This is a genomic window from Phyllobacterium zundukense, from assembly GCF_002764115.1.
Lineage (GTDB): Bacteria > Pseudomonadota > Alphaproteobacteria > Rhizobiales > Rhizobiaceae > Phyllobacterium > Phyllobacterium zundukense.
Genome location: NZ_CP017941.1, coordinates 282951 through 398293 on the forward strand (window position 1 = coordinate 282951; position 115343 = coordinate 398293).

Consider the following 115343-nt stretch of genomic DNA (forward strand, 5'->3'; position numbering starts at 1 on the left):
TCGTGATCCCGTCCGGGGTATTGGACATCGGCTTTCGGCTGGTACCGAATACACGATAGCCATCACGCCGCAGCGCTTGTGCAGTCACCAGCCCAATCCCTGAGGAAGTGCCCGTAACGAGGGCGACCCGGTGTTCTATCTTGCTCATTGCCTTCAGCTTTCATTTTGTCATGGAACATCGATGAATAATAAGTTACTATGAATTTAGTAGTAAGTCACTATCAAAAAGATACCGACATGAAAAATCTTTCCGACCAGCCATGCCTAATCGCTCGGAGCCTTGCCCTTGTGGGGGATGCTTGGAGTATGCTGATCATGCGGGATGCCCACGCGGGCCTCACTCGCTTTGACGAGTTCCGCAAAAGTCTTGGTATCGCCCCGACGATGTTGACGGCACGACTTTCAGTTCTGACTGACGAGGGGATGTTGGAGAAACATCGTTATTCCGACCGCCCGCCACGTGACGAATATGTGCTGACGGAAGCCGGGCGGGACTTTCTGCCGGTGCTGTTTGCGATTGGCGCGTGGGGGCGGAAATATCGTAACGGGGGCAAGGTGACCCGGTTCTTCGACGCCGAAACCGGAACTGAAATTGATCCCCTCACCATCGACCGCGGGACCGGCGCACCGGTAGGAACACGTCCCATTCGCATTGTCGATCCCGAATGAGCCACCACGGAAGATGGAGCAGCGCCTGACAACTCCTGTTGGAAGCCCGCTTCTTTGTAACGTTCCCGATGGTGGTCCGTTTTTCGAGCGATACCTCATGGCAGTTGCTGCTAAATGCTGATGTCAGATTAATGGGTCCTGAGCCTAGTGAACTCCAGATGGTATTTGCCGCGGTTATTTCGATGATATGGACCATCCGCCATCGACCAGCAAATTTAGTCCGGCGATGAGGGAGGCTGCCGGGGACGCTAGAAATACGACAGCACCCACGACATCATTCGTTTCGCCGATCCGGCCCATGGGAATATGTGCAAGTGTTCTGTCATAAAAGTCTTTATCAGGCAGTGCGGGCCTCGTTCCATCGGTCCATACGAATGTCGGCGCGCCCATTCAGCTGAAAGACAACGCATCAGATGCTTTATCGCGGCCTTGCTCATACAATAGATTGCCTCGCCGCGAAGCGTCACCGTGCCAGCTTGGGAGCTTATGCTTATGATGCGGCCTGCCTTTTGTGCGATCATCTGCCGGGCAACCGTTTGGGTCATTAGGAAGGTGCCTTTAATGTTCACCTGGAGAATTTCGTCCACATCTGCCTCAGCAACACGCTCTGCAAGATCACCGGGTGCTACGCCGACATTGTTCACCAGAACATCAATCCGTCCGAAGCTCTCAATCGCCTTGGAGATGGACGTCTCTATCTGATGTCGTTGTGAAATATCCAGCTGGACGGGAAGGACTTTCCTTCCCATACCGTCTATTTCCTCAATCAGTTCCTTGGACGCAGCAACGTTACCCAATCCGAGAACAATATCGGAATCTGCGGCAGCGCACGCTAGGGCGCAAGCTCTTCCTATCCCGCGAGATGCGCCTGTCACTAAGGTCACTTTTCCTGCAAGGCCAAAATCCGGCGCGTGTTTAAGCTGATTTGCATAATACTCCTCGAATGATTTCGGCGTGGTCCCAAGTTCAACAAGAATTTAGGTCGAGTTGCGTATTCGCTCTCATGTTGGGGTTGTCGGGGTGATGAAATTCACACGCCAAGCGGCAAGGCAGCTGGCACATCGAGTAAATTTCCAGCTCTACTGCTGCAATCCCATCCGAAGCTCCGTCCTTATCTCCCGGTCGACCAACTGGAGGCTTTCGAAGATGCGATATCTAGTTTCATGCGCTTTCTTGGGTGCGCCTTGGGCGGGCTCGAACACTCTCGAGATGCTTGACATGGTCACCATCGCATCGACCAAGTTCCTGCGATGACCGGAAGCCACGGCGGCCAGCATGGCCGAGCCGAGCAATACAGGCTCAGGGTTGTCAATTACCGCCACCCGGACACCTGTAGCGTCGGCCAGCAACTGCCTGACGAGGTCGCTTTGCGCCGCGCCGCCGCTTGCGATGATGAGGTCAATTGGAATTCCGTCTTCGCGCAGTTTGACCAGAAGCTGTTTAAGCCCATAGCCGATGCCGCAGAGCCCGGCGATGTACAATGCGACGAGGTCCGGTATCCCCGCGTCGAGGCTCAAACCTGCTATGACTGCACGTGCATCCGGATCGGCGTTTGGCGATCTGTTTCCCAAAAACTCCGGAACAACATGGATCCGATGCGCCAAAGCCATAACATCCTCTGGGCTACTGCACATTTTGGACGCCTCTGCGTCAAGCCAACCTACAAGCGGTATCCCGGCTGCTTCGGCAAGCTCGGTGGCCGATGCCGACGCTGGATGCATTGCCACGAGGTGGTCGATCGCGGCACCGGCGGCCGATTGTCCGCCTTCGTTGAGCCATAGATCGGGGATCATGGCGGAGAAGTACGGCCCCCATACGCCATCTACGAAAACGGGCTCTTGACTGGACGCCATGGAACACGCCGAGGTGCCGAAGATGTACGCAAGGCGGCGACCGATGTCCGAGGTCACCCCCTCTCCGGCCGCCCCCAAAGTCCCGAGGCCGCCGGCATGCGCATCGATCAGAGATGCGGCGACGGCGGTCCCCGGATGCAATCCCAGTTCCGGAGCGGCCGTTTCAGTCAAACCGGAAGCAATCGGTGTGCCCGGCCACGCGATCTCGGTCCCAATTCTGGCAAAACGCTCCGCAACCAGTTCCTCCAAACCGATCTTGTTGAAATAGTCCGTGTCCCAGCGACTTTCGTGAGCGAGATAGGTCCATTTGCACGTGACGGTACAGGTCGAGCGCGTCAAAGAGCCGGTTGCCCGCCATGTCAGATAATCGGCGAGGTCGAAAAAGTGCTTGGCGGCAGCAAAGGAGTCCGGCAGATTGCGCTTCAACCACAAAAGTTTCGGCGTCTCCATTTCGGGTGAGATACGACCACCTACGTACCTCAGGACTTCGTGTCCGCCGGCATTGATCTCTTCTGCTTCGCCAGCGGCGCGGTGGTCCATCCAGACAATGATGTTTCGCTTCGGATCGCCTGAGCTTCCGACCGCAACCGGGGAGCCATCGGCTGCGACGGCTACGAGCGAACATGTGGCGTCGAATCCCAGACCCCGGATGTCGGCCGTATCGACGCCGGAAGCCGCCACTGCCTCCCTCACGCTTGTGGACACTGCACTCCAGATATCTTCGCTCGATTGCTCGACGACGTCGCCTGCCTCTTGCCAGATGTTGATCGGGCGCTTCGCCACGGCTAGCAGAGTGCCGTTCTCGTTAAAGACCCCCGCGCGAGCGCTGCCCGTTCCGACGTCGACACCGATGAAGTGGGCGGCCATCTTCACAAGTCCGAACTGAAGGGCAGAATGACCAAATCGCGGATGGTGACGTTGCGCGGTCTGGACAACATGAACAGCACTGCCTCCGCCACTTCGCTTGCCTCCATCAACCCTCCCGCCGCGATCGCGTCATCAAGCTTTTCTTTAGGCCAGTCACTAATCAGAGCGGTAATTACCGGGCCTGGCGCTACCGCGCCCACCCGGATGCCGTGCTTTGCCACTTGGCGTCGAACCGTATGGACGAATGCTTGCACCGCATATTTTGATGCCGTGTAGATCGGCTCCCCTACCACCGGAACCAGGCCGGCGATGGAGCTGGTCATGATGATGTCGCCGCTTTTGCGCTCGACCATATGAGGCAGCACGGCTTGGACCGATCGGAATGCAGCGTTGATGTTGAGGTTGAGCATTCGGTCCCAGGCATCCGGGTCTCCATCCACGACTTCCCCCCCAACGTAAGAGCCGGCATTGGCGTGGAAGATATCGAGACGCCCCCACTTCTCCAGGATACGTGGCAGCATTGTCGAAACTTCGTCCGGCTTCGTCAGGTCGACGACCACGGGATAAGCTTGTGGCCCCAAGTCGGAACATAATTTGTTCAAGGCATCCTCTGCCCTGTCGACGAGTGCGACACTGGCCCCTTCGCGCAGTAAATATTTGGCACATTCGAGGCCGATTCCAGAGGCTGCGCCGGTAATGGCTGCGACCTTTCCTGACAGTTCCTGTTTCATGGCAAACCTTACTTGTTAGAACGTTGCATCAAGCGCGACCGTGGGAAACTCTCGACCGGCGCGCTAAAGAATCGACGATGACGGCGATTGCAAGAACACCGCCCGTGATCATGTACCGAAGAGAAGATGACAGATCGAGAAGCGTCAGGCCGTTGGCGATCGACTGGATCACGATGATGCCGAGCAGCGCTGAGTAGGCGTTGCCCCGTCCGCCGAACAAACTCGTTCCACCGATGACAGCCGCTGCTATCGCATTGAGATTGACATCGCCGGTACCGGCTTGCTGGCTTGCAGACGCCAGGCGGGACGCAGAAAGCACGCCGCCGAGTGCCGCCAACATCGAGCAGAGCACGAAGGCACTGGCGTAGATGCGCCGGACGTTGATGCCGGCACGACGAGCCGCCTCGCGGTTTCCGCCTACCGCTGTCATGGACCGGCCCCATTGGGTGCGCGTCAACGCATAGTTCATCAACATCACCAGTCCCACGAAAAGACCGAACATCCAAGGAATACCGCGATCCTGATTCAGGTAGAGAACGATGATCTCCAGCACCAATGTTGTGGCCGCGGCGCGAAGGACAATGCTTCCCAACGACGGTGCGGATAAATTGGCTTCGCGGCGGCGAGAAATCGTGCGAATGCCCGTCGCGAGCATCACTACGCCAGGGACCGCAGCGAGAACATGGGCCAAAAGGCGCGGCATCACCAACATCTGCCCGAAATTGACCATGACTGACCCGTACGGCAGGTTGATCGAGCCGGTGGAACCGAGGATATAAAGCTGCATCCCCAGAACCGCCAGCAAACCGGAAAGCGTCGCGACGAAGCTTGGCATGCCCAAGCGATTGTATAAGAGCGCATAAAGCGACCCGATGAGGCCCCCGACGGCAACGGCGGCGAGGATGGCCAGGGCAACCGGCCAACCTTGGTTGACCCATAGCGTGCCGACAATGGCCGAGGCAAAGCCGCTGATCGATCCGACAGACAGATCGATCTCACCTACCATAAGCACGCACACAATACCGAGTGCGATGACGCCGACTGTCGAGCAGTCGAACAGCAGGTTCACGAGATTGTTGCTCGACAAAAATATCGGATTGAGGCTGGCGAATACAGTCCATATCAATGCCAGTCCGACCACGACTGGAAGCGAACCGAGGTCGCCCGACCGCACGCGATCGATGAAAGCGCGGACGGCACCGCCAATACCCGCTTCGTGCTTCAGGCGCTCGTCGCTGCGATCCAACATAACGGCTGGGAGTGCATTGTCTTTGACGTTGCTCGTCATGGTTGTCCCCCTTCAGAAAGCTGCTGCTCGGCGTGACGTCGCTCTTCCCTTCGCGTGACGGAGTTGTCGACTGCGCCGGTGATTGCACCGACCAGTTCTTGGTTCGTCGCATCCGGATAGAACACACCATTGTTGCGACCGAGCCTCAGGACGACGATCCGGTCGGCTACGGCACGGACGTCTTCCATGTTGTGGCTGATCATGATGACGCCGAGTCCGCGATCCCGTACTCTTTCGATCAGGTTCAGTACTTCGGCAGTCTGCGCTACGCCCAGGGCAGCGGTTGGTTCGTCAAGGAGAATAAGTTTCGGTTCAAGCAGTAGCGACCTGGCGATTGCAACGGTTTGGCGCTGCCCCCCGGAGAGCGATGCGATTGGAATGCGGACGCTCGGGATTCGCGCGGAAAGTTCGTTCAGCAGCGTCCAGGACCTGACTTCCATCGCCGTTTCGTCAAGCTGCATCGGTTTGAGCTCGCGTCCCAGAAAAATGTTGGCGACGACGTCCAGGTTCTCGCATAGCGCCAGATCTTGGAACACCGTGGCGATGCCGAGGTTGAGCGCTGCGCTCGGGTCTGTCATCGTAACGGGTTGGCCGCGGAAAGTGATCGTTCCAGCTGTCGGTTGATGCACGCCCGCGAGCGTCTTCACCAAGGTTGATTTCCCGGCTCCGTTGTCGCCGACGAGGGCAACGACCTCGCCCGCATGGACATCGAGATCAATGTCGGTCAGAGCCGAAACAGCACCAAAACTCTTGGAGATGCCCCGTAGGCTAAGCACCATTTCGCCCGCAGGCGTTTTTCGGTCGACGGTTTCGGTCATTTGCGGCATGCCTTTCCAATAGGGCTGGATAAGGGAAGTTCCGGCTGCGCGCACCGCGGCCGGAACTTCCGCTTCATCAGTTCATCCACCAATGCCCAATTTTTTGCATCCCTCGGCATAGCGATCGACGCAAAGCTGCTCGGCTTTCATGATGTTCTTGTCGATGATCTCCGCTTTCAAGTTCTCGGCCGTGACGACAGCGGGAATGAATAGCTGGGACGGGGTGTCGTACAAAGTGACGTCAGCCTTTGGCGTCTCGCCTGCAAGCAATTTCACTGCAGCGTTGGCTGCTGCAGCCGCGACGATTTCGCTGGGCTTGGAAATCGTGTTGTACTGGTCCCCCGAGATGATCAGCTGGAGCGCTGCAATCGTCGCGTCGTTGCCGGTCACCGGCGGAACCGGATCCACACCGGCTGCCTTCAAAGCTGCGATCGCCCCACCGCCGGTTCCGTCGTTCGCCGCGACAATCCCCACGATTTTCTTTCCGAAGCGTGTGACTTGCCCGCTCGTCCATTGCTGCGCCTTTGGCGGAGCCCATTCAGGCGTGTCGTATTCAGCCAGGATTTCATAGCCGCTGTTGTCCAGACCGGCATGAATACCCTTTTTGATCAGTCCCGCCGCAGCGTCGGTCGGAGAGCCGTTGATCTGCAGCACCCCGCCGTCCGCAGCAGCCACCCCCTTTGCCTTCAGATGCTCGACCAGGGAATCGGCGATCGCTTTCCCGATGCCTTCATTGTTGAACGAAACGTAGAAGTCGGCCTTTGCGTCCGGAATGGGCCGGTCGTAAGCAATGACCTTGATGCCTTGCGCCTGGGCTTGCTTGACCAGAGATGCGGCCGCTGTGGAATCCACGGGATCGAGCACAATGACCTTCGCGCCTTGCGATACGACGGAGTTAAATTGCTGCTGCTGACGCGAAGCATCGGCGTCGGCGTTCTGATAAACAACCTTGCAATCAGCGCATAGCTTTTTCATCTCGGCGATGAATCCGGGGGCGTCGTGCTCCTCATATCTAGTCGAGGCTTGATCCGGCATTAGAAAGGCGACTGTAGCACCTGACTGGGCAAATGCCGATACACTCCCGAGAAGACCGGCGACAAGCGCTGCGGCTCCGGTCATTTTAATTGCGATTCTCGTCATAGAATTTCTCCCTTGTCGTTTGATGATGGTTTTTTGCGTTCCCGCTTTCATTCTAAAGCATGTTGAATCTGGCCATGGGCGATGACTTGCCGTTTGCCATCCAGAAAATTGGCAAAGCGATCCCTACGGCGCGCAGCTGCGCTCCGCACTTCTCGCCGATTTTTCGTCCTCCCTTTCCTCCTCTTATGCGGCCTCCACCGCTCTGACGTTCTGTGCCAATAATGTTTTAAAGCGCGAAGGGGCCATGCCCTTTTGCGCCAAAAAATGGCGATTGAAGTTGGAAATATTGTTGAAGCCAGCCGCGAAACAAATGTCGGTGATGGTCATCGCGGGCTCGCTCATCAGCAGATGGCACGCGAAATTAATCCGCAGGCGGTTGACGTACTGGACCAGCGCCATACCCGTGTGGCGGCGGAAACTGCGAGAAAAAGCACTGGCGCTTTGTCCGGTCAGGCCAGCGAGATCCCCTTCGCTGAAGGGTTCAGTTAAGTGGCAGTTGATGTAGGAAAGAGCCTGGTTGACGCCAGCCGACATGAATCCAGACGGATCGGGCATGTATCGCGAACTTGCCAGCGAACGCGTTTCCGTCGCGGAACTCATCGCATTCAACACCCCGATAAAGAGTTCGATGCGCCGCAAGCCTTTGGCTGCTACAAGTTCCTTCAGCATTGGTCCGATTGCGCTCGCCGTCGCTGCAGAAAACAGCGCTCCGCGCCGACTGAGCTCCAACATGGGCAGGCACGCCGCTAGCTCGGGAAAGACGTTGGTGGCGTCCGTTATGAACGCTTCGTTGAATTGCACCACTCTGCCCCGCAAAGGTATGCAGGTGCCGACAGGAATGTTGCTCACCCAGTTATGCGGCAAATTGGGGCCGGTGAGAACCAGATTGCCCGGTTCGAACTCACCGATGAAGTCGCCTACGAAATATCGCCCGCTTGTCGCGACGACATGATGTATTTCGTATTCTGGATGAAAGTGCCAGCGTACGGTGTGGAAGGGATAGCCGTGCTCCCAGGCCTTGAACGACTCGCCGCGGCCGATCTGGACTACTTCCAAATCTGGATTCACTTGAATCTCCTCCCTGCGTCTTTCAATCTTGCGGTCCTAACCGGACGCCTCCTCCCAGAAGCATTTTTCACAAACGCGGTTGAAACCTAACCGTCATATAGCCCGAAGGCTACTACGGTAGCGCCACGTCACTGATACTTTTTTGACATTTTACTTCTAACGAAGCGCTGTTTCGCACATGCGAAGTTGATGCGGAGCTGTGCAGGATTATTGAAGACGACCTCCTACTTTGCCACCCAGCCGTGATCGGTGAGCTGGCGCTTGGCAGCCTTAGGGATCGCGGCAGCGTGATCGCTTTTCTGGCGGCGCAGCGCGCGGCGGTCATCGCCACGCACGACGAAGTCATGACTATGATCGATCGCCACAGTCTTTTCAGCATCGGCATTGGCTACACCGATGCTCACTTGCTGGCATCCGTCCTTCTCGATCAGCGAGCGACCTTATGGACCAAAGACAAGCGCCTAAGAGCAGCGGCCGAAAAGGCAGGCGCTTCACCGCACCTACCCGTAAATCGTCCCAACTAAAATTGCCAACATATCAAGTCGGAACACCCTATCCCTTTGGATCATGTGAACCGACGAGTCACCGCTTTGGGCCAGATGAGGACGTTTGTCGACGGTTCCAGGTGAGACATTATGCGATTTTCGAAGCACAGATCGAGAACGATCCGGTTCAGCACTCAAACGGCATTGCGGGAAAACGCGCCCGCTGAACTGGGCGCCTAGAAATATCCATTGAAAACAATCGCCGGCACTTGCAGTTGTCCCGGTTCGCATGATTGTCTGCTCCAGTGCTGGTTCGCACCGGGGGACATAATAGCAATGAGAGTGATACTCTTTTTCGGCGTAGCATTTGCCGCAATGCTCAACTTCTGCAGTCTTGCAAACGCAGACATATTGATTGGAATAGGAGCGCCTTTCACCGGCGATTATGGTGCCTACGGGGTTCAGATTCAGAAGGGCGCCGAGGCCGCTGCTGATGAGATCAACGCGTCCGGTGGCATCAACGGCGAGAAGATCTTATTTTCAGTTGGTGACGATGCGTATGATCCGGCGCAGGGCATGGCTGTTGCCAACAAGTTTGTCTCGAGCGGCGTCAAGTTCGTCATCGGCCACGTCAACTCTGGCGTGTCAATCTATACGTCGGACGTCTATGCTCGAAACGGCATCCTAATGGTGTCCCCTGCTTCGACAAATCCAACTTTCACCGATAGACCCAAACCCCTTTGGAACACGTTCCGAACCTGTGGGCGGGATGACCGGCAGGGGAATGTCGCAGCAGCCTACATTGCCGAAAAATTCAAGGATGCGAAAATTGCGATCGTTGATGACAAGACGCCATATGGCCGCGGCCTCGCTAATGCAACTGCGAAAACTCTCAAGGCCAAAGGCGTCAAAGTAGCATTCCGCCAAAACATTGATTATCGCAGCGAGGAGTTTTCGCCATTGGTTGCGAGGGTGCGAAAGGCCGGGGTTACGTTGCTGTACTGGGGCGGGCTCGACAAACAGGCGGGGCAGATAATGCGCCAGCTTGCCGAGAATGACCTCCAAGTCCAGTTCGTTTCCGGAGATGGGATAATCACAAACAGACTCGCCTCGATTGCCGGCGACGCTGTTGCTGGGACATTAAACACGTTCGCGCCTCAACCGGCAAACAATCCGGCGCATAAGTACCTTGTCGAGAAGTTTCGTGCGGCGGGTATCGAACCGGTTGAGTACGCATTCAATGCCTATGCGGCCGTCCAAAGTATCGCCGCCGCGGCCACCGCTGCAAAATCAACCGACCCGAAAATGGTGGCCAAGGCAATGAAGGAGAAAGGACCGTTCAAAACGGTTCTCGGTGATATCTCGTACGACAAGAAGGGCGACTCCACTCTCCCGGGCTATGTCATGTACAAATGGGCGAAGGCAGCAGATGGCTCATACAGCTACTACCCACAATGAATGCATCCAAACTCCTCCAAAGCCAATTCCGCTGAGTCCGCATCGGGACCTGCTGACGGGTCACAGCAATCCCACGTGTCGGCCACTGCTTTTTGGCACGAGGTAAGAGCTAGGATCGTCCAATTCCTTAAACTTACGATGTTGGATGGATGGTGGGGAAATCTATGACGGAATTTTTTAAGCTCGGAAACTTTCTCAAGCAGTTCGCCTTGATCAGCTTTCTGACGAATGTTGTCCTTTTGATCGGGGCTCTGGCCTACGAAAAATATGGGGGCCCGCTTTCGCGTGCAGCCTCTAACGGACGAAGTATTGGAGCACTGGTTGTCCCCGCCTATGGTTTTGCGATGGTGTTTGTATTCGGTTTATGTCTCTTCATACTGCATCGATTTTATGGATCATGGGCAGACAAAATGTTGACGGCAATTCAGAAAAAGGAACAGCGGGCCGCCGGCAGGAATACTCCACATTGATGCATTGTTGCGAATTAGGTAGGCGCAGGAAGAGCCATTACTACTGTGATGAAAATTAGCCATTCAAACTCATCTGTTGCTCCGTCCTTCGCCTTGCCGACGCTTGCTCTCCTGTTGGCGTTAATACCATCTGGTGGTCAGGCGCAAGTTGAGGAAGCGGGACCTTCAACTAAGCAAATGCTGGAACAATGCGTGGCGATTAAGACCCTGTCTGAATCATATTGCCAGTGCGCCATCGCGGTGTCGGAATCGCTTGCTAACAATCGCCAAGTGTTTCTCGCATATGTCGCCGCAACGTCGAACAACAGTGCGAAAGCAATGAAGTTCTTTAATGAGATTGTAGATGATCATGATCTCGACAAATACAATTTCTCATCACGGCAAGAGAAGTCAGACTATGTCGAAGGAAAAACCAGGGTGTTTGAATATCGCCTCAGGACGGTGTGCGCAAATAAATGAGTGAAACACCGCTACGGCAAACCTTCCTCGAACATTATGGAGGAGCGCGGCTTGGCCTGTTCGAGCACCATTGCATTCATGAGGGTTGCGGGCGTGGGAACGTCTGGTTTCGAGAAGCGGTACGGCCAGGAATGGTATTACAGCGAGCATAAGCGAGATAGTGAGAACTGAATGAGCATATTCTTTGATTTCGTGACAGAAAAGCTACTCGGCGTGGCAAAACGTGGTTGGCTCGCAAAGATCGTGGCTTGGGCAGGCATCGGGCTACTGACAGCCATCTCGTTGCTGTACTCATATGACCGCTTGACGGAGTTTGTGGATTTTTACTTTTAAATATACCGATGCGAAACGGCACCTCACTTCCCGGAGCTAAGGGAGATATCACCGATAAATGTGCGCGGATGGACACCGAATTCGGCTTGTACATTGCCATGCAATCATACTGGTGCGACGGGTATTTGCTGAGGCGCAATAGTCCGTGTCGGACCGTACTAAATGCCTACAAATATTAAAAGTCCGCCAACAACAACAACAACAAACAAAGCCGCAACAAGGCAGGCGGTAGATACCCAGCCTTGCGTCAATTCCTTCCGCGAGACCACTTTGAGCGCATGGTCATGTGGATTGCGCATATTCTGCTCAAACCTGTTCAGCGCAAAGTGACGCTTCGTTTCATTCTGGTGCATCGTCGCCCTTTCGCGAACACTCTTATGGGCCCTACCATAAACACCATGTTCGATCGCAAATAATGCTCTGTCTCGCATGTTCAATGCCGGTTCATGCCGAGCGTTGTTATATCCAGGCCTATGATCCAGACTGTGGCCACGACCGATGTAGCCAAGGAGCACAGCCAGACCCTGCAAACAACTTTGCCAAATTTCGTTGCATGGTACGCGCGAATTTCCTGCGAGATAATGGGCAATTTGTGTGTTTTGAATCTGTTTAGCTTTACGAATAGATTCCGATCGAGGTCGTCCCTCCAGTAAACAACTTGACTCCAGAACTCAGGTCGGTTTGTAACACGCCGATACAAAACTACCATTAATATTAACGAACTGGGTGCAAAGCACAGGTATGCCAGCATATAGAGTCTGTTGGCCAGAACGCCGGTGTCCATTTGCAAATATCTCCTGATAGCTAAGGCGGCGAATTCGCCGGTTTGCATTTACATCGTGCTAAATGCTGTTCTTGATCATCTGATGATCCCAGTTTCTCAACCGGCATTAACGACGTAGTTCGTGTTAAAGCGCGGATGCCGCTACCACATCCATCCTTTGCGCAACAGCTCAATAACAACTCCAATAAAAACGACGTCGATCGTGTCGCCGATTTGAAGATTATCGGTTGGATATCCAATGTGATGAGAGATCTCACAGTTAATAGCCTTGCCACTGCTTATGCGCTCAAACTTTATGCGGCCAATCGTAACGGCATACGGCTTGCTACCACCTCGATACTCGGTCCATGCGTCCACAATCGTCGCCGTTGCGTGGGGACGACTATTGATGCGTGAAACATTAAGTCGATGGACCAAGTATGCACCCCCGAAGAATATCGCCCATGCAATGGGAAAGACGATCATCGCGTCTTTTAACTTCATGCATCCCAGCGATAACTCGCTACGCAACCGGTCTTTCAAGATGTTCCTGTGAGGTAAAAGGAACCAGTGAACACCAATCAATCCTGTGGACCTTGGCAAAGCAAGGGATAACAAAGCAACGATCCCCCTCCCAAACAATAGAACCACAAAGCCGTTGATTGACTTCCATCGGCTTGTATGGGGATATTGAACCGTTCATGGCTATGCAGAATAGTCGCATAGTCCTTGTCTGCGACTCTGTTAGCGCGGGTCATTCAGCTTTTCGAGTTTCATTACTTACGTAGAGGGAGGTGGCGATCTCAACCTCGCCGCTACATCACCAGGCATTGCTTGGGCGTGCAACATGCCCGCTCCGGCCATTTGTTCCAACAATTTTTGCGCTACGTCATCGTTGTTGTCGGCGGCTTTTTTCATCCATTCGGCGGCCAGACTGTTGCTCTGCGTTATACCCCTCCCATGAAAATACATCAGGCCGAGGTTGCGTTGGCCCACCGCATCACCAGAGGCGGCTGCTTTTTTGAACCAGTTTAAAGCCAATGCATTATCCTGCTTCACGCCCTGCCCCATGAGGTAAAGATAGCCGACTGTTGTTTGAGCAGACGCAACCTCTTGGATGGCTGCCTTGTTAAGCCACTCAAACGCTGCCTTATCGTCCTTGGGAATGCCTCTACCTTCCAGATAGAACATGCCGAGACTCGCCTGAGCTGGACCAAATCCCTGTTCGGCAGCTTTGCGATACCAGTATATTGCGAGGTCCTGGTACTGGGCCACGCCCAAGCCGACCTCATACATATAAGCAAGGTTCCGTTGCCCCTCGGGGCTGCCCTGGATCGCGGCTTTGCGATACAAGTCAGCCGCCAACTTATCATCTCTTGGTACGCCGGTGCCATTGCTGTACAGGACACCAAGATTGACCTGCGCTATAACATAGCCCTGTTCGGCAGCCTTTTGATAATAATCAGCGGCCAAAGTTTTGTCCTCTCGAACGCCCTCGCCTCTGTCATACATTATTCCAAGCAGTGTCTGGGCGGGTGCCATTCCTCCCTTGGCCAAGGGCTCCAGCAATCTAAGAGCCTCTGGGTAGTTTTTCGCCAACAACGCCTGATGACCCCTCGTGAGCGAGTTGAAAAACAGTAGGTAACCAACCAGACATGCTGCAAGCACTCCGGCAATGACCCAACGGGTCCGTCTTGGCTTTCGATGTAATGAAGGATATTTGGACTTGTAATCTATTATTTCGTCTGCAGTCGATGCTTCACCCAATTTCGCCCCCCGGCTCATGCCTATATATTCATATTAAAGCTAGTTGATTGCGTTCACGATTTGCCCAGCTCTGATCTCCATTAGCCAAAAAGCGATCCCAGAAAGCCTCTCCGAAAGTTGTCATGACACCTCCCAACAAAGGTAGATTCTAATTAAAGCTATACATCATTGCATAGATTATTATAAAGGTCGGGAACAAAATATTGAATATTGCAAAGCAAATTCCCGCCCAATAGCGCTTCGGCTGCGTTTTTCTGCTCCAAAGGTTATTTCGAGCAACCCAAATTCCACTCTTCCATGCCTTCAACAAGGCAGGAACGAACATATATAGTGCGAAAACGAAGTATGCGACCAGAAGTAGCACTGTGAACATTGATTCCACTTTAGAATTGCTTGAGGTTAGTATAGGTAGCACTGGTTGACCGAATTACTACACGATGTACAGCAGGTATGTTCTGGATAGAAAATAACCTTTCCCATGCTCAAGTGAACTTGGGCACGAGGAATATTTCGCGCTTCGGTCAGCATGCCCGTTCGCAGAGCATTAAGAGGATTTGGATGTTTGCAACTGAGGATTGCATATGGGTTGATTTCGTGTTGAACGATGTAACAAGAAATCAGCACTGGCAAGATGATATTGAAGTCCTGTACATGATTTTAGCTCGAAGTTACCTTACAGCGTCGCGGCAGCACAAACCTGTATGATGGACAAGTTTCGGACTTTGGCTGCAATGGTCGGCATGACCCTGATCGGCCCGATACTCATGGGCTTTTCTGTTGTGTGTTTGATCCGTGGAGAACTTCCCATCAGACATTCCGCATTCACGGCTGCTGATCATCCAATTCTCTTTTATTCGATCATTTTTGTGCTTCTCTACAGTGCCTTTAAGTGCGCCCAGATTAGCGTGATGTTTGCGATTGGGTACCTTCGCGGACGATCGAGACGCTAGTTCTTATATGACCGCAACCTTTTGTAGATCCTGAGAGCACAGCGGTTTTGCGCGTTACGATAACGCATATTGTGAGTAGGTCCTACCCAGGGCCCGACTGTATCTGGTCTGTCAAACTCAACCCTGGCAAATAACCGTTCCTTTGAAAATGCCGATAATAGGCTTTTTGCCTCGTTTTTGATTGTATCCTGATCGTCAACAATGATACTTCCACGGTCATGCTAGGCAAGAAATCACGAGGCTAGATACCTCCTACGCAAGGGTCACTTCCGTGGATACGATCGCACAAATTCCCGTTCCCATTCAGACAACTTGCGTAGGGCCATCTGATAGGTGCGCTCGTTTTTGACGAAAAGGAGCGGGGGCGCTCTGCTCAAATCATCGTCACGGCCGTTCAGGAAGGTTTGGGCTTCAGCGTCGCCAAGACGACGAACCGCGTCCGTAGTCAACTTGTCTTGGAAGTGTCTCCGTTCGGCAGCAACTTCTTGTTCGGCTTCTCTTTGGCGCTGAACTTGGTGAAGCAGTTCCTTTGCTCTTCGCAGCCGATGAATTCCATCCTCTGCAGCGTCAATCGGTGAGAGGCCATCCAATCCATTGTGTGGTGTATTCAGCCAGGCGCCGGGGCCGCTCAGCACCTTCTCTGCGTCAGCAGCGATTTCATCTCGCCGCTGCTGCTTTGCCTTCTCCGCACGCTGCAAAGCCTCGGCATTCTGGCGCGCCTGCTCGTTGGCGATTTTCGCAAGCTGCCGCTCGCATGCCCTTACAATGGGAAGGCCAAGAAAATCGATCACGTCCGTGAGCGTACTATTGAACAGCCCTTCGATTGCTCGCAATTCGGCGGCAATGTCGTACTCGTTGTGCGGCGTTTCCAAGAGTACGCCATAAGCTATGCCGGACTTCGGTTCGACCATCGCCAGCCACGTGTCCACGCTGAAATCTCCGCGTTCTTTATCAGGAACGTGGTGCAGAATGGCTTCGACTGAATTCCTAATGCCCTTGATCCGTGCGACCCTTGCTTCCTCGGCCATGCTCCAGTCGAACCACCGTGAAGACAATGCCGGTGACAACGTGTAGCCGTGAGTCATCCGCATCACCACATCCGAGGCCATAAGGTGCTGAAGGTAGGCTTCCACAGCTCGCCAGGGGGCTGCGAAGCGGCTATCGACTTGCTTTATGGCAGCCTCAAGCTCACCTGTCACACGTCGGAATGCAGGTCGGACCAGATTCAGCTTCTCTAGGTGGTTCGCTGCAGGCACAGCGGTGACGAGGTGACTGCGAAGTTTCTTCCTATGCAACAGCTCAGCCAGAACGATCGCCTGCCAATAAGTCGGCCCTTTAGTATAACAGCCATAGCCATCGACTTTAATGCCAACATGGGCGATTAGCCCCATAGCGCGGAAAGCTGCGGCTTCTGGAATATCTTCGCCCTGCTCAGCCAACGATTGGACAGCTTCTGCGTAAGCGATCGCAATCTTCCGCGCTTCTGCTTTTAGCTTGGTCTCTGCGGAAATGCGTTTCTTCTGGGCTGCCTCCTTTAGTTCGGAAACTGCGTCATCAATGCCTTGGTTGAATAGCCATTTCCGCGGAGCGGCGCGCAAGACCGCTTCTGCAATCGCCTCAGAAGGAGCGTCTCTCGCAATTCCCGACAAGTCAATTTCGATCGCAGCGATACCGTGCGAGCGAATGCGTAGGATCTTATCGTCATCGCAGAAATGAGTCACCGCGATTTCGACCAAGAGTTCCCGCTCTCCCACAGTGACGTAGAGGTCAGGAACGATTTGCGTAAATTCCGTGAATTCAACGCGCGCCGAATCCAATGTAATATTGGTTGCGCCGGGCAGTACGCTTTCAACGTTCTCGTGCACCGCGATCCGTTTCGGGACCATCAGCGTCAGGCGTTCCTCTACAATCTGCTTGGCCAACTTGTGCAAAGCTGTTTCGGGAGCACCACCGCATGCAGGACCGTAATGGGCGAAATGTGGTACAACCTTTTTGGCCTTCGTTCTAGCAACCAGTTTACGCCCGCAGCCAGGACAACTGCAGTTGCATTTCAGGCCACGCTCAACCGTCGAGATGTGGACCAATTTGCCCCCGACTGTCTCGCCATAGACAAGCTCGGCGCGATCGGAGCCGTAGGAGGTGTGGTGATCCATTTGGTTCTCGCTCAATCGCAAGGGCTGAGCTCTTGCACCCGCCGGAGCAACATGACAGGCTCCTGATGGAACCATAGCTCGATTTTGCTGTCACCGATAATCGCTTTCGTAACTATGCCCAAAAAGAATACTAAGGCCTCGTTGCACAATTAGATGGAGGTGTCAGATGGAGACTTTGGAAATTACCACGCGAAGCGATTGTCGCGCTGCAGTTAATCATACGAATGCCGAGTTAGTGATTTCAATGAGTTAGCTTTGCACTTAATTTGAGAGCGTGCAGTTTATTTGAGAATTCTGTGCTGAACCTTGCAGTTAATTTGAGAAGCGATACCGACACGATTAACCGTTGTCCGTTGCTGAAAGATGCAGGCTCTCAGGCGTTGCATCTTCGAAAAATCCTATTAATTTCAGTCAGATAACCTGACAAAACGGGTGGCGAATGAACTCCCCGTATTGCAGCTTATTTAAGAATCTTACCGGCTTCGTTCTCAAATTAAGTGCAGCAGTTAAGCGTGAACCGCCGCATTCTTATGATTAAGTGCAATGCGACATCGATCATTCCCATCATCTCAGCACTCGCCAGTATGCCCGATTGGTCGATGAGTGGGTAACTGCAATTGGGCTAAAACGCGAAGACTACGGGACACACTCGCTTCGACGCACGAAGGCCGCGATGATCTACAGAGCGACGGGCAATCTTCGTGCAATCCAGATGCTGCTTGGACATACCAAAATCGAGAACACGGTCAGGTATCTTGGTGTGGACATTGAGGATGCGCTGGAACTAGCGGAGCATACAGAGATTTGACAGAGTGCGGCCCCGCACCCAGCGGGGCCGTGCCTCTTGGGGAAAATGTTTCTGGTTCTAGCAGTTCGAGTGGGCGGCTATGCGCCCAATTGCGACCGTCAGGTAGATCGAACTCTGATCCCCGAAGCGGCCGCTCGGCAGCGCTGGCAATACCAGCCTTGAACCGTTGCCAAGACAACGAACGGTCATGCGACTTTCTCCTCATGGTCGCGCAGACGTTCCAAATTCACCATCTGCGAGGTATCATTCGGAGGCGCATTGGGCGCGATGCTTAGACTCGCAAACGCCTAAGCGAGAACACAGGAGTCGGCCGATGACGAGCACACGAATTTCGCAGGTGGTCGCGACCTCTCGCCCGAGAACCACTGGTGTGCGGCAATTCCTTGATCTTGAGCAGCAGCGCGACTGGATAGAGGGCAAGGTCGACTTGCCGGACGCGGGCGACCGCTTGGAGTCCCTGGAACAGCGCTTCAAATATGTCGCTCGATTTGAGAAGCTTCTTAGTCGCCCGCAAGCAGGGGAAGTACTGGAGATTCTCGGGCTATACGGTCCAAACTGCATTCCGATCCTGCGCAAGACCGAGCGCTACTACTGGTCGGTTTCCTGTCTGCCTTCGACCTCAGACAAGCCGCTCGTCCGCGTCAATGCGAGCTGGATGGAGCTTTTCACGCTCTATGCCCAAGGCGAAGATATCCGCGCCAGATTCATCATGCATCTTTCGGATTTCACTACGGATCGTTCAGCCACGCCGAGCCGAGTGGACGAACCCTTTCTCGAGCAAAGCGTCGCGCTGCCAGACCACGTCAGTTATTTCTTCCCGCGTGGTGCGGACATTTTCGGCATCAATGTGCGCGGCTCTGTCTCGATCCGCAAATTCCTCACGAGCCGCCGCGTGTTGCGCGCCATTCGGACGTTCAACCTGACGCACATGAACCGGGGGCGGAACGCCTATCAGGCGAGCCATTGCTACAGCGTGGCGGATTACATGCAGGCAGATTGAGGGGTTCTTTAATGCGCGCCATTCTGGCGAACTCGCAGGCGCCGTCGCGGCCCCATTTCGCGAGGTCGAAAAGACAACGGAGGCGCACTTGCACTTGACTGTCGAGGCCTAACGACGGCGCCAACCTCGGCCGGTTTGCGCCCCCTTGCGGACATTCATCAATGTCCGCTTCGCGCCCCAAATCGGTCATTTATGGGGGCTCCGTCCGTCCCTATAAGCGGACATCGCTGCTCTTAGTGCGCCACCTTCTGTTATAAGTTTTAATGCTCATCAACCTGCGTCGTGGTCATCGCGCGGCCTCGACTTGGAGGAAGCTCAGTTTCGAATCTTCGCTATTTGGTACATTCCTTCTCGCCCAGACAATGCGTTCAGACGATCCGTTCGATGGTCAGGGGAAACGTCCCGCGCACAAGCAACGGCTCGAAATCGTCGAAGCGGCCGAGCCGGATCAGCCCACCGGAATAGCTGTAGCCGGCGTAGAACATCGCGAGATTGCCCCACGGCGAGAAGTAGCAGAGGTCGCCTGGCGCCTCGTTGCCGAATGGACCACTCGCGTCCTCCGTCAGCTTACGGGGGAGATAAGCGATCTTCTCGTTGCCGGCATAATTTTCGATGGTCAGTTCTAGGGGTAGCATGGATGTGAAATCGCGCGCCGACGGGTTGTCGTAAAGCGTTGCCGTCAGGCTCTGACCGTTGAACATCATTCGAATTTTCATGTCGGTTGGCTCCTGACTTGCCGGATCGTTTTTTTGTTGGGCGAACGCCAGCCAGGGCATGGTGGCGGTGACCAGTATCGCTCCAAGGATAGAGCGGCGGAGCGGAGAAAAACCGGGCGCACCGGGCGCAGACAAGGTTTCGCTTACTGACATTGTGGCTGCATCGCCAAACTGGCTTTGTCTTTTGCTCATGATAGATGCTCCCTTGAAGACGTTGGCGTGGCCGCGCGTGATCTGTCGTGACGCGCCAGCACCACAGCCGCGATAGCGCAGGTGAAAAGCACGATCGCGCCGAATCCGAATGCGATCTGATAACCGCCATTGTCGAACAGCAGACCGCCGGAGGCTGCGCCGGCTGTGATGGCGAGTTGCACGACAGCCACCATCAGGCCTCCTCCCGCTTCTGCATCGTCCGGCAGTGCTTCGCTCAACCAGCTCCACCAGCCGACTGGCGCGGCGGTGCCGATCAGGCCCCAAAGCGCCAGCAACCCGGCAGTGGTACCTAACGACGATCCGAATACGACCAGGCCAATCGCGAGCGCCGCCATCATCACAGGCATGGCGATCAACGCTTGGTAGAGGCGCGTACGCAGGACAGAGCCGATAAGGAGGGTTCCAAGCAAACCGGAGACGCCCATTGCCAACAACAGGAGCGATAAGCCGGAAACATTGACGAGCGTCACGGTTTCCAGGAATGGCCGCAGGTAGGTGAAGAGCGCGAACTGGCCTATGAAGAAAAGTGCGGCGGCCGCCATGCCGATCGGCACGCCTGGTCGGCGTAGGACTTGAAACGACGCCAGCGGGTTCGCACGGGTCCGGCTGGGCATGGACGGCAACGTTGCGAGGAGCCACACAAAGGTGATCGCAGCGAGCGGCACCACGCTGAAGAAGGCGCCGCGCCAACCGATATACTGTCCAAGGAAACTGCCGAGCGGCGCAGCAATCGTTGCTGCCAGTGCATTGCCGCCGTTGAGGATCGCGAGGCCACGGGGCACGTCTGCAGCCGGCACGAGGCGCATGACTGTCGCCGCTGACATCGACCAGAAGCCGCCGATTACGACGCCGACAAAGGCACGCCCCGCCATCAGGACCGCATAGTTGGGCGCGAACGCGGTCACGACGCCCGAAATGAGCATCAAAGCTGTGAGCCACAACAACAATTGTCGCCGGTCAAGCTTCGACGTGAATGCCGCGACGAAGAGGCTGGTGGCGACCGCGAATATACCGGAGATCGCGATGGCCTGCCCCGCCTGACCTTCGGTCAGATACAGGTCGGAGGCGATTGGCGTCAGCAAGCTGACGGGCATGAATTCCGAAGCGATGAGCGTCGCAACGCACAAGCTAAGGGCGAGGACAGCGCTCCATGACGCCGAGTCTGGGGCGCTTTCGGTAGTCGCTACCGCGGTTGCGTGGGTCATTTCATGCCTCTGTATTGGTCGAACAACACGCCAGGCAAGCGGAGGGCCCGCGAGGCGTATCGTCCGGTTGTATGTTCGTTAGGAGCTCAGGTTCCCCCGGAAGAAGGCGGTCAGCTTGTCGAACGGGATCAGGTTGACACGGTCATAGAGATCGACGTGACCGGCACCCGGGATGATCACGAGCTCCTTCGGTTCAGAAGCACGCTCGTAGGCGTTTTCGCTGAACTCGATCGAGTGAGCCTGCTCGCCGGCGATGAACAGCAACGGACGCGGCGAGATCGTCTCGATCTGGGCGAACGGATAGAAGTTCATGAAAGCGGCGTTGCTGCTCAGGGTCGGATGCGTGGTCTGGAGCGGCGTCTGTCCTTTCGGCGTGAACTCCCCGCGCGGCGTGCGATAAAAATCGTAGAACTCACGCTCGATCGCATTGGAGTCTGCCTTCAGTTCATCAACCGTACCGCCGGTCAGTTTGATTTCGGCGCCCTGGTACTCTGCGAGGCGCTGCTGTGCGGCGACCTTCAGCATTTCCTTTCGCTGTTCGACCGACACGCCCTTCCGAAGGCCGTCGCGATTGGCGGCACCCATGTCATACATGCTGACGGTGGCGATCGCTTTCATGCGCGGATCGATCTGCGCTGCGCTGAGGGCGAAGCTGCCGCTCCCGCAAATGCCGAGCACGCCGATATTGTCCTTGTTGACGAAGGGCTGCGTGCTCAGGAAGTCGACGGCTGCGCTGAAATCATCCGCATAGATTTCGGGGGCGACGGTATTGCGCGGTTGGCCCTCGCTCTCGCCCCAGAAGGAGAGATCGAACGACAGCGTAACAAAGCCCTGCTCTGCCAGCTTGGTCGCATAGAGGTTGGCGCTCTGCTCCTTCGTGGCGCCCATCGGGTGGCCTACAACGATCGCCGGAGTCTGGGCGCTCCTGTCGAGGCCCTGGGGCGTGAACAGATTGCCGACGACCTTCATGCCGAACTTATTCTCAAAGGTGATCTTTTCGACCACCACGCGGTCGCTCCTGTAAAAGTTGTCAGCGCCGTTGGACATGTCCTGGGCGAGCGCGGGGGAAGCGCCGATCGCTAAGCCGGATACCGATCCGAGCATAAGTGCGAGCCCCAAAGCCAATTCCTTCATGTTCGTTCCTTTCCTTATTTGAACAAGTCATTTGGAGAGGCTGATGGCCGCCTAGGAGTAAGTCTCAGTCGGGACCAGCGCTCTTCACACCTCAAAACTTAAGGGATGCAAACTCATACGATAAGGCGCTATATAGATCATAACCTTATAATCAGGAGTTATGAATGGTCCGAGAGAACGTCAGCGATCTGATGGCCTTCATCGCTGTCGCACAGGAAGGCAGTTTCACACGGGCGGCAGTCCGGCTAGGCGTCTCCCAACCGGCCCTCAGCAAGACAATCAGGACGCTGGAAGAGCGGCTTGGCTTGCGTCTGCTCAGTCGCACCACCCGAAGTGTGGCGCCCACAGAAGCCGGAGAGCGTCTGCTTCGGAGCATCGAGCCGCATTTCGCGGGTATCGAAGGCAGCCTGTCCGCGCTGACCGAGCTAAGGGACAAGCCGTCCGGCATCGTTCGGATCACGGCAACGCAACATGCGGCGGATACGGTGATGTGGCCGCGCTTGGCCAAGGTCATGCTTAACTATCCCGACATCACGGTCGAGTTGGTCTCTGACGAGGGCCTAGCAAACATTGTGAGCGAGCGTTTCGATGCCGGTGTTCGCGTGGGCGAGTACGTCGAGAAGGACATGATTGCCGTTCGGATCGGTCCCCCGATGCGCCAGGCCATTGTTGCATCACCGGGTTATTTCAAAGAGCGGCCAGCGCCCAAGCATCCTGAAGAGCTAACCGGCCACCGCTGCATCAACTTGCGCCGTGTAACGCGCGGCGGATATTTCCCGTGGGAGTTCGAAAAGCGCGGACGCGAAATCAACGTCCGTGTCGAGGGCCAACTGGCGGTGACCAGTCTTGAGCTTGCAAGGCGCGCTGCTCTGGATGGTTTGGGCGTGGCATATCTGCCCGATGATATGGTGCAGGATGACCTGACAAAGAAACGGCTGGTGCGAGTGCTGGAGGATTGGTGCGAACCGTTCCCCGGCTATCACCTGTACTATCCGAGCAGCAGGCAGCACGCTCCCGCCTTCGCAGTCGTGCTTGAGGCACTTCGCTTCCGCGGCTGAAAATTGCGAGTACCCGCGTGGGGCCAACTCACGACGATGCTTGCACTGACCTGACGGACCGCCTTTGAGGATACCGGTCCCGAAGCTGCTTGTCCGCTATCGGCCCAAGTTCGCCCGGAACGACTACAATCTAGTGGTCGGGAAAAGTCGTCAGTTCAGTCGAATCCTGTGTGTCTCACATGGGCCGAGGTTGTCGAGGTTTCCCAACCTTGCACTCGAGCGCAGCCCTGTCCCAATCACCAACTTCAGCAGCGGCGCGATACGTGCTTTCCAAAAAGGTCATGAGCATGTCTTCTGGATTGTTGGCAAGCCGGACCGCATCATAGGGCAGCAGAAATTCTCCGAGGTTTTCATCGTAATATGCGGCTTCAGGAGAAATTCTAGCAGCTGCAAAACCGGTCGGCATCGGGTATGCATAGGAATAGAATGCGGGAAAGTCGATTGCACCCCCACCTGGCCAGAAGCCAGCTGACGAGACTTCGTGGCTGTAGGCCTCGCGGGTGATCTCGTCAGGCAGGGCCGGAATACCACCTGGATGTGAGGGCGCGTGTCGACCGGAGAAGCGTGTCACGGCAATGTCAAAACTTCCCCAGAAGAGATGCACCGGGCTCACCTTGCCAAGATACGCCGTACGGAAGATCTGGAGCACGTTCGTCACTGCCACACACGCCCTGAAGAACCGTGTCACAGCATTGGCATCGTAGGGGCGTTCCATCCTGTCTTCGGCGAACGGAATAGCCCCCGGAATCTCGTTCGGCCTGCCATGGAACTCCGGCGTCCCACCGAGAGTACGAATGAGATCCAACGCGCGCCCATGAAAGAAGGCGACCGACATCGGCTCAAGCGAGAACCGGGCAATGCGTCCATCGGTTGCTCGTCCGACCACCTCATGGTTGATCAGATCGAGGCTCAATTCGATCCCGCCCGGTCCATCTGGCACTAGGCCGGTCGTGAAACCGCGAGCGTCAGTGTAAAGGGTCGCATGCCAGGAATGGTTCACCCACGGTGAGCGGGCGAGTCGATATTTCCCTATGATCTGAATATAAAGATGCAGCGCGGAACACGTACTGCGCCAAGGACCGTACGGTATATCCGGCCACCTTTCCTGGATACGTTCATTCATTGAGCCAACCTAACTCGATGGAGCTTGAATAGAATCTCATTACCGCCCGTATTCATATCACCATAGATGCTGGCAAAGAGGAAGCTTCTTGCTGGCGGCGACGGCGTGGGGGGCAAGGGGAGACGACCTCTCGGGGCAACGTAGTGGGCCGGCCTGCCGCTGCACGAATGTCGCCTTCGGAGACGTAGCTGTACAATCCCCACTTCGACGTCGCATCTTTCTGCTTGCCGCCGTATTTCACCAGGGACGGGGCCGCCGGAATGAAGGCCAGCTTTCGGGAACCGGCAAGGAGCCAGTCAGCGACTGACATTGGGTCGTTTGCCGAATGTCCGCTTCAGCCAAATGTATTTCGAAAGCGGACCGGCAGATTTCGGCCCCGTGAATACTTAAGATCAAACGTTTTCTTGAGGGCCAATGGTGGCCGAAGGAGAACTCAAATGGGTATTGCACAATACGATCCTGCCGCATTGGGCCGACCGGCCTGGAACGCCGGCCGAAAAGTCGGCATCAAAAAACCCCTGAAGCAGCGCCAGATCTGGGCGATTCGCTTCTTCCTCGACCGGGAGGGGCGCATGAGAGATCGCGCGCTGTTTGATCTAGCAATCGACAGTAAGCTCCGAGGCTGCGATCTTGTTAAGATCAAAATCAGAACCCTCGTCACAGGTCAAGAAATTCGAACCCGCGCCATGGTCATCCAGCAAAAGACCGGTCGTCCTGTACAGTTCGAGATCACAGCCGACGTCAGGGCAAGTCTGCATGCGTGGCTTGAACGGAGAGGTGGAACAATTGACGACTACGTCTTTCCCAGTCGAGTCGATCATTCCCATCATCTCAGCACTCGCCAGTATGCCCGATTGGTCGATGAGTGGGTAACTGCAATTGGGCTAAAACGCGAAGACTACGGGACACACTCGCTTCGACGCACGAAGGCGCGATGATCTACAGAGCGACGGGCAATCTTCGTGCAATCCAGATCCTGCTTGGACATACCAAAATCGAGAACACGGTCAGGTATCTTGGTGTGGACATTGAGGATGCGCTGGAAATAGCGGAGCATACAGAGATTTGACAGAGTGCGGCCCCGCACCCAGCGGGGCCGTGCCTCTTGGGGAAAATGTTTCTGGTTCTAGCAGTTCGAGTGGGCGGCTATGCGCCCTGAAGCTTGACCTTTGCAGCTCTCCAGCGAGTTCCGAAAGCTGACGTTGCTGCAGACTGGCGCAGTTGAGCAGTATCCTGGCATCCTTGGGAGGTCGACTTGAGGTTGGCGCCGGCCTCTGTCAGGGCTTCACGAACCGATATGCGAAGCGATCGGTCTCGCCCTTGATCAAGGGATCGAAGACCTTGATCGCGTGTGGATCGTTCCTGTTAGCGAGCAGGGTACTTTCCGCATCCAGTACGAAGCCGGCAGCCTCCACCTCCTCGCGCACGGAGGCAGGGTCGATGCGATGCAATGACTGGGCATCACCTGTGCCGGCTCCGGCGGCGGCGTGATCGACAATGACGTAGAACCCACCGGGCTTCAGCCGTTCGTAGACAGCTCGATTGAAGTTAGCCGCCGTCGCGCCCCTGGCCTGCATCAGCGCGGTGTGGAGATCGTGGTAGAACAGGTGCAGCCACAGGACATCCGCTGGCTGCGTGATCTCCGGCATTGCCACGAGGTCCGCTGAGACGGCTTCGACGTTTTCCCGGCCTGGCTCTTGCGCGATAGTTCGCATGAGGCCGACCGGATCGTTCTTGAAGTGCGCGACTTCGGCCGGCACGAAGCTGGTGACTCGACCTTCGGGTCCAACGACGTCGGAGAACAGGCGCGTCCAGTCGCCGGCGCCTGGATAAACGTCGATGACGGTGGCACCCGCATCAATGCGTGCGAACCGGATCAACTCGGATAGTTTGGATTGGTCGTACATCGGAATCTCCTTTACGGTTGGGTATTCGACGAGCGCGCGGCACGCGAGACGGCGATCCGCTCATTCACCTTCGGCGAAAGCCGATGGTTGAAGGCCTGCGCTATACGGGCCCGGACGCGTCCATCTGCGCGGCGCGTGCCAACGCTTGCGTGTCGATGTATTCCTGGATGCTGGTCAGTCTGCCGTCCCGGACCGTGATGGCGAAGATCCAGTCGTCCTCGAACGGCTTGTTCGTGGCTTTGACCTTCCCGCTGGCGAAGCCGACGACGAGAACCCGGTCTCCTTGTGCGACAAACTCCCGGGGTTCCGTGGAGGTTTCCATCGACCTGGATGCCGTATCCAGCAAATCTGCTAGTCCCGCGTGCCCCCGGTAGGTGCCGGCCAGCGGCCAGTCCTCGCCCGGAATGATCCACTTGATGTCTTCGGCAACCAGCGCCAACAGAGCCTGTCTGTCGCCGCGGCCTATCGCGGCGAAGAAGTCCTTCACGGTCTGGATGTTTTTTTCAATACTCATGGGAATATCTCCATTTCGCTGTGATCGGATCGCGCTCGATCCGATCCGTACATCGTGGTCCTGTCGGTGGGGGCCTCGTTTTATCCGTCGAACTTGACCAGATCCTTGAAGATCAGATGACCCCAGCTCTTTCCGCGCGCCTGGACCAGCAGCCCGCCTTCCGACAGCCCGCCAAGCTTGATCGGCGCGAAGCCCAGATTTTCCGCGAGCGTACCAATCTCCGCCGCAGCGTCGTCATCGTCGCTCGCCAGGAACACGACTCTCCTGCCGCCCTGCACGGCCGGATCTTGGCCAAGGGTGGCAGCGAGCAGATGGTTGAAGCCCTTGACCAGCCTTGCGCCAGAAAAAGCCTGCGCGACGGCCTGGGAAGACGGCTGTCCTCCCAGTTGCTCAGGGGGCACGCCGTAGGCATTGGTCACATCGACGATGGTCTTCCCCTGCCAGGTGGGGAGCGCCTTTGCGACATCTGGATGCGACTCGAAACGGACTGCCAAGAAGATGATATCCGCCTTGACGGCTTCCGCTAGTGTTCTAGCAATGACCTTGGGCCCGATCGCGGCCGCATCAGCTGCAAAGCTTTCCGGGTCCCGCGTGGTTGCAACAGATACTTCGATGCCCTTGCGTGAAAAGGCCTTGGCCAGAGCTCGGCCGATATTGCCGAAGCCGATGATTGAGTAGCTCATAATGCTTCTCCGATCCTGTGTTAAGGTTGGGTCAGACCTGCGCCCAACCACCGTCGACGGCGAGATCTATACCGGTGATGTAGGAGCTTTCATCGGAGGCAAGGAACGTGAGCGCAGCCGCGATTTCCTCTGGCTTGCCCCTGCGACCCATTGGGATCTGTGCAGCAAACTGGGCGACCGCCTCCTCGGCTTGCTCAGCGGTGAGGCCGGTCGTTGTCGCCAAGGCGGGAGTCTCGATCGCGCCGGGGCTCATCGTATTGACGCGGATATTGCGGTCCTTCAGCTCTTGGGTCCAAGACCGCGAGAAGCTGCGAACAGCCGCCTTGCTTGCTGCGTAGGCGCTGAACGCTGGCAGCCCCATCACATTCGAGACCGAAGAGTTCAGAATGATCGATCCGCCGTCTTTGAAGATGGGAAGGGCCTTCTGCACCGTAAAGAACAGGCCCTTCACGTTCACATCGAAGGTCTGGTCAAAATGGGCCTCAGTAGCTGCCGCGAGCGGCGCGACTGTACCTGCGCCCGCGTTTGCGAAGAGAATGTCGATGTGACCATGTTTCTCCTTCACGGTGGCGTAGAGCCGGTCCAGATCTTCCAAGCGCGAGACGTCGCCCACGACTGTTGTCACGTTTTTCCCGATAAGCGCCGCGGCCTCTTGTAAGGCTTTCTCGCGTCGCCCAATGATCACGACCTTCGCACCTTCTTCCACGAAACGCTTGGCTGTGGCCAAGCCGATCCCGCTGCTTCCGCCCGTGATGACTGCGATTTTACCTTCGAGTGCTTTCATAGTCTTTTGTCCTACGTTGTGTGTGAGTTAGGCACGGAACCGCGCCGGGGTCAGAGTTGAGCAAGGCCGCCGTCGACGGCGACTTCGCTGGCGGTCATGAAGCTGCTGTCGTCCGACGCGAGGAAGGCGGCCGCGGCCGCGATCTCCGCCGGAGCGGCCATGCGCTGGAGCGGGGTCATCGCGCCGTAGGCCTTTTGGCCCTCCTCTCCGAGCGCTTCCTTCGCGAGTTCGGTCGCCGTCGCGCCGGGCGACAGCACGTTGACCCGGATACCGGTACCCTTCAGATCCTCCGCCCAGGTCCGTGCGAGATTGCGCACGGCTGCCTTGCTGGCGCTGTAGGCAGTGAATGCCGGGGCGCCGGTGGTCCCGGCGCTCGATCCCGTCAGGATGATCGAACCGCCCGGGCCCATCAGTGGTAGCGCCTTCTGGACCGTGAAGATCGTGCCCTTCACGTTGGTGTCGAAAGTGTCGTCGATGTGCTTGGCGGTGATCTGGCCGAGAGGAAGCGGACTTCCGGCCCCGGCATTGGCGAAGACGATGTCGAGGCTTCCGCGCTCGGCTTTCACCGCCGCGTAGAGCCGATCCAGATCGGCCTCATCCGAGACCGAGCCCTTCACCGCGCGGGCGTTGGGTCCAAGCTCGGCCACAGCCGCATCGAGTGCTTGCTGCCGACGGCCGTAGATGAAGACGAAGGCACCCTCCTCGATGAAGCGCCTTGCAGCGGCGAGGCCGATACCGGTGGCGCCGCCCGTGATCACGGCGGTCTTTCCATTCAATCTGATCATGTCATGCATTCCTTGTGTCGCATCTCGGGTCGTCGCTTTTGCGGAGACATCCTCCGACAGCCTCGATATGGGGTCGCCGGCGCCAAGCGGTGAGTGCGCAATCGCGCGTATCCGTGGTGCGAAAACGATCCACTTACGTGATCGAACGCAGCGACGGTCATGCGCAATCCGGCCCAGTAGGGTAGACTGGTCTTTGGAAGCCGCCCCATGCGGCGCGGGAATGGACCATGATCGACTGGGATGACGTTCGCTACTTTCTTGCCGCCGCACGTGGCGGCTCAGTGCGGGCTGCCGCCAAGAGCCTGGGAGTCAACCACTCGACCGTGCTGCGACGCATTGCTCAGCTCGAGGAGCACCTCGGGGCGCAGATGTTCGAAAAGCTGCCTTCGGGCTACCGCCTGACGGCCGCGGGCGAGGAGGTTCTCGAGTTCGCGAACCAGATGGAAGCCTCGTCGCACCAACTGGAGACGCGCGTCTTCGGGCGCGATCAGAGCGTACGCGGGCTTCTACGGGTGACGCTGCCCCCGTTCCTTGCGACACACCTGCTCATGCCGGATATCGCAGATTTTGCGCGTCTGCATCCGGACATCGAGATGGAGATCGTATCGACCGGCGAGGTCGTGAATCTGACCAACCGGGAGGCGGATGTGGCAATCCGGATGGTCTCCGATCGCAAGACCCTGCCGCTCAATCTTCATGGCCTGAAAGGTCCGGATCTGCTCGCGGGTGTTTATATGTCCCGCGATAGACTGGCCGCGTGGCGTGCGGGTGCGCCGGATCCAATCCGGCCCATCGTCATCGGCGGTCAGGCTGTTCCGAACTGGGTCGACCAAGGGGAGTTTCGCGCCACAGGGGTTCCGTTCAGGACGCCGGACGCCGACGCGCAGATCGCTGCGGCAAGGCAAGGGATCGGCATGACCAAACTGCCCTGTTTCGTCGGAGATGCCGATCACTTGCTGGCGAGAGTTCCGGGCATCGATCTGAAATCACCTGCGACGATCTGGCTTCTCACGCAGGGGGAGACACGCAAGACGAAGCGCGTGCGGCTTTTCACAGAGTTCATATCCCACCGACTCGCCGCGTACGCTCCGCTCCTCGCCGGGCGGTCCATATCGCGCGGCTGACGTCCCGTGCCAAACGCCAAAAATGGGCTGGGGAAATTGCTGTTGGAGATTGGCATTCCCAAGGGGACAGGCCGCGGAGTGGCCGCTCTCCGTGAAATCGAAACGCATAGTGGACGGTCCGCTCCCGGCCCCATCTCGGTCATTCAAGGGCACTAGCTGAGTGATTGCTCTAGGACCGCAATGCTGGAAGGTGCATAATGCGTATTTGGCTCAACTAACAGTGCCAGAGATCAAGCTCGGACTAATCGATGGTGGCTCATTAGAATGCAAACTGTGACTCCCCCGCCTTGAACCGTATCGAACTCCCGACCACCAAAAACACGTGCTGATTTAGACGTTGTTCAAACTTTTATTTGGAAGGAAACGTTCCTTTGAAAATGCCGATAGTAGCTGATTTTCGTTGATTTTGATTGGTGCCCGTAAGTCTACAATGTATCCTACCACGATGGCATAAGCGTTCCGCGACTGGCTTGATTGCCCTTATCTACGGCAGAATTCGAACCTCGCATTGCGCCGGTGCATCGCGAGCACAATCGATCGAAGGCGCAACGCCATGCAGTGATTTTTCCGGGTGGATGATGTACAGTGGCGGGTTTAGGGTGGTCGTTCTGAGAGGGGCCCCTGATGATCATTGCGTCATGGCTGGAGAGTTTAGGGCTTGGGCAGTATGCCACAGCCTTTGAGAGTAATGCGATTGATGCCGAGACACTGCCAAAGCTGACCGCCGAAGATCTAAAGGAGGTCGGGGTCGCTGCTCTCGCCCACCGAAAGAAAATTCTCGAAGCAATCGCTGCACTCGAGGGCGACCGGCACGCCTCGCCTTCGCGATCTTCAACCGGTAAAAAGGCAGCCACTTCTCGCCACCAATCATTCGCGGTTCGCCCTCGTGAGGCCGAGAGACGACAGCTCACGGTGATGTTCGTCGATCTCGTGGGTTCGACAGGTCTGTCCACCCATCTTGACCCCGAGGAAATGGGCGCGGTCCTGCGCCAATTCCAAAATGCAGTTGCGGGCGACGTTGTCCGTTTCGACGGCTATGTCGCGAAGTTGATGGGCGATGGCGTCCTTGCCTATTTCGGTTGGCCGCAGACGCATGAGGATGAAGCGGAACGTGCCGTCCGCGCAGGGCTTGCCGTTGTTGAAACCGTCAAAGCCCTTTCAACGAACGCCCGCCAACAACTTTCCTGCCGTATTGGCATCGCGACCGGTCTGGTTGTCGTTGGGGAACTGATCGGCAACGGAGCTGCACAGGAGAACGCCGTTGTTGGGGAGACACCCAACCTCGCTGCCCGCTTGCAAACGCTCGCCGAGCCGGACACGGTGTTGATCTCCGAACTCACTTTTAGATTGATGGGGAAGCTTTTCGAGGTGAAGCGAATCCGTCCCCAGAAACTGCACGGCTTTGACACGCCTACCAATTCGTACCAGGTAATTGGAGAAGGCCGGGCGGAAGGCCGTTTCGACGCTCTCCATGTTGGTGGTACAGCGCCGCTGGCCGGCCGCGACCCGGAAATTGCCCTCTTGGTTGAGAGATGGAACCTTGCGGCGTCGGGGGAAGGACAAGTCGTGGAGTTGTTTGGAGAGGCGGGGATTGGCAAGTCACGCATTCTTCAGGAGCTCCGCGAGCGCCTGAAAGAGGAGCCTATCACGTATCTGCGCTATTTCTGCTCGCCGTATCATACCGAGAGCGCACTTTATCCTGTCGCAGACCAGTTGCTGCGGGCCGCGGACATCAACCGAACGGACCCGCCAGAAAAGCAGTTAATGTTCCTGGAGGAGGCGCTTTCAACGGCGCAGAACCCGCGTGAGGCGATTCCCCTGATTGCCGCTCTGCTGTCAATCCCCACCGACAGCCGCTATCCGAAGCTCGACCTGATGCCTCAGAAGCAAAAGGCGCGGACTTTCGAGGTTTTGATCGAACAACTCGAGGCGCTGGCGAGCAATAAGCCTGTTCTCATGCTCCTTGAGGACGCTCACTATCTTGACCCGGTCTCTGCGGAACTCTTCGACGTCATCGTGGACCGCATGCAGCGACTCCCGATCATGCTTGTTGCCACCTACCGTCCGGAAGGAATTGTACGTTGGAACGGATTTCCCCATGCGACTGTGCTGACGTTGAACCGGTTGAGCCGCGCGCAAGCGGCCTCCATCATCACGGTTATGACGGGAGGAAAGCAACTCCCGTCGCCAGTTCTCGACCAGATTCTTTCCAAGACCGAAGGCGTACCGCTGTTCATCGAGGAGTTGACCAAGGTCATCCTGGAATCTGGCCTGCTTAGCGAGAGCGGTGAAGATTACAAATTATCTGGCCCCCTGCCGCCATTAGCCGTTCCCGCAACCCTGCATGACTCTTTGATGGCCCGCCTGGACCGGCTTGCCTCCGTCAGGGAGGTCGCCCAGATCGGTGCAGTGATTGGGCGGGAGTTTAGCCACGAGTTGCTTGCCGCAGCCGCCGGCTTTTCGGAAGTCGAGCTTGAGCGGGCAACAGAGCAGCTCGTGACGGCCGGCCTGGTGTTCCGTCGAGGCGGCGGGAGCCAAGTCAGCTACGCCTTCAAGCATGCGCTGGTTCAGGATGCCGCATATGGAAGCCTGCTCTTGAGCCGTCGGCAACAGCTGCACGCCCGCATCGCGCGCATCCTGGAAGAACGCTTTCCCGAGACGGCAGCGAACGAACCTGAATTGCTTGCTCATCATTTCGGCCAGGCTTCGCTTGTTGAGAAGGCTGTGGAGTATCACGAATTAGCCGGACGGCGTGCACTGTCGCGTTCGTCCCCTTCGGAAGCTCTTGTTCGCTTCGGGAATGCGCTGGACGGATTGAACGCTCTTCCCCCCTCTAAGGAGCGCGCGCGGCGTGAGCTTTCGATTCAGGTGGCATTAGGCAGCACGCTGGTAGCATTTCACGGATTTGCCGCTCCCGAAACTGGTGCTGCATATCTGCGGGCACATGAACTGTGTGAAGAATTGGGTGAGATACAAGAACTGTTTCCCGTCCTTTACGGCCTCTGCCTTTATCACCTCTATGCCGCCGAACTGGCGGAAGCACGACGTGACGCGGACAGGCTACTGGACTTGGCCAACAGCAGCAATGAGCGCGGCCTCTTGTTCTTCGCCCACCGCGCGGCAGGCGTCAGCGCCCTGCCTGCAGGCGAATTTTCACGCGCTCGCGCTCACCTGACGGAAGCTTTAGCGCTTTACGATCCACAGGAGCATCGGTCTCCGGCATTCGTGTACGCTTTTGACCCGCGGGTCGTGTGCCTCGATTATTTGGCACGAGCCCAGTTGGCTCTTGGCTTTCCTGATCAGGCACTCGTGTCAAATGAGGAAGCGGTGGGAGACGCCAGGAGGATCGGACATCGCAACAGTCTCGCCCTGCCACTGTTCTTTGGCGGTGTGATGCGCCAAATTCTCGGCGATCGCGAAGGGGTGAAGCTTCGTGCCGCCGAACTTGCGCAAATATCGGGAGAGGCCGGATTTCGGTTCTGGCAAGCGGGCGCTACGATCCTGCAGGCATGGGCAATCGCCGACGAAGGCGAAACCGAGCGCGGCCGGGCTGATCTGCAGAGGGGCGTCTCCGAATGGAGGAGCACAGGGGCGCAGTACATGTCGCCCTACTTCGCGGCCCTTCTGGCGCAGATCGAGCTGAAAGCAGGCGACCCTGCAGCGGCACTCGGGCTGCTCGAAGGTGCGCAAGAGGTCATCGAGCGGACTAACGAGCGTTGGTTCGCAGCCGAGGTGCTCCGTCTCCAGGGAGAGGCCATGCTTCAGCTTGGGCCTGATCAGGGAAAGATGGCCGCGGAGCGGTTCGGGGACGCGCTGGCCACGGCACGTGCGCAGGATGCGCGCTTTTGGGAGCTTCGCGCAGCAATGGGACTTGCCCGCGCCAGCAGCGCCGATATCAGCGCGCGGGAGCAGCTTGCCGAGATTTTCTCGAGTTTCACAGAAGGAGCAATGTTGCCGGACCTGAAGGCTGCACAAATGCTCGCAACGACAGCAGGATCAGCGTAGCCAACAACGATGGGAGGAGATCATGCCGGGATTGGATATCAGAGAGATCGTAAGGGCGGCGAACGACCGCTGGAACGCGGCCTTCAACAGCGGAGATGCAGCAGCAGTCGCGGCGCTTTATACGTCGGACGGCACTGTGCTGCCGCCCGACCATGCCGTCGTGAAGGGAACGGCCGCAATTGCCGATTTCTGGGCCGGTTTCATATCGGCTGGCGTTAAGGATCATGATATCGAACTGCTCGATGCCCAAGATGGCGGGGACATGGCCTATTCCAGCGGCAAGTGGTGGGCGACCGGCTTGGGAGAAGACGGAAAGGCGTTGCGCTTTGAGGGCACGATCGTCACCATCTTTCGAAGGCAACCCGATGGTTCTTGGAAGACGTGCCTGCACACGTGGAACTGAGTTATAAAGGTATTTTCGTGGGTTTGGCGTAACTTCACCCGGAGCTGCTGCCCTGTCCAGATAAGGCGTGTTCCAGTGAACAATGACACAAACAACCAATCGAGAGCGGAAGCGACGAAGGTTGACTGCCGAGCGCGCGCGACGTTGCCGGCCAAAGTACCGTGCGGTTGCACTTGCCTGAAAAGCTTTTCCGCCAGGGCAGCCAATAGTGATTAAGTGATGAGACGCATTCCAACATAGATGTGGGATTAAGAAGATGAAATCGACACGTCGATCGGTCCTCGCTGCATTTCTAGCTGTGCCGTCGATCAAAGCGGCAGGCATTTTTGAAGCGAATGCCGCACAATCCGCGCTCGAGTTGACGCCGGCATGCAAGGATGCGGATGAGCTGACCATCACGCAGACAGAAGGACCCTATTACAAGCCCAGCTCGCCACTCAAACAGGACTTTGCCGCCGACGCGCCTGACGGTATGAGGATCACCCTAGGCGGATTTGTGTTGGAGACGGACTGCAAACCCGTCGACAGGGCACTCGTTGAGCTTTGGCACGCGGATGAGCATGGCTCATATGACCGCGTTGGCTACAGGTTGCGTGGTCATCAATTCACAGACCAGCGTGGCCGCTGGTGGTTTTCGACCATCATTCCATCGCTCTATCCGGGGCGCACGCGCCATTACCATGTGAAAGTACAAAAGCCAGGCGGGAACGTTTTGACGACCCAGCTGTATTTTCCGGGCGAGCCCCTGAACGCACGCGACCGCATATTTGATGAGCGGCTTTTGCTCCGAATGCGCGACACGGCGGACGGCAAATTCGGTCGATTCGACTTCATTGTGTGAGCACTCTTCGAATGCCAGCTCTAGCCTGCTCGGGCTTGTCACATCAAGGTGGATGAGACGGAGTTTGCCTCGGCGGTGTGTTTCAGGCAGTCGCGCCCGTTACGGCATTCCACTGCGCCATTGCCTTGAGGCGATGAAGGTGGATGGCATTTGCTGAACGTTTGGAGTGGGGTGGGACGAAGAGATTTCTGATAGCGGAGAAAATCGCGACGAAGCGTTGCAGCCCTCCTGGAGATCGGAAGCCCTGCATCATCCGCTCGCGTTTTCGTAACGGTACGTGCGAATTTTCGGCCCGGTTGTTGAGGCCTTTATGCGACCGATGTTCGACGCCCGGCATGACCTGCCGCTTTGCTGCTCCATAGGAGCGGAGCTTGTCGGTGATCATTCTCTTTGGCACGAGCCCCTGCTTTCTCAGGAGCCTTGTTAGCAATCGCTTTGCTGCCTTGGTGTTGCGGCGGTTCTGGACGATTTCATCGGGTGATGTCAGGTTAAATTTTCAGGTCACGAGGATGGTCGCCCTGTTGATTTCAGGCGAGTGCTTCTGCCATGGCTTTCCACTCTGCCATGGCATTCAGGCGGTGGAGATAAATCTGGCATGCCGAACGTTGTGAGTGGGGTGGAACGAAGAGGTTGCGGACGGTAGAGAAGATCGAGATAAACCGCTGCAAGCTTCCCGATGATCGGAAACCCTGCATCACTCGCTCCCGTTTTCGCAACGGCAGGTGAGAATTCTCCGCCCGATTGTTTAACCCTTTGTGCGAGCGATGCTCGACGTTGGCCATGACCTGGCGTCTGGCGGCTTCGTAGGAGCGCAACTTGTCGGTGATCATCCGCTTCGGCAGGATACCTTGCTTCCGCATAAGCCGTGTCAGCAACCGCCGTGCAGCCTAGCTGTTGCGCCGGTTTTGAACGATTTCGTCGAGAACATATCCATCCTGATCGACGGCACGCCAGAGCCAGTGTCTTTTACCATTGATGCTGACGGCGGCTTCGTCCAGATACCAGATATCTTGTGATGATGGAGGCTTTCTTCGAATCCGGCGAGCATATTCCGACCCGAACTTTCGTGTCCACTGCCGGATCGTCTCATACGACACCCTGATCCCACGCTCGAGCAGCAATTCCTCGATATGCCGCAGGCTCAAGGGAAACCGGTAGTACAGCCACACCGCATGAGCGATGATTGAAGCAGGAAATCGATGGCGTTTGTAACGAATGGAAGGAACATGCATCCTGCAGCGATTACATCCCAAATCGATGACGAAACGTTAACCTGACATCACCGGGGCGATCATGAAGCGATGGTTGATCTTAGCAATTCCTGCTTGCTAACCATCTCGCCTACGCCCGGGACGGCAGAGTAGGCGATCTGCTCATCCAGCTCTGGCGAGTTTGGCGAGCTATTTGGCGAGCTGGACGTTTATGAAATCGACGCGACCAAAGAAGTGACTCCCTCTGTCGATTTACACGAGAGTGGAAGGAATCTTGGGGTTAGGCGACAAGAGAAAACCGACCATCCCGCAGTCGTCCATCGAGCACTGCTACTCTCGTCTGGAGCACGCGCTGCGCGCCCCGTGGTGACCATCGCATTTGTCGACGCTTGTTAGAGCTGTGCCGGTGAAGAGACCGGTGGTGATTCCATCCCATCGACCGCCACTGATGAAATCAAGGCCACACGCACTTATCCGGGATTTCTTGTTGAGATTGCAGTGGGAAAATGATCGTATGCGACCCTCGTAGTTGACTCCTCTGCCCCTTCTCCCGATGTTTGATCCGAGAGGCTCATGTCAATTTCAGATGCCATCTATCGTCCGTTCGAAAGGTTGATCCGGCCGCTCGACATCCCCTACCAGCCGCTGCCTAGCAAAGGACCGGTAGCTGTTTTGCTGCACTTCATCTCGATGTTCCGCGGCGTTCTGATCGCCTTGGCGCTTTCCTCCATGGCGATCGAGGCCATCAACTTGGCGATCGTCTGGGGGCTTTCGGTCATCGTCGATGGCGTCACGCAACAGGGCGCGTCCGCCTTTCTGCAGAACGAATGGCCGCTCCTGACTTTTCTGGGTTTCCTGATCTTTCCGGCCATGCCGGTCGCCTCGTTCCTTCTAAACACTCTCAACTCGCATACGCTCGGCGTCGGAATGCCGGCCGCCATCCAGTGGCAGGGTCACAAGGCAGTCGAGCGACAGGATCTTGCCTTTTTCCATGACCTCTTTGCCGGTCAGGTCGCCTCGCGCCTGTCGCAGGTGGCCTCCGCCGTACAGCAGCAGATCATCGCCGCCTTCCAGTCCATCCCGCGCTTCGTGCTGCAAATGGTCGGCTCCGTTATCTTGCTCACTAGCCTGTCTTGGCAACTCGCCCTACCCGTCGTCATCTGGATCGCGCTCAACATGGCTCTCGCCATCAAGATGGCGCCGATCTTCGTAGAACGCTCACGCAACACCGCCAAGCAGCGCAGCCTGGTGGCCGGCGCCATCACCGATCTCTACACCAACATGCAGATGATCAAGCAGTTTGCGGCCGAAGACAGCGAGGCCGGTGCCATACGACGCATCATCCAGAAGTCCGTGCAGACACAGCATAAGGAACAACGCATCTACCGCACGTCGGAACTGACTGTCGTGGCGCTTAACATGGCGCTCTGGCTGGCCATGCTTTCGATTGGTTTTTCGGGCCTCGTCAACGGCTTTCTAACGGTCGGCGAGTTCGTTGGGGCAGTCTACATCCTCAACCGGCTATCAGGTCACACCTTCACCTTCCTGCAGATGGGCCAGCAGATCTTTCAGGCGATCGGCACGATCAAGGACGCCATGCCAGTCATGACGACGCCGCCCACCATCACGGATCGGTCGGACGCGGCCGAACTGACAGTCGGCCGAGGACAGATCCATTTTGAAAATGTGCGCTTCGCCTACAACTCCGGCAAGCCGGTGATCGACCAGCTGTCGCTGACGGTCCAGCCCGGCGAGAAGGTGGGCCTGGTCGGCCTCTCCGGGGCGGGCAAAACAACGCTGGTGAGCTTGCTGCTGCGCTTTTACGATATACGGGACGGTGCAATTCTGATCGACGGGCAGGACATTCGCACGGTCGCGCAGGCAAGCCTTCGCCGCAACATCGGGGTCATCGCGCAGGATGTGGCGTTGCTGCACCGCTCGGTCGGTGACAATATCCGCTACGGCCGGCCGGAGGCGACACAGGACGAGATCGAATGGGCGGCGAAGACCGCAAAGGCCGATGCGTTTATCAGCGATCTTACCGATGTCGAAGGCCGCAAGGGCTACGCCGCCTTCGTTGGGGATCGCGGCATCAAGCTGTCCGGCGGCCAGCGCCAGCGTATCGCCATTGCGCGCGTCCTATTGAAGGACGCGCCGATCCTAGTGCTGGACGAGGCGACCTCCGCCCTCGACAGCGAATCTGAGGCCGCCATCCAGGAAAAGCTCAATCTGGTAATGGAGGGAAAGACGGTGATTGCAATAGCACACCGCCTTTCGACGATTGCCAGGATGGACCGAATCGTCGTGCTCGATCAGGGACGCATCGTGGAAGAAGGCAACCCAAACAAGCTGGTCGAAGAGGATGGCTTGTTTGCCCGTCTGTGGAAACGCCAGACCGGGGGCTTTATTCCTGACGAACTTGACGAACCTCTACCGACATCGCCTGCCACCTGACCACTGGCAGCTTGCCCAAAAAGGGAGAGGATGCGAGTCCACACAATGGACGTCGCCAGGAACTCTTCGTTTGAAAATGCCTACAATTGCGGATTCGCACTGACTTCGATTGGTTCCAAAAATTCTACACTCACTCTTCAGAGCATATCGGCATGAGCGCTTTCCAATGGACGTTGGCGCAGACCGGCGTGCGTCGCCGCAAAGGCCATCAGCCTCGGGTCCGGCTGCATTATGAAGGGAAAAACGGACCTTACCCCTACCGTTCCTGCATGGCCTGCGAGGAAATCTCCGCGAGCGGCGAGAACAGATATTCAAGAATGCGCCGTTTGCCGGTCTTGACCTCAACCGTCACGGCCATCCCCGGCGACAGCGGCATGTTGCGGCCGTCGACCTCAATCAGCGTCGTGTCAGGTTTGATCGTGACCGGGAACACGAGATTCTGCATGCGCTGGACATTACCGGTTGGAATGATGCTTTCGAGTTCCTTGGCCGCCGCCCCTTCCAGCTGCTGTGCGTCGGGTTCGGGGATCGCATCGGTCGCCACGCGATCGACGCGGCCCTCGATGGTGCCATAGCGGGTAAACGGAAACGCCTCGATCTTGATGACGGCGGGCTGTCCGGCAGCGACGAAGCCGATGTCATGGTTGGGAAGATAGGCCTCGATCTCGAGCGAGGCATTGCCCGGAACGATGCGCATCAGTTCACTGCCGGCCGACACCACCTGTCCGACCGTGGTGATCGCCGATGCCTGAACGGTGCCGTCGATCGGGCTTTTGATCGTCATCGACTGGCGACGCTTGCTTGCCTTGACCAGCTGCTGCTCCAATTCATCGACGCGGCGCGCCGCATCGGAGAGTTTCTGCACATTGTCAGCGACAAAGCTGTTCGCCAGCTTGGCTGCCTCGCTGGTGGCAACATTGAGGGCCGCATAGGCCGCTGCCAACTGGCCAGTCTGTGTCACCATACTGGTTTCCGCCTCCTGCTGCGACTGCAGGGCATCGATGACCTGCGCCCGCGATCCGGCGGCCGAAGGGATCAGTTCCGTGCGCATGGCGACCCGCTCGGCAAGCGTTGTAACCAGGGCCGTTTGCGCCGCGATTGTCTTCGTCAGACCGTCAATCTCGGTCTGACGCTGCCCGCGCTGGGCCGCGAGATTATCCAGCGAGGAATGCAGCTGTGTAACATCGGCCTGGTAAATCAGCTGTTCGCGGCGGCGGATGACATCCGGGACATCGTTGGGAATGGAAATCGGTTGCTCAGCCACCGGACCGGACGTCCATATCCCGTCCTTTTGCCATGCCGCAACGGTCAACAGTACTGCTTCCCGGCGCGCCACTTCGGCGCGATAGGCGGCAAGGCCGGCAGCGATGCCAGTTTCCTCCGCTTTGATCTCGGTGTCATCCAGTTCGACGATAACCTCACCTGCCTTGACAGTCATGCCGTTCGAAACAGGAACGGCGCGTGTTCTGCCCATCTCGATGGACTGAATGACCTTGACCCGACCCGTCGGCTGAACCTTGCCTTGTGCGGTTGCCACAATGTCGAACGTTCCGAGATAGCTCCAGAGCAGTGCGCTTGAGGCCAAAATACAAATGAACCAGATGAAAGCCGTACGGATCGGCGAGGTCGGCGTTTCGAGTATTTCCAGAGCTGCAGGCAGAAATGCGGTGTCGTCGCGCTGCCGTTTGGCAGCGCCCTTCAATGCTTTTGCCTTGATTGCTGCAACGGTTGGCGAGCTCATCCCTGCACACTCCCGGTTTGAAGTTTCCAGAGGTGGGCATAAAGACCGTCGGGACGTGCCAAGAGCGTGTCGTGCGTTCCTTCCTCAAGAATGCGCCCGTCCTTCATGCCGACGATACGATGGCAGTGCCGTACGGTGGCGAGCCGGTGAGCGATAATGATCACAGTGCGTCCGCGCACGATCTCGCGCATATTGGCCAGGATGATCCGCTCGCTCTCATAGTCGAGCGCACTGGTGGCTTCATCAAGTATGAGAATAGGCGGATTGGTGGCGAGCGCCCGGGCAATCGCCAGGCGCTGGCGTTGGCCACCAGAAAGATTGGCACCGCGCTCTTCAATCAAGGTGTCGTAGCCGCGCGGCAATTTCGAGATAAACTCGTCGGCTCCGGAGAGTTTTGCCATGCGCATGGCGGCTTCGCGCGACATAGCGGGATTGGCGAGAACAATATTGTCGTGGATTGTCCGGTTAAACAGCATGTTCTCCTGGAGAACGACGCCGATGCTTGCTCTGAGCCATGCAGGATCAACCTGGGCGATATCCTGCCCGTCAATGAACACCTGGCCGTTGTTCGGAATGTAAAAGCGCTGGACGAGTTTGGTCAGCGTCGATTTGCCCGATCCCGAAGGCCCGACGATGCCAATGACCTCCCCGGGCCTGACGTTGAGCGTGATGTCTTTCAAAACGTCCTGGCCATCCGGAGAATAGCGGAAATTCACCGACTTGAACTCAATCGCACCCTTCGGTGCAGGCAGGCTAACCGCAATGGCCGGGCGCGGCTCCTGCGGCGCGTTGAGAATGTCGGCAAGGCGCGAGACGGAAACTTGAACCTGCTGGAAATCCTGCCACAGCTGCGATAGCCGCAGGATCGGCTGGGCCACCTGCCCGGCGATCATGTTGAAGGCCACCAGTGCTCCGACCGTCAGCTCGCCATTGATCACAGCCTGCGCACCAAACAGAAGCAATGCCGCGCTGGTGATCTTGCTGACATATTGAATGGCGTTCTGCCCCTTTGCCGCCAGCATGGTTGCGGCAAAGGAAGACTGGACATAGGCGGCGAGCCGCTCTTCCCACTGCGCGGCAACGACGGGTTCGACAGCAGACGCCTTCAGCGTCTGCACACCGACCACGGTCTCGACCAGCAATTGCTGGCTATAGGCTCCGCGATCGAACTTTTCGTCAATGCGTTCTTTCAGGAACGGGCGAATGAGAAAGCCGATGGCAAGATAGAAGGGAACGGAGGCAACGACGATCCATGCAAGTTTCGTCGAATAGCAGAACAGTACAAAAATGAAGACTATGGTGAAGATGAAATCGAGCCCGGAAAACAGCCCCTGCCCGGTGAGGAAGTTGCGGATGGTTTCGAGCTCGCGCACCCGCGCCACCGTCTGACCGGCAGCGCGCGTCTCGAAATAGCTGAGCGGCAGATTGAGCAGATGGCGAAACAGTCGGCGTCCGAGTTCGACATCGATGCGGTTGGTGGTGTGCGACAGGGCATAGGTGCGCAGATACTGCAGGAACACATCGAACAGGCCAACCGTAGCAAGGCCGATGACCAGGACGATCAGAGTCGAATAGCTGCGGTGTGCCAGCACCTTGTCGACCACGACCTGGAAGAACAGTGGCGTCACCAGTGCAAACAGCTGCACGAACAGCGATGCCAGGAGCACATGCCCCAATGAGCGCCGGTAGCGCCAGATCGATGGCAGAAACCAGCGGAAGCCGAAACTCTCCCGGGAAACGCCGGGACCGGCGAACCGCCTTTGGACGAGGATGAACTTTCCGCCGGTCAGCTGCAAAAGATCGCTTGCACTGACATTGCGCGAGGTGAAATTGACGGGATTGACGAGACGATAGAGCCCCTCCTCGACGGCACCGCCAAAGATCGCGAACGTACCGTCGGTTAGACAGGCTATGGCCGGCGCCGGCAGCGTTTTCAGGCGCTGCTCTGTGCGGGCATCGATGACTTTGGATTTGAGGCCGATAGAGCTGGCGGCACGCAGGATATCTTCGCGCCCGGCGAGCCCCTTCAAGGCGTATTCGTGTGCCAGGGTCTCCGGACGAGATGAAATGCGATAGTAGCCGGCAATCGTCGTAAGAGCAATCAGCCCGCTGTCGGGCAAAGGCTCATCCGGCCCTGAACTCGTGTCCCCGGCAATTTCTGTGTCGATCGTGATGCTATCCATTGCTGTGCCGGCGAGTTCTGTTCGAGTGCAGGATTACGGATTCATGTACGGAGAAAGGACGGAACGGGCTGGAGAGCAATCGCGACAATCGATAACGGGAAGCGGCGCGAGAATGCGCCGCCTCCATGGGATAATACCCTTATGCAGGGTTGCTCGCCCTGACCGACGAAGCGAACGCAAGCGTCGCATCGCCAACCAGTCTGGTCGTGCCGTCGGTCATCTCATAGGAGCTGGTGCCGGTGATGGCCGAGCCATCCGGGAACTGGGTCGCTCCTTGCGAGGATGGCAGCAGGTTGACGAGCCTGATCCCGGCCTCCGACATAGTCTTGAGCTCGCCCTGATCACTGATGCCGTTCTGGTTCAAATCCTGCCAGACGCGGAACTCGTTCCATCGGGCATCATTGCTGTCGAGAACGTCATCATGATTGGTATCGAAAACCAGTCGCAAAGCCTCAAGGTCGGTCGGTTCGTCACCCTCAGTTATCCCTTCGGGCCACATGGAGAATGCCAGTTCCCTCGCCTGATCGATGAGGCCATCGGCACCTGCCGCACCATCGGATCCAAGGTCGATGGCCAGGAACCCGTCCTGCGGTCCGACCCATGCCGTGCCGTCGCGGATACCGTCCTCATCCCAATCATACTTGGGACCCGTGTCGTCGGCGAATTCCTGCGGATCGAATGGACGAAGGTCAATGTGATTGTCGCCATTCAAATCAAGCAGGATGGGATCTTTGTCGGTCATATGGCTCCAATGGCCAATGACCTGGCCGCTGGCGTTATATTCTGTCCAGCTATAGGTCAGCCGCCAAACCTTGTACCCACCATTGTCGTAGTACTCGGTTTTGCCTTCAAAATTCCCATTGGAGGCATATCGCATGCCGAGGTGGAACCGACCATTGGAATAATTGGATAGTTCGATGCGGCGGCCATCGTCGTAATACTGCGTTTCGGTGACGGGTGTCCCCGCAGAATTGAACGTTCGCACTATACGTGACCACGTCTGCGCATTCGTCGGATCAAAATAGGTTTCGGTCCGGGTGCCATTATCGAAAGTCGGCATGTCCAGCAGCAGTTGACCCGCCGCATTGAAATGATACTGGATGTTTGACCATGTCGCGATGTTGTGCGGGTCGTAGACGATGTGGATCTGCGTGCTGTTGTCATAAATGTTATACTGGGTCGTCAGACTCCCAGTCGTATCGAGTAGCTGGACAATGTATGACCATGTCTGGGCGTTCGTCGCATCCCATGTGTAAGCGGTTTTCGTTCCGTCATCATTGCTGTTGAGCTGATAGGTCAAGCGGTTGGCTGTATCAAAGTTCTGGTCTACCCGTGACCACGGCTGCGCATTGGTCGGGTCCAGGGTAATTGCCGACCGCGTGCCATTGTCGTTGAACTGGTTCTGATAGGTGAGCCGGTTGGCAGTGTCGAAGGACTGCACGATTTGTGTCCAGGCCTGCGCATTGGCAGGGTCATACGTGTAGGCCGTCCGCGTTCCGTTGTCCTGAAATTCATTCTGGTAGGTTATTTGCCCCGCAGCGTTATAGCTGCGCTCCATGCGTGTCCACGGATTGACGCTGGTCCAGTCATAGGTCGTCGTTCCTGTCAGCACATTTGTCGCGCTGTAGAAATTCACCTGCTTTTGCTGGCCAGAAGCCGCATCGAAAGTGATATCCGCCCGTATGCCGTCGTCATTGAACTGCTTTTCGAGTGTCTTCTTGCCGGCAGCATCAAAAGATTGTTCGACACGGCTCCACGGATTGGCATTCAGCGGATCGTAAAGCGTGGCGCTGGTGAGTATCCCCTTCGTGTTGAGCTGGCTGACGCTCAATTGCTGGCCGCCAGCGGCGGCAAACGTTTTCGCTGTTGTTGTGCCGTCAACATTAAGCATTATTTCCGCCGTCTTGCGTCCGGCAGAATCCGTGGTGAGGCTGCTGAGCAATTTTCCGGCGGCCGTGAAACTCTCCGTGACGGTTTCTTTCAAGCTACCATTCGTGTTTCGATCGACAGCGGTGAGCGTGATCGAACCGTCATTGCGCGTGACCGCCGTTTCGGTGCGATCGTAGGTTCCATCATTGTTGGCGTCCTTGTTGAGGACCGTTACGAGGCCATCGGCACTGGTGGTGATGGTGCCCTTTGCCTTGACGCTGCCGTCGGCATTGGTTTCGGTGATCGTCGAAACAATCGAACCATCGATCTGTGTCTTCGACACCATAACGTGCTCGAAGGTGCCATTGCCATCGAAGTCCGAGCGGACAGTTGCCATCAGACCATCGGTGGAAACGGTGGTTTCTACCTTCGCAGCGATTGCCTTCGCCCAATAAACCTCACCCGCGACGAGATTGCTGAGTTCTCGCGCTTCGGCACTATTGGTGACTGTCGTGATGCTTGCCCCGGACAGGTCAACGGTGACCGTTTCAACCTGATCGACGGTGCCGCTGCCGTTCACATCCCGCGAGGTGGTGCGCGTCGTGCCATCGGCGTTTCTGACGATCGTGGTCCTGGAAACCAGCTTGCCGGTTTCGTCGGTATCACTGGTGACACTGCGCTGGCTGCCGTCGACATTAAAGGTGTTTGTGGTGGTGCGGCGGCGATCAATCGTGCCTTCGCCGTCAAGATCCCACTCCGTGGTTGTCGTCAGGCCATCGGCAGAGACCTTTGCGGTCGTCCGGTTGGCCACGCCGTGGTCAGCGCGGAAGCCGGTGATCGTCGTTGTCAGCGACCCGTCGACCGCCTGAATACGCTCTTCTTTTTGATCGACGTTGTCGTCGCCATTGGTCTCCCGTTCGATGGTGACATAGCGGCCATCGGCCAGACTCGATGTGACCGTCCAGTCGGTGGCATTCCCACTGGCGTCGGTAGTCAATACCGTATCGACGATTGATCCATCAGCGAGGATGTCCCTGACGATCTTGCGCGTGCGCTGACCAAGACCCGCTCGCTCGTCCTGAACGGTGACGGTGCGACCGTCGGCACTGGTCGTCTCGACGCTCCAGGACAGCACCGTGCCGTCGGATTTGGTATTGGCAACGGTGCGTGTGCGGCTCCCGTCGCTGTTGATCGTGGTGACGTCCGTCGCCTTCTGGTCGTATGTGCCCGAGCCAATCGTATCCCATTGCGTGGTGACTGACAGGCCGTTGGCGCTTGTGCCGATCAGCTGACGCTTTGTAAGAACGCCAGCTGCGAAGATGCTGATCGTTCGGGTGCGCGATCCATCCGTGTTAAGGACTGTCGCATCGGTCTCGGTGCGATTGAAGCTGCCCGTACCGGTGGTGTCCCATTTCGTGGCAACAGTCAGGCCGTCCGCCGATGTGTCGGCAACGGTCTTGCCCTTCAGCACCAATCCACCGGAGCCAAATGTGCTGAGCGTCTCCGTCTTGCTACCATTCGGATTAAGAACGACGGTGCGGGTGGTTCTGGTATCGATCGTTCCATTGCCATCGATATCGTAGTCGATCGTCTCCGACAGGCTGTCCGCGCTGGTTGTGATGGCCTTCTTGCCGATAACGGTTGTCCCGTCAGGCCCATAATCCGTCAGGGTCTGGACCGTACTTCCATCGGCATTTTCAACGGTGAGCGCCTGCTGGTTAGTCTTGCCGTCACCGTCAATGTCTTTGACCACCGTTGTTGTGCGCTTGTCGGCACTCAACGTCGTTGTCGTATTGCTTTCAAGTGTGCCGTTGGCTTTGTTGTAGCTGACGGTCTGGATCGTGCTGCCGTCGGCATTCAGCACGCTGACCTCGCTCATTGAGCGCAAAGTTGCTCCCGTGCCCAATGCCCATGTCGTGGCTTTCGTCAGGCCGTTTGCACTGACAACCACCGTGGTACGCCAGGCGGGCGTGTCATTTGCGCCAAGTTCGACGATCGACCGGGTCCGGCTGCCATCGGCATTGAGCACCGTCGTGTCGTTGGTGGAAAGGTCGAACACGCCGTCGCCGCTGGAATCGATCCTGGTGATCGTCGACAGGCCGTCGGCCGACGTTTCCGTCACCGATCGGCTCATCAGTGAACCGTTCGCCTTATATTGATCGACGGTTTGCGTTGTCGAGCCGTCGGCATTGACGACACGTGTTTCATGTCGGTCCACCACGCCGTCGCCATTGATATCGTCATCAAGGGACGTGCTGTTCGCGTTGGCGGAAACGGTCGTCACAGACTTCGAAATCAGGTTACCCGAGGCATTGATCGTCGAGAGGGTTTCAACTGTCGAACCGTCGGCATTCAAGGCTTTGGTCGTCGTGGCGGTTGCATCAACGGTCCCGTTGCCATCGAGATCGGACTGAACGATCGATGTCAGACCATTGGCGCTGACCGTCGTGATTGTCCGATCAATCAAAGCACTACCGGCTACCTCCGAAACGGTCTTTGTCACAGAGCCATCGGCATTGAGTACAGTGGCATCCCATACAGTCGTATCGACGCTGCCATCTCCGTTCAGATCAGTATCGACTGATATGACAAGGCCATTGGTGAAGATCGTTGTAACGGTTTTGTCTAGCAGCGTACCATCGGAGCTTGTGGTCGTGACGGTCTGGGTCCGGCTGCCATCGGCATTGAGAATGGTTGTATCGACAATTTTCTCGTCAATGACGCCGTCGCCGTTGACATCGTTCCACGTGGTTACCGTCAGGCCGCTGGCGCTGGTGGTGGAGATTGATCTGGCATAGATCGTCCCATCGGCATTCGTCCGGGTGACCGTTCTGGTCCGACTGCCATCGACGTTCAGGACTTCGACTATTGTCTGATCGACCTCGCCGTCGCCATTGTCATCAGTCGTGATGGTCGTGGTCCGGCGATCGGCGCTGGTCAGCGTGACGGTCTTGCCAAGCAGGGTGTCGTTGCCGCTCCTGGTTTCCGCCATTTCCTGGCGGCTGCCATCGGCGTTGATGATGACGGCGCTAGTCGTGACCTCGTCGACAACACCGTCGCCGGTGATGTCTTTTTCCAGCGTCCGGGTCAGCCCGTTTGCCGAGGTGGTGGTCGTTGCCGTGCCGAGCAATGTGCCATCACTGCTCCGTGACGCCACAGTCTGTGCGCGGCTACCGTCGGCATTGAGGCTCATGACATCGGTCGTGACCGCATCATCCGTGCCGTCACCATTGAGATCCGAATGGATCGTCTTCGACAGCCCGTTGGCGGAAGTGTCCGTCACGCTCTTGGCAACCAGCGTTCCATTCGGATTGAATTCGCGGACGGTCTCCGTCGTCGAACCATCGGCGTTGACCAGCACGGTGCGCCGCGTGTCGATCGCCCCATCGCCGTTCACGTCTTCATCGACCGAGATGTTTCTGCCGTTGGCGCTTGTGTTCCTGACAGATTTTGCCAGCAGCGTCCCGCTGACCGACCTTGTTTCAATGGTCTCAACGGTTGAACCATCCGTGTTCAAAGTCTTCGACGATGTCGCAATCCGGTCGACTGTGCCATTGCCATCGGCATCGATCTGCGCCGACGAATTCAACCCGTTGGCGCTCACCGTGGTGACCGTCCGGTCCTTCAGGCTCGTTCCGGCGTAATTGGAGACTGTCTTCGTTATCGAACCGTCGGCATTGAAAATCGAGGTTTCGGTCGTTTTGGCGTCGACGGGACCCGAACCGTCAACATTCACGTCCACGGTCTTGACCAGTCCATTGGCACTGACCTTGGTCACGGTTTCGCTGATCAATGCACCATTGCCGCTCGTTGTCGTGACCGTCCGGGTGCGGCTGCCATTGGCATTGAGCACGGTTAGGTCGACCGTCTTCTTGTCGATCGAACCGTCACCGTCGACATCATCGGTCGTCGTGACGTCAAGACCATTCGCACTCGTTGTGGTAACCGACTTTGCCAGAAGCGCGCCGACGGAATTCGTCCGGGTAATGGTCGCGGTCTTGCTGCCGTCAGCGTTCAGAACCTGGATCGCCGTCTGATCGACGTTGCCATCGCCGTCACTGTCGGTGGTGACCGTCGTCGTCTTGCGATCGGTGCTGGTCAATGTCACCGTCTTGCCAAGCAGCGCACCATCGCCGCTCCTTGTTGTGGTGGTTTGCTGGCGGCTGCCATCGGCATTGAGCACAATTACGGTGCTGACAACCTGATCGATCAGACCATCGCCATTGAGATCCTGCTCGACCGTTTGGGTCAGGCTGTCAGCTGATGTTGTTTTGACCGTCCTGCTGATGATCGAGACATCTGCGTTCTTTGCAACCACCGTTTGCGTCCGGCTGCCGTCGGCATTGACTGTGGTGACATCCGTTTCGGTGCGATCGATCGTGCCGTCGCCATTCAAATCGGAGCTGGTTGTGGTCGAAAGGCCATCTGCTGTTGTCACGGCAATTGCCTTGCTCAGCAGCGAGCCATCCGGATTGAGGCCCATCACCGTTTGCGTCGTCGACCCATCCGCATTGACGATCACGGTCGTCCGGGAATCCCACGCGCCATCGCCGTTCTGATCCTCATCGACGGTAATGGTCTTGCCATCGCCGCTTGTTGTGGTGATGGACTTCGCCAGCAGTGTGCCATCGGCGCTCCACACCTCTTCCGTTTGTGTCCGGCTTGTATCGGCTCCGACCACCGTTACTTGCGAGGTGACGCGGTCGACGACACCGTCACCGGTCAGGTCGCTGGATGTGGTCTGCGACAGACCGTCGGCGCTCGTTACGGTGATGGTCTTGTCACGCAGCGATTGATCGGCGTTGAAGCTCGAGACTGTTGTTGTGATCTGACCGGAACCATCGACCGCAATGCTGGTTGTTTCGCTCTCGTCGAACGTGCCGTTGCCACTGTGGTCATACTGGACGGTCCGTGTTCGATTGTCGGCGCTGGTCCGGGTGATGGTTGTCGCAATCAGTGTCCCATCAGCGCTCTTGCTGTCCACCGTCCTGGTGCGGCCGCCATCGGCATCAATGATAGTCATTTCGATGGTATTGAGTTCGTAGACGCCATCGCCATTCGCATCGGTGCGCGTTGTCTTCGACAGGCCATCGGCGCTCGCGGTCACGTTGATCTGTTTGCTGAGCGAACCATCAAGGCTGAACGCCCTGGTTGTCGTGACTGTCGAGCCGTCGGCGTTGGTGACGAAAGTCTCGCTCTGGTCAGCCAATCCGTCGCCGTCCTGGTCGACCGTGGTGGTGATTGTCTTCCTGTCCGCGCTGGTGACAATGGTCGTGCGGTTCAAGAGCGAGCCATCGGCATTGAAGTTCGAAATGGTGCGGGTACGTGATTTGTCGATGATCTGCGGTTCGGACCATGTCGCACCGGGGACATGACCGGAATTCGCCACTATGTCGACCAGCGACAGTGCCGGCGCACCCGCAAACTTGATGAATTCGACATTGGTGAACTGGACACTGTCGCCAGTGGCGGCATGGGTGACCGTAAAGCGATCGCCTTCGCCGAGAATCCGGTACGCGGTTACGTCACCGGCGAAGACAACCGTGTCGGAGCCACCTCCGGCGTCGACATAGTTTCCGCTTCCACCCGTGAAATTGATCCTGTCGGCATAGTCCGTACCGCCGAAATAATTGCCGTTGCCGGTTCCGACGGATACCGTCTCTCCGGAATTTAGCGGTGCCAATTCATCGAGCGAGTACCACTTTTCCTCGCCATTGAACCAGAGCCCGTTGATTTCGCTGAGGGTGTCGACACCATTGGTCGCGTGCGCGACCGTTACTGTTCCATCCGCATTGCGGGTGAAAGTGTAATCGGCAGCGACACCATCATAGTCAGCTTGGTTGTAGCTGCCACCCCCGCCCTTGATGACATCATTGCCATGCCCGCCGAACAAGGTGTCGTTACCGTCACCGCCGCGAAGGATGTCATTGCCGTCGGTGCCGGCAAGATAGTCGTCTCCTGCTGTGCCCACACTAACCCTCGTTCCGGTGCCGTGCGGTGCCAGATCATCGAGGGAATACCACTGGTTCTCGCCATAGAACCAGACAGCATCGATATCGATCAGGGTGTCCACACCGTTCGTGGCATGCGCGACTGTTACCGTGCCATCGGCATTGCGGGTGAAGGTATAGTCGACCGCGGAGCCATCATAATCAGCCTGGTTCGTACCGCCGCCGCCAATTAGTATGTCACTACCGGCCTTGCCGTAGAACGTGTCGTTGCCGGAGCCCCCGCGAATGGTGTCGTTACCGTCAGTGCCCGCGATGTAATCGTCACCGGGTGTGCCCTCGATTGCACTTGGATCACCAGTCAGTAGCCCGGCGAGACGCAGGACTTCAATTTGCGAGCGGTCAAACGTGCCATTGCCATCATCATCGAACTGGGTTGTCTTCGTCAGCCCGTCGGCGCTGCGGGTAATCAGATTGCGGAAGGCCAGGCTGCCGTCCTTATTATAGGCCAAAATATCTTCGGTGGTTGAACCATCGGCATAGGTCACGCTGGTGCGCTTGACGATGTATCCATTCGGATCAGACGCCAGAACCGCGTCGCCGACCGTGCCGGTTGTCCCGTCCGTGCGGGTGAATTCGGTGCGCCCGACAATGGCCGAACCATCGGCAAAATTCTGGCCGCTGCCCTTGGGCGTCAGGTCGATGGAAGCAATGCCGAGCGCATCGAGCGACTGCATCTGGCCATTGACCATGACCTTGAATTCGGCCCAGCGGGCATCGCCGGCATCGAGCTTGCCGTTGTGGTTGGTGTCGAAGACATTGCGGATGGCCTCAAGATCACCGGTCGCAGACTTGTCCCATTCCGTGAAAATGAATTCGTTCGACTGGTTGATCTTGCCATCGCCGTTTGTATCAATGATGAGGACACCTGTCCCCTCACCCGCCCAGGCGGTGCGATGCAGATACCCATCGCCGTTAAGGTCGACAAATTGCGATGACGATGACAACGCATCGACGGTCAGGCCATTGCCAGAGAGGTCGAGCAGAACAGGCCGGCCCCATTGGCTCTTGTGGTCCTCATTCCTCGTGCTTTCCCGAGTGGCAGCGCCCATCCCCTTGCTGGCACCACTGTTCCTTCCGCCACTGTCGGAACCATGGCCCGCACCCTTATTACTCGGGCTGCTGCTACCACCACCAAAAATGCCTCCGATCACCTCGCCTATGGCCCCAAAAATACCGCCGACGATTCCAGCTATGCCACCGATGACGCCGCCAATTGCGCCCACGAGCCCTCCGAAGAAGCCAGCAACCGTACTAGGGGCAGCTGGCTTTTGCGCTGGAATAGGACCGATCTTTGGCAAGGCGAGATACTGGGGTGGACGGGCCACCGGAATAGCTACGACGGGGCGGGGGGCGGGCTTCGGCTGCGTCACGGCGGGAGCGGCCTGAAATCCGGGTGTCAAACCACCTGATGCGTGATTCGGGTCGAAGGTCGGCATGTTGGGATCATTTGCCCAACTGCCTTGAAAGCTCGTGCCGCCGTAGTGGTTCTCGATGGAGGGAGTAATGGAGGGAGTAACCGTGTTGAATCGCCGGTCTTGCTGCTTGGCTCGCTCGATGTTTTCGCGCCGGGTTCGTTCCGCCATGGTGCGTTCCGAAGGTTGCATGCCGGTCAGCTGTTGTTTGGCACCGCTGGTCGGATTGGTCTTCTCCACTTGGCGTGCATCGATCTTGTCGTGAAAATTCTCCAACTGGGCCGCGCGCGACGCCGCCCGATCCCGTGCTTCGCGAGCATCGTCGCGGGCCCCCAGCGTGCGACTCTCTCGTGCGTCAGCCAAATCAGCATTCGCACTGCGCTGGTCACGAGCATCCAACGTATGTCGCTGCTGCGTATCAGCACGCTGTTGTGCTTCATAGCGCGCAAGATTTTGCATACTTACATTTTCAGCTTGACGATAAGTTTGACCCTGGTCAGGTATCGAGGGCGGCATCGCATCGAGCCAATCCAAACCCTCCGTTCTCAATCGATCTGCTAATTGGAGATCCGCCGTTGTGAAAACCGCATTTACAGTTTTGCCCGTTCCAATTCTTTGATTGAATTCGTCAAGAAAAGAAATTTTAAAGGCAGTTCCCGGCTTTCCTGCCAAATAGTCAGTAATCTTTTCCGCCGCCCATTTTGCCGGCGCTTCGTACCAGGCGTTGATCTTGAAATCAAAATCCTCCTCGAAAGGCCGAATTGTTCCCTGAAGCTGGTATGCGTCTTTGCCAATGACAGTCACACTGCCTCGTAGCTGATAGCCTGAACTTCCCCACGTATATGCCGCATCGACGTAGTTCTTAACCTTCCCCCGCAAAGCAGACTCTGTATAGTGGTAGACTTTGCTGCGTTCCAATATCGGTGTCTGCGAACCTACACGTTGATCAATCCCTGCGAAGATATTTGGCGACAGAAAGCGCCCGTAGTCTACCACCGATCCCGGGCCCGAATTCATATACCTATCTGGATTTACATGAACCGTACTGCCGTTCCCGTTGGACCAATGATCTAATGCATCTGCAGCTGAAAATTCGTCACGGATAGTGTCGGCCATACTATTGAATTCCTTTTTCGTTAACCCAAGAATCGAACCATTCTTTTTCCGCATCATTGCCGATAAAATCAGGACGCGAAGCTGCGCAATCATCTTGATTAAATGTTACCTCGAACCACTCAACATGACTCTTTTGATTTCTTGAGACAAACGCAATAATACAGGATCTGTTATTGCGCATTGTGGTATTTTTATCCGTATAGCAAAATATATCCTTGTATAACTCCAAATTCTTTATAGCAAAACTAAACCGTTCATTGAGTTTTTCCCGAGCGTATTTAATCTCGTCGAATGTCTTACAGGAGGATTCTGACATGCATGCAGTAACCGTCAGACAAATCGACATTATCGTCAACAGCATTCTCATTTATAAGTATATCTCCAGCGCGTCAAAATAATATTCTTGAATCTTTGTACCATTAAAGTACGTCTTCAGAGTTAATCCGATTATTACTTCTTACTGTCTAAGGCATAGATAATCTACGCCGTCGAACCAAGTCCGGCTGCACACGTCAATAAATAGAAATCAAGAAGTTAATTGGACTTTTCCCCAACATTTCTTATAACAATTCAGCGATATCCCCAATCACCGAATTTCCTTTAGGTAAGCGCCTTCATAGTATACTGTCAATCTGCTCAAGAATTTTTTTTGCGATAATGTACGAGGCCAAAAATCGAGCGTTTCGTCATTACAGCGTGCAAATCGCTTCGATTGAAGCGACCTTTGTAAGAATTAAATCCAATAGCAGCCGCTACGTTTTTATCTTCTTACTCGACCCCGTTAATAGTCCTTAATATCCCGAACAGAGGCTTGTCACGTTGTTTTGGATTAACAGTTTTTGAATAGTTCACTGGGGTATGAGCACATTGGCCGTCAGATAGCGTCGAAAAAGTGTGTCAGCTTAAAGAGGTAATGTGCATTGAGATACACAAGAATGCAGTCGGCGTGGATTCCGCGCCTGAAACACTTTGGTTGCCGCAAAGATCATTGAAGTGCTCAATGAACGTGTGGAGCGGCGTCGCAGCGGCCGTCGGAGCTTTTACTTAAATGCCCGCAGGCGAAAACTCGATCTATGTCTGACAACACCGGAACCCTTAATTTTCCAAACATCACCCTCAAGAATCAACGTGAAGTCATTTGTCATGATTTGAAAACTGTGGGTCGAATTTGTTGACGCTTGACGCCGAAAAAATTGCCCTACCAATACGATGTGGGATTTCAGCTGGTTGGTCAGGAATCATCTAATGCGTCGGTCTTATCTTAATCACATCGGGCCAAGTAAGTTTCTACTCGGTTTATTCACCACTCTTGTACTATTGGGAATTGCGGCACCCGTCAGCGCGGAGACGACCGACGGCGGCCTCCATCGTCCGATGCGAATTGCCATCGTGCGTGAGGCGGAAGACAAGTGTGAACCGCTATGCACCGAATGGATCTACGCTTTCGGTACGATTGAGCAGCGAACACCCAAGCTGTTGGCCAAATTTTTGAAGCAGTTGGATGGTCGAAGACTACCCGTAATTGTTGAATCGCCGGGCGGCGAAACTTATGCCGCCATGGAAATGGGCCGCATGATCCGCGCGAAGCAACTTGACATCGCAGTCGGTCACACAAGGTTTCAAAAATGCGCGCCCGATGAGAAAAATTGCAAGCCACTTTGGACCGATAAAATAGCTTACGGTGGCTCCTCTTATCCAGGCAAAGCCTCGTGCGACTCCGCGTGTGTTTACCTCTTTGTCGGCGGCTTTGCGCGATTGAGATCTGACCAAAACTTTATGGGTGTTCACATGGGGACGAGTGCCCGCGCGAAGCCTGATGTTGAGGCATATCTCGGCGAAATGGGGATTGGCAGCGGTCTGGTTCCAATCATCTTCTCGACGAAGAAGTTGAGAGATCTGACCTCTGAAGAGATGCGTGACTTTAGCATTGTCACGGATTTTGGGAATTCAAATGATCTAACTTCTGCAGGCCTGTGCAAGAAGGAGTTCCCTCCGGACAATTGTATCCTGAGGAGCTCAACGAACTAACACGTTAGAAACATGTTGGTTGATGGCTTGCCGCAATGCTTTCCTGCACTGGCGGCGGGCAGATTCGAGGCGACGTCTTAGAGGCCGGGTTGCACCATGAAGAAGTCCTTTTCCTGTCTTTCCATAATATTGATATTAGCCGGCTGCACGACTGAGAATGTCGACGGACTCGACGTCCACTCGCCGAGCTCGGTCGCATATTATAAGCGGACCTGTATCCAAGAGGGGGCGACGCCCGGGTCGCCATCCATGGCGACCTGTGTCGCTTATCATTCGCAAGGCACCAAGCTGTATCTGGAATGCCGAAAGAACGGCAGGGCCTTGGCCGATTGGGAGATAGGTGTTTGTATCGCGCACAAAGATCCCATGGTCTCAATCTACCGGCGGTGCATCAAATCCGGAGTCAAATTCGGCAGTGCGGAGATGGGCCCGTGCATAAAGCGCGGGCGCGCGAAGGAAGCGGACTTGATAAGGCACGGACTCTAGCGAGCGGGGCCACTTGGGTTGAAAATGAATATTGGATTAGCCGTGCTTAACAGACTGTCGATCGTTCTGATCATTGTTCTCCAGGTATTGCCTGCTTCAAGGGCTTTTGCCGCAACAAAGAAACCGAAAGTAGATTTGGATCCGCCGATGCATTTCGAAATCGTGCGAAGCGGAAATTCTCTTTGCGAGCCGATCTGCCCCCAATGGATTGTGGCGACTGGTCGAATAACTTCTGAATCGCCCTCGAAGTTGAGTAAGGTGCTCAAGCAGATGGGTGACCAGCAATTCCCCGTCGTGCTCAATTCGGGTGGCGGGGATGTTCGCGCGGCAATGGAACTGGGGCTGATGATTCGACAACGATTTCTCGACGTAGCCGTCGGCAGCACACGCATTAACCAATGCCTTCCTGACCCGAGCGAGTGCAAGCCGGGTGGTTCAAAAAAGAAAAACACTGTTCACTTGGGATATGCCGATTCATTCGGCAATTGCGAATCTGCTTGTGCTTTTATCCTGGCTGGCGGTGTTGTCCGTGTTGCAGGACCATACGGACGCATCGGCGTCCACCAAATCACGACGACGCACACGCGGGCGAGTGCTAAAAATAGAAGAAAAACGGTGTCCTCAGAAACCACCAAGTTGACGCCATCACAATACAGTACGTTTGCCGACTATTTTACCAGTATGGGCGTTAATCCAATTCTTCTTGACTGGATGCTTGCGACATCGCCGAAGGATATGTCGTACCTCTCACCGGAACAGGCACTTCAGGCAAAATTGGTAAGCTCGTCTGGCGGCGTGGATGACCTTACAGCGATTAAGGTCTGCCGAACGCAGCAGCGGGCTGCCAATTGTGTCGAACATACCACATATGAATATCGTGCCGTGTGGTCACGTTCCGATCATTTTGGGCGGCACTCTTCCGTCCTTCTCGCCGAGGCCGCTTGGTCCAGACGAGCTCGTATTAAACAAGGCCGCGATCACAGATGGCTTGATTTCAGTGCCAACAACGTTCCTCTAACAAGCAAAAGTGTGCAGCAAATGATCGATATCTCTGTTTTTCCGCGTTCCACCACGCGCCGATCCCTCTCCTTGCTTGCGGGCATACTATTAATTGGCCTCCCGTGTGCATTGCATGCTCAAGAAAAATACCCTGCCAGTTGGCGCAAGACGATGACTAACGATCCAGTCAAGAATACGTACTTGAGCAAATTCTCCCGCAAGCTTGCGACTCCCGAGGCCGAAACTCTCCGCAACCTTAAACTGTCCAAACTGGCGGGAGGTGCTTGTGAAGGTTCCTCTATCAACAAGAAGAAAGGCACCAACTACCTGAAAAGTTCAGGTTATTTCGCGCTAAAGGGTAAGGCTTGGGACGACGCAGCGTTTCTTGCCGAAAGCGAATTCCGATACCTCGATTTTCGTTCGCTCGCTCATTTGTGCGCCGGCATTGATTATCTCGTCGGTCCACACGGTGTACTGATCATCGATGTCGTCTCACCGGGGACCGGCGAACCAAGAGGTTCCTATGATCCAGCGAACCCCTACATTCGCATTGAGCCGTTGCCAAAACCCGCTGGATAAATGCATCCGAGGCCTTGCAATAAGGAAGGCATATGGTTGAGACGAAGGTCGCGTCCATAGTGGCGGTTGCAATCACCCCTACTATGGCGTGAATAACGCATATTGTGAGTAGGTCCACCCAGGGCCCGACTGTATCTGGTCTGTTCAAACTCAACCTTGGTAAACAACCGTTCCTTTGAAAATGCCGATAATAGCTGATTTTCCGCCGAATCCGATTGGTTCCTAGAATTCTACAATGCAAGATCACAGGGCATGGAAAAAGCGCGACGACCGCAGTTTCCGAGCAGACTGGGGCGGAAACACTAAGTACAATTGGTTAGCTATGCCCATTGTAGGCAAGTTGAATGGACTGTGAGACTGGGAAATGCCGAGTGACGAAAAAGAGTCGACCGAATATCTGATTGCTCTCCCACCTGAGCTGAGCGAACGGCTCAATCGCGCAGCCGGATCGCGAGCGCCACTGGATAACACCTTGGGCGTCAACGACATTATTCTTGAGGCCGTCCATGAGCATCTTACAGCGTCTCTGCTCTCACCTCCGCATGCGATCGTTGAGTAGCTTCGATTATTCAATCCGGGAGGGGTGGCAAAGAATATGAATACCTCATCACTTTCGTCGGCTAAGGGTGGCATTGCCTCCGGGCTTATAAGCCGGGCCGAAATGAACGCACGCGCGGGACAAATGACACGTGGAATTATGAAAGGGCTTGCAAGGGCGGTAGGCCGGTAGGCACTTGAAGCGATAAAACGGAAAATATGCGCCCGCTACTCGGCATCCCGCGCATCATCTATTGGTACATCGGCGCCGTTGAAATACATGAGGCCGTGATTGAACTGGGCTTTCACATTTCGCTAGCGGCTTTCGCACACCGTCAGATGTATCAATTTTTCGATTCGTTCCAATTGTATCTGTTCGTTTAAATGCACTGAAATGTATCTCAGAGTAGAACTCCTATACATTCAAGATGGGGAGCGTCTAAAGATGATTAATGAGGTTAATACTCGCATTTCTTCAGTAACTAAAAAATGCAAGCCAGCAGAGGGCGGAGTTGCACATATAAAAAACCTGGCGAGAGGTGTGCTGACAGCTACCTTGGTCGTCGCTGTTTCCTCTTGTGCTGCAATGCCAACGAAAATGGCACAGGGGCAAGCGCGTTCGACAGAATTTGGTTATTCAAGCCCTCTGAAAGAAACTACGACAAGGAAAGCCATCAAAAACGTCAGAGTGATTTCTGAAACCGTTGTAAAAGCAAGGTATCTGGGCCGGGCCCCCTATATCTGCACCCCAAGTGGTTTTGGACGTACCTCAAGCTGCTTTGCAAGATGAATGCCTGTGCATTGCGTCTGATCAAGAGCGTTCCAAAGCGGATTGTACAAGGCACCAGGGCACAGCAATGGGATTTTAAGCCGAACTGTCGGCTCGGCTTAAAATCCATTCAGACCATATGGCGGCATGCCTTCGATCTGATCTATTGTGACAATCTTGTCCGCACTCGATTGAACCGCGCAGTAACATAGTCACCTGGTCGGACCTTGCGATACTCATCGCTGAGGCTTGCTGGAGCTGTTTTGAATGCATACCACTCACCCTCCGGTTCACGCTTCTGAAAGACGACATTGCCCTTCTTGCGATGACTGAAACAGGTCAAGGCTATGGCGTTGCCTGCCTTTGCGTACCAGGTCGCCTTGAAGCAAAGCTTCCCAGGATCGGTAAGGAACCAGTGCCCAAGGCCGTATGAGCCTTTCCCTTCGGCAGTCCATGCGTTGAACTGGCGCTGCTTGACTGCAAAATAGCCGGCACCTTCTTTCCAGATCCAGGATCGATTGTTGTAAAGCTTGAACAGTTCCTCGCTGGTCAGCGGCGTTGAATCTACCGGCGGCTTCGTCATTTTGCTTTGTGCTGCCTCAGCGCCGGACGAAAGTGTGCTCACAGCGCCGGCAATGGCGCCCAGAAGCATTAGTGTTCGAAATCCAGACATTTTTGTTTCTCCTGATCGGGTCTTGTGCGCCCGTTCTAATTGGTGACTTCGTTGACAACCCGCCAGTTGGGAAGCCCGTAGGGTTTCGGCCAAGGGTAGACTTCCTTGTCGTTGAAATAGACTACGGCCGCCAGCTTTGGAAATTCCGGGTATTTCCTGGCAGCATTTTCCGCCCAGTTGCGCACGTAGGGTGCATCGCCTTCATAGCCGAGCTCGGCCACGACGACAGGCTTGGCGAAGCGTTCTACTTGCCGGTAGCCGGGCGCGAGCGCCTGTGCGAATGTTCTTTCTCCTCCAAAATTATCCTTGTCGTACTTTTGCAGGCCGAACACCGAAAGACCGATGATATCGACGACATCGTCCCCAGGGTAAAACGCGGCAAGGCCGGGATTGCCTTTGGGCGACCACATATAACTGGCCGACTTGTTATGTTCGCGGCATACAGTCACCATCCGCCGGTAGGCCGTCGCGTAGTCGCCGGCGCTCCAGTGTGCCCAGGTGAACTGATTGTCGGTTTCGTCCATTTCCTGGGCCCAGCGAATGGTTACAGGGCTCTTGAGCGCTGCTGCCGTGGAACATACAGCGGCCATGTTGCGATCATATCTGCCGGCCAGAATGCCCTGCAGAAGTTCTTCTGAGGTCGATCGCCAATCTTTGGACCACGACCACGGTTCCACTGTTATCAAAAGCTTGCGCCCGCGTTGCCGGGCATATTCATCGGCCACAGACAGTGACGACAGATCGACATCCTCCCACGGAAGGAAAAGGTGTTCGATCCTGGAGTTGGCGTCGTCCGTAAAGTCCCCGTGCGGATCGTACGCACCGAAAGTGACGGCGTCTGCGCCGACAACCGGCCGTTTGTCGGTCACATGACCGGCATGGGGCGGCCGGTTTGTCGGAATGCCGCGGGGAATGCTCGCCGCCAGGACTGTGCCCGACAGGAACAGGGTTGCCACAGTGACGGCAATTGCTGTTCGACTTTTGTTGTTGGTCATTGCGATTTCCTCCTGCTGCTGGCGATTTTCGGCGAGGTATTGCCGGCCAGTCGTTTCTGATCATCGAGATGGGTTTTTATGGTCGCCAGGTCCGGCGAGACGAGATGTTCGGCCGTCAGCTTTACAAACTCGTCATTGTCAGTGGGAACTGCGTGCCTGAAGATATACCAGGCCCCGGAAGGTTCCTTCCTTTGATAGATCGTTCCGCGTTCGAACCTGTGAGCAAAGCAGGTTTTATTGGCATGAACGCCGGAGACCGTATGCCATTGGGCATCGAGGCACAGACGACCATCATCGGTCACGATCCATCGTCCCTTCGCCCGGGTGGCCGTATTACCAGCACCGGTTCTGGCCGTGAAACGGCGTGCCTCATCGTCAAAGCGTCCGGCACCATCGGACCAGGCCCAGGACTTGTCGCGGTAAAGCTCGTAAAGCTCCACACCCGTCATTGGCCGGGCCGCTGATGGAACAGGACCTTCACTTGCTCGTGAAACATCGGCGAATGTGATGGCCGACAGACAGCACGAGATGAGCAGGGGCCAGCACAACGACCGGTGGGCGCCAGCCCTTTTCCTTTCAACTTTTAATGATTGTGTCATCGCACTTTCCTCCGCGGCGGACTTCAAATTGCCCGTTCTCATTGTTGGGTTTTTCATTTTGTTTCGCTCTCCCTGAGCCCTTCTTGTGACAAGCTGGTATTCGACGGCAGCCATCGCGGCCTGAATGTCAATTTGCGCAGATCTCCGCCGCCGAGGCCTGCGCCTGACACGGCGTATTTCGCTTCAAACAGGCTCAATCGGCCGGTGCCGAACGCAAGGGATTCCAGTCCCTCCTTTCCGTGCTCGACGGTCGCAATTCCTGGAAGCAGGATGAGGCCGAGCAGGCTCGCAGCCATCGCCGGACGATAGGTTCTTGTGCGAAAGCGCACGACATTCTCCTGGGCGTGCTGAATGACGATCGTCACCAATAGGAGTGTGTAGAGGACGGCATTGATGGTGGCGAAGATATAGAACCCGCGTGTTTCGCCGGCATTTTCGACGAGCAGAACGGGTAGTACCGACGCGATTGACAAGACGCCGTAAGGCATGAGAACGCGCAAAGGGAGCGGATCGACTTCCGATGATCCCTTGGGCGTGATGCGAAAATCAACATGCGAGCCAGTCATCCGGTCACGAACAGCAGCAACGGTTCCTGCCAAGGCCCAGGGCCAGCGCGCGAAGAGGAAAAACATCGTCTCCCAGCTCAAAATCCTGGCGTCGAATGGCCGGAACGAGCCGCTTGCGCGCCAACGATAGGCCAATAGCATCAAGGCGATGGAGAGCGGTGCAAAGTGGGCAAGAAAGTCCGGATAGGTCACCGCGACGAAGTTCTCCTGGCGCAGGAGCGCAACAATCGGCATGAAGAACATCAGGGCCATGAACAGGGCAAAAAGCGGATACCACAGCTGTGAAAACAGAAACTGGGACTTCAGTCTCAGCGGCAGGCGGGGAACATAGATCGGTGAATACTGCAGAAGCAGCATGACAAGACTGCGCGACCATTGAAATTCTTGTGTGACGAGATCAGCAAATGTGCGAGGTCCGTCGCCGTGGGCGATCGCATCAAGCGCATGTACGCCGCGCCACCCATAGGCGTTCATCATCAATGTTGTCGAATGATCTTCGGCAAGCTCCGGTCCGAGCCCCCCTATTTCACGCAGCGCGGTTGTCCGAACAGCGTAATGTGATCCAATGCAAAGGGGTGCGAGACCGTAATTGTAACCGGCCTGAAGCGAACCATGCATGCTGGCTTCGGCATAAAGGCGCCCGCGTGCAGACCAGCTTTCAGAGGCATTTCGATCACAAATGCTCGGCGCCGAGACATAACCGACGCACGGGTCGGCAAAGGGGCGCAGCATTTCAATGAGATATCCGGCTTCAGGGACGTGGTCTGCATCTAGCTGCACGACGAAATCATAGCGGTCATATCCGAAATGATCGTAGAAGAAAGCAAGGTTGCCTTCCTTGCAGCGCGTGCGGCGCGGCCAGCTTGTCCGGTGATAGTCTGGTTTGTTCTTTCGCGTTGAAACGAAGACCCCGTGCTCGTTGCACCAGTTCAATGTTTCCGGCGACGGATCTTCGTCAGCAAGCCACGTGTCGTGGGGAAACTCCTGAGCAAGCATCGCCTTTAGTGTGGTGGCAACGATCGAAAAGGGCTCGGTCGGTGCCTTGGTTACAACCATGGCGACACGGCTGCCCACAGGCAAACGAAGCGGACCGCTGGGCTTCTGCGCGCGATAGAATATTGCGATGAAGTAGGCTGGCAGCAGGGTCACCCAGGCCAGGACGGCTGTGACCAGGGAAAAGCCCCAAAAGCCAATATAATGCTCTGGCCTCAACCACCAGGCCCAGAAATAGACAAGCAATGCCAGCCACACGACTGCGCCGGCGAGATATTCTTTTCGCCGATAACCTGTGAGGACCGGAACGTTCGACGGGTCGGCTCTCTCCATCGCAGTTGTGTAGCGCGCGTTTGTCATGCCGGTGCCCCCAGACCAAAGAAGGGAGCAGCGGTACGCACGATGGTCTCGAGATCCGAATATTCAGGCGAAAATCCGAGTGCGCTGCGTGCGAAAGCCGGATCGGTATAAAGTGCGGGCGGATCGCCAGCCCGTCTTGGATGCATTTCAACCGGTACTTCGCGTTTGGTAATTCGGCTGATGGTTCCGAGAATCTCCCCTATCGACGAGCCCTGCCCGGTTCCAAGGTTGACGGAAAGGTTTTGGCCGCCCTTGATGAGATGATCAAGCGCAAGCACGTGAGCGCGGGCGAGATCCGACACATGGATATAGTCCCTGACACAGGTTCCATCTTCAGTTTCGTAATCGTCACCGAAGACGGCAAGGTGGGGAATTTTTCCTCCTGCCGCGAGCAATGCTCGTGGGATCAGATGTGTTTCCGGATCGTGCCACTCACCGAGTTCGCCTTCCGGATCGGCACCGCAAGCATTGAAGTAACGCAGCGCCACATATTTCAAGCGATAGGCGGCTGCAAAGTCTTGCAGTATATGCTCGGCAATGAGCTTCGTGCGCCCGTAAGGATTGATCGGCTGCTGCGGCGTCGTTTCGGTAATGGGAAGACAATCCGGAACACCGTACGTAGCGCAGCTTGAGGAAAAAATGACCTTGTCAATTTCGGCGTGGCGACAGGCATCCAGCAGCGACAAGGTCCCGACGACATTGTTGCGATAATATTTTGAAGGATCCTCGACGGACTCGCCCACATAAGCCGATGCAGCAAAATGTACGACTGCGTCGGGTTTAAATTGCGTCAGGGTTCGCGTCAGGCTGCTCGTATCGAGGATATCGCCGTGCACAAATTCTCCCCAGCGCACCGACGAGCGGTTGCCCGTAACCAGATTGTCAAAAACAATCGGTTCGATGCCAATAGAATGGAGAAGCTTGGCGGTATGGCTGCCGATATATCCGGCGCCGCCTGTTACCAGAACCCTTCGCGCCGACATCACGCAATCTCCGCAAGTTCATGCGCTTGCTCGGCCAGGAGACGATCAAAGTAATGGATCGTTTTCTCCAGACCAATGGCGAGTGGTATCTTTGGCTGCCATCCGAGTTCTTGCCCGGCGAGAGATATGTCGGGACGACGCTGGCGCGGATCGTCTGTCGGCAACGGGTTGTAAATGGTTTTTGAACGGGATCCGGTAAGCTTGATGACCTGTTGTGCGAGTTCCAGAATAGTGAATTCACCGGGATTGCCGAGGTTAACTGGACCGGTGAAGGACGGCTCCGTTGCCATCATCTGTTGAAAGCCATCAATCAGATCGTTGACGAAGCAGAATGAACGGGTCTGCGAGCCGTCACCATAAATAGTTATGTCCTGGCCCTTCAGCGCCTGCACGATAAAGTTTGATACAACACGGCCATCATCGGGGCGCATATTCGGACCATAGGTATTGAATATGCGGACGATCTTGATTTCGACGTGATGTTTCTTGTGAAAATCAAAGAATAGCGTTTCGGCGCAGCGCTTACCTTCATCATAGCAGGAGCGAGGACCAAAGGAATTCACATTACCCCAGTAACCTTCAACCTGCGGATGAACCAGTGGATCGCCGTATATTTCGGACGTCGAGGCCTGGAAAATGCGGGCACCGGTGCGTGCTGCCAGTTCGAGCAGATTGAGCGCACCGAGGACGCAGGTTTTCATTGTTTGGACGGGATCGGCCTGGTAATGCGGCGGCGATGCCGGGCAGGCAAGATTGTAGATTTCATCGACCTCGATATTGATCGGATCAACAACGTCGTGTTTTACGACACTGAAACGTTCGAAATTCCGCAGATGGCGGATATTGCGTTCGAGCCCAGTTGAAAAATTATCAAGGCAGATGACCGTATGGCCCGCCTTGAGAAGACGTTCGCAAAGATGCGATCCAAGAAAGCCTGCACCACCGGTGACGAGAATGTGCCGGGCGCGTTGCGTCGAGCTGATGACACGGACGTCGCTGAAGACTGCATTTATACTGGGACGGTTTTGTATTGGACGCATACGCTTCATTGATCTGACCCCAAAAAGTTCGCCTATACTTTGCTCATATAGAGTACATCGGCCATGTACTTCATCAGGTCAAAGAACTGTTAATCGGCGCTGTTTCTTATGGTTCTTGTGTACTTGCTTGCGCGTCAACTGTCGTTAGATGCGCATCCGGAAACTTACCACAGCGTCCATTTCTGCAATGAAACATCATGCAGTATGTCCCCCAGCCATGTTTTGCACGGGACGGGGTTGGCACGAGGAAAGGGTGAAAGGAAACGATAGAGCCGTTGCGTTGATAGAAGGCGCAACGTAAGTGGCCGCGACGGCTATCGGGCCATTTGCCCTATGTCATCATGCCTTGTGACGGAAGTTTGGCGTCAATGGCCAAGCGACTTGAGCCAAGTATCGAAGGAATGGGCGCCGTCTACAACTTCCACGGGGCCAACTGCATGGGCAAAGTAGGGTGGAATAGCCACAATCCGCGCCTCGCGCGGACTGTAGCCAAATTCCTTGCTGAAGGCTCGGCTGAAGTGGGCAGCGGAAGTGAATCCGACAGCTGAAGCAATCTCGACGATTTGCTGGCGGTTGGCGGAATTGCTCAGCGCAGCATGCGCTGAAAGAAGGCGGCGCTTTTGAATGTAGTGATGGACCCCACCGCTCGGCTCGAAGAGTTGGTAGAGCCGTGTGCGCGAAATACCGAGTTCCCGGCACAGGATATCAGATGTGAGACCAGGCGAGTTCAAGTTGCTCTGAACGAAACGGCGGACACGTTCCATCAGGGCAAGATTGCCCTGCGTCTCTGCTGGCCCAGATTGTTCTGCCGATGCTGACAGGCACGTCAAAATCATATCGCGTGTTGTCCGAACCACCTGCGGAAGGTCTGCGGCAGCCAGACTCGAAAGTCTTGCCTCGATATTATCCATGTATTCGATCAAAAGGTCCGTATAGGTCCCGGTCAGTGCGGTATTATTGTTCACATCAGCTGACGGTGTAGCGTCTGAAAACAGTTCGCGAGGCAGATAGAACGCGAGACTTTGAGAGTCGGTCGATCGACCTCTGAATGGGTGGCCCAACGACCTCACTTCCACTTTTCCCGGCGCCCCCTCCGAAACATGCCCGTCAACTTCCGTCCATGTCCGGCCAGTACGCAACAACACAATATGCCAATGGTCTATTGAGTTTGATCTCAGTTTGGTAGCTGAGCGTATATAGCTGTGGGGAGGCGCGTGCTGTTGAACGATGAGCATACTGCCAAGGTTCCAGGCGGTGTGGTCGGCAGGAAATCCCGCCTCCGGCGATACGCCATCCGGCAGTTTGATATCAATCAGCGGCGCCAGGTAGGCCTGCCAGGTGGCAAACTGATCTGCCGGGACCAGATCGCGCGTGGAAAACTGCAGCGGTTCCAATGCCGGCGCCAACGGCAGGCTGCCTTCCTTTGCAGGACTTGGATGCCGGGGCCAACGTCGCCGTTCGGCAAGTGGCGGCAAGCCAGGTTTGTCCTGGATTGCGTCTTGTCCAGCGATTGGAACCCGATCTGGTCGCTGTTGTCCCTTCTTTGGAGCGTCCGGCAACTTATCCTCCGAAATTCTGCTGAACAGGTCGCCCGGCATTCAGCAACAGTCCTGCGCGATTTAGGTTCCAATCATCGCCGTGGCGTGGCCGACTATTCGGCTCCAGACTCACGCATGCTTGCTTTCACACGGCCAATTTCATCAGCCTCGTCAAGAGGTGCCCAGTTCTTCCCATCGGACCTTGCGCAACCTCTTCGCAGCTGGCTCACACGAGACCGAATGGTGTTCGAACCCCCATCAGATCGCCCATTTCATACAAATTACACTTCAAATACCAAGAATGAACTCAAATACACGACGAACTTAACTGCTCTCCCCGGGCGCGATCTGCTCACGTCAAGGGGTACGCCCGAACCGCTAAAGCAACAAGCTGAGCAGGCTTGTCGATGGAGCGCCACCCGCCCGGCTGGCGAAGCGCCCTTTCATCCATGCAGCTCAAGCTCGCTCCGGAACAAATCGGCTTGAGCGCCGTTCCTTACCAGCTCCATTTCAAGGAACAGTTCAATGGCCGACGCACCTGAACCTGCAGCCCCGAATGCCGACGATATCCAAAAATACTTGGAGAAACAGATCGCAGCCCTCCGAAAGGAGATCACGAAAATCAACAGAACTATTGCGGAGCGGAGCACCAAAGTTTTGGACAATGCGCACGAGCAGGCCTCGGACCTGTCTGACGACGCATCGTCGCTGTCATCACGGGCAACGCAGCAATTGCGGACGCAAGCTCAAGCGGTTTCCGAGATCGCCCGTGCAAACCCCGGCACCACGACTTCTGTACTTGGCATCGTCGGTATTGTTGCTTTCCTGTTGGGCGTCGCCGTTGGACAGACTTTGACCGATACGCGTCGTCGATGGTATTGACCTTGAACATGCGCGACCGATGTCCGTGACGATAACCTCTTCCACATTCTGGAAGGCGCGTTGCAGCAAGCTTGCAATGGAAATGCGAGTTGGCAGGGGGCGCTCATCGAAGTCGCCACCAAGGTTGAAATCGTGACGCGCAACGCTCAGCTTTATACCATGAGCGGTCAGGAGCACATCGGCCCGCCAAACAAGGCGTGAGATTTAACTGCTTACCAATTTAGTGCTCGAACACGTCGATGTCTCGACTTCGTTCACGCATAACGGTACGTGAAACATTCAGCGTTGCTTGGCTTTGCGGGCAGCATACCGCCGATCGCGCTCCGTCTTCCGTTCGGCATTATCGGTCGCCACGCGCGCGATACGATTTTTAGCTTCAGCTTCGAGCGCATCCGCCTGCGCCGATGCAGCACGAGCGACTGCTGCAGCCTCTACGATCTGCCGATCACGTTCTTCCTGGACTGATCGTTCGCGTTCTACACGCCGTGTTTCACGGGCTGCGGCAACCGCTTCGCGTTCGGCGCTTTTCGCAACCATGTCAGGGTCGCTCGGTTTCGGTGCGGTCTCGAACTTCTTTAGAAGCAGTTTCTTTGCCGCGACTGCGGCTGCACGGCGTTCCGCCAATTCTTTGAGCGTTTTCAATCGATAGTTTGTCCCATGGTTGCAAGCGTTCTGTTCTGAATGATTGTAAAATAAATAAAGGCCGGGCACTAGGCATGTACTCATAAATCCAAACGCCATGGACTTGGCGATGTCCCTTTACCATCGGGAAGCGCACACAACCGCACTGTCCACGCAACTGCTTTGCCCATCCGCCGCCTGCTCCATTCAAGACGGCATGGGTTTGCGGCCTATTCGTTACCCCACGGTTCCTTCCACTCCCTTCAAAAATGCCGCTCTCACCGCTTTGGGCGATGAAATCCGATCGAGTTCAGCCCAGGTTCCGAGATATCCACGCAGGAACTGCAACGAATCGCTATGATTCACATTTTGGGTAAGCGTAAGGTAAATCGTCTGACATTTCGGGCATTCGAGTTTGCTATCGAGTTTCTTTTCCACATCCGTTCCTAAAGCACGCCTAACTATGACTATATCCTCGGCCGCTGGAACCGCAATTCACCCGTCGCGTTTCTGAACATGCGCAAATATCCGTTCAGATCCGTCACCGTTGCAACAAAAGAAGTCGGCCGCTATCGGACCATAACATCTGTAGAAGAGGCTGGGGAGTTCCTTGCCCATGATTGGCCGGCAGAAAAAGGCCGGACGCACTTGAAGGCCCGCATTGCTTGTCTGGATGTGATGGAGAAGGCAATTGGTGTTAGCGCTGCCCGCGAAGCTTTCATCGAGGCGGCGAAAGAATCAGACATTTATATTCAGGAAGAGCGCTAATAATTGCACTTCAAGCGTTTTTGAAGCAGCTTACACACTTTCTGGGTTTCTCGTCCTGCAACATTCCGGACAATCTAGATTCCGCTGCAATGACCCACGCCATCAAACGAACCACCAACTCATTGGCCCTCTCACAGTACAGCGCCGATCGACATTCGTTGGATGACTATCATGAGGAACATGCGCTTTAAATCGGCGTTAAGGTGCAATGGAAGATATGAGGTTTCCACCTGTATGTTTGAAGGTCGAAGGCGGGCGTCCTCGCATCGTCAGGTCTGTTGAGCATGCGATGTTTGTCTTGGAGCACAGATGGCCCAACGATCATCCGACGCGCGAGAAGGCATTGCAGATCTGCAGGTACGCTTTGAATGGAAAAACAGGCGCTGCCGCTGCCCGCGACGCTTTGGTCTACGCCGCCGTCAATGCTGATATCTACATCGATCTAACCTCGGTGCAGCGTTGATCGGCCACCCCGGCGGGGTGCTAAAAAGGTCGAACGCCTGAAGTTGCATACTCGATCGCCGAGTCGTTGCGTCAACCGCCGCCGACCTTAATGTGGAACTTCGAATGTGGATCTGCGTTCGGTATGCAACTCGAGGTGACTATCTCGATGAGCGCGACGCCCCGACGCCGCTTATAAATCCTTGCGACTTCATTCTCACATTAAATGCAGTGTGAAGCATGAACGGCCGCATTCTTACGATTAAATACAGTGCGACACCCAACGCGGGCTATTGCAGAACTGCTATGCAGACTGATGAATTAATAAGATCTCTGGACGCGTGCTCGTGCTCGATCTTCCCTCTTGAACGGCTGCTTAATCCAACAGAGACCCAACAGTGATCAATTTGCTCCAGCGCCGGGTTGATCCGGCGGTGGAGTTTGTCCGGGTTGGTCCTGCGTAGGTTCGTCCCGCGATTGAAAGGCCAGTGCCGCAAATAGCGCAAACATCGCGACTAACGCAGGAATCACAACGGATTGATGTCTCATAGAGCACGTCTGGGTGTTTGAGATAAGCACCGGCACTACGGGGGACTGTTCCGCACAGTGCAGAGGTTATTGTCCAGTTTATGCTCGAAACAATAAGCGATGAATTCGTCGCGTGTCATCGGGCCATGGCCGTCGACATCGACGACCTCATGTTCCTGGAGAGCGGCGCAAGCCTCTCGCATACTGTCAAATTTGAGAACGGCTTGTCAGGATCTCGTGTGGGACAATCAATCGGACGCTAGGCATATACTTTTCCCCAACGTCGGGAAGAATAACTCTTTAAAGCTTTCTTCCGGCGGCGCACGCTTTTTGGTTTCACATTGTCCGGCGGCAGTGCGGCAATCAATGACATCAGGCGCAGAGGCAGCGTGGTAACTGTCCATCTCAATGGTCTCTCGAACTCGGGTGGTGCTTGCTCTGTATTCAGAAGTTACCAGCGCAAATAAGGATTGTTCCACTACAGGCTGTTGCGCTGAATATCGGAACAAAATGCGCCTCTGACCTGTTGCCTTGTTCAAGGAGGTAAGGTCATGACAAACAAGTCTCACAATTCCGATCCGAAGAAGGACGCAAGGACAGTTTGCGAGGACGCGACACGGCGCCGATAATGACGGCGTTTCAAGCGCAAATCCGCGAGGCAAGAACGACGGTGACGCTACCTTCAAATCGGATGCTAAGGAAAGCGAACGGGATCGACAGGCCCCGAACAAACCAGCGCGGGAATAGCCGGCCGGCCCTGCAGCGGGCTGCGGATCGCTGGCCTCATCTTGATAGAGCGTACCCCACTGCGGCACCAATTGCTGTGCCGACTATAATCCCCATCGAGATGCTATCAAACAATGTGTTTCCAAGCATCGCTCCCATACCGATACCTAACCCCATTCCAAGAGCCATGTTCAACGCTCGCTTACGGTTATAACGCCAACCTCGGCTCCATCGACATCAATCACGCTCACAGCCTGCGCCTGTATGGTAATAAACGGTGAGGCCCGCCGCGGGACTCCCGTGGCGGTTACGACGTGGCCCCTGTCGAGCAGATCTGTGTCCACTGACAACCTTCGAACTGTTAAGTGTACGATAACGTTCCAACGTTAAGCCGGATTTGGCTAGGTGGTTATCCACGGGCTCATGTCATGCCTTGCGAAGTATTTGACCGTCCTTCATTTCGAAAACACCATCCTGGCCGCCTTGTCTGGCGAAATCACGAGAAAGCTCGCCCCAGTACCCGAGAAACTTTCCGCAAGACGTGCAGTTTATTCGTGTGACGCCTCGCACATCATCGGGAATGTCCAGATATAAAGTACCGCAAGCTTTGCAGTCTAATTTGTGATCTAAGCGTTCCATCTAAAAGGCGCCCCAGTTGGCCCGGCAACAGAAGCGGTGCCGCATTCGCATTGTCCTAGTCCGGGCCGGAAGAGTCAATCACATCCCAATGCTCCGTTCTTCGACGAATTGCCCGGAACCAATGAGGGTACCGCCAGTTCTTTTCGAGAGGCGGATGAGCAAGGGCCAGGATATGGGTGACGGCAACGAAGAGCCAAAGCGTGCTAAAATTAACTGGCAGCCGAAACGGCCGGAATACAGAGAAGCCCTTCGCTCCGGATTCAGGCTCCTGCCTAGTGATAAGATATTCGAACAATTGCTGAAGCGCTTGGATGAGGCGGAGCGCGATCAAACCAAATATTGAGTACACATCGTTAAGCGATAGCTTAACAAAGGATATTGTCGTTGCTATCAAGGCGCATCCTCAAAATCAGAGTGCTCCCATGACCATATCGACAGTCCAATCCGTTTGCGCCGAGTTCGATATCGAAATAATCCCTGCAAACGCGTATCCCTTCCTGGCCAGACACGAGCGCGAGGTACAATCCAACGCATCATGGATAGACACGGTGAAGGCATATGTGCGTTGTGCTGTCGACGTTGGCGGAAACCGAAGGCAACGGAGGCCTCATTGACGAATACTCCCTATGGGCAACGTCCGACCTGATACGGGCATGTCCTGATTTCGTGGAGACGCGAGCACGCGAATGCTAGCAGCATGGGGTAGGCTTCCTCTTGGCAATCTGATGCTGATCGCCAATGAGCTGCGCGGCGTATGTCGTCAACAGCACTTGCCGGCATGATATATTTCTTTCTGTCCCGGCAGATCAATAAATCCTTCGGACAAAGCTCAGCCAGGCTTGCTTGTATTCGGGCGGAACATCTCTTGTCTGATCAGCAGGTCGAAGCGGGCAATAGATTGCTTGAGATGAAGCGGACTTTTACTCGTGGCCACTTCGGTCCATGGCTCGCCAAGGACTCTGGCATCTCTCAGGGAACTGCACACAAATACATGCGGATCGCCAAGGAGGCTGCGTGATGCCGGTCTATCGCAATGTGCGCTGCGTTCGCGACTGGATCGTCACCGCGAGGGATGCGCCTCAGATCATCCATATCGATCCGTACACCTTTGGGCATTGGATCGCGAAGGCTATATCCAGCAGACAGCCCGCAAGGGATGTTGCCGGCTCGGCTCAAACATAGATGCACATGCAGAACCCGTCAGAATCGCCCGTATCAAACCGCCACACGCGAGAGGGCAAAATCCAGCGGCCAAAGAGCTGCCGGATCGAGAATGCGCTCAGCGATGCTGCTTCATGCTGACGTTGCCGGCGCGACCAGCCCCGACAATATAGCCGATCATTAACACCATTGAGGATGGTGAGCTAAGGAACCTCAGGTTAGAAGCCCCGTCAGCATCCCCAGCTCACGCTGATGCTATAGCCTTTTCGATCTCTTGGACCGAATGCCCTGTCAGGTCTTTCGAAATCTCACCAATCAGGATTGATACAAGTTCCTTATGATAATGCTTTCGCAACTCTCCAAGAGCTTTGGGTGCTGCGATTATAACGAGGCCAGTGATCCTTCCCTTGAGCACCCGCTGGTTAAGCAAGTCTGCAATTCCGGCAGCAAAATTGTCCTCGTTAGCTTGGCCTTGATCGGGATTTGCCGAACTGCTCTTGCGTCCAGCACTTGCGTTATTCGTTTCGGTGTCGACATCGGCTTCTGCAAGAGCATTTAGTTTTGGAATTGCGTCCTCACTAACATTTTGAAAAAGATTGAATTTTTCACCATCTGCGACAGCAATTGTCGCGCCTTTTGGAAGCTGCATGTCTGAATTTCTCCACGTTATGGCCGACCCTATAGTAGGAACGAGCAAACAAATGAACGATGGCAGAATTGCCAGTCCAAGAAACAACAACGCAGCATCCGTGATTTAGATGCAATGACTTGCCAGATAGCTAACGCGCTCCGGTCGTTATCCCGTAAGCTGCCGCGCCTGTGAGAGTGACGCGAGGTCAGGCCGCAAAGCGACAGCATACCTCGCCTGTCCCTTGCGCATCAAATTGATCATCTCGATGCCTGCCAAGATGATGGCCGCGCCAGCCGATGGCAGAGTTCCGAACGCTCCTATGTGCGCAATCTCTGGTTTCGGCGGACCAACTTCAACGGAAACCCAGATACAAGGTGCTTGCCTCAAGGGTCCCAATCACTGTTCTAGATGAGTTTGAGGATTTTTGCTGTTCGACATCCTCTGCTCCCTCGAACTGACTGCGGACTGCACTAGGTCCTGACGACATACTACCGACACCGCCTCCGTGTCCGCTTCATAGGGGACGGTCACAGAACTCAAATGACCCGCTGACCCGTGGTCGCGCCGGCGACGGCGATGTCTCCACTGCGCTGGCCGTCCAATATTATCGCCAGCGCGCGAGTGCCGGATTGATCATCTCCGAAGGCTCGCAGATTTCGGCGCAGGGCAAGGGCTACACCAGTACTCCTGGCATCTTCACAGATGCGCAGGTCGAAGGCTGGCGGAACGTTACGCAAGCGGTGCATGATGATGGCGGTCGAATTTTCCTGCAGCTCTGGCATGTCGGACGGATGTCGCATTCAATCGTCCAGGCCGATGGCCGATTGCCGGTGGCTCCCTCGGCGATCGCCCCCGATGGCGAAATCTTCACCAGCGGAGGCATGAAGCCTTACGAAACTCCCCATGAATTGACAGTCGCGGAGATCGCGGGCGTCGTTGCCGACTTCCGGCACGCCGCTGAAAATGCCTTGCGGGCCGGGTTCGACGGTGTCGAGATCCACGGTGCGAACGGCTATCTGATCGACCAGTTCCTGCGCGACGGCGCGAACCATCGCACCGATATCTATGGCGGCTCGATCGAAAACCGCCTGCGTTTCCTGCGTGAAGTGAGTGAGGCCGTCATTGAGGTGTGGGGCGCAGGCCGGGTGGGGGTGCGAATTTCGCCGGTCATCGACTTCGGGTCCTTGAGCGACAAGGACCCGCAGGCTGTTTTCAACGCGGTCACCGAATTGTTGACAGGCCACAATATTGCCTATCTGCACACGGTCGAAACGGGCACGCAGGCTTTCGATTTCCGGGAACTGCGGCAGCGGTTCGGCGGGCTTTACATCGCCAACGGCGGTTATGATGCGGCCTGTGCCGAAGCTGCGGTGAACGACGGCACCGCCGATCTGGTCGCGTTTGGCACAGCATTTCTTGCCAACCCCGATCTCGTTGAACGCGTCCGGCTGGGCGCGGCACTCAATGCGCCGGATCAGACGACTTTCTACGGGGGCAATGAGCGTGGCTATACCGACTATCCGACGCTTGCCACCCAAGGCGCAAGTGCCTGACAAAGACGAAGGATCGCATGATCGGCTCGCCAGGGACCATGATCATTACGGCGGCGTGAAGCGCCGCGCCTGAAACGGACGGCGGAAAGTTCGCGCGGCGTCACGATCCACCAGATGATGCTGATGGTGGACCGGCATCTGCAGTCGGAAACCTACGTCACGGCCACCGGCGTGCTGGTCGCTGCACAGCAGGCCCATCCCTTCGCCGCGATCTGCCCTCGGCCTCCAAGGTTAGTTAGGATGAAGATCCTTTCCGCGACTGATCAGCAAGGATATGTTGCTCCCTTGGGCCGCATAATGTCGGAACCGAGGAAGAGTGCAAAAAACGCCCTCTCTGCCGACGATCTGCCCCGACACTGCCCAGCCCCAAAAGATTCCGCCGACATGCCAAAGCTTGCCGCGGTCAGGCGGTTAGCGTCGGATAGTCCGTGTAGCCGCGCGCCTCGCCCTGGTAGAAGGTCGCGGGATCCGGCGCGTTGAGCGGCGCGCGGCGACGAAAGCGCTCGATCAAATCCGGGTTGGCCAGGAACTTCGTCCCGAAGGCGACCAGGTCGGCCGCGCCACCGGTGATCGCGGCCTCGGCGCTGTCAACGTCAAAGCCGCCATTGGCGATATAAGGCCCGCCAAACGCCCACTTGAGTGCGGCGTAATCGAAGTCCGGATCCCCGATCTGCACGACGTGGAGATAGGCTAGCCCGTATCGACCTAGTGTTTTAGCTGCATGGCCGAACGTGGCAGCCGGGTCGCTGTCGCTCATTGAGAATACTGGAAAGGTGGGCGACAGGCGTACACCGATACGATTGGCCCCGAAGACCGGAATAATCGCTTCCACGATCTCCTTGAGAAAGCGGACCCGGTTCTCGACGGAACCGCCATAGGCGTCGGTCCGCTGGTTGGAGCCGTCGCGCAGGAACTGGTCGATGAGGTAGCCGTTCGCGCCGTGCAGTTCGACGCCGTCGAAACCGGAGCGTTTGGCATTTTCGGCGGCGCGGCGGAAATCGTCCACGATGCCCGGAATTTCCTTCAGACCCAGTGCCCGTGGCGTTTCATAGGGCTCAACCGTTACCACCGCCCGAGCTTTTACGGCGGAACGTCGGCAAGCTACACCGATTATCCGTTCCTTGAGACTGTGCAAGCTTAGAGCCCGATTTCGGCCGGTGCCACCGGCTAGCTGATTCAGCTTTTGTTTGGGCGCTCGGAAAGTGCCTTCAGGTCACGCAGGCTTAGGCCATAGCCCAGATACCAGCGCATGCACAACAGGATCACCGACTGGCCGAAATGGCGGCCTTTAAACATTGTCAGCTCTCCGGAAAATATCGGAGTTCAATGCCACATCGATCGTAACCAAAGAGTTTGCAACAGAACCTTGTGTGAAACGGCCCGCCACAGCCTTTGGCGGAGAACCCTAAAATACAGGGTCGAACGCGCGGTTAGGGCATGGCGTTTGGCTGAACCCGACTGATTTATATCGTGGCCTTCGTCAACCGAAAGAAGAATGAAGACGCCATACAGAAGCCTGTTCTCGAAGAGATGGCTCTCAATCAACGCTGAGAGCGTCCGGTTTCAAGATTTGCCCGTCACACACGATCTTTTTCAGGTGTACTGACCAGTTTCGCAGCATCCATATTTGCTTTCTGAAGAGCAGCGTTCATCGTTTTCCCAAATGCGATTTCTGCAGCCAGCACGCCAATGAACTCGTCACCGGCGCCATGCGTGCTTTCAACTTCAACCTTCATAGCCGCAATAAGGATCTCGTCTCCATCCCGGCTTGCGAAAGCGACACCCGCGCCACCAGCGGTAACCACGACCTCGGGAAAGACATTCGCCAGCGTTTTCGCAGCTTCCAAGGCGCCATCAAGTGTTTCAACAACTGGAACCCCTGCCAGCATTTCAGCTTCGATTGCGTTGACGACGATGATATCGATGAGTGACTGAAGCTCGCCCGATAGCGGACGCGCCGGTGCTGCATTGATCAGGACACGGCCACCGGCTTGTTTCACGGCTCTTGCCGCTGCGATGTTGGCGGCATCGGGGACTTCGCTCTGCAGAACGAGCAGCGTTGTTCTGTTCAACAGATCCTGAGCCGTTGCGACATCTCCATCGCCAAGGGTGAGATTGCTTCCGGAAACGATGACTGCGCCATAGTCTCCCTCCGCGTCGAAGATCGCGACACTCATTCCAGTGGATTGCGCTGCATCGCGCCGAACGAAAGTGTGATCAACATTCTTGCGATCGAGATTTGCAATGAGAAACCGCCCAAAGTCGTCATCGGCAACCGCTCCTATCATCGCCGTCGCAACGCCGGTTCGGGCCGACGAAACAGCCTGGTTGCCGCCCTTGCCGCCGCTTTTCGGGTGCCATGATGTTCCCGTCACTGTTTCACCCTTGCGCGGCCGGGCTGGGCCCATCACGGCGATGTCGTAATGGAGGCTGCCAAAGACGGTAACGACGGGTGAAGATGTCATGGAAGTCGATCTTTTCGTTTGGACGTGACGGCGGACATGGTCCGCTCGAGATTGCGTTCGGCAGCTTTATAGTCACGCTGGGCAACGGCAACAAACACTGCGTCAAGAATATTGAGTTGCGCGATGCGCGCGGCAGCATTCTCCCCCATCAACGGCGACCCTTGTGCGGTGGAGCACAGCACGACATCGGCCGCCTGCGCCAAGGCGGACGAATTGTAATTGGTGATGGCGATGGTGCGCGCGCCGTTCCGCCGAGCAAGCTGGATCGCCTCGATGACCGCAGTGGTATTGCCCGAATGGGAAAAACCGATTGCAATGTCTCCGTCGACTAACAACGATGCCGACATCAGCATCATGTGCGAGTCATCGAAAACGCTAGCGCGCACGCCGATCCGCAGAAATTTGTGCGACACATCCCGTGCAATCTGAGCGGAGCCGCCCACACCATAGAAATCACGGTTTTTGGCCCGGTGGATCAGATCCGCCGCCCTGTCGAACGCCTCCATGTCGAGTATCGACAACGTTTCTTCCAAGGCATTGATAGAGGTGCGAAACACCTTTTGCACGATCTCCTGCGATGTATCGTCGACGGACAATTCCTGATGCATTTCGGCCGTGGGCTGTCGGTTATATTGGCTGACCGCCGCACGGAAATCTCGATATCCGGCGAAACCAAGTTTCTTGGTGATCTTCACCACCATGGCTTCCGAAACACCGGCATCGTCGGCAATCTGTTTCAGAGACGTGTCGTCGCCGAAGTCGCGCAACGCAAAAACCGTATCGACAACCTTTGCTTCGAGCGGCGTCAGCAACGGCATCATCATGCGGATGCGAGGGCCGACGGCCTTCGTGTCGAAGTTTTCGGAATTCATTCTCGTCCCCTTGTCGCGCGATCGATCATCATCGCGACGAGGATTATAAGACCAGTTGCCAGCAGTTGATAGAAGGCCTGGACGTTCATCAACGTGAGACCGTTGCGCATCGTGCCGAGAATGATGGCGCCCAGGATCGTTCCCAGAATGCTGCCCTTGCCACCCATCAGCGAGGCTCCGCCGATGGCCGCAGCGGCAATCGCGTCGAGCTCCCAGAGATTGCCGAGGATCGGTTCGGCAGCACCCAGGCGTCCGATCAAAATCAGGGATGCGAGCGCTGCGAGACCACCGGAGATTACATAAGCCGTGATCTTGGTACGGGCGATTGGAACGCCGGCGACGTAGGCAGCTTCCTCATTACCGCCGACGGCCAGAAGATACTCGCCGATCGGGGTTTTTTTCAAAAGAACCCAGGCGGCCAGCGCCACGACGGCGACAATCAGCACCGGGGTGGGAATCCCGAACAGGTTTCCGTTGAACAGCGAGCGAAAACCCGCCGGGATGCCGAGAACAGGATTGCCGCCGGTATAGATCAACGCGAGCGCGCGGTACGTGCTTAACGTTCCGAGTGTCACGATGAAAGGCTGCAGACCGACATAGGCAACCAGGACTCCGTTTATGAAGCCGCAGACCATGCCAATCCCGAGGCCCACCAGAATCGCGAGCGGAACCGGAGTTCCGGAAAGAAGCAGGGTCGCCGTGATGACCGCCGAAATTGCTGCGGTCGGGCCGACAGACAGATCGATACCGCCTGATATGATCACCAATGTCATGCCGAGCGCCAGGCACGCGTTGATGCTGGATTGCTGCAGGATATTGACGAGGTTGCGCTCGGATAGGAACCCGGGAACCAATGTCGCAAACACGCCCATGATGATCACGAGGCCGATCAGTGTGCCTGCGTCCCTCAACGAAAAAGAGAAACGGCCGAATGCGGGCGAAAGTTTCGTGTCGGCGGCGGTCGGTGAATTGCTCATTACGTGTTCCTTTATTTCGTCCACGCCTAGGCGGCCGGAGCTGGCGTGCGGCCGGTATTTGCACCGGGAATGGCATGCGCCACGATGGCGCTTTCGGTGAGGTCGGCGCGCGCGATTTCCGCGGCAATCTGCCCGTCCCGCATAACAAGGACCCGATCGGAAAGCCGGATGACTTCCGGCAGTTCGGAAGACACGACCACGATGGAATGCCCATCGGCGGCCAGCGCCTCGATGAGGTGATAGATTTCCGCCTTGGCGCCGACATCGATGCCGCGGGTCGGCTCGTCGAACAGGAGAACCTGCGATTTGCTTGCCAGCCAGCGGGCGATGATCGCTTTCTGCTGATTGCCGCCGCTAAAGAGCCGGATCGGTCTGTCCAACTGGAAAGGCCTGAGATTGACCCGGCGCAGTAGGTCCTGAGCCGTGTTGCGCAACTTGCCGCCCTGAATGATGCCGGCTTTGGAGAAGCTTTCCAGCGAGGCAAGTGCCATGTTGATGGTGACCGAGCGGACGGGGATGATCCCCTCCCGCTTGCGCTCTTCAGGAACGAGGCCAATGCCGGCGGAGATGGCGTCGCGGGGATTGCGCAGGTTGACTGTTTTGCCGTCTATGTCGATCGTGCCTGCCGTCAATCTGTCGGCTCCCGCCAGAAGGCGCAGGAGTTCCGTCCGGCCGGATCCGACAAGCCCGGCAATGCCGAGAACCTCGCCGCGGTGAAGTTTGAACGATGCGTCCCTGATTTTCGTCAGGGACGAGAGCCCCCGCGCCTCGAGTTTCACCGTCGCGGTCGCGTGTGAGACATGCTGCTCCTGCATCAGCTCGCGCCCCACCATCATTGTGATGACATCCTGATGGGAAGCCGTCTGCACATCCACCGCACCGACAAGCTTGCCGTCGCGCATGATACTGGCGCGCTGGCAGATGCGGAACACTTCGTCCATCTTGTGCGAGACATAGATAATCGTCACGCCACTGGCCGATAGCTTCGTTATGACCTCGGCCAGCCGTTCGAACTCACTGGGCGTCAGGCTGGATGTCGGTTCATCCATGGCGATGATCCTGGCGCGGTCGAGCAATGCCCGGGCAATCTCGACGATCTGGCGCTGCGCCACCTTGAGCGAAGAGATCGGGGCCGCGGGATCGATGCCGGGTTCGATCATCGACAATGCTTCGGCAGCCCGCCGCTCCTGCTCCCGTCTCGAGACGAACAGCCCTCCAACGGATGTCAGCGGATGGCCGAGGAACATGTTCTGCGCGACACTCAGATGCGGTACCTGCTGCAGTTCCTGGTGGATCATGGCGATGCCGGCACCACGCGCATCCATTGGCTTGCGAAAGGAGACATTTTCGCCGTCGACAAACATGGAGCCGGCGGTTGGACGAAAGACGCCGGACAGGATGCGCAGCAGCGTCGATTTTCCCGCGCCGTTTTCACCGAGAAGCCCATGGATTTCGCCGGGTGCGACATCGAAGGAGACGTCGGACAGTGCGTTCACGCCGGGAAAGCTCTTCGAGATCGTTTCGAAACTCAGTCTCGGTGCCATTTGCGTCACCCTTCCATTGGCAAAGAGATGCCGGCCAGAACGACCGGCATCTTTGTCAGTCGGCGATCAATTCGCCGCAGCGTCTTGCATCAGGACCGCACGCACATCGACGCCCTCGCCCTGATAGCGGGCGACATTGTCCTTGGTGATGAGCGCTTGCGGCGTGGCAACGACGCGGGGCAGTTTCTGGCCAGCAACGAGACGCAAGGCGGCTTCAAGAGCTACCTCGCCGGTCAGCACCGGGAAGCTGTCAACGGTGCCCGTCAGCTCGCCGGCCTTGATCGACGTATAGGCGTCGGAAATTCCGTCCGTCCCGAACACCGCGACCTTGTCCTGAAGGCCGGCTGCCTTGACGGCCTCGACGATACCGAGCGCCATGCCGTCATTGTTGGCATAGAAGCCGATCAGGTCGGGATGCTGCTGCAGGATGTTGGTGGCGGCGTCATAGGATGTCTGGCGATCCCAGTTGCCCGGAACGCTGGCGACGACTTTGAACTTGCCGCCTTCGCTGATCGTCGACTTGAATCCATCGGTACGCTGGACAGCGGCATAGACCCCGGCCTGTCCTTCGACAATCGCGACCTTGCCGCCTTCCGGCCGGTTCTCGATGAACCATTTCGCCACGCGCACACCGTTGTCGCGCTGCACGTTACCGACATAGTGCTCGGCCTGCGGAATGACCGCATCGTTGACATTGACGACCGGAACGCCCGCCGCCTTCGCCTGCTCGATCACCGGTTGGAGATTGGCGTCGGTCTGTGGCGAAACCAGCAGAACGTTGTAGCCCTGGGTGATCAGGCCTTCGGCGATCGTCAGCTGACCGAGCTGGTCGCCTTCGCTCTGTGCCGCCTGATAGACCACAGGCACGCCGACCTTGTCACCAAACTTCTTGTAGCCGTCACCCAGCGAGCGCCAGTATTCGTTGGTCAGTGTCTTGGAAACGGCGCCAGCCTTCGTTCCTTCCGGCAGCTTCGGGAAGGCACCAAGCTTGGCTTCCAGCTCAGACCAGTCCATGCGGTCCTTTTCGGTGTCGGAGTTGAGTGGTGCAAGTTCCTGCGCGACGGCGGCGCTGAACAGGAAACTGGCAGCTAGGCCTGCCGCAACAGTCGTCTTCAAAAATGTCTTCATCGGTTCCTCCCGAGTGTGAAATTCACACGCCGTGTGGCGTGCTGCGGTGTTGGAGTTCAAGCCCTCGCGCCAAGCATCGCTTCTTGAATGATGGACTGGGCGGAGACGGCATCCTGACGGTCAATCGCACCAGACAGGCGATTGTCCTGCTCAAGGCGGTCCACGACATCAAGCATGCGCTTGACGGTCTGGATGTTCACCTCGCATTCGTGGACCGGATCGAGACCGGTCATATCCGGAAATGTGTCGAAATAGATCGCGCCGTCATAACCGTCCTTGCGGATCTGGCGCAGCAGTTCGATCGTCTGCTGTGTATGAACGGCGCCGACCATCAGGCCATCGTCGCGCTTGGCATAACCGTCGTTGAGATGGACGCCGAGCAACCGGCTGTAGCGGGCGATCAGCGCCGCCGCGAAGGCCGGCTGCTCATCGGCATAGAGTACGTGAGCGAAGTCGAGCGTCACGCCAAGATTGGGGAGACCGACTTCCTTGATGGCCAGCAGCGTCGTGGCGCAGTCGGGCATCAGGCTGTAGGAGCGCGGCTCGTTCGGCTTGTACTCGATGCTGATCTGGCAATCGGGATCATGCCCACAAACTTCACGAATTCCTGAAATCTCGTGTTGCCACAAGGTCGCATAGTCGGCCTGGAAAGCGTAGTCGAACCCATCCTGCCCGAGCCAGATGGTCATCAGATTGCTGCCGGCCTGACGCGCCGCGTCGATGCCCCTCTTCGTGAGGTCGATGGCTTCACGGCGAACCGCTGCATCAGGGTTGGTGAAGGCGCCAATCTTGAAAGCGGGATTGGTGTAGTAACGCATCGCAAAACCATTGATCGCCAGACCCATATCTTCGATCTTCCTCGCCAATTCTCGTGGGTTTTCAGCGACGTGGTCGGGATAGTTGAGGTCGAGATCCGTCAAACCGTCGACCTTTGCAGCGCGAGCGACCATCTGCGCGACACTCGGCTTCCCGGAAAGATCTGGCCAATCGGCCTGTGGCCGGGAGGCAAAGGAGTTGAGGCGGGTGGCGAATTTCAATGGGGTCACTGGACTAGGCTCACATTGTTTGGTGTTGCGATTTACTTCACATAATAATGTAATTTTGTAAAGTTATGAAATGTTGTGCGGCGCACCATTTCGAGCGAGCATGCTCGTCTTCGGTCGGCGAGAGACGCGCCGAGCTATTTTACCGCGCCCGCCGTCAGGCCTTTAACGATGTAGCGCTCCAGGAATACGCCGATGAGAACGAGCGGCAGAATTGCCGCGGTCGCAATGGCTGCCATGGACCACCAGTTGATGCCTTGCGATCCGGTCTGACTTGCCACCATCACCGGCAGGGTCTTGGCATCGGTACTCGTCAGAAGAGCCGCGAAGAAATACTCGTTCCAGCAGAGAATGACAGACAGGATGAAAGCTGCGACCATGCCGGGCAGCGCAATGGGAAGGACAATCCGCAGGAACGCGCCCCAGATCGAGCAGCCATCGACAAGAGCCGCCTGCTCCAGCTCCAGAGGTATCGTGTCGAACTGGTCGCGCATGATCCAGATGACGATCGGCAGCACCATCAATGTGTAGACGAGGACGAGGCCGACAAGCGAGTCCAATAGCATCAGTTGCTTGTAAAGAACCAGGAAAGGCATCGCGAGCACGACCGGTGGCAGGATGAGCTGCGACAGGAAGAAGAAGGAGATGTCCTTGTTGCGCATCCAGAGGAATTTGTAGGAAAAACGGCTGAGGCCGTAGGCAGCAAGCGATCCAATCAATACGGCAAGCAACGAGGCGCTTGCCGACGCGACGATGCTGTTGAAGAAGCGCCGGATGAACTCGTCGCGCACGGTCGATTGCTCAAAGATCGTGTCGGGCGACAGGCCGAGCGAACGCCAGCCTTTCCAGTCCGGCGTGAAATCCACGAAGGGAATGAGATGACCCTGGGTCACGTTCACTGCGGTCTTGAACGACGTCGTCACCGTCCAGTAAATCGGAAACAGGGAAACGAAAGCCCAAAAGACCAGGGCGGCATAGATCAACATGCTGCGCGTCATGAAGCCGGGCAGCACGAAGCTGCGACGCGCGGACGTTTCTGGACGTATTGCCTCATGTGCTGTCGACATCGTGTCAGCCCTCAGTTTGTTCTTTGCATCCATCGGCTCGCCCATTTCAGGATGAGCGCGACGAAAACGATGATGATGACGAGATAGACTTCGGCAAGCATGGTGCCGTAGCCGACGTTGGATCGGTCCCGATACTCGCGGAAGATGAAACTCGATACCGTGTCCGTCGCGCCACCCGGGCCGCCCGCCGTGACATTGATGACGATGTCGGCGAGTTTCAGCTCGAATATGATGCGCAGGATCAAGGCGGTCATGCTCACCGGCAGCATCAGCGGAAAGGTGATCTCCTTGAACGATTGCCAGCCGGTGGCGCCATCGACCCGTGCCGCCTCCTTGATTTCCGCAGGCAATGCCTGCAGGCCCGCCAGCAGCAGAACCATCATGAAGGGAATGGAGACCCACGCATCCATGGCCATGATCGACAATCGCGCCAGCCAGGGGGTCGAGAAAAAGGCGGGATTGTCCCAACCAAGATAGCGTGCCAGTATCGCCGCGGGACCGAAGCGATACTCCATCAGCGACTTGCCGATCATCCAGCTGACGGCGACCGGACTCAGCATCAACGGCAAGAGAAAAGCGACGCGGAAGAACTTGCGTGCCTTGATCTCCGCGTTGAGCAGAAGTGCCAGGCCGAAGGCGATCGCATATTGAACGAGAACCGCCAGAACATAGTAGACCATGTTCAAGAGCGCATTCCAGAAATAGGCATCCGCCAAAAGCGTGCGCAGATTGTCGAGACCGTTAAAGCGTCGTCCCTCGACCGCACTGAGGTTCCAATCGGTAAACGCGATGTAGAGGCCGAAGATGGTCGGAAAAATCACCATGGCGACGGTAAAAAGAACTGCCGGAAGAACGAAGGCCGCGCGCTCGCCCGCCTCACCGCGGATCATCACCTGGGATACGCCGAAGACCACCGCCCAGATGAGATAGACGTAGAGCAGAGGTCGCCAGCTCTCAAATCCCAATGCGGTGACGCCCATGGCATCAAGCGACTGAAGCAACAGGACTGTGAGGAAAATGAAAGTCGCAAATGCAAACATCGCTGTGCCCAGCAGGACGTGCTTTCCGCCTGGCGCAGCACGGTGCGCTCCAAACGGTTCGTTCGTAACCAGCGTCATTGACTGAGACATGGCAGCAGACCCTTCCGGTCGAAGTTTGAAAATTGTCTCTGCGGTTCCGGCGACATGGGAGAATTGTGCCGCCGGAACCCTGCAGGTGAGGCCTTTGAGGTGATTGACCTCGGCCTCAGACGCCGAGCGATGCCTTGTAGAGGGCTATCTGCTTGTCGCGGCCCAGCTGATCGGTGATCTTTTCCCAGGAGACGGCAATCGCATCCGCCCCCTCCTGGGCTGTCATCTGGCCGGCGAACACCTTGGCCAACTCGTCTTCCGCAACGCTGTAATACTGGAAGATGCCGGGGATGCGCGGCTCAATGGCAGCGTTCGGGTGGTTGTACGAGTTCGATTGCGAGGCGAGGTAGTTCGAGATGAAGGCCTCGTCGTAGCCAGCCTCGACCCATTCCTTGGTGTCGAACTGGCTCTTGCGATAACACTGGAAGCCGGACGGATATGCCGCCATCCACAGAGCCAGGTCCTTGCCGCCGAGATGGGCTGCGGCGCTCCAGGCTGCCTTCTTCTTTTTTTCGTCGCTGTCGACCCGGGCCATGACGTAGACACCCCATCCGAGGTAGGCCATGTTCGGGGCGTGGTTCGGACCGCTCGGCAGCTTGTCCCATTGACCGGTCTTCGAATTGTAGACGTCGTCCGAACCAGGCAGGATATCGAAGGCAACGCTGTCGCCGATCACCGACGTGTCGCTGGTGCGCGCGCCCGAACCGACATCGCCCCACCAGGAAACCATGGATCCGGTACCAGCCAGAAACTGCTGGAAGGCTGTGGTGCCAGGGTCGGCATTGAGCTGATCGCCAGACTCCGACGGCAACGCGTCGATCACGTCCTGAATGGCCCTGACCCAGGCCGGGTTGTTGATCCGCGGCTTCATCGTATCGACGTCGAAGAGCCAGGCCTTGTCGTCCGGATGCTTGGCATAGGCGGTGGCGCGGCTGCCGAGGAAATAGAAGCCGAACCCACCCCAGGCTTTCGGTGCATCGAGATAGCCGATCGCTTCCATGCCGCCGATGGTCTTGCCCTTGAGGAACTTGGTGACGTCCTGAACCTTCTGCCAGGTCCTGGGCACCCCCCACTCGCCCTCGTGCCCCTCGTCCTTCCAGGCCTTTGCCAGATCGGCATCGGTGAAGTAGTCGGCGCGGTAGTTGAAGTTGTGACAATCGCCATCAACCGAGATGCGATACGTCTTGCCGTCCCAGGTTCCGACCGGCGCCTTGAGGTAGTCGACATAGTCGTCCATGTCGATCTGGGCCTTGACCCAGTCCGGCATCTCGGATGCGAGCCCCTTGCCGCAGACGTCGCCTTCGAAAGGCGCCCCCATCTCCAGGATATCGAAATCCACTGTCCCGGTGGCGATGGCCTGCTGCAGACGCGGATTATAGTCCGCCTGCGCCAGATCGATCCACGAAATCTTGGCGCCGGTGTAGTCTTCCCAGGATTTCAGGAAGCCGCGGAAGATCACATTGTGAAGATTCTGGTTGTTGAGACCCATGAACGACAGTTCGACGCCGGCAAACTCGCCCTGCTTCACAGCACTCTTAGTGGCATTGAGGCACAGTTCCCCGACCTTCTGCCAATCCGCATCGGTCGGCGAACCCTTGCCGACGCCGGGGATCTGCAGGATCTGGCTGCGCAAGGACGCGTCCTGCGCGCTGGCGCTGCCGACAGCACCGAGCATGGTGCCGGCGGCGGCAAGAGCCCCCAGACTGGCGCCGGTCTTCAAAATGGCGCGGCGGCTCAGGCCGATCGCCATCATTCTCTCGAACTCACTGACTTTCATAATTCACTCCTCCCGTTGAACAAATCACCACACGTGATGGGTATCGGCCGAGCCCCAGCGTCGCGGAGCATCGGCGAAGCGGCTCTCAATCGAGCCGCAATCCGGTTTTCAGATCGAAAAGATTCACTGATACCGGGTTTGGCGTCATCGCCATCGGCTGACCGGATTGATCCTCCACCCGGTCGCGAAAGACGCCGATGACCTTCTGGTTGCCGATCCGGGCAAACACCTGCGTCTCTGATCCCGTCGTTTCCACGACAGTGACGTAGGCCGTCACTTCGCCGCCCAGCGCGAAATGCTCCGGCCGGATGCCGTAGAAGGCGGGCCGGCCGTCGGAGCCTTCCGGTGCGCGAACAAGTGGCAGCCGGATACCGTCGTCGGTCTCGAAAAAAGGTGCCCCGGACGTCCGGATGTGGCCTTTGAGCAGGTTCATCGACGGCGAGCCTATGAAACCGGCAACGAAAGTGTTGGCCGGCTTGTCATAAAGTTCGAGCGGTGAACCAATCTGTTCGACGCGTCCGTCCCGCAGGACAACGATGCGATCCGCCATCGTCATCGCCTCGACCTGATCGTGGGTGACATAGATCATCGTGGTCGCAAGCCGCCGCTGCAATTCCTTGATCTCCGCACGCATCTGCACCCGCAGCTTCGCATCCAGATTGGAAAGCGGTTCGTCGAACAGAAAAACCTTGGGATCGCGCACGATCGCCCGTCCCATGGCGACACGTTGTCTCTGGCCCCCGGAGAGTTGACGCGGATAGCGTGCGAGATAGGGAACCAGATCGAGAATTTCGGCCGCTTTCTTCACACGGTCATCGATATCCGCTTTGGGCTCTCCGCGCATTTTCAATGCGAAGCCCATGTTCTCGGCGACGGTCTTGTGGGGATAGAGAGCGTAGCTCTGGAACACCATGGCAATGTCGCGATCTTTTGGCGGCAGATCGTTCACCACCTGGCCGTCGATGCGAATATCGCCGAATGTGATCGGCTCCAGGCCCGCGACCATGCGCAAAAGCGTGGATTTGCCGCAGCCCGAAGGACCGACCAGGACCACGAACTCGCCATCGGGTATTTCCACCGAAACCCCGTGGATAACGGTCAGGCTTCCGTAGGCTTTGCCAACGTTCACGATATCCATGGATGCCAATGCGAATTCCTCCCGGTGCGTCGCTCTCCTCACTACGTTTGATCGTCCCTCCAGAAGGAGGTGGCGGTTGTCGCATCCGGCAACAACCGCCACCGTTCGGTCCACCCTGGGAGGGACGTCATTCGGTTAGAAACTTCACATAATAACGTATTGCTGTAAAGTCGTTTATCTGTGGGTTCAGAATTATTTTATTCCACCTCTCATTCTCGCCTCCACCTCCCACATGACACCCGGAATAATCAGCGCATCCGTCCTGCGTCCCGATGGAGATGCGCTGCGTATCGCTTAAAGCAGGATTTGCAAACATCACGACACACATATACTCTGTGAAGACAATGCCTGCAGCCAAGGGAGGTACCAGGTGCTAAAAGGAATCGATCCGGTGATCAACGCTGAACTGATCCATGCGTTGATGCTGATGGGACACGGGGACCAGCTGGTCTTGTGCGATGTCAACCATCCTGCCCATACCATCGCCCGGCACACCACCTACGGCCGCCTCATTGACGTCTCCGGCTGCGGTCTTGAGCGTACAGCGGAAGCAATCCTCAAGCTTTTTCCGCTCGACACATTCGTCGACGCCCCCGTGAAACGGATGCAGGTTGTCGGTGATCCGGAAAGCCAAATGCCGATATTTTCCACGATGCAGACGGTTGTCGATCGCGCGGAAGCGCGGCCGATCAAGATGGATGCATTGGAACGCTTCGCATTTTACGAGGCTGCAAAAAACTCGTTCGCAATTGTCAGAACCTCGGACCCGGGTCCTTATGGGTGCTTTATTTTCAGCAAAGGCGTTATCTAAGCATTGTTGCACGGATGGAATTTTAGGCCCATTTCGATCTTGGATGTAGGCTTTAAATGGCGACTTCTTTCATGCGAACGGATATCGGGCGTGCGCATGAAATCATGCGGTTAAGAACGTCGCATGCCAGGTGCTGCTTCCGACTGCTGGTTAGCGAATTTGCGCGCGCGTAACCTATTTCCCATGATCGATTTGTATCGTCCAATCGCCGTCTCAACCAAAGAGCGCTTGCTGTATCCGTTCTTGGCCTGCCATGCCATGCGTCCGTCTTTTTGGATGGACGCAATGTGCTCATCCCGCTGACTGGGCGGATCGTGATCATCTCTTTCATTTGAGTTCGAACGCGGAGGAAGGATGATCCTGGCGTCCGGGCTATGACCAAGAACAGCCTCATATGTCAGCTGCCCATCATAGGCTCCGTCGGCAGTAAACTGACCGATGGTTTGGTTAATATTGCCGAGCAACATCTCAAGCTGACTGACATCGCTCGTATTCTGATCGGTCAGAACTTCTGCGATGATCTCCCCGCTATCCGCGTCAACGCCAGATGCAGTTTACGCCATTCACGTCGGGATTTGGCTCCATGTTTATCTTCAAGCCATGGGCCTGCACCGTAGATTTTCAAGCCTGTGCTGTCGATGACAACATGTAGAGGCTTATCGGCACCGGCCTTCTTTTCAGGCTGGCCATTGGCATCAGGCGTGTTCTTTCGAGGTTGCAACTGACCAGATCGTCGGCTCAACGTCGTTATGATCCGGGATCGGAAGTTTCACACCCATCCGCTTGAAAACGGACAACAGGAAGCCTTCGATCTGGCGCAGCGGTAAATCGAAAACCAGCCCGCTCTTCAGGGATGCTTCAATCGCCAGATCAGAATAACGAGGCTGACCGCCGCGCGTCTTTCTTTTCGGTGCATGCCAGGCGGCAAGAGCCTCATCGCTTAGCCAGAATGTCACGCTTCCGCGCTGGCGAAGCCCTGCTTCGTATTCCGACCAGTTCGTCACCTTATATTTCATCTTCGGAATACGGTAACGGCGAGCAGAATTGTACTTGAAAGGCATGAAGAGCATCCAATCCGTCAGATGCTTAGGCTCATACCGCGAACCTCTCAAGGATTCGTGCACCAACGTCGTGCGGCATGGAAGCGATTGATGTAGTTCAAACAATATCGGAAGAAATTCTATTCAATAATTGCGATATCGCCGTCGTGAGCTGACCGGGGGCAAACGGTTTCTGTAGCAAAATGCTGTTGGGGACACCCCGCGATGTCCACTCCGATGCGTTGTCGCCCGTTATGTACACAACCGGAACATTTGGCATTCTCTCTCGGAGACGCCTTGCAACGTCCCACCCGCTCGGGCCCTTTCCAATATTGACATCGGTTATGAGCCCCTTAAATTTGTTGGAATCCATGTTCAGCTCAGCGAGAGCTTTCGCGCCATCCGTTGCGGTGACAATGGTGTAGCCCGCATCCGTTAATTCACGTTCCATCTCAAGGTTGAGTAATGCGTGGTCTTCGACCAGCAGTAGCGGGATAGCGTTCGTATTTTCAGCTGGCGTCATCGGATCATCCCTCTTGGACTTTTTGGTGATGCCGACGACACAAAGGAAAGCCGACTCTATTGCACCACTTAACGTCAGCTTCATCAGATTGGTTCCAAAGGCCCGTTTCCTATCAAGAGGTGATGTCAGGTTAACGTTTCGTCATCGATTTGGGATGTAATCGCTGCAGGATGAATGTTCCTTCCATTCGCTACAAGCGCCATCGATTTCCTGCTTCCATCATCGCTCATGCGGTGTGGCTGTACTACCGGTTTCCCTTGAGCCTGCGGCATATCGAGGAATTGCTGCTCGAGGGTGGGATCAGGGTGTCGTATGAGACGGTCCGGCAGTGGACACGAAAGTTCGGGTCGGAATATGCTCGCCGGATTCGAAGAAAGCCTCCATCATCACAAGATATCTGGTATCTGGACGAAGCCGCCGTCAGCATCAATGGTAAAAGACACTGGCTCTGGCGTGCCGTCGATCAGGATGGATATGTTCTCGACGAAATCGTTCAAAACCGGCGCAACACCAAGGCTGCACGGCGGTTGCTGACACGGCTTATGCGGAAGCAAGGTATCCTGCCGAAGCGAATGATCACCGACAAGTTGCGCTCCTACGAAGCCGCCAGACGCCAGGTCATGGCCAACGTTGAGCATCGCTCGCACAAAGGGTTAAACAATCGGGCGGAGAATTCTCACCTGCCGTTGCGAAAACGGGAGCGAGTGATGCAGGGTTTCCGGTCATCGGGAAGCTTGCAGCGGTTTATCTCGATCTTCTCTACCGTCCGCAACCTCTTCGTTCCACCCCACTCACAACGTTCGGCATGCCAGATTTATCTCCACCGCCTGAATGCCATGGCAGAGTGGAAAGCCATGGCAGAAGCACTCGCCTGAAATCAACAGGGCGACCATCCTCGTGACCTGAAAATTTAACCTGACATCACCCCCCAACGACCTCTCCGGGAAAAAGGTCGATTGACACGTCTTCGACGGCGTGTACGCCGCCGAAACTCTTCTGGATATTGATCATCTCGACCAGCGGCGGCGATCCTGTGACTTGCGCGTTCATGGGATTCTCCTGATGAGAGGAGAAGGCAGAGGCCAAAGCCCTGCCTTCTCACGGCCTGCCGTTCAGTAAAGAACGTTCTTGGCCTCGGGAGCAGCGATGTTGTCCTTGGTGACGGCGACCACGCCCGTATCGATCTTCGGCTCAGCCTTTTTGCCGCCGACGATGTCGAGAATGGCCTTCACGCCGAGTTCGCCCATCTGATACGAACCCTGGACCATGGTCGCGACGAGCGTGCCATCCTTGACGAAGGCCTGGAGGTCTTCGTTGCCGTCAAAGCCGATGGCAACGACCTGGCCCACCTTGCCGGCCTGGACGATCGCACGGCCCATGCCGACCGCGGTCGGCTCGTTGGCGCCGAAGATGCCTTTGAGATCCGGATTGGCGGCGAGCACGTCGGTCGTCTGGTTGAGTGCCGTCGCCATCTGGGACTGCGAATAGTATGGGCCGACGATTTCCAGCTTGGACCTCCCTCGAGCATGAGCACTTTTGGTCACAAATACCGAACCGTCCGGCTAATGCTGATTGCGCCTCAGGCGTTGCCCTAATTCAGGTGGAATAATTTGGTCAGGAACTCCTTGACCGCCGCCTGAGCTTGGGAATTTGCGGCATCGTTGTACTGAACGGGTGGCCCGAGTTGGACACACTCATCCCTCCATGAAAACGGTTTGCCCGTTGCGACATTCATTAGCCGGCCATTCTCTTCGCGCCGCATACAGGTCCGCGAGGTCTGCGCATCGCTCATTTCGTTGTAGGCCGGACTGTTGGTATGGTCGAAAGCATGGCGCGCGTCAGGATACACGGTGATTTGCGCATCGTGGCCAGCTGCCGCGAGACGTTCGATATAGTCGCGGCAGCGCGGCAATGGATTCCATTCATCTTTCGCACCGTGGAAAGCACGGATCGGCGCATTCACCACCTCCATCTCCCCGACAAGTTCCAAATTACAGGGTGGATAAAACGGCAGATAAGCGGCGATACCTCCGCGCTTGGGACCGTAAAGATCGTGGAAGCGGCTGAGGCTGGCGTAGAGGGCAACCAATCCACCCCGCGAAAAGCCCATTATGGCAATGCGGTTTGCATCAAGGCGTGGATCGGCCGCAAGCAGGTCCACCGCCCTGTAGACGTCGTAGATGGGATTGAACTCGCCCACCCGCGACTGATCTGTGTAGATTTCGCTGTAACCACGGGCAGTGTAGCTGTCAATTCGAAGCGTCGCCACGCCGAGCGGCTCCAAGAAATTGGCCCAGCTCCATGGCCCCGAACTCGTAGGGCCACCAGACCCGTGCAAAAGGATAACGACAGGCAAGCGTGCGTCGATAGTGGGAACCTGTAGTCTGCCGGTCACCGTGACCACTGTTCCCCCCGCAATATCGCCCTGCAGAAACTGGTCGTCCGAAAGAGTGAGCGAAGAGATTTCGATCACTTCGTCTGGAGGCTGGGCAACGGAACCGGGCGCATACACGACCAACAGAACCAGGACCCAGCACAAAAGGAAATTGCGCGCAAATCTCATTAGCACCCCTCCACACCTACCAGGTCTCGTCGTATTGCCGAGTATACCGATACCTGACCATCTTCCCGACTCTCACAATACAGCAATCTGCCAGTGCGAACGACTGCGACTTTTGGAGGGCCAAGCACCCGTCCGATCAGCACCTCGTCGACGCCCGTATCAAACGCGCGATTGCTTCACAGTCGCAGCCGTCCAGTCATCGCTCCGTGTCCGGCATATAGGATTCCGCCTCTCGGGCAGACATTGCGTCCTTGGCGTACGTAAAAGTGCCGGAATCCCTGACCTCCCGTGCAGCGCGCATGAACCCTCCAAGTGCTGCCCGCGCAAACGAGCCGCCGACGCTGATCCGCTTGACACCGGCCTCGCTCAGTTCCCGGACGGTAAAGACCTGGCCTACAAGCCCCATCACGACGTTTACCGGACGGTTGACGGAAGAACACACGGTCCGGATTGCATCGAGGCTCGGCAAGCCCGGAGCATAAAGGACATCGGCGCCTGTCTTCTCGAAGGCCTGAAGACGGCGGATTGTGTCATCAAGGTCGAATCGCCCATGCAGGAAGTTCTCGGCACGTGCGGTCAGAATAAATGGGTGCTTGCGCGCCTCCTCGGCGGCAGCGGCTATCCGTTCCACGGCAAGGGTAAAGTCGAAAATCGGGTCTGTCGGATTGCCGGTGGCGTCCTCGATTGACCCACCCACAAGACCAATCTCCGACGCCAGAGAGACCGTCATGGCACAGCATGCCGGGTCTGCCCCGAATCCGTCCTCCAAATCGGCAGAAACAGGCAGGTTTGTCGCCTCGACGATGCTCCGCGCATTCAGCAAGATAGCCTCGCGCGGGAGGGCGGCGGCCGAGTCCCGGCGCCCTATGGTGAAGGCAAATCCGGCGCTCGTGGTGGCCAACGCTTCAAAACCGAGAGCGGTCAGAATTCGGGCGGAGCCAGCATCCCATGGGTTGGGAACTACGAAAGCCCCCGGCCGATTGTGCAACTCGCGGAACACCTGATACTTTTTCGTTTGACTTGCCATGCTCCCCTCCGGTCAAAAAGCGATAACGAGTGTTAACACGCAACGAACAAAAAGGGAACGCCGCACCAAAGACGTTTGGCTAGATTCGAACGTGCGAAGTTGATCTTAGGCGAGCACCTCGAATGAATTTCTCAACTCCGCATCCCCAATCATTTGCCATTTCTATCCTCTGGCATCACGGCCAGCCGTCTTCGGACATTGATTAATATTCCCAGCCTTAGACGATTTCGTAACAAATCTACCTTGCCCAACAAGTGGTTATACATTGGCCTGTTTGGCCCCTCGCGAAAACTTTAGAACGATCGCGATCAAAATAGTCCCGAGAATGAAAACGAAGGCCGCCGCAGCGATCGCGGGACTGATGTTTTCCCGTATCGTCGAAAACATCTGCCGTGCGAGCGTCCGCTGGTTGGGCCCCGCCACGAACAGCGTCAGCACGACTTCGTCCAACGACGTCGCGAAGGCGAAAACTGCTCCGGACACGATGCCGGGGAGCGCCAGCGGCAAGGTGACTTGTTTCAGCACCGTAACGGGCGCTGCGCCGAGGCTGGCTGCCGCCTGCTCCAGCCGGCGATCAATCCCCTGCAGCACCGCCAGAACGTTGACGACGACAAAGGGCACCGCCACCACCGTGTGGGCGATGATCACACCAAGATAGGTGTTGGTCAGACCGTATCTGGCAAACATCAGCTGCATGCCGACGCCCAGCACTACGGCAGGCACAACCATCGGCAAAAGAAAAATCGTCTTGATGGTCGTAAGTACCAGCGAAAGCTGCCTGTCGCGCAGACCGAGAGCGCCAACGGTTCCGAGAATTGTCGCGAGCATGGTTGTGCCGGATCCGATAATCAAGCTGTTAACGATCGATCGCTGCCAGACTTCCGCCGTGAACAGCTCTTCGAACCATCGAGTTGAGTAACCCGGAATGGGATAATTGAGGAACACGCTGTCGGTGAAGGCGAGCGGCAGGATCGCGATCAGCGGTGCGATCAGAAAGAAGACGGTGGCGGAGCCGAAGACGAGTTTCGAAAAACGCAGCATGTTCACGGGCGCACCTCCCGTTCTGACGAAAGGCGGAGATAAATTGCATAGAGGATCATCGTGGCCGCCAGGAGTACCAGTCCAAGTGCCCCTGCCATTCCCCAGTTCGCCGCGCCGGTGGCGTAATAAGCGATTACCGAACTGATCATCTGATCCCTCGCACCGCCGATCAGCGCGGGCGTAATGTAGTAACCGAGGGCGCTCATGAATACCAGAAGCGAACCGGAAACGACGCCGCGCAGTGCGAGCGGCAGCAAGACATTCAGGAATGCCCTGACGGGATGAGCCCCCAACGACGCCGCGGCCGGCATCAGATTTTTGGGGATGCCGATCAGCACGCTGAATATCGGAAGCACCATGAAGGGAAGCAGAACGTGGGTCATGGCGATGATGACGCCGATCCGGTTGAAGATCAGCGGCACCGGGCCGGACGTCACGCCGATATTCATCAACACGGAATTGATCAGGCCCCTGTCCTGCAACAGGATGAACCAGGCGGCGGTTCGCACCAGAAGGGACGTCCATAGCGGCAACAGCACTGCGCCCAGCAACAACTGCCGCTTCCAGCCGTCGACCGAGGCAGCGATCATCGCAAAGGGCAGTCCGATCAAGACGCACGCCACCGTTACCGTCAAAGCCATCACAAACGTCCGGAGCATGATGACTTTGTTCGCCGAAGCATCGCCAGGAAGCGCGGTGATTGCGTTGGACGCGTCCCGTTGCAGATCGACCGCCGCCAGAAGGTTACGGTCTGTAATGGTAGAGGATGCCGCCACGCTGACAGCCTGCCAATAGGAGGGATCAGCCCATCGCTTGTCCAACGCGACGAGATCGATGTTTCCGTCGGTTTCCGAAGCGGCTGTACGTGTTTTCGGCATCAAGGTTCGAAAGCCGGACTTCGCGCTGTTCAACCGCCGGACCAGATCCCCGAACAATTGGTCGTCGCCAATCTGGCGCAGGTCGGCAACGAAGGCAGCCTTCATTTCATCGGTTGGAGGACTGGCGCGATCCCAGTTCGAGACAGCGCGTGCTGTGGCGGGCAATGCGCGTGCCGCGACTGGATCAGACACAGCGGATTTCATCATCGTGGCAAGTGGAAGCGCGAAAAAGAAAACAAGGAACAGCAACAGCGGTCCGACAAGCGCCAGGGAAATCACCTGTTTACGAAGCCTTGTCGGATTCATGTGCGAACCACCCAGCAATCGGCCGGCAAGAAGGAAAGGTGTACCTCTTCACCAATTGAAGGAGGAGGCTGACTGCGGTCCGTCTTGACCACAAATGGTTGGCCATTGCTTCTTAGCATCAGCCGCAAATGATCTCCGTGATAGACGACGTCGGAAACAGTGGCGGTAATATTGTTTCCGGTTCCCGATTCTCGCTTCACTCTGATCCGTTCAGGCCTTATCGACAGGCAAATATTCCCGTCTTGACGGAAATCCGCTGCCGTTTCGACAACAACTTCTTGACCACCGGGCAATTGGACGCGAGCCGTTCCACCATCGATGTTCTGTATCGGACCGCTGATCAGATTTGTCTCGCCGATAAATTCTGCTACGAATTGCGTGCTCGGATGGTCATAGATGTCCGAGGGTTTACCGATCTGTTCGATCTTTCCACGATTGAAAATCGCGATGCGATCCGACATCGTGAGCGCTTCCGACTGATCATGCGTCACAAATACGATTGTCAGATCGAGTCGCCGGTGAAGGTCTCGAATGTCCAATTGCATTTGTTCACGTAATTGCTTGTCGAGCGCCCCGAGCGGCTCGTCCATCAGGACAACTTCAGGCTCGAAGATAAGGGCACGCGCCAAGGCAACCCGCTGCTGTTGGCCTCCCGAGAGCTGTGAGGGACGGCGATCGGCAAGTGAACCAAGTTGGACCATTTCGAGCGCTTTTCGTACTCGTTCCGTGATGTCCGCACGCGAGATCCCCCGCATTCTCAAAGGAAATCCCACGTTCTCAAACACCGTCATATGCGGGAAAAGGGCATAATTCTGGAAGACAACACCCATGTTCCGTTTGTGCGGCGGCAAACTATCAATTCGTTTGCCGCCTGCCCAAATTGCGCCGCTGGTTGGGCTCTCGAAACCGGCAAGCATCATAAGTATTGTTGTTTTGCCCGAGCCAGATGGGCCAAGCAGGCTGATGAACTCCCCTTTGCCGATCTCCAGATTCAACCCTTCGACAACTGTCAGAAGGCCGAAGGATTTGCTTACCTCCTCCAAGCGAATGAATGGATTGCTCATCGTCGATAACCTTGGCTTTAGAGAACAGTACGCAACGGTGGTGGCTTTGGCAAAATGCGCAAACCCCCATATGTCCGTCGTGACGGCGAATGCAAAGGCGTTTAGAAATCAGCGCCTTTGCAAGACAACATCACTGCGCGAGCCAGGCATTGAAACGCTGTGTCAGGGCTTCTGAATTGTCCGTCCAAAAATCAACATCCAAAGCAATTGCTTCCTTCAGGTTGTTTGGCGCAGTCGGAAGTTCAGCCTGGAATTTCTCAGGCACGAGCTTACCTGCCTCGATGTTGGGCAATCCGTATGCAATGAACTCGGGCAGTTTTGACTGATTGTCCGCCTTGCTGGCATAAGCGATGAAATCCATTGCCGCGTCCTTGTTAGGACTGTCCTTTAGAACTACCCAGCTGTCGATCGCATAGATGCTACCCGGAAACACAAAGCCGAAGTGCTTGCCTTCGGACCTGTTCAAACCGCTGATACGACCGTTGTAGGCGGTTGTCATGACCACCTCTCCAGAAGAGAGCAGTTGAAGTGGCTGTGCTCCGGCCTCCCACCAGACAATGTTCGGCTTCAGCTCATCGAGTTTCTTGAAAGCCCTGTCGACGCCTTCCGGTGTGGCGAGGACAGAGTAAACTTCCTCGGCCGTCACGCCGTCCGCCATTAAGGCGAATTCAAGCGCGTATTTCGCTCCTTTGCGCAGGCCCCGCTTGCCGGGAATCTTGTTTGTGTCCCAAAAGTCGGCCCACGAGGCCGGCGCTTGTTTGAGCTTGTCACCATCATAAGAAATTCCGGTCGACCAAACGATCGCGCCAACACCGCAATCGCTGACAGCGGCGGGTAAAAACTTGGACTTGCCGCCCAGCTTGTCCCAGTCGACCTTTTCGTAAATGCCGTCCGCGCACCCAAGCGCAAGTTCCTCCGCCTCTACCTGCACCGCATCCCAGTTCGGAATGCCTGCTTTCACTTTGGCTTGAAGGACTCCGTACCCGCCATCCCAGCTCTCATCCAGCACTGGCTTTCCGGTCTGCTTTGCAAAGGGTTCGAAGTAGATCTTGCGCTGGGCGTCCTGGTAGTTGCCTCCCCAGGATACAACCGTCAGGTCGCGGGCTTCTGCCGTCGCCCCGATGGTGGCCAGCGTGCATGCAACCAACGCTGCGTTCAGAATTTTCATCGTTATTCCCCTTGTTTTTTGTGACAAAGGCTAACAAACCACAGTTTGAGTTGATTGAAAGCCTGATTAAGCAAAGCGGTGATTAAATTCACCGATTTGGGATACCATTCTGTCAATAAGTTGGTGGTGTGATCGCGCTTAAGATCTCGCTTTTCTCCTCACTGACGTTGCGGAAGCGATGCGGGAGCCGGCTGTCGAAATAGTACCCATCACCCTTCCTTAGAATCTTTTTCTGACCGCCGACGGTCACTTCCACTGCTCCGCTAATCACCATTCCTGCCTCCTGCGCGGCATGTGCGAAGGCTTCTCCAGTGTCAGCGCCGATCGCATATGTTTCGTGCAGCATCAAGAGTTGTCTGTTGGGATGATTAAGGCCAATGACGCGGTAGGAAATTGTTTCGACCTTACCAATCTCGACCAACTCGTCTGCACTGTAGAACGGCGTGTATGGAAGACTTGACTGAAGATCACTAAAGAACCCAGGCAGCGTCGTTCCGAGCGCATCCAGCACCGCACTAAGCGTGTCTATTGACGGACTCATCTTGTCTCGCTCAATCAAAGAAATCGTGGAATGAGAAATGCCAGATCGCGCCGCCAGTTCACGGACGCCCAAATCGCGTCTGCGCCGCATCTCTCTCAATTTACCACCGATCTTTGGCATTTCGTCCTTTTCAATTTTACGGGTAACTTCTTTCGAGATCATCTTTCCTGCGAGCGTCCGATCGCATGAGAGTGATACCAGACGCGAGGTGTTTGGTGAATATACTGAACAGTGGCCGCTGGAGCAATTGCAGTCAGCTCACGAGTGCATGATTGTGGCGACATTATTCTCGCCACACGCAACCACAGAGATTCAAAATGGTAAATCGCCTCAACGATCTGAACGGCAAGATCAAACGTATTAAGAAACCAAAGCTTGACGCGGTATCGAACACTGGTGCGATCGAGGCCACCGTTAAGGACATCATTGCAAACGTGCGCGCACAAGGAGACGCTGCAGTGCGAGAATACTCACGCACATATGATAGGTCGGATGTTGAAATATTCGAAGTGAGCCTAGAGGATCGCCTCGAGGCGATTTCTAACCTTGATCCGCAAACCCGAAAGGATACGGAGTTTGCCATTGAACGGGTGAAGGCCTTTGCAGAAGCTCAGTTTCAAACCCTTCTTCCCCTCGAATTCGACGCTCTTCCAGGACTGCACCTCGGACATCGGGTCATTCCGGTCGAGATTGTTGGAGCCTATGTTCCGGGCGGCCGCTACCCGATCCTATCTGCGCCTGTCATGACGATTGTCCCAGCAAAGGTCGCCGGCTGCGATCAGGTCATCGCCTGCCTGCCGCCCAATGCGCATCCAGCCATGATTGCCGGCTGCCATCTGTCCGGTGCCGACAGGATATTCAAGGTGGGTGGCGCGCAAGCCATCGCTGCCATGGCTTTCGGCACGGAAACCATTCCCGCCGTCGACAAAATCGTCGGGCCGGGCAACGCTTATGTCAATGAAGCCAAGCGGCAGGTCTTTGGGCAGGTGGGCATCGACCAATTGGCCGGACCCAGCGAAATATTCGTCGTTGCCGACGAGACTGGCGACGCGGAGATGATTGCAATTGATCTTCTAGCCCAAGCGGAGCACGACGTTAGAACCCGCGTCGGTCTAATAACAACCGATCAGAGACTGGCTGAGGCCACTTTGAGGGAGATCGAACGCCAGCTTGAAACGCTGCCTACCGCCGACGTCGCCGGCGTTGCCTGGCGCGACTATGGAGAGATCACCGTTTGTGACGACGAGCCATCGATGATTGCCTATTCTGATCATATCGCGGCCGAACATCTTGAGGTCCACACACGCGACCCCCATTCCACTGCAAGAAAATTGCGGAACTATGGATCTTTGTTCATCGGCAAGCTTGCAAGCGTTGTGTACTCCGACAAGTGTTGCGGGACGAACCACACACTTCCGACCATGGCCGCTGGCCGTTACACCGGGGGGCTTTGGGTGGGTTCGTACGTTAAGGTTTGCACGCATCAGTGGCTTGATGAGCGCGGCGTCACCGCAGTTGCTCCTCCTTCGATAAGACAAAGTCGTACCGAAGGCATGGAAGGGCATCGCCTCGCGGCGGCGTTTCGTCTGAGCGATCAAGAGATAAGTACGGCCTTGGTGCGCGGATCGCTTTTGCCGATGGAGAAATCCTTGAGGATTTCACAATAAGCAGGAGAGTAACTTTCAAATTGGATGCTCTTCATGCCGTTCAAACACAATTCTGCTCGCCGTCACCGTATTCCGAAGATGAAATATAAGGTGACGAACTGGTCGGAATACGAAGCAGGGCTTCGCCAGCGCGGAAGCGTGACATTCTGGCTAAGCGATGAGGCTCTTGCCGCCTGGCATGCACCGAAAAGAAAGACGCGCGGCGGTCAGCCTCGTTATTCTGATCTGGCGATTGAAGCATCCCTGAAGAGCGGGCTGGTTTTCGATTTACCGCTGCGCCCAGATCGAAGGCTTCCTGTTGTCCGTTTTCAAGCGGATGGGTGTGAAACTTCCGATCCCGGATCATACGACGTTGAGCCGACGATCTGGTCAGTTGCAACCTCGAAAGAACACGCCTGATGCCAATGGCCAGCTTGAGAAGAAGGCCGGTGCCGATAAGCCTCTACATGTTGTCATCGACAGCACAGGCTTGAAAATCTACGGTGCAGGCCAATGGCTTGAAGATAAACATGGAGCCAAATCCCGACGTGAATGGCGTAAACTGCATCTGGCGTTGACGCGGATAGCGGGGAGATCATCGCAGAAGTTCTGATCGATCAGAATACGAGCGATGTCAGTCAGCTTGAGATGTTGCTCGGCAATATTGACCAAAGCATCGGTCAGTTTACTGCCGACGGAGCCTATGATGGGCAGCTGACATATGAGGCTGTTCTTGGTCATAGCCCGGACGCCAGGATCATCATTCCTCCGCGTTCGAACTCAAATGAAAGAGATGATCACGATCCGCCCAGTCAGCGGGATGAGCACATTGCGTCCATCCAAAACAGGCACAGTCATTTCCTTTTGATCATCCCAGAATCCAGTCGACGTGCCCAATGATCAAAACTGCTGGTCAGCAGCAGCATAGCATTTTGAATTTCGAGTTCGCGGAGTTCCCTATTAACACTTGGCGACGCCACACATTTTGCCTTCAGTTTCCCCTGAATTTGCTTCAGTTTTTCATCAAACCTTTCGGATCTCCTTGTTTGGTCCGGCGACAGCAGATCGCGAGCCCTGACGCTGGCCATCCGGCGCTTTAGGTTCTTTTCAAACCGGTCAAACTTGTCAGCTAATTCACCGAGGGTTGTATCTTGCATTCTTGTTATCTCCTCCGTGACGTCTGAATTTTCAAAACGCGCGAAGCCCTGTCGATGGGCAGGTAAATCCATTGCAAGGACAATGCATTGTCGACCGATAAGGTTCCTTAGGACGGCTGATCACAAAACGGAACAAATACTCCCTTCAATTGGTTTCATCGTGCGTCGGGAGCATAACCTCTTCGATAGGGGCCTGGCGCACGGCACCTTCATACTGCGCCGGGCCTCGCCTGTGGCTTTCGCCGATAAATGGCGCGGAATTGTCTGCACTATTTGACGGCCCTTTGGACTGCGAGATCCATGGTCCCAAGGATCCGGAGATTACGCAATTGGTTTATCAGCTCGCATATGGCAAGCGCTCCGCCTCGCTGAAATCGAGAGCAGCGCTACGCTGGCGGATGCCTGAATGCGTCACTTCCTCAAACTGAACAGATGATAAGGTTGTGTTGACCCGCATCTCTCAACAAGCCTCGGATCGTCAATTCTGTTATTTCGGAACATTCAGCAAGTCGGCGAAGCGAACGGTTCCTATCTGTGTTTTACCATACGATAGACTCGCAGGACCCAGTCCGCCCTGATCAACGCCCTCGATATTCGCGTCGATTAGCGAATCCTGAACCGCCAGCCTTGCCTGATGCATGGCCACCCGGTTGCCACCCAGCTCTATTCCGCAGACGGATTCGATCCTGGTCATTTCATCGAACTCGAAACGATAGAGTGTCATCATGCCGCCGTGGGCCTGCGCAACGTGAAGGTTGCCCGGGTGATGGACACGCTTGTACCCTCTGCGCTGCTGGCGACGTCCATGCGGGCATCGAGCTGCTTTGCCAGAGCCTCGACAATGGCTGTTCCGAGCCCGCCGGTCACGTCGGCGTCATTGACAGTGGTTTTCCCGATGCCATTGTCGGAGACGATCATCTTCCAGTCTGCCTAACGTCTGAGTAGGCTCAATCCGACCAGCAAACCAATTCCAGCGATGGCTGAAATGATTGCAATTGTTGCGATTGGATTGTCTTTAGCCTTGTCCGTCACCATCTGCGCCTCATCACCCACGAACCGTGCAGCAGTTCGACCGCTTCTTTTAACGCTTTCATATGCAGAACTTGCTTGGTCCAAGAAATCATAACCCTGATCAGCAAGTGACTTTTTGATCGTCGATAGCTCCTTGCTCAATGTCGCGATCTGGGCTTCCAGATCGTCCTCAAGCTTTTCGCGAGCTTCCGTAGGATACGTGGCCATTCAAATTACCTTTTTGTTTGTGGCGGCCGAACAGGAGAAGGACATTTATACCGCTCGGTTTCCCCGAAACATTCTTGCGATCGCGATAAGGATGCATGCGCCTATGACGCCGGCGAGTAGATAGCCTACCCAGCCTGTTAATATGACCCCAAAAAATGAGAGAAGGGCGTTGGCAACGACCGCTCCAATCATGCCCAATAGGATGTTCATGATCATGCCCATATTGCTCTTCATGAACATCTCGGCAAGCCATCCGGCAACGCCACCAATGATGATAGCGGCAATCCATCCAATTCCGGCAGTTTCCATTCAATTTCTCCAAGAAAGGTGATGTCCAACTGAACACAGACGGGCGCATTTTGTTCCATTAAACCCGCTACGATTAACAGCAGCCTGAGTGGGTAGAATTGCCCTAGTTTACGGCGAGGTGAACGAGCTAAATCGTTTCTGACGGCGAATGCAGGAAAGCCATCGCCAGAGCGGCTGACATTGATCCGGCTATATGACCAGCTTCCTGCTCTGGGCTCCACAATACGTCGTTATTGGCGTGCTTTCGAGAAGCAGAGCCAGTCGTCGGCGGAGGCGTATGTGCCACTTTCATTCCGCGAGACCGGGCACTCGGTGAGATTTACTGCTAAACCCCACTTCTGTTCTGGAGATAGATCGGCTACTCGGCGATGTTTTCACAGCCAACCTGGAACAGAGAGCTCGTCTCTGCGTTTGTGCTTGGCTGCACGCATTGTGCCGCCTTCCAGGAGCAATCAATTTTGAAAACCTTATTCACGACGACTTTTCTCATAACATTGATGACAACAGGGGCATTCGCTCAAGACGGAAGGACGTCACAAGACGTTTTTGGTCACCCATCGGTGGCGGTACGAGATCACGATCGCTATCTCGTCGCTTCCAAAGGGCTCGTCCTCACATCGGGCCTAGTCGGACAAACAGTTTATAATGGTCCGGCAGACGACGCTGCCACCATCGGCGAAGTGACCGATATTGTGCTTAGCCCAGACGGAAATGCGGTGGCAGCGCTTATTGGCGTCGGCGGCTTTCTTGGCGTCGGCCAGAAGGATATTGCCGTAAGTCTCGATCAATTGGCCTGGGTGACTCGCGACGACAACAAGCGGTGGCTGGTTGTTGCGAGCAGCAAAGAGGAACTCAGCGGTGCTCCCACGTTCGATAGCAATAGTTTGCTCAGGGACGGGGCATCCGATCCTGCCAAGGGACAGGCTACAGGAGTCGCTACGAATGCGAAAACGGAAAGCGTGGTTAACAAGGCCGCTTCGGACATCAGGAGCGCGCTCAAGGCTGTTCCGACTGCATCGATAAGCTCCGAAAAGTTGATAGGTTCAGCGGTCTATGGCCCCGATGAAAAGCAGCTTGGCAGCGTGGCAGATACATTGATGGCAGGTGACGGCCAGGTCGACGCTTTCGTCGTGGACGTTGGCGGCTTTCTTGGACTAGGCAAAAAGCCGATCGCAATCTCGATTGAAAACCTCGATCTGCTGGCCGATGACAATGGAAAAATTTCCGTGTTTACGCCTTTTACCAAGGACGAACTTGAGAAGCACCCAGCTTATTCGGCAGAGGCATACAAGGCCGACAGCGAGAAGATTCTGCTTCGCGGTGCGGCCGAATAAATTCAGATGCCGACTGTCTGTGTTTAGGCCTTTAATGGTCCTCTTCGGGGCGGCGCGCCTGAACGTATGCATCGAAGTGCGGACGAGTCGCCTGCAGCAGGCTAAACAATGAGGTCACCACAACCACCGTCCCGGCGGGGATATCTAAGATTCCGCTTGGCGGACCTGTAAACTGGCAGGATTAAGTGAGAGCTTATGCGTTCGTTCATTCCATTGAAGGTTGTTCCATCTACCCATATGCAATGAAGCAGGATTGAGAGTTTTCGGCTACCACGACTTTGGCTTATTACAAAAAGGATCATCCACCTTGGCGTGGAGGAGACCGAGATTGATTTGGACGCCCAATTACGCGAGCGTGTGGGCCGCCTCGTCGGCCCACACCTTGAATTTGGTCAGAACGTTTGGCCCGAATATATTTGTGAGCGGCACGTCGGCCGCGTCCCGGCCATGTGCAACCTTGATCCGCCCGATGCGAGGGGCGTTGTTGCGCGGATCGAATGCGTGCCATTGACCACCCAGGAACACTTCCATCCAGGCACAAAAGTCCATCTCCGCATAGGGGGGCGGCAGACCGATATCAGTAATGTATCCGGTACAGTAACGTGTCGGGATATTCAGGCATCGACAAAGCGCAACGGCGAGATGCGTATAATCCCGGCAAACACCTCGGCCTTCGCCAAATGCCCCGTAAGCCGTGCGTGTTGGATTGGAAAATTCGTATCCAAAATGGATATAGTGATGCACGTAGTCACAAACCGCCTGAACACGCTGCCATCCGGGCGGGCTATGTTCAAAGAGCTTCCAAGCATTGTCGCTCAACAAATCCGTCTCACAGTATCGGCTGCCCATGAGATAGACGAGCGTGTCGTCCGGAAGGTTCTGCACGGGATGTTGAACGGCATTAAGCACGACAGGATCAGGTCCGCCGCTGTCGTTCACTACGGCGTTCGTGCTGAGGCTGAATGCGCCTGCTGGTGCGACAATCCGATTACACCAGTTTCCAAACTGATCGTGGTACCCGCTGGCTTGGATAGCGGGTGACGTGGTAAATGTTTCAACGCCGATCAAATCGGCCACACGCGAATGGTGAACGTTCAATATGGCAATCAGCGGTGTTTCCTGCGGAAACTCAAATGTCAGTTCACACCCGACATGTAATCTCATATGCGGCACTCCGTGGGTTGTATCCAACAATGCAAAGCGGGCGCGACGGAACCAACAACGAAAGCGGCGATCATCGCGTCAAGGGAAGGCACGGTAATTACCAAGAGGCTTCTCGTCGGATCGTTCCGTTAAAGCCGGTTAATGCCATGCGGTATTAGAAGCAGATCCTCGCCTCCTTGGCATTTTTCTAATCAAGCGAAATTAGAGCCTCTTTTCTGCGACGTAAATATCGGCTTCCTTGGCAGCTTCGATAAATGCTGACCGAGCAGCGGTGCACATGATCTTGCCCTCCAATGCCTCAATGCAGGCCTGCTTCGCCTCAACAAACTTCTCGCCCTTTTTGATCGGCCAATACATTTCCAGGAAATCCGCCGCTTCTTCTACCGACGAAATGTTCCGCGTGCCGCCGAGCTGTTCGGTCTCTATCGTAACGTATGGAAATGGCAAATCGCGCATACCCAGAAACGTGGATAGTTGATGGAAGTTCCATGGAAGACCGGCTTCTCCCCAATGCCGCCAATAGCGGATCAATCAACGCGTCCGCGCTTTAATCTATCTTGAAAAGAACCAGCGGAATGAATGTGCTCTTTGTACTGAGACAATCCTACCAGAGGACCACCCGCTGGGTAGGCACAACAAAATGCCAGCATGATCGCCTGCGCATGGTCGAACTTGCGCCCTGCACCTTGATACGCCCTCAGAAATTTGAAAGAATTGTTGCTGGTGGGGAGGTTCTACCATGGCCCCAATTTCCAAACGGTCAACTGCCAGTAAAGCGCAACTGCGGCGGGCAAGGCAGCAGGGCCGCGGGCGCCGTGCGCATGCGCCTTCTGAAATTCCGATGAAGGGTTGGAAGGACATTCTCTACAGAATGTACGGCTCATTGTGGGAAGACCGGATCATGTTGATTGCGGCAGGAGCAACATTCTATTTACTGCTCGCGCTGTTTCCGGCACTTACAGCGTTCGTGTCGGTGTACGGTTTACTCGCTGACCGCGCCACCGTTGCAGGTAACACCTCGCTCCTCGCCGGCATTCTTCCGGCGGACTCGGTCAACCTGATCCGATCCCAGCTTGAGGCTCTTGCAGCGCAGGATACCAAAGTTCTCAGTCTCGGGTTCTTCATCGGACTTTCGGTGGCACTGTGGAGTGCGAACAATGGCATTAAAGCCATATTCGAAGCCTTGAACGTTGCCTACAGCGAGAATGAAACCCGCAGCTTCGTGCGCGTTAATCTGGTTTCATTTGTTTTCACGTTCGGCACCATGTTTTTTGGAATTATCCTGATCACCGCACTGGGTATTATCCCACACGTGTTGACGCTGCTTGGCCTGGACGGTTGGAATGCGGTGCTGATCAGCTTGGCCCGCTGGCCCTTAATTGCCGTCGTTGTCGCTGCCGCCGTCTCCGTCTTTTATCGCTTCGGGCCAGACCGCGAGCAACCCAAATGGCGCTGGCTGTCGTGGGGAGCCATTCTTTCCACATTGGTGTGGCTGATCACATCGGCGGGCTTCACATTCTATCTCGCCAATTTTGCCGATTACAATGCCACCTATGGTGCGTTGGGTGCGGTTGCCGGCCTGATGGTATGGACATGGATATCGGTGATGATCCTCATCCTCGGCGCTGAACTGAACGCTGAGCTGGAACATCAAACCGCGATCGATACGACTATCGGAGATCCGGCTCCCATGGGAGAACGCGGAGCCGTGGTTGCCGATACACTCGGCGAATCTGCGAATGAGACGAGGCGCTAATAGCAGCTCAAAGCGGCCATTCCCATGCCGCGGAGATATGCTGGCCGCGCGCTAAACCGGAGCGTGAACTTCGTCTTGTTGGCCCTATCCTTCCAAAAAATGCCCAAGCGAATTCAGCGGAGCAATCTCATCGCAGATGATCTTTAGAATTGCCAACATGGGAACGGCGAGGATGGCGCCAGGCACGCCCCACATCCAGAACCAGAAGATCAGCGACAAAATGACGAGGACTGGATTGAGCGTGAAACGCCGGGCGAGCAGCATGGGCGTAACGATTTCGCCTTCGATCAAATGGATGAACAGATAGAGTCCTGCCGGCAAAAACGCTGTCCAGGTTCCATCGATGCCAAGCAGACCGACAAACACGAATATGGCGACACCCGCGAATGGGCCCAGGATCGGCACGTAGTTCAGGATAAAAGCCAAAACGCCCCACAAGATAGGATCGCCCAGACCCGTCGCCCACATTGCCGTTCCGGTTGCAAGGCCCACCAACCCGTTCATCAGGGTGATCGTCACGAGATAAGCAGAAATATCTTGCTCAACCTGCTGTGACAGGGCGACCATCTGGCGCTTGTCGCTAAACCGGGGAATGATTTCGACGGTTCGCCGCAGGAACGTGTCGCCGGAAATCAAAAGGAAGAACAGGATCAAAATGGTCTCGAACAACCCGCTTGCGAAATGCTGCGTTCCTTGGAGTAGGATAGCGGACAGATTGAAGCCGGCATCGGCTTGTCCGCCGTCGATTTGATGCATGAAATTCTGGAAGGTCTGGATCGGTTTGCTGAGAAAATGAAGGCGTTGCTGTAGCCTCTCAATACCTTCGGGGAGACGGCCTGCCCATGACGAGGCCGGCCCCAACAATGCAGCGCCAAGACCCACGATAAGACCAAATAAGGTCAGAATGACTGTGAGTGCCGCAAGCGGCCGGGGGACGCGGAGCCTTTCCAGTTGCCGCATTGCCGGCTGGAACAGAAGCTTTAGCACGAACGCAAGAATAATTGGCAGCACGATCTCCGCGGCGACATAAGCCGCCGTCAAACTTGCGAGAATCAAGAGGCACGTCAAAATGACAAGCTTCGGATCGGCGGTCAAGGGTCCCGCTTCTTTTGTCAGATCAGAAATGTCGACCGGCGTCGCTTTGCTGGTAGGACCAGTGCCAGAAAAGATGGACTTCCTCATCGGTGATGCCTCCTCAAGCACGATACCTCGCGGCACCTGCGATGGCCGCCCACCTCTAAATCCAACGGGAAGGGGCAACCCTGTCGCGGACCGGTTGGACCCAGTCGGGCAATCAGCATTGGATGAAAGCGTATTTGTTTTATTCTCTTCGTCCTTCACCTCAGGCGATTAGAATTGTTCTCATAATATTGTCTCGGGGAAGGGTCAGCGAAATGTCCCCGATGGATCTCCTAAAACGCGCTGTTGTTAGAGCGGTTCCATCTGCGGAAAAGTGACCGTCCCCGGGCTCTAAATCGCAACGAAACATTGGGATGACGATCGACACGCATTGGGAAAAATTGATGTGGACGCGTTGCTGCAAACGCCAGGTCCCGAGCTATTCGACCGTTGCCGGGGTCCCGTATCCTTCGACGCGGTTTGTTTGGAGCAACATGAACCAGGCTTGTGTTGGAGGAACTATGTGGGACAGCGGTTGGCTATCGGCGATGTCCCCAGCCAGGACACGCGGCGTCTATTGTCACACTATTTCAATAGGATGGACTATATATAGCCAAGTGGAACCAAGGGCGGCGTTGACCGTTTATCTTTGTGAATGAAAGCTTTCAAGGAGTTCACCCATGGGTAGCACAAGCGACAAAGTTTCCGGTATGGCCAATAAGGCAGCCGGCAATATTAAGCAGGCCGCCGGCAAGGCAACCGGTTCCAGGGAAATGGAGGCCAAAGGCAAGATGCAGGAGATGAAAGGCGAGACGCAGAAGGCCAAAGGCAAAGCCAAGGGTGCTGTGAAAAAGATCATCGATAAAGCGTGATCGCCTTAGACGCTATATGCCGACCGATCCGGTTTCAGTCGGTGCAGATCGCGATAAATCTTCAGGGCACCCGCGTGCAAAGAGTCCGGATCGAGTGTTGAAAATGACGACGAGCAAGTCCGAAGAACAACTGGCTGCCGAAGCAGACGTTGACAGCTTTCGAAGAGAACTTGGCCCGTTCGTTGTTGCCGCTGAACAAACGCGCATGGCGATGGTTTTTGCCGATGCCAGGGAAACCACGAATTCCATCATTTTTGCCAATGAAAGTTTCCTTGCATTATCGGGATACGAGCGTGACGAGGTCCTCGGTCAAACTTTCAATTTCCTGATGGCGCACGCCTCCGATGCAGAGGCATTGTCCAAAATTGAAGCCGAGTTTGAAGCTCAATCAGGCAATGGTGTGGAAATTCGCTATCGACGCAAGGATGGTAGTGAGTTCTGGGCGGCGCTTTTCATCAGTCCGGTTCGTGATGAAGGCGGCGCCATTGTACAGTATTTTGCTTCTTTCGTCGATCTCACCCGGCACAAAGAAGAAGAAGCTCACTCCAGGATGCTGATCAATGAGCTCAATCATCGCGTGAAAAATACCCTTTCAACCGTGCAATCGATTGTTTGGCAGGCCTTGCGGACGGCGACCGATCCCAAGGCCATTCGCGAGGCGATTGAATCAAGGTTGCACGCGCTGTCGCGGTCGCACGACATGCTTACACGCCAGAATTGGCAAAGCGCAGGTTTGCTCGACGTGGTCAACGATGCGCTGGAACCATTCGCGGTGACAGACGGCCGCAAGGATCGCATTGTCATTAACGGTGACAACATTCAGTTCCCTCCAAAGGCGGCTCTCGCTTTGGGGATTGCGTTCAACGAACTTGCGACCAATGCGGTGAAGTACGGTGCATTTTCCGATGGCATGGGATCGATCCTGATCCAGTGGAGACTTGAACCCGCGCCGGAAGGTGAGCAGCTAATTCTGCTCTGGCAAGAGCAGCACGGACCAGCCGTGATGCATCCTTCCCGCAAGGGTTTTGGATCACGCATGATCGAAAACGGTTTAGCGCAAGAACTTGAAGGTCAAGTGCATCTCGATTACCGGCCTGAGGGCCTTGTTTGCACCATGAGATTTCCCGTCCCCGAAGATGACCGCAATGGATAAATTGCTCGCTGGCCGGCGGATCCTTGTCGTTGAGGACGAAGTACTGGTCCTTATGATGATTGAAGACATGCTGGCTGACCTCGGATGCGGGTCTGTGACCACAGCGACCCGGGCCGATCACGCCGTTTCCCTGATTGAGGACCAACCTTTCGACGCCGCCATGCTGGACATGAACCTGAATGGCCAAGCAAGCCGCATTGTCGCCGACGCGCTCGCCATGCACGCTGTCCCCTTTGTCTTCTCTACCGGCAATAGTATCAACGATATTTGGGATGGATACGGCGACCGGGCGGTAATCCGAAAGCCATTCATGTTTGAGGAACTGGTCGATACGCTGACGTGTCTTTTGCGCAACTCATCTATGGGATGAGATTCTTGAGCTCGGGTTGGGTATGGCAAATTACGCATGGCCGAAAAACTCGGACCGAGAATTTCCAGCTTCGGCGCACGTTGCCGCCGTGGTCGCTGACCTAAGGGTTAGCGGAGGTGGGTGTACGTTCTCTGACGTAGATATCAGCCTCCTTGCAGCCGCGATGAATGCCGAGAGACCGGTAATTTTTCTGGGGTCATGCGGCTCGGAGTAGCGGCGGTTTGGGCTTGAACAACGAGGGCACCTGAGGTTCTGGCTCTCGAAATCTTGCACGAAGCCGATCACGGAGTTCGCCGTTTATTTCGGCTGTCCGAACCTGCATCAACATGTGGGCACCGTGCTGGGACCAACGCATCTGTTGCTTCTTCACCATCCGCTTGGCGACCAGGGAGTTAACCGCCGACTCGGCAAGGGTGGTTGCGACGCGGAGGCCGGCGCGATAGCGGGCTCCGTAATTGATGATCGCACCGCGGTTCGAACGAATGTAGGTCAGAAGCTGCGAACCGAGGTTGTGGAGGCGCCCGGCGCAGAGATCGTCTTGGCGCAACACCTGCAATTGGGCGATGATCCTTTCGAGATCACGGATTGCGCGGTCGCCGCGCCCGTGCCACAGACGCCACTTCACCGCCTTAATATCCCTATCGATGGTGGGAAGATTCTCGACAAGATCAGACCGGGAGCGAACCAAATGATCAGCGATCTGTTGCATGGGCTGGACCTTCATGGCGATGTGGAACCAGTCGATGATATGTTTTGTCGGCGTCGGCATGGCGCGGGGTAGCCGCTTGAGGATTTCCGCGCCGTCGGAGATCACCGTGACGTCCCCAAGACCGCAGTATCCCTCCTTTCGGAGGGCTTGCAGGCTGCGATCCCGTATCTCGGACCGATCGGTGTTGCTGGTAACGAAGTAGCGGCCACCTACATCGCCGCGTCCGCATCGGGCCACGACGATTTCAAAGTTGCGGGCCATGTTGGGATCGGCACCGCGAATGTGAGCCGTGTCGACACTGATGACAAACTCCTTTCGGTGATCGCCAGGAAGCTGCATTTCCAGCTGACACTGGTCGGCAATTTCCGATCGTGACTGCCAAGCTTCCTCGACCAGCTGATCATCAAGCAGTCCGCCGATTCTGATCGTCCGGTTGCGCACGGTCGCGTGCGTCTCGGTCGGCTCGATGGGCAGGAATTCGGCGAGCATCCTGGCCGCCTGCCGGTATGGCAGCATGCTGCCAAGGCGAGCCGTCAGTTCCATCAGCTCGGGTGTCGCACGATCGGGGCAGATCTCCTTCAGCACAGTGAACCCACCCACCATCCCCGGGTAACAGTCCTGGCACAGCATCCATCGCGGGTTCCTGACTTCCACGGTGCCGAAGACCGTTCGAATGCGGCGCTTCGTATAGTCCTTGACTGGTCGAAAGGTCTGGCAGTCGGGACAGACCCGTCGAAAGAGCGCGTAGGTTTCCATCTCCTGGTTCACAACCGCACTCTGCAAGGATTTCATGATCGCCTTGCCGTCATCGATCGACAGCCCGATCTCGCCGTCGCGCAGTCGCTCCCAACTTTTGTTGACCTGGATCTGTTTCCGGCAAACCTCACCGAATTCGTTCCTGCCCTCGATCGTAATCATCCATTCCATCGCCATCGTTGCCTCCGTGAACAAAGCGACGATGGTGAACCATACGATGCTAACAATTGGTGGCTGAGGAGGTCACCCCAGAGAAATTACCGGTCTCGACGCAGGGTCATAAGCGCCTGCTGGGCGCCATCAGAGGGAGTGCAAAATTACGCCTCCCGCCTGCCCGTTGTTCCATGCTGTCCTCTCTTTTCAATTAAACTCCTTCCGTCCCAAGGGCGTTGATGCCGAACAAAGGATTTCACCGGGCTGTAGCCATCCGTAATTCTGAACGGCTTTGAGACGGCATAAGCACCGCAAACATCAGCTTAACGGATCAGGATTTCATGGATGGCAACCACAACCAGAATCATGCCCGCGACCCCCTCGATCGAACGCGAAATGCCGTCGATCAGACGTGGCCGGGTTTGGAATAAACGGATAAGCTGCCGGCTGAAGAAGACGGACGCGAATGCCACCGTCGACAAGGTCAAAGCAACGCCGATCATCATCATCGCGGCAAAGGCTACACCTACCTCGGGCGCGCCCCTAGTAATGGCGAACGTCATGACGAACAGCGTCAGCGGACAGGGTATGAGGCCAGCCATGAACCCGAACGCCGCTCCCTCTTCGGTGTCGTGGTGGTGTCCGGAATGGCGCAAGGCCCGCCAGAGCATCCACAGCCCGATCAACCCCAGAAGTCCACGGCTGATGCTTTCCAGCATCGGTGCGCGCCCGACGCTGCCAAGAGCAACCGAAACGAGCGGCAGTGAAAACGCCGCGATCACCACACCCAATGTGACGTGAGTGAACGATAACGCCATGGATGTCAGAAGCGCCCGGCCCATGCTGGCAGACGATCCGACAAGATAGGTGGCAAGGATTGACTTGCTGTGTCCGGGGGTCATGGCGTGAACCGCGCCGAACAGGATGCCCATCGGCAGGAAGGCAGCATAGGCGGTCCAGCTTCTGTCGACCGCAAACGCACTGATTTGCTGGCCGAAGGCCAGATAGATTTCGCGTTGGAACTCGATCACCCAGTGGATCATGACAATCCCATCCATCCTGTCGTCAGGCCAAGAACGATCAAATAGCGGCTAATCTTTGCGATCGCGACAAGCAGCAGAAAACTCCAGAGCGGTTCCCGCGCGACGACCGTCAGCGGATCGCCGACAATCGGCATCCAGCTGAGCAGCAAGGTCCATCTGCCATAGTGGTGGTACCATTTCGTGGCGCGCTCCAGACCCGACTTGCTGGCGGGGAACCAGGAACGGTCGTGAAAATGATCAATTCCACGGCCGAGCAGCCAATTTACGGTCGAACCTAAAATATTGCCTACGCTTGCCACCACGATGAGGACCGTCGTGGAATAGGCACCGCTGATCAACAGTCGTGCGAGCAGCGCCTCGGATTGCATCGGCACGATGGTCGCTGCAACGAACGCCGCAGCAAACAGCCCGCCATAGATCCCGATATCACCCATCTTGCGTGTTCGCTATTGTTGAGCGGTCAATAATCATGCGGCCACACGTCATGATGGCGGTCGATGACGAAAGGATGGGAATGCCGTGTTCCGGCCGTGACCATCCCTTCCCGCCAATGAGGATGGTCGGGGCCAAGTGCGTCGTGACTGTGTTCGATCGCTTCGGGATCCGCCGCAGGCCAGACGAGCGCGGCCAACAAAACCGAGAGGCCCGCGATCGCCGCCAGTACGATAAAAGTGAGCGGAAGCCCGAACGATGCACCAAACCATCCGGCCAGCGGATAGGTGATCAGCCAGCAGGCATGCAAAAGCGCGAACTGCGCCGCAAACAGCGCAGGTCTGTCTTCCGGTTGCGCCGACTTGCGGAGCAGTCGACCCGACGGTGTCTGCGCGATGGAATAGCCGATGCCGAGGACGAACCAGAGAACCAACAGCGGCTCGTAGAAAGGCACAAACATGCCGGCAATCAACGAGACAAACAGCAGGACAGTTCCCGCCAGCATGGCCAGACGGTCCGACACCGCATCAAGCAGACGCGGCAGAAACAGCGCCGCCAACATCGACCCGCCGCCGAATGCGGCCAGAGCCAGAGCAGTCGAGCGCTGTGTCAGACCAAACTCGGCTTGGACGATTACGACGGTGTTGACAATGACCATTGCCCCGGCTGCTGCGACGGCCAGATTGATAGCGAGCAATCCACGCAGACGCGGTGTCGCCAGATAAATGCGCATGCCCCGCGTCGTGCGGTCATAGATGCCGCGAGGCTCGGACGGTTTGGGGCTTGGGAGGGTGACCGACACGACGAGCGCCGCCGAGAAGAGGAACCCAATAACGGTGCCAGCGAACAGGCTGTGGAAACTGATGACGGTCAGCAATACCGCCGCCAACATGGGACTGACAAGGCTTTCCAGATCGTAAGCCAGACGTGACAGCGACAGCGCACGCGTGTAATCCTGCTCATCCGGCAAGACGTCGGGGATCGTCGCCTGGAAGGTCGGCGTGAAAGCGGCCGAAGCCGACGCAGGACAAAGATCAACACGTAGACTTGCCAGATTTCGGAGACGAACGGCAGTGCAACCGCCACGAGCGCTCGGACGAGGTCGAGGCCGACAAGCATGGCGCGGCGCGGCAGTCTCTCGGCAAATGCCGCAGCAATAGGGGCAATACCGACATAGGCGATCATCTTGATCGCGAGGGCTGTACCAAGGACGGCGCCTGCGTTCTTGCCCGCCAGATCATAGGCAAGCAGTCCGAGGGCAACGGTCGCTAGCCCCGTACCGATAAGGGCTATGACCTGCGCGGCAAACAAATGGCGGTATGTCCGGTTATAAAGAACGGAAAGCATCGTCGGTTACAGCC

The 115343-nt window shown here is 56.2% G+C and carries 96 protein-coding genes and 12 pseudogenes (1 of these 108 only partly in view); 36 read left to right on the forward strand and 72 right to left on the reverse strand.

Translation table 11 applies throughout. The features are described from left to right. Positions 1-148: the 5' end (the start) of an oxidoreductase gene (locus tag BLM14_RS21225; RefSeq protein ID WP_100001865.1), read on the reverse strand. The gene continues 668 nt to the left of window position 1, outside the view; the window shows 148 of its 816 coding nt (coding positions 1-148); it begins with the start codon at positions 146-148; the stop codon falls past the left edge of the window. An 89-nt stretch (positions 149-237) separates the two neighbouring features. Between BLM14_RS21225 and BLM14_RS21230 the strand changes: the two genes are divergently transcribed. After that, positions 238-669, forward strand: coding sequence for a winged helix-turn-helix transcriptional regulator (locus BLM14_RS21230; RefSeq protein ID WP_100001866.1), 432 nt, complete (start codon positions 238-240; stop codon positions 667-669). Between the two features lie 174 nt (positions 670-843). Here BLM14_RS21230 and BLM14_RS21235 read toward each other — a convergent pair. From BLM14_RS21235 to BLM14_RS21265, 7 genes and pseudogenes are all read right to left on the reverse strand, one after another. After that, a pseudogene (locus BLM14_RS21235) lies at positions 844-1646 on the reverse strand (SDR family NAD(P)-dependent oxidoreductase). 102 nt (positions 1647-1748) lie between these two features. After that, positions 1749-3389: an FGGY-family carbohydrate kinase gene (locus BLM14_RS21240; protein ID WP_100001867.1), complete on the reverse strand. Its 1641-nt coding sequence runs from the start codon at positions 3387-3389 to the stop codon at positions 1749-1751. A gap of 2 nt (positions 3390-3391) precedes the next feature. After that, complete coding sequence (locus tag BLM14_RS21245; protein ID WP_100001868.1) at positions 3392-4120, reverse strand: SDR family oxidoreductase; 729 nt, start codon at positions 4118-4120, stop codon at positions 3392-3394. Between the two features lie 28 nt (positions 4121-4148). After that, the gene (locus BLM14_RS21250; RefSeq protein WP_100001869.1) at positions 4149-5408 is read right to left on the reverse strand and encodes a sugar ABC transporter permease; all 1260 of its coding nucleotides are present in this window, start codon (positions 5406-5408) and stop codon (positions 4149-4151) included. Beyond that, positions 5405-6226 (reverse strand): ATP-binding cassette domain-containing protein, encoded by an 822-nt coding sequence (locus BLM14_RS21255; protein ID WP_100002179.1) that lies wholly within the window; start codon positions 6224-6226, stop codon positions 5405-5407. The genes BLM14_RS21250 and BLM14_RS21255 overlap by 4 nt, the downstream gene beginning before the upstream one ends. Positions 6227-6307: 81 nt before the next feature. Continuing rightward, positions 6308-7366 carry an ABC transporter substrate-binding protein gene (locus BLM14_RS21260; RefSeq protein ID WP_100001870.1) on the reverse strand — a complete coding sequence of 353 codons (1059 nt, stop codon included), beginning with the start codon at positions 7364-7366 and terminating at the stop codon, positions 6308-6310. Between the two features lie 183 nt (positions 7367-7549). Then, positions 7550-8434, reverse strand: a complete 885-nt coding sequence (locus BLM14_RS21265; RefSeq protein WP_100001871.1) for an AraC family transcriptional regulator — start codon at positions 8432-8434, stop codon at positions 7550-7552. A gap of 167 nt (positions 8435-8601) precedes the next feature. Between BLM14_RS21265 and BLM14_RS32000 the strand changes: the two genes are divergently transcribed. From BLM14_RS32000 to BLM14_RS31175, 5 genes are all read left to right on the forward strand, one after another. Beyond that, positions 8602-8958, forward strand: coding sequence for a type II toxin-antitoxin system VapC family toxin (locus tag BLM14_RS32000; RefSeq protein ID WP_100001872.1), 357 nt, complete (start codon positions 8602-8604; stop codon positions 8956-8958). A 297-nt stretch (positions 8959-9255) separates the two neighbouring features. After that, positions 9256-10377 carry a branched-chain amino acid ABC transporter substrate-binding protein gene (locus BLM14_RS21275; RefSeq protein WP_100001873.1) on the forward strand — a complete coding sequence of 374 codons (1122 nt, stop codon included), beginning with the start codon at positions 9256-9258 and terminating at the stop codon, positions 10375-10377. Positions 10378-10541: 164 nt separating this feature from the next. Next, complete coding sequence (locus BLM14_RS21280; RefSeq protein ID WP_100001874.1) at positions 10542-10847, forward strand: hypothetical protein; 306 nt, start codon at positions 10542-10544, stop codon at positions 10845-10847. Positions 10848-10895: 48 nt separating this feature from the next. Beyond that, positions 10896-11306: a hypothetical protein gene (locus BLM14_RS21285; RefSeq protein ID WP_100001875.1), complete on the forward strand. Its 411-nt coding sequence runs from the start codon at positions 10896-10898 to the stop codon at positions 11304-11306. A gap of 171 nt (positions 11307-11477) precedes the next feature. After that, entirely contained in the window at positions 11478-11639 is a 162-nt protein-coding gene (locus BLM14_RS31175; protein ID WP_157929569.1) for a hypothetical protein, read from the forward strand. A 158-nt stretch (positions 11640-11797) separates the two neighbouring features. On the opposite strand, the gene BLM14_RS21290 is transcribed toward BLM14_RS31175, so the two are convergent. The 4 genes from BLM14_RS21290 to BLM14_RS21325 form a co-directional block, all read right to left on the reverse strand. Continuing rightward, positions 11798-12076, reverse strand: coding sequence for a hypothetical protein (locus BLM14_RS21290; RefSeq protein ID WP_162293220.1), 279 nt, complete (start codon positions 12074-12076; stop codon positions 11798-11800). Positions 12077-12564: 488 nt separating this feature from the next. Further along, the gene (locus tag BLM14_RS21300; RefSeq protein WP_100001878.1) at positions 12565-12906 is read right to left on the reverse strand and encodes a hypothetical protein; all 342 of its coding nucleotides are present in this window, start codon (positions 12904-12906) and stop codon (positions 12565-12567) included. Between the two features lie 276 nt (positions 12907-13182). Continuing rightward, positions 13183-14169 carry a tetratricopeptide repeat protein gene (locus tag BLM14_RS21305; RefSeq protein ID WP_207795661.1) on the reverse strand — a complete coding sequence of 329 codons (987 nt, stop codon included), beginning with the start codon at positions 14167-14169 and terminating at the stop codon, positions 13183-13185. Between the two features lie 1213 nt (positions 14170-15382). Next, on the reverse strand, positions 15383-17272 hold the full coding sequence (locus tag BLM14_RS21325) for a hypothetical protein (protein WP_100001883.1): 1890 nt from the start codon (positions 17270-17272) through the stop codon (positions 15383-15385). Between the two features lie 550 nt (positions 17273-17822). On the opposite strand from BLM14_RS21325, the pseudogene BLM14_RS21330 reads away from it, so the two are divergent. Continuing rightward, positions 17823-18080 (forward strand): annotated as a pseudogene (locus BLM14_RS21330) (tyrosine-type recombinase/integrase); the annotation flags it as partial. Between the two features lie 57 nt (positions 18081-18137). Here the strand turns inward: BLM14_RS21330 and BLM14_RS32465 are convergent. Beyond that, the gene (locus BLM14_RS32465) at positions 18138-18269 is read right to left on the reverse strand and encodes a hypothetical protein (RefSeq protein WP_257791437.1); all 132 of its coding nucleotides are present in this window, start codon (positions 18267-18269) and stop codon (positions 18138-18140) included. 124 nt (positions 18270-18393) lie between these two features. Between BLM14_RS32465 and BLM14_RS21335 the strand changes: the two genes are divergently transcribed. Further along, complete coding sequence (locus BLM14_RS21335; protein ID WP_100001884.1) at positions 18394-19080, forward strand: hypothetical protein; 687 nt, start codon at positions 18394-18396, stop codon at positions 19078-19080. A gap of 368 nt (positions 19081-19448) precedes the next feature. Here BLM14_RS21335 and BLM14_RS21340 read toward each other — a convergent pair whose 3' ends face one another. From BLM14_RS21340 to BLM14_RS21350, 3 genes are all read right to left on the reverse strand, one after another. Next, positions 19449-19949: a cyclophilin-like fold protein gene (locus BLM14_RS21340; RefSeq protein ID WP_100002180.1), complete on the reverse strand. Its 501-nt coding sequence runs from the start codon at positions 19947-19949 to the stop codon at positions 19449-19451. A gap of 35 nt (positions 19950-19984) precedes the next feature. Continuing rightward, complete coding sequence (locus tag BLM14_RS21345) at positions 19985-21214, reverse strand: MFS transporter (RefSeq protein ID WP_100001885.1); 1230 nt, start codon at positions 21212-21214, stop codon at positions 19985-19987. Positions 21215-21292: 78 nt separating this feature from the next. Continuing rightward, complete coding sequence (locus BLM14_RS21350; RefSeq protein ID WP_100001886.1) at positions 21293-22348, reverse strand: alpha/beta hydrolase; 1056 nt, start codon at positions 22346-22348, stop codon at positions 21293-21295. A gap of 164 nt (positions 22349-22512) precedes the next feature. Between BLM14_RS21350 and BLM14_RS21355 the strand changes: the two genes are divergently transcribed. Continuing rightward, a complete protein-coding gene (locus BLM14_RS21355) occupies positions 22513-23406 on the forward strand; it encodes a LysR family transcriptional regulator (protein ID WP_100001887.1) in 894 nt (297 codons plus the stop codon). Between the two features lie 175 nt (positions 23407-23581). Here BLM14_RS21355 and BLM14_RS21360 read toward each other — a convergent pair whose 3' ends face one another. Further along, a complete protein-coding gene (locus BLM14_RS21360) occupies positions 23582-24529 on the reverse strand; it encodes a DUF5996 family protein (protein ID WP_100001888.1) in 948 nt (315 codons plus the stop codon). A gap of 437 nt (positions 24530-24966) precedes the next feature. Between BLM14_RS21360 and BLM14_RS21365 the strand changes: the two are divergent. Next, positions 24967-25598, forward strand: a pseudogene (locus BLM14_RS21365) (tyrosine-type recombinase/integrase). 208 nt (positions 25599-25806) lie between these two features. On the opposite strand, the gene BLM14_RS21370 reads toward BLM14_RS21365, so the two are convergent. The 5 genes from BLM14_RS21370 to BLM14_RS21390 form a co-directional block, all read right to left on the reverse strand. Then, positions 25807-26436: a class I SAM-dependent methyltransferase gene (locus BLM14_RS21370; protein WP_100001889.1), complete on the reverse strand. Its 630-nt coding sequence runs from the start codon at positions 26434-26436 to the stop codon at positions 25807-25809. A 100-nt stretch (positions 26437-26536) separates the two neighbouring features. Next, entirely contained in the window at positions 26537-26950 is a 414-nt protein-coding gene (locus BLM14_RS21375; RefSeq protein ID WP_100001890.1) for a nuclear transport factor 2 family protein, read from the reverse strand. A gap of 80 nt (positions 26951-27030) precedes the next feature. Further along, entirely contained in the window at positions 27031-27633 is a 603-nt protein-coding gene (locus tag BLM14_RS21380; protein ID WP_100001891.1) for an NADPH-dependent F420 reductase, read from the reverse strand. Between the two features lie 31 nt (positions 27634-27664). After that, on the reverse strand, positions 27665-28417 hold the full coding sequence (locus BLM14_RS21385; protein ID WP_100001892.1) for an SDR family NAD(P)-dependent oxidoreductase: 753 nt from the start codon (positions 28415-28417) through the stop codon (positions 27665-27667). A gap of 50 nt (positions 28418-28467) precedes the next feature. Beyond that, complete coding sequence (locus tag BLM14_RS21390; RefSeq protein ID WP_100002181.1) at positions 28468-29202, reverse strand: SDR family NAD(P)-dependent oxidoreductase; 735 nt, start codon at positions 29200-29202, stop codon at positions 28468-28470. A 227-nt stretch (positions 29203-29429) separates the two neighbouring features. Between BLM14_RS21390 and BLM14_RS21395 the strand changes: the two genes are divergently transcribed. The 4 genes from BLM14_RS21395 to BLM14_RS21410 all read left to right on the forward strand — a co-directional run bounded on the left by BLM14_RS21395 (position 29430) and on the right by BLM14_RS21410 (position 35575). Further along, entirely contained in the window at positions 29430-30326 is an 897-nt protein-coding gene (locus tag BLM14_RS21395) for a LysR family transcriptional regulator (RefSeq protein ID WP_100001893.1), read from the forward strand. Between the two features lie 624 nt (positions 30327-30950). Then, a complete protein-coding gene (locus BLM14_RS21400) occupies positions 30951-34331 on the forward strand; it encodes an adenylate/guanylate cyclase domain-containing protein (RefSeq protein ID WP_100001894.1) in 3381 nt (1126 codons plus the stop codon). Between the two features lie 22 nt (positions 34332-34353). Then, entirely contained in the window at positions 34354-34734 is a 381-nt protein-coding gene (locus BLM14_RS21405; protein ID WP_100001895.1) for a YybH family protein, read from the forward strand. 256 nt (positions 34735-34990) lie between these two features. Further along, entirely contained in the window at positions 34991-35575 is a 585-nt protein-coding gene (locus BLM14_RS21410; protein WP_100001896.1) for a dioxygenase family protein, read from the forward strand. Between the two features lie 82 nt (positions 35576-35657). On the opposite strand, the pseudogene BLM14_RS21415 reads toward BLM14_RS21410, so the two are convergent. Together BLM14_RS21415 and BLM14_RS21420 are read right to left on the reverse strand one after the other, a co-directional pair. Continuing rightward, positions 35658-36050 (reverse strand): annotated as a pseudogene (locus BLM14_RS21415) (IS6 family transposase); the annotation flags it as partial. Positions 36051-36102: 52 nt separating this feature from the next. Further along, positions 36103-36807: pseudogene (locus BLM14_RS21420) on the reverse strand (IS6 family transposase). A 552-nt stretch (positions 36808-37359) separates the two neighbouring features. Between BLM14_RS21420 and BLM14_RS21425 the strand changes: the two are divergent. Continuing rightward, positions 37360-39240, forward strand: a complete 1881-nt coding sequence (locus BLM14_RS21425; RefSeq protein WP_100001897.1) for an ABC transporter ATP-binding protein — start codon at positions 37360-37362, stop codon at positions 39238-39240. A 256-nt stretch (positions 39241-39496) separates the two neighbouring features. On the opposite strand, the gene BLM14_RS21430 is transcribed toward BLM14_RS21425, so the two are convergent. From BLM14_RS21430 to BLM14_RS21440, 3 genes are all read right to left on the reverse strand, one after another. Continuing rightward, positions 39497-40981, reverse strand: coding sequence for an HlyD family type I secretion periplasmic adaptor subunit (locus tag BLM14_RS21430; protein WP_100001898.1), 1485 nt, complete (start codon positions 40979-40981; stop codon positions 39497-39499). Continuing rightward, positions 40978-43164 (reverse strand): type I secretion system permease/ATPase, encoded by a 2187-nt coding sequence (locus BLM14_RS21435; protein WP_100001899.1) that lies wholly within the window; start codon positions 43162-43164, stop codon positions 40978-40980. Before BLM14_RS21435 ends, BLM14_RS21430 begins: the two co-directional genes overlap by 4 nt. 139 nt (positions 43165-43303) lie before the next feature. Further along, complete coding sequence (locus tag BLM14_RS21440; protein ID WP_133123835.1) at positions 43304-52915, reverse strand: hypothetical protein; 9612 nt, start codon at positions 52913-52915, stop codon at positions 43304-43306. A gap of 1902 nt (positions 52916-54817) precedes the next feature. Here BLM14_RS21440 and BLM14_RS21450 point away from each other — a divergent pair. The 4 genes from BLM14_RS21450 to BLM14_RS31180 all read left to right on the forward strand — a co-directional run bounded on the left by BLM14_RS21450 (position 54818) and on the right by BLM14_RS31180 (position 58991). Next, complete coding sequence (locus BLM14_RS21450; protein WP_100001902.1) at positions 54818-55600, forward strand: COG3904 family protein; 783 nt, start codon at positions 54818-54820, stop codon at positions 55598-55600. 504 nt (positions 55601-56104) lie between these two features. Continuing rightward, a complete protein-coding gene (locus tag BLM14_RS32005; protein ID WP_237143580.1) occupies positions 56105-57664 on the forward strand; it encodes a COG3904 family protein in 1560 nt (519 codons plus the stop codon). 364 nt (positions 57665-58028) lie between these two features. Continuing rightward, on the forward strand, positions 58029-58223 hold the full coding sequence (locus BLM14_RS21465) for a hypothetical protein (protein WP_100001904.1): 195 nt from the start codon (positions 58029-58031) through the stop codon (positions 58221-58223). 423 nt (positions 58224-58646) lie between these two features. Beyond that, complete coding sequence (locus BLM14_RS31180) at positions 58647-58991, forward strand: hypothetical protein (protein WP_133123836.1); 345 nt, start codon at positions 58647-58649, stop codon at positions 58989-58991. A 142-nt stretch (positions 58992-59133) separates the two neighbouring features. On the opposite strand, the gene BLM14_RS21475 is transcribed toward BLM14_RS31180, so the two are convergent. From BLM14_RS21475 to BLM14_RS21505, 7 genes are all read right to left on the reverse strand, one after another. Then, positions 59134-59643, reverse strand: coding sequence for a DUF995 domain-containing protein (locus BLM14_RS21475; protein WP_100001905.1), 510 nt, complete (start codon positions 59641-59643; stop codon positions 59134-59136). 35 nt (positions 59644-59678) lie between these two features. Beyond that, positions 59679-60638 (reverse strand): glycoside hydrolase family 26 protein, encoded by a 960-nt coding sequence (locus BLM14_RS21480; RefSeq protein ID WP_100001906.1) that lies wholly within the window; start codon positions 60636-60638, stop codon positions 59679-59681. After that, positions 60635-61351, reverse strand: a complete 717-nt coding sequence (locus BLM14_RS21485; protein WP_100001907.1) for a DUF995 domain-containing protein — start codon at positions 61349-61351, stop codon at positions 60635-60637. The genes BLM14_RS21480 and BLM14_RS21485 overlap by 4 nt, the downstream gene beginning before the upstream one ends. Further along, the gene (locus BLM14_RS21490) at positions 61291-63156 is read right to left on the reverse strand and encodes a glycosyltransferase family 2 protein (protein ID WP_100001908.1); all 1866 of its coding nucleotides are present in this window, start codon (positions 63154-63156) and stop codon (positions 61291-61293) included. Before BLM14_RS21490 ends, BLM14_RS21485 begins: the two co-directional genes overlap by 61 nt. Further along, positions 63153-64139 carry a UDP-glucose 4-epimerase GalE gene (gene galE / locus BLM14_RS21495; protein ID WP_100001909.1) on the reverse strand — a complete coding sequence of 329 codons (987 nt, stop codon included), beginning with the start codon at positions 64137-64139 and terminating at the stop codon, positions 63153-63155. Before galE ends, BLM14_RS21490 begins: the two co-directional genes overlap by 4 nt. Next, complete coding sequence (locus BLM14_RS21500) at positions 64139-65152, reverse strand: UDP-glucuronic acid decarboxylase family protein (RefSeq protein WP_472459585.1); 1014 nt, start codon at positions 65150-65152, stop codon at positions 64139-64141. The genes galE and BLM14_RS21500 overlap by 1 nt, the downstream gene beginning before the upstream one ends. Before the next feature lie 392 nt (positions 65153-65544). After that, positions 65545-66672: a helix-turn-helix domain-containing protein gene (locus BLM14_RS21505; protein WP_418314262.1), complete on the reverse strand. Its 1128-nt coding sequence runs from the start codon at positions 66670-66672 to the stop codon at positions 65545-65547. 570 nt (positions 66673-67242) lie between these two features. Between BLM14_RS21505 and BLM14_RS21510 the strand changes: the two genes are divergently transcribed. Both BLM14_RS21510 and BLM14_RS31185 read left to right on the forward strand, forming a co-directional pair. Continuing rightward, positions 67243-67599 (forward strand): hypothetical protein, encoded by a 357-nt coding sequence (locus BLM14_RS21510; protein ID WP_100001911.1) that lies wholly within the window; start codon positions 67243-67245, stop codon positions 67597-67599. Positions 67600-67659: 60 nt separating this feature from the next. Continuing rightward, a complete protein-coding gene (locus BLM14_RS31185; protein WP_157929570.1) occupies positions 67660-67800 on the forward strand; it encodes a hypothetical protein in 141 nt (46 codons plus the stop codon). Positions 67801-67878: 78 nt separating this feature from the next. Here BLM14_RS31185 and BLM14_RS21515 read toward each other — a convergent pair whose 3' ends face one another. Further along, positions 67879-68241, reverse strand: a complete 363-nt coding sequence (locus BLM14_RS21515; RefSeq protein WP_100001912.1) for a DUF6481 family protein — start codon at positions 68239-68241, stop codon at positions 67879-67881. Positions 68242-68736: 495 nt separating this feature from the next. Here BLM14_RS21515 and BLM14_RS21520 point away from each other — a divergent pair, with 495 nt between their 5' ends. Together BLM14_RS21520 and BLM14_RS21525 are read left to right on the forward strand one after the other, a co-directional pair. Continuing rightward, positions 68737-68988, forward strand: coding sequence for a DUF982 domain-containing protein (locus BLM14_RS21520; RefSeq protein WP_100001913.1), 252 nt, complete (start codon positions 68737-68739; stop codon positions 68986-68988). A gap of 289 nt (positions 68989-69277) precedes the next feature. After that, positions 69278-69451: a DUF982 domain-containing protein gene (locus BLM14_RS21525; protein ID WP_237143581.1), complete on the forward strand. Its 174-nt coding sequence runs from the start codon at positions 69278-69280 to the stop codon at positions 69449-69451. 1289 nt (positions 69452-70740) lie between these two features. Here BLM14_RS21525 and BLM14_RS32910 read toward each other — a convergent pair. Further along, a complete protein-coding gene (locus tag BLM14_RS32910; protein WP_472459582.1) occupies positions 70741-70872 on the reverse strand; it encodes a hypothetical protein in 132 nt (43 codons plus the stop codon). Positions 70873-71476: 604 nt separating this feature from the next. Between BLM14_RS32910 and BLM14_RS21535 the strand changes: the two genes are divergently transcribed. The 3 genes from BLM14_RS21535 to BLM14_RS31195 all read left to right on the forward strand — a co-directional run bounded on the left by BLM14_RS21535 (position 71477) and on the right by BLM14_RS31195 (position 72504). Then, a complete protein-coding gene (locus BLM14_RS21535) occupies positions 71477-71665 on the forward strand; it encodes a hypothetical protein (protein ID WP_100001915.1) in 189 nt (62 codons plus the stop codon). A gap of 564 nt (positions 71666-72229) precedes the next feature. Then, positions 72230-72340 carry a hypothetical protein gene (locus BLM14_RS32740; protein ID WP_418314263.1) on the forward strand — a complete coding sequence of 37 codons (111 nt, stop codon included), beginning with the start codon at positions 72230-72232 and terminating at the stop codon, positions 72338-72340. Continuing rightward, positions 72340-72504, forward strand: a complete 165-nt coding sequence (locus tag BLM14_RS31195; protein ID WP_157929573.1) for a hypothetical protein — start codon at positions 72340-72342, stop codon at positions 72502-72504. The genes BLM14_RS32740 and BLM14_RS31195 overlap by 1 nt, the downstream gene beginning before the upstream one ends. A gap of 223 nt (positions 72505-72727) precedes the next feature. On the opposite strand, the gene BLM14_RS21545 is transcribed toward BLM14_RS31195, so the two are convergent. Further along, the gene (locus BLM14_RS21545) at positions 72728-73132 is read right to left on the reverse strand and encodes a host attachment family protein (RefSeq protein WP_100001917.1); all 405 of its coding nucleotides are present in this window, start codon (positions 73130-73132) and stop codon (positions 72728-72730) included. Between the two features lie 467 nt (positions 73133-73599). On the opposite strand from BLM14_RS21545, the gene BLM14_RS21550 reads away from it, so the two are divergent. Further along, positions 73600-74667, forward strand: a complete 1068-nt coding sequence (locus tag BLM14_RS21550; protein WP_162293227.1) for an alkene reductase — start codon at positions 73600-73602, stop codon at positions 74665-74667. A 403-nt stretch (positions 74668-75070) separates the two neighbouring features. Here BLM14_RS21550 and BLM14_RS21555 read toward each other — a convergent pair. From BLM14_RS21555 to BLM14_RS21610, 12 genes and pseudogenes are all read right to left on the reverse strand, one after another. Further along, a pseudogene (locus BLM14_RS21555) lies at positions 75071-75757 on the reverse strand (oxidoreductase); the annotation flags it as partial. Positions 75758-75867: 110 nt separating this feature from the next. Beyond that, positions 75868-75963, reverse strand: a pseudogene (locus tag BLM14_RS21560) (IS6 family transposase); the annotation flags it as partial. 281 nt (positions 75964-76244) lie between these two features. Beyond that, the gene (locus BLM14_RS21565) at positions 76245-77132 is read right to left on the reverse strand and encodes a ribokinase (protein WP_100001919.1); all 888 of its coding nucleotides are present in this window, start codon (positions 77130-77132) and stop codon (positions 76245-76247) included. Then, complete coding sequence (locus BLM14_RS21570) at positions 77129-78004, reverse strand: MurR/RpiR family transcriptional regulator (RefSeq protein ID WP_100001920.1); 876 nt, start codon at positions 78002-78004, stop codon at positions 77129-77131. The genes BLM14_RS21565 and BLM14_RS21570 overlap by 4 nt, the downstream gene beginning before the upstream one ends. After that, positions 78001-78981, reverse strand: coding sequence for an ABC transporter permease (locus BLM14_RS21575; RefSeq protein WP_162293222.1), 981 nt, complete (start codon positions 78979-78981; stop codon positions 78001-78003). Before BLM14_RS21575 ends, BLM14_RS21570 begins: the two co-directional genes overlap by 4 nt. A gap of 26 nt (positions 78982-79007) precedes the next feature. Beyond that, positions 79008-80525: a sugar ABC transporter ATP-binding protein gene (locus BLM14_RS21580; RefSeq protein ID WP_100001921.1), complete on the reverse strand. Its 1518-nt coding sequence runs from the start codon at positions 80523-80525 to the stop codon at positions 79008-79010. A 66-nt stretch (positions 80526-80591) separates the two neighbouring features. Beyond that, positions 80592-81653, reverse strand: coding sequence for a sugar ABC transporter substrate-binding protein (locus BLM14_RS21585; RefSeq protein ID WP_100001922.1), 1062 nt, complete (start codon positions 81651-81653; stop codon positions 80592-80594). 56 nt (positions 81654-81709) lie between these two features. After that, a complete protein-coding gene (locus tag BLM14_RS21590) occupies positions 81710-82690 on the reverse strand; it encodes a sugar phosphate isomerase/epimerase family protein (protein ID WP_162293228.1) in 981 nt (326 codons plus the stop codon). A gap of 143 nt (positions 82691-82833) precedes the next feature. Continuing rightward, positions 82834-83694: a carbohydrate ABC transporter permease gene (locus BLM14_RS21595; protein ID WP_237143625.1), complete on the reverse strand. Its 861-nt coding sequence runs from the start codon at positions 83692-83694 to the stop codon at positions 82834-82836. A gap of 80 nt (positions 83695-83774) precedes the next feature. Next, a complete protein-coding gene (locus tag BLM14_RS21600) occupies positions 83775-84893 on the reverse strand; it encodes a carbohydrate ABC transporter permease (protein ID WP_418314252.1) in 1119 nt (372 codons plus the stop codon). A gap of 115 nt (positions 84894-85008) precedes the next feature. Further along, positions 85009-86670: a type 2 periplasmic-binding domain-containing protein gene (locus tag BLM14_RS21605; protein ID WP_100001925.1), complete on the reverse strand. Its 1662-nt coding sequence runs from the start codon at positions 86668-86670 to the stop codon at positions 85009-85011. 85 nt (positions 86671-86755) lie between these two features. Then, complete coding sequence (locus tag BLM14_RS21610; protein WP_100001926.1) at positions 86756-87817, reverse strand: ABC transporter ATP-binding protein; 1062 nt, start codon at positions 87815-87817, stop codon at positions 86756-86758. 361 nt (positions 87818-88178) lie between these two features. Here BLM14_RS21610 and BLM14_RS21615 point away from each other — a divergent pair, with 361 nt between their 5' ends. Then, the gene (locus BLM14_RS21615) at positions 88179-88619 is read left to right on the forward strand and encodes an RbsD/FucU family protein (RefSeq protein ID WP_100001927.1); all 441 of its coding nucleotides are present in this window, start codon (positions 88179-88181) and stop codon (positions 88617-88619) included. A 52-nt stretch (positions 88620-88671) separates the two neighbouring features. Here BLM14_RS21615 and BLM14_RS21620 read toward each other — a convergent pair. Both BLM14_RS21620 and BLM14_RS21625 read right to left on the reverse strand, forming a co-directional pair. Then, positions 88672-89680: pseudogene (locus BLM14_RS21620) on the reverse strand (IS5 family transposase). A gap of 97 nt (positions 89681-89777) precedes the next feature. Continuing rightward, positions 89778-90266 (reverse strand): response regulator, encoded by a 489-nt coding sequence (locus tag BLM14_RS21625; protein WP_237143582.1) that lies wholly within the window; start codon positions 90264-90266, stop codon positions 89778-89780. A gap of 86 nt (positions 90267-90352) precedes the next feature. Here BLM14_RS21625 and BLM14_RS21630 point away from each other — a divergent pair, with 86 nt between their 5' ends. Continuing rightward, a complete protein-coding gene (locus BLM14_RS21630) occupies positions 90353-91057 on the forward strand; it encodes an IS6 family transposase (RefSeq protein WP_100001928.1) in 705 nt (234 codons plus the stop codon). A 55-nt stretch (positions 91058-91112) separates the two neighbouring features. On the opposite strand, the pseudogene BLM14_RS21635 reads toward BLM14_RS21630, so the two are convergent. From BLM14_RS21635 to BLM14_RS21675, 9 genes and pseudogenes are all read right to left on the reverse strand, one after another. Continuing rightward, positions 91113-91232: pseudogene (locus BLM14_RS21635) on the reverse strand (sugar ABC transporter ATP-binding protein); the annotation flags it as partial. Between the two features lie 62 nt (positions 91233-91294). Beyond that, positions 91295-91699: pseudogene (locus tag BLM14_RS21640) on the reverse strand (substrate-binding domain-containing protein); the annotation flags it as partial. A 74-nt stretch (positions 91700-91773) separates the two neighbouring features. Beyond that, positions 91774-92745, reverse strand: coding sequence for a dienelactone hydrolase family protein (locus BLM14_RS21645; RefSeq protein ID WP_100001929.1), 972 nt, complete (start codon positions 92743-92745; stop codon positions 91774-91776). Between the two features lie 196 nt (positions 92746-92941). After that, positions 92942-93772, reverse strand: a complete 831-nt coding sequence (locus BLM14_RS21650; protein WP_100001930.1) for an isocitrate lyase/PEP mutase family protein — start codon at positions 93770-93772, stop codon at positions 92942-92944. A gap of 258 nt (positions 93773-94030) precedes the next feature. Further along, positions 94031-94819: an ABC transporter permease gene (locus BLM14_RS21655; RefSeq protein ID WP_418314254.1), complete on the reverse strand. Its 789-nt coding sequence runs from the start codon at positions 94817-94819 to the stop codon at positions 94031-94033. Continuing rightward, complete coding sequence (locus BLM14_RS21660; protein ID WP_100002188.1) at positions 94816-95997, reverse strand: ABC transporter permease; 1182 nt, start codon at positions 95995-95997, stop codon at positions 94816-94818. Before BLM14_RS21660 ends, BLM14_RS21655 begins: the two co-directional genes overlap by 4 nt. Continuing rightward, a complete protein-coding gene (locus tag BLM14_RS21665; RefSeq protein WP_100001932.1) occupies positions 95994-97061 on the reverse strand; it encodes an ABC transporter ATP-binding protein in 1068 nt (355 codons plus the stop codon). Before BLM14_RS21665 ends, BLM14_RS21660 begins: the two co-directional genes overlap by 4 nt. Positions 97062-97191: 130 nt before the next feature. Further along, on the reverse strand, positions 97192-98229 hold the full coding sequence (locus tag BLM14_RS21670) for an ABC transporter substrate-binding protein (RefSeq protein ID WP_100001933.1): 1038 nt from the start codon (positions 98227-98229) through the stop codon (positions 97192-97194). A 112-nt stretch (positions 98230-98341) separates the two neighbouring features. Next, a complete protein-coding gene (locus tag BLM14_RS21675; RefSeq protein ID WP_100002189.1) occupies positions 98342-98890 on the reverse strand; it encodes a cupin domain-containing protein in 549 nt (182 codons plus the stop codon). 197 nt (positions 98891-99087) lie between these two features. Between BLM14_RS21675 and hisD the strand changes: the two genes are divergently transcribed. Both hisD and BLM14_RS32010 read left to right on the forward strand, forming a co-directional pair. Beyond that, on the forward strand, positions 99088-100437 hold the full coding sequence (gene hisD, locus BLM14_RS21680) for a histidinol dehydrogenase (RefSeq protein ID WP_100001934.1): 1350 nt from the start codon (positions 99088-99090) through the stop codon (positions 100435-100437). A gap of 33 nt (positions 100438-100470) precedes the next feature. Then, positions 100471-101259 (forward strand): annotated as a pseudogene (locus BLM14_RS32010) (IS5 family transposase); the annotation flags it as partial. A gap of 11 nt (positions 101260-101270) precedes the next feature. On the opposite strand, the gene BLM14_RS21695 reads toward BLM14_RS32010, so the two are convergent. The 5 genes from BLM14_RS21695 to BLM14_RS21715 form a co-directional block, all read right to left on the reverse strand. Further along, entirely contained in the window at positions 101271-101573 is a 303-nt protein-coding gene (locus tag BLM14_RS21695; protein ID WP_100001937.1) for a hypothetical protein, read from the reverse strand. Positions 101574-102060: 487 nt separating this feature from the next. Then, positions 102061-102297, reverse strand: coding sequence for a hypothetical protein (locus BLM14_RS21700; protein ID WP_157929574.1), 237 nt, complete (start codon positions 102295-102297; stop codon positions 102061-102063). Beyond that, positions 102297-102491 (reverse strand): hypothetical protein, encoded by a 195-nt coding sequence (locus BLM14_RS21705; RefSeq protein WP_100001939.1) that lies wholly within the window; start codon positions 102489-102491, stop codon positions 102297-102299. The genes BLM14_RS21700 and BLM14_RS21705 overlap by 1 nt, the downstream gene beginning before the upstream one ends. 12 nt (positions 102492-102503) lie before the next feature. Beyond that, positions 102504-102812 carry a hypothetical protein gene (locus tag BLM14_RS21710; protein WP_100001940.1) on the reverse strand — a complete coding sequence of 103 codons (309 nt, stop codon included), beginning with the start codon at positions 102810-102812 and terminating at the stop codon, positions 102504-102506. A 45-nt stretch (positions 102813-102857) separates the two neighbouring features. Further along, positions 102858-103121: a GlsB/YeaQ/YmgE family stress response membrane protein gene (locus tag BLM14_RS21715; RefSeq protein WP_100001941.1), complete on the reverse strand. Its 264-nt coding sequence runs from the start codon at positions 103119-103121 to the stop codon at positions 102858-102860. Positions 103122-103681: 560 nt separating this feature from the next. Here BLM14_RS21715 and BLM14_RS21720 point away from each other — a divergent pair. After that, positions 103682-104455: a PRC-barrel domain-containing protein gene (locus BLM14_RS21720; RefSeq protein ID WP_237143583.1), complete on the forward strand. Its 774-nt coding sequence runs from the start codon at positions 103682-103684 to the stop codon at positions 104453-104455. A gap of 345 nt (positions 104456-104800) precedes the next feature. On the opposite strand, the gene BLM14_RS21725 is transcribed toward BLM14_RS21720, so the two are convergent. Further along, positions 104801-105619 (reverse strand): transglutaminase-like domain-containing protein, encoded by an 819-nt coding sequence (locus BLM14_RS21725; RefSeq protein WP_100001942.1) that lies wholly within the window; start codon positions 105617-105619, stop codon positions 104801-104803. A gap of 201 nt (positions 105620-105820) precedes the next feature. Next, positions 105821-106150, reverse strand: a complete 330-nt coding sequence (locus BLM14_RS21730; protein WP_133123869.1) for a DUF982 domain-containing protein — start codon at positions 106148-106150, stop codon at positions 105821-105823. A gap of 208 nt (positions 106151-106358) precedes the next feature. On the opposite strand from BLM14_RS21730, the gene BLM14_RS21735 reads away from it, so the two are divergent. After that, positions 106359-107375, forward strand: a complete 1017-nt coding sequence (locus tag BLM14_RS21735; protein ID WP_100001944.1) for a YihY/virulence factor BrkB family protein — start codon at positions 106359-106361, stop codon at positions 107373-107375. Positions 107376-107459: 84 nt separating this feature from the next. Here BLM14_RS21735 and BLM14_RS21740 read toward each other — a convergent pair whose 3' ends face one another. Beyond that, on the reverse strand, positions 107460-108557 hold the full coding sequence (locus BLM14_RS21740) for an AI-2E family transporter (protein ID WP_100001945.1): 1098 nt from the start codon (positions 108555-108557) through the stop codon (positions 107460-107462). 617 nt (positions 108558-109174) lie between these two features. Between BLM14_RS21740 and BLM14_RS21745 the strand changes: the two genes are divergently transcribed. From BLM14_RS21745 to BLM14_RS21755, 3 genes are all read left to right on the forward strand, one after another. Beyond that, the gene (locus BLM14_RS21745; RefSeq protein ID WP_100001946.1) at positions 109175-109366 is read left to right on the forward strand and encodes a CsbD family protein; all 192 of its coding nucleotides are present in this window, start codon (positions 109175-109177) and stop codon (positions 109364-109366) included. 103 nt (positions 109367-109469) lie between these two features. Beyond that, positions 109470-110519: an HWE histidine kinase domain-containing protein gene (locus BLM14_RS21750; protein ID WP_204252034.1), complete on the forward strand. Its 1050-nt coding sequence runs from the start codon at positions 109470-109472 to the stop codon at positions 110517-110519. After that, positions 110512-110889: a response regulator gene (locus BLM14_RS21755; protein WP_100002191.1), complete on the forward strand. Its 378-nt coding sequence runs from the start codon at positions 110512-110514 to the stop codon at positions 110887-110889. The genes BLM14_RS21750 and BLM14_RS21755 overlap by 8 nt, the downstream gene beginning before the upstream one ends. A 196-nt stretch (positions 110890-111085) precedes the next feature. Here the strand turns inward: BLM14_RS21755 and BLM14_RS21760 are convergent, their stop codons facing one another. The 4 genes and pseudogenes from BLM14_RS21760 to BLM14_RS21775 all read right to left on the reverse strand — a co-directional run bounded on the left by BLM14_RS21760 (position 111086) and on the right by BLM14_RS21775 (position 115329). Further along, complete coding sequence (locus BLM14_RS21760; RefSeq protein WP_237143627.1) at positions 111086-112516, reverse strand: ISKra4 family transposase; 1431 nt, start codon at positions 112514-112516, stop codon at positions 111086-111088. A 314-nt stretch (positions 112517-112830) separates the two neighbouring features. Beyond that, a complete protein-coding gene (locus BLM14_RS21765) occupies positions 112831-113550 on the reverse strand; it encodes a HoxN/HupN/NixA family nickel/cobalt transporter (RefSeq protein WP_100001948.1) in 720 nt (239 codons plus the stop codon). Beyond that, the gene (locus tag BLM14_RS21770) at positions 113547-113984 is read right to left on the reverse strand and encodes a YqaA family protein (RefSeq protein ID WP_100001949.1); all 438 of its coding nucleotides are present in this window, start codon (positions 113982-113984) and stop codon (positions 113547-113549) included. The genes BLM14_RS21765 and BLM14_RS21770 overlap by 4 nt, the downstream gene beginning before the upstream one ends. A 26-nt stretch (positions 113985-114010) precedes the next feature. Then, positions 114011-115329 (reverse strand): annotated as a pseudogene (locus BLM14_RS21775) (MFS transporter). Positions 115330-115343: the final 14 nt, after the last annotated feature.

Excerpts from the sequence above, each read along its gene's own strand:
- BLM14_RS21480 (WP_100001906.1), bottom strand. The coding sequence starts at position 60,638 with ATGACCAACAACAAAAGTCGAACAGCAATTGCCGTCACTGTGGCAACC.
- BLM14_RS21390 (WP_100002181.1), bottom strand. The coding sequence starts at position 29,202 with ATGATCAGATTGAATGGAAAGACCGCCGTGATCACGGGCGGCGCCACC.
- BLM14_RS21350 (WP_100001886.1), bottom strand. The coding sequence starts at position 22,348 with ATGAAGGAATTGGCTTTGGGGCTCGCACTTATGCTCGGATCGGTATCC.
- BLM14_RS21465 (WP_100001904.1), top strand. The coding sequence starts at position 58,029 with ATGCCGAGTGACGAAAAAGAGTCGACCGAATATCTGATTGCTCTCCCA.
- BLM14_RS31195 (WP_157929573.1), top strand. The coding sequence starts at position 72,340 with ATGCCGGTCTATCGCAATGTGCGCTGCGTTCGCGACTGGATCGTCACC.
- BLM14_RS21325 (WP_100001883.1), bottom strand. The coding sequence starts at position 17,272 with ATGGATCACCACACCTCCTACGGCTCCGATCGCGCCGAGCTTGTCTAT.
- BLM14_RS21705 (WP_100001939.1), bottom strand. The coding sequence starts at position 102,491 with ATGATCGTCTCCGACAATGGCATCGGGAAAACCACTGTCAATGACGCC.
- BLM14_RS21400 (WP_100001894.1), top strand. The coding sequence starts at position 30,951 with ATGATCATTGCGTCATGGCTGGAGAGTTTAGGGCTTGGGCAGTATGCC.
- BLM14_RS21695 (WP_100001937.1), bottom strand. The coding sequence starts at position 101,573 with ATGCAAGATACAACCCTCGGTGAATTAGCTGACAAGTTTGACCGGTTT.
- BLM14_RS21300 (WP_100001878.1), bottom strand. The coding sequence starts at position 12,906 with ATGAAGTTAAAAGACGCGATGATCGTCTTTCCCATTGCATGGGCGATA.
- BLM14_RS21710 (WP_100001940.1), bottom strand. The coding sequence starts at position 102,812 with ATGGCCACGTATCCTACGGAAGCTCGCGAAAAGCTTGAGGACGATCTG.
- BLM14_RS21250 (WP_100001869.1), bottom strand. The coding sequence starts at position 5,408 with ATGACGAGCAACGTCAAAGACAATGCACTCCCAGCCGTTATGTTGGAT.
- BLM14_RS21260 (WP_100001870.1), bottom strand. The coding sequence starts at position 7,366 with ATGACGAGAATCGCAATTAAAATGACCGGAGCCGCAGCGCTTGTCGCC.
- BLM14_RS21355 (WP_100001887.1), top strand. The coding sequence starts at position 22,513 with ATGGTCCGAGAGAACGTCAGCGATCTGATGGCCTTCATCGCTGTCGCA.
- BLM14_RS21700 (WP_157929574.1), bottom strand. The coding sequence starts at position 102,297 with ATGACACTCTATCGTTTCGAGTTCGATGAAATGACCAGGATCGAATCC.
- BLM14_RS21280 (WP_100001874.1), top strand. The coding sequence starts at position 10,542 with ATGACGGAATTTTTTAAGCTCGGAAACTTTCTCAAGCAGTTCGCCTTG.
- BLM14_RS21735 (WP_100001944.1), top strand. The coding sequence starts at position 106,359 with ATGGCCCCAATTTCCAAACGGTCAACTGCCAGTAAAGCGCAACTGCGG.
- BLM14_RS21725 (WP_100001942.1), bottom strand. The coding sequence starts at position 105,619 with ATGAGATTACATGTCGGGTGTGAACTGACATTTGAGTTTCCGCAGGAA.
- BLM14_RS21430 (WP_100001898.1), bottom strand. The coding sequence starts at position 40,981 with ATGAGCTCGCCAACCGTTGCAGCAATCAAGGCAAAAGCATTGAAGGGC.
- BLM14_RS21545 (WP_100001917.1), bottom strand. The coding sequence starts at position 73,132 with ATGCAGCTTCCAAAAGGCGCGACAATTGCTGTCGCAGATGGTGAAAAA.
- BLM14_RS21395 (WP_100001893.1), top strand. The coding sequence starts at position 29,430 with ATGATCGACTGGGATGACGTTCGCTACTTTCTTGCCGCCGCACGTGGC.
- BLM14_RS21245 (WP_100001868.1), bottom strand. The coding sequence starts at position 4,120 with ATGAAACAGGAACTGTCAGGAAAGGTCGCAGCCATTACCGGCGCAGCC.
- BLM14_RS21335 (WP_100001884.1), top strand. The coding sequence starts at position 18,394 with ATGACGAGCACACGAATTTCGCAGGTGGTCGCGACCTCTCGCCCGAGA.
- BLM14_RS21255 (WP_100002179.1), bottom strand. The coding sequence starts at position 6,226 with ATGACCGAAACCGTCGACCGAAAAACGCCTGCGGGCGAAATGGTGCTT.
- BLM14_RS21595 (WP_237143625.1), bottom strand. The coding sequence starts at position 83,694 with ATGACGCGCAGCATGTTGATCTATGCCGCCCTGGTCTTTTGGGCTTTC.
- BLM14_RS21360 (WP_100001888.1), bottom strand. The coding sequence starts at position 24,529 with ATGAATGAACGTATCCAGGAAAGGTGGCCGGATATACCGTACGGTCCT.
- BLM14_RS21660 (WP_100002188.1), bottom strand. The coding sequence starts at position 95,997 with ATGAATCCGACAAGGCTTCGTAAACAGGTGATTTCCCTGGCGCTTGTC.
- BLM14_RS21715 (WP_100001941.1), bottom strand. The coding sequence starts at position 103,121 with ATGGAAACTGCCGGAATTGGATGGATTGCCGCTATCATCATTGGTGGC.
- BLM14_RS21345 (WP_100001885.1), bottom strand. The coding sequence starts at position 21,214 with ATGACCCACGCAACCGCGGTAGCGACTACCGAAAGCGCCCCAGACTCG.
- BLM14_RS21450 (WP_100001902.1), top strand. The coding sequence starts at position 54,818 with ATGCGTCGGTCTTATCTTAATCACATCGGGCCAAGTAAGTTTCTACTC.
- BLM14_RS21600 (WP_418314252.1), bottom strand. The coding sequence starts at position 84,893 with ATGTCTCAGTCAATGACGCTGGTTACGAACGAACCGTTTGGAGCGCAC.
- BLM14_RS21755 (WP_100002191.1), top strand. The coding sequence starts at position 110,512 with ATGGATAAATTGCTCGCTGGCCGGCGGATCCTTGTCGTTGAGGACGAA.
- BLM14_RS21765 (WP_100001948.1), bottom strand. The coding sequence starts at position 113,550 with ATGATCCACTGGGTGATCGAGTTCCAACGCGAAATCTATCTGGCCTTC.
- BLM14_RS21405 (WP_100001895.1), top strand. The coding sequence starts at position 34,354 with ATGCCGGGATTGGATATCAGAGAGATCGTAAGGGCGGCGAACGACCGC.
- BLM14_RS21575 (WP_162293222.1), bottom strand. The coding sequence starts at position 78,981 with ATGAGCAATTCACCGACCGCCGCCGACACGAAACTTTCGCCCGCATTC.
- BLM14_RS21285 (WP_100001875.1), top strand. The coding sequence starts at position 10,896 with ATGAAAATTAGCCATTCAAACTCATCTGTTGCTCCGTCCTTCGCCTTG.
- BLM14_RS32740 (WP_418314263.1), top strand. The coding sequence starts at position 72,230 with ATGAAGCGGACTTTTACTCGTGGCCACTTCGGTCCATGGCTCGCCAAG.
- BLM14_RS32910 (WP_472459582.1), bottom strand. The coding sequence starts at position 70,872 with ATGGCTCTTGGAATGGGGTTAGGTATCGGTATGGGAGCGATGCTTGGA.
- BLM14_RS31175 (WP_157929569.1), top strand. The coding sequence starts at position 11,478 with ATGAGCATATTCTTTGATTTCGTGACAGAAAAGCTACTCGGCGTGGCA.
- BLM14_RS21565 (WP_100001919.1), bottom strand. The coding sequence starts at position 77,132 with ATGACATCTTCACCCGTCGTTACCGTCTTTGGCAGCCTCCATTACGAC.
- BLM14_RS21760 (WP_237143627.1), bottom strand. The coding sequence starts at position 112,516 with ATGATTACGATCGAGGGCAGGAACGAATTCGGTGAGGTTTGCCGGAAA.
- BLM14_RS21650 (WP_100001930.1), bottom strand. The coding sequence starts at position 93,772 with ATGGCAAGTCAAACGAAAAAGTATCAGGTGTTCCGCGAGTTGCACAAT.
- BLM14_RS21745 (WP_100001946.1), top strand. The coding sequence starts at position 109,175 with ATGGGTAGCACAAGCGACAAAGTTTCCGGTATGGCCAATAAGGCAGCC.
- hisD (WP_100001934.1), top strand. The coding sequence starts at position 99,088 with ATGGTAAATCGCCTCAACGATCTGAACGGCAAGATCAAACGTATTAAG.
- BLM14_RS21375 (WP_100001890.1), bottom strand. The coding sequence starts at position 26,950 with ATGAGTATTGAAAAAAACATCCAGACCGTGAAGGACTTCTTCGCCGCG.
- BLM14_RS21380 (WP_100001891.1), bottom strand. The coding sequence starts at position 27,633 with ATGAGCTACTCAATCATCGGCTTCGGCAATATCGGCCGAGCTCTGGCC.
- BLM14_RS21275 (WP_100001873.1), top strand. The coding sequence starts at position 9,256 with ATGAGAGTGATACTCTTTTTCGGCGTAGCATTTGCCGCAATGCTCAAC.
- BLM14_RS21665 (WP_100001932.1), bottom strand. The coding sequence starts at position 97,061 with ATGAGCAATCCATTCATTCGCTTGGAGGAGGTAAGCAAATCCTTCGGC.
- BLM14_RS21525 (WP_237143581.1), top strand. The coding sequence starts at position 69,278 with ATGTTTGTCTTGGAGCACAGATGGCCCAACGATCATCCGACGCGCGAG.
- BLM14_RS21435 (WP_100001899.1), bottom strand. The coding sequence starts at position 43,164 with ATGGATAGCATCACGATCGACACAGAAATTGCCGGGGACACGAGTTCA.
- BLM14_RS21750 (WP_204252034.1), top strand. The coding sequence starts at position 109,470 with ATGACGACGAGCAAGTCCGAAGAACAACTGGCTGCCGAAGCAGACGTT.
- BLM14_RS21490 (WP_100001908.1), bottom strand. The coding sequence starts at position 63,156 with ATGACAAACGCGCGCTACACAACTGCGATGGAGAGAGCCGACCCGTCG.
- BLM14_RS21475 (WP_100001905.1), bottom strand. The coding sequence starts at position 59,643 with ATGTCTGGATTTCGAACACTAATGCTTCTGGGCGCCATTGCCGGCGCT.
- BLM14_RS21580 (WP_100001921.1), bottom strand. The coding sequence starts at position 80,525 with ATGGCACCGAGACTGAGTTTCGAAACGATCTCGAAGAGCTTTCCCGGC.
- BLM14_RS21675 (WP_100002189.1), bottom strand. The coding sequence starts at position 98,890 with ATGCCAAAGATCGGTGGTAAATTGAGAGAGATGCGGCGCAGACGCGAT.
- BLM14_RS21535 (WP_100001915.1), top strand. The coding sequence starts at position 71,477 with ATGAGCAAGGGCCAGGATATGGGTGACGGCAACGAAGAGCCAAAGCGT.
- BLM14_RS21485 (WP_100001907.1), bottom strand. The coding sequence starts at position 61,351 with ATGGCTGCCGTCGAATACCAGCTTGTCACAAGAAGGGCTCAGGGAGAG.
- BLM14_RS32465 (WP_257791437.1), bottom strand. The coding sequence starts at position 18,269 with ATGACCGTTCGTTGTCTTGGCAACGGTTCAAGGCTGGTATTGCCAGCG.
- BLM14_RS21240 (WP_100001867.1), bottom strand. The coding sequence starts at position 3,389 with ATGGCCGCCCACTTCATCGGTGTCGACGTCGGAACGGGCAGCGCTCGC.
- BLM14_RS21570 (WP_100001920.1), bottom strand. The coding sequence starts at position 78,004 with ATGAATTCCGAAAACTTCGACACGAAGGCCGTCGGCCCTCGCATCCGC.
- BLM14_RS21585 (WP_100001922.1), bottom strand. The coding sequence starts at position 81,653 with ATGAAGACATTTTTGAAGACGACTGTTGCGGCAGGCCTAGCTGCCAGT.
- BLM14_RS21605 (WP_100001925.1), bottom strand. The coding sequence starts at position 86,670 with ATGAAAGTCAGTGAGTTCGAGAGAATGATGGCGATCGGCCTGAGCCGC.
- BLM14_RS31180 (WP_133123836.1), top strand. The coding sequence starts at position 58,647 with ATGATTAATGAGGTTAATACTCGCATTTCTTCAGTAACTAAAAAATGC.
- BLM14_RS21630 (WP_100001928.1), top strand. The coding sequence starts at position 90,353 with ATGAATGTTCCTTCCATTCGCTACAAGCGCCATCGATTTCCTGCTTCC.
- BLM14_RS21770 (WP_100001949.1), bottom strand. The coding sequence starts at position 113,984 with ATGGGTGATATCGGGATCTATGGCGGGCTGTTTGCTGCGGCGTTCGTT.
- BLM14_RS21410 (WP_100001896.1), top strand. The coding sequence starts at position 34,991 with ATGAAATCGACACGTCGATCGGTCCTCGCTGCATTTCTAGCTGTGCCG.
- BLM14_RS21385 (WP_100001892.1), bottom strand. The coding sequence starts at position 28,417 with ATGAAAGCACTCGAAGGTAAAATCGCAGTCATCACGGGCGGAAGCAGC.
- BLM14_RS21520 (WP_100001913.1), top strand. The coding sequence starts at position 68,737 with ATGCGCAAATATCCGTTCAGATCCGTCACCGTTGCAACAAAAGAAGTC.
- BLM14_RS21425 (WP_100001897.1), top strand. The coding sequence starts at position 37,360 with ATGTCAATTTCAGATGCCATCTATCGTCCGTTCGAAAGGTTGATCCGG.
- galE (WP_100001909.1), bottom strand. The coding sequence starts at position 64,139 with ATGTCGGCGCGAAGGGTTCTGGTAACAGGCGGCGCCGGATATATCGGC.
- BLM14_RS21740 (WP_100001945.1), bottom strand. The coding sequence starts at position 108,557 with ATGAGGAAGTCCATCTTTTCTGGCACTGGTCCTACCAGCAAAGCGACG.
- BLM14_RS21510 (WP_100001911.1), top strand. The coding sequence starts at position 67,243 with ATGGCCGACGCACCTGAACCTGCAGCCCCGAATGCCGACGATATCCAA.
- BLM14_RS21370 (WP_100001889.1), bottom strand. The coding sequence starts at position 26,436 with ATGTACGACCAATCCAAACTATCCGAGTTGATCCGGTTCGCACGCATT.
- BLM14_RS21670 (WP_100001933.1), bottom strand. The coding sequence starts at position 98,229 with ATGAAAATTCTGAACGCAGCGTTGGTTGCATGCACGCTGGCCACCATC.
- BLM14_RS21230 (WP_100001866.1), top strand. The coding sequence starts at position 238 with ATGAAAAATCTTTCCGACCAGCCATGCCTAATCGCTCGGAGCCTTGCC.
- BLM14_RS21625 (WP_237143582.1), bottom strand. The coding sequence starts at position 90,266 with ATGAAGCTGACGTTAAGTGGTGCAATAGAGTCGGCTTTCCTTTGTGTC.
- BLM14_RS21645 (WP_100001929.1), bottom strand. The coding sequence starts at position 92,745 with ATGAGATTTGCGCGCAATTTCCTTTTGTGCTGGGTCCTGGTTCTGTTG.
- BLM14_RS21340 (WP_100002180.1), bottom strand. The coding sequence starts at position 19,949 with ATGTCAGTAAGCGAAACCTTGTCTGCGCCCGGTGCGCCCGGTTTTTCT.
- BLM14_RS21440 (WP_133123835.1), bottom strand. The coding sequence starts at position 52,915 with ATGCAAAATCTTGCGCGCTATGAAGCACAACAGCGTGCTGATACGCAG.